We start from the raw sequence: 115,343 nt of genomic DNA on the forward strand, positions 1-115,343 counted from the left end.
GTCAGCCCGCCCCCTTGTGGATACCGCATACCCCGGTGATACCGCACCGGCGAGAAGTCGTCAGCCCCTACGACATCACCAGTTCAACCTCAGTAGGTCGGCGGAGCGGCTTTGGGGCGAGTGATCATGGCCCCGTAAGCTTCCGGCGCGTCGGGCAGTCTGTGGACCTGCCCGGTAATGCACGACGCTGGGGCCATGATCTTAGAGGCTCGCCCCAAAGTGGCTGCCCTAAGACCGTGTCCTATGTGGTGAGGCGGTCGTCGAGACCGTCATGGGGCGGGGTACGTGGAGTGGGATTGTTCCGGACGGGCTGTGGGAGATCGCGAAGCCGCTGATCCCGCCGTCCAGGGTGCGGCCGCAGGGCGGCGGGACGCAGGACACGCCTGATGAGACGCTGTTCGCCGCGATCATCTACGTGTTGGTGTCCGGCTGCTCCTGGCGGGCCCTGCCACCCTGCTTCGGCATATCGAAGTCGACCGCGCATCGCCGGTTCCTGATCTGGTCGCGGGCCGGGGTGTGGGGCCGGCTGCACGAGGAGATCCTGTACCGCCTCGACGACGCCGACCTGCTCGACCTCTCCCGTGTCGTGCTCGACTCCGCCCACGTCAGGGCGAAAAAGGGGGCGACCTCACTGGTCCTAGCCCCGTGGACCGGGGCAAGGCGGGTTCCAAGATGCACGTCCTGTCGGACGCGGCCGGACTGCCCCTCCTCGTCGGCGTCTCGGCCGCCAACACCCACGACAGCCAGGCCCTGAAGCCCATGGTGCTCGGTCACCAAACGAGACACGACCCTCATCGAGGCCGCCACTTCAAACCCCAGCGCCTGCACGCCGACAAGGCCTAGGACCTACCTGAACTGCGGAAATGGCTCCGTGGCAGACGCATCGGAGTCCATATCGCACGCAAGGGCATCGAGTCCAGCGAACGACTCGGGCGCCGCAGTTGGGTGATCGAACGGACCGTGTCCTGGCTGACCGGATACCGCCGGCTCAACCACGGCTACGAACGTCATCCCCGCAACTACCTGGCCTTCCTCGGCCTCGCCGCAGCCATCTGCTGCTACAAGCGACTCCTCCGCCTCACCACAGGGGACACGGTCTAAGAAGGGGCACGGCAAGCCCAGGCACATGGGTAGGTGCGGGCTGCCAGTAGCACGGAATCACGGCCTACCCAAATCGCCCTTTCCCTGGACTCTCAAGCTGTCACCGACGTCTCAGCGACGGGAGTCCGTCAATGCCCCATGCCAATCCGCAGCACGAGACCGCCTTCCTGAACCTCCCCAAAGCGGCCGAATACCTGGGGTTGTCCCCGAATACCCTTTACGTCTGGCGGCATCGCCGCCAAGGACCCCCGAGCTTCCGCATGGGGCGGCGCGTCATGTACCGCATCTCAGCCCTAGATCAGTGGGTGCGTGACCAGGAGATGTCCGACTCACGGTCCAACTCCGCCCTCAACCCCCTGGCTCAGAAGCCTCACCGCCGGGTGAGGAGCTCCCGGTAGGCATCCTTCCGAACCCGGGAAATCGAGCAAAAACACAGCCCGATCCGGGATAAGAACCCGCTCCGGACGACGTTCCCAAGACCAACTCAAGCACGATCCCGCAAAGCACACCTGGGAGTACCACCGCATGGCCGGCTACATAGAGGACCGATGGCTCAAGAAGCGACCGGACAAGGAGACCTGCAAGCGTGCACGCACCGCCCTCTACGGAAAGGGCCTGCGGTATCGCGTCAAGGGAATTCCAGGAGTCCAGGACCGGTCGTTCGCCACCAGCGAGGACGCCAAGCAGTGGCTTGCCTCGGCGAAGACCGACTCGGAGCGGGGTGAGTTCGTCGACCCCCGCGACGGCTCGATCTCCGTGGCGGACTACATCGTCGAGCACTGGTGGCCCGGCCGTACGGACGAGCCGTCCACGGCCGGCCCCATGCGCAGCCGCATATGGAACCACGTCATCCCTCTCATGGGCGACGTCCCCTTGAAGGACATCGACGCCTCAACGCTGCGGACGTTCAAGGCGGCCCTGCTGCGCCGCGTCGAGGGATCGACGGCCGAGGTGATCTGGGGGCATCTCACCTCCATCCTCAACAGCGCGGTGGACGACAAGCGGCTCCTCCGGAACCCGGTCAAGGTGCACCAGAGCGTCAAGCGACCGCGTCGGGCGGAGAAGAAGGCGAAGGCCTGGACGCGCGCCATCGCGGACGCCGTACGGTCCCAGCCCCAGGAACGGTACCGGTTCGCCGTGGACCTGGGGCTCGGCCTCGGCCTGCGTCAGGGCGAGGCCTTCGGCCTCGCGGAGGAGGACTTCGACTTCGAGGCCGGCGTGGTCCACGTCCGACGCCAGCTCAGGTGGGACACCAAGGGACGGCCCTACTTCTGTCTGCCCAAGGGCGGCAAGACCCGCGAGGTCCCTCTCTCGCCGAATCTCGCCGCCCGCGCTCGCGCGCACTTCCGGCGCTTCCCGCCCGTGGAGTGCACGCTCCCCTGGCGGAACCCCGAAGCACCGACGACCACGCTGGAGGAGAAGCAGCGCAAGCCGGTCACGGTGATGCTGGTCCTCACCACGTCGCAGGGCAACCGCATCCACTACAAGACGTGGAACGAGCGCAGCTGGAAGCCCGCCCTCGCCGCCGCCGGCGTCCTCAAGATCGTGGGCGAGAAGGTCCAGCGGTACGGCGGCCGGATCCGCAGGTACCCCGTCGTCGAGCTGTCCCGGTCGGACATGTTCCTCGTCCTCCGGCACACCTATGCCAGTGTCCAGCTGGAGGCCGGGGAGTCCGTCGTCAGCCTGTCGGCCTGGCTGGGGCACTCCTCCGCGAAGATCACGCTCGACCACTACGCTCACTTCATGCCGGGTGCGGGGCTCCGGGGCCTGGCTGCCATGGACGCGTGGCTGGAGCCGGACCACCAGCGGAAAATCCCTCAGAAGTCCCTGCTGACCGCCTGGAGTACCCAGCTGACCATGAACCCGCAGGTCAAGGACTTGATCAGCATGGCGGGCAACGTGAACGTCAAGTACAAGGAGACCGCGCGCGGCGGTCTCGCGGTGAACATCATCGAGTGCTGAGGATGTAGGCCCTGACCAGCGCGTTTGTATCTTTCAGCGCTGTCAGGGCCTTCCCTGCCTCCGCAGCGGAAAGCCCCTGGGATGTCCGGAAGCGCGGACGGCTCGTACCTGGCGGCCGATCAGCGCACCCGCGTCATTCGCGGCCGGCGATCCGCCCGCCGCCCGCGCCCACCCCGTAGGCTCCGCCGAGGCAGGACGGCTTACGCCTCCTCGCCCTCTTCCTCGTCGCCTTCGAAGAAGTCGCCGATCTCGTCGACGGCTTCGGCGGCGACCATCCCGCCGACCACGCCGACGGCCAGGCCCGCCGCACCGGCGGCGATGACGGTGCCCATGCCTGGACCGGACCGTTCGCCGCCGTGGTGCCCGTCGTGTCCGTGGTGGCTGTGCTCGTCCTTGTGAACGTGGTGGCCATACAGGTCGCCGTGCCCGTACGGATGGTGGGAGACGCGGGCGGAGTGGGCGTCGGCCAGCTGGCCGACCCAGGAGCCGACCGTCGCGTTCCAGTCGCAGTGATCCGCGTCATCGTGACTGACGCGGTGCCGGCCCAGGACGTCGTGGCCCTCGGAGAACAGGCCGCCTCGCTTGTCGGCCTCCAGGATGACCTCCATACCCGCGGGGTCGGCCAGGAAGGTCACCTCGATTTCCGTGATCCGGTCGGCGTACTGCGGGGGCGGGGTGAGTTCGATCTCCTGGTAGAACGGCAACTGCTGACCAGTGCCGTGGATCCGGCCGTACTCCAGGTCCGCGGACTTGAAGCCGAGGCCGAGCTGCCCGAAGGCCTCCAGGATCGCCTCCTGCACCGGCAGGGGGCGGACCGCGAGGGGGTCGAGGTCGCCCTGGTCCTTGGCACCGGCCACCGCGAGCTCGGTGCGCACGCCCAGGACGATGCCGAGCGGCTGGCCGTGAAGCTCGGTGACGGGGGTTTCCCAGGGCAGCGTGATCGCGAACGGCACCGTGCGGTGCTCACCCTCGGCCAGGCGGAAGCCGCCGCCGACGCTGAATCGCTCGAAGACCACCATGCCCTCGTCCTCGCCACCGTCGTGCTCGGCCTCCGCACGGGCGAGAAGCTCAAGCGTGATGTGCTCGATGTCGAAGTCGGCCCGGCCTCCGCTCAGGTGAACCTCCCCGGTCAAGCCCCCACCGGGCAGCGCGGCTCCGGGGGTGAGGACCGTGTCCACGGACGGGCCGCCGACTCCCAAGGAGCCGAGCAGTCGCTTGAACACCATCGTGGCGTTCTCCTTCGTCTTGCATATGTGGTTCGTACGGGGGTGGTGCCGCGGGGAAGGCCCAGTCCGCGGCACCACGTGTTCCTACAGCGGGGAGGGCTACTTGGCCTCGTCCAGGGCGGCCAAGGCCTGCGCCCAGCCGACGTACTTCAACTTGGCGAGGTCGGCCACGGTCTTGATGCCGAACGCTTCCTTGAGCAGGTCGCCCTGCCGGTCCGAGACCCCCTTGAGGGCGGACACCGGCGCCGACAGCACCTCGGGCAGGCTCTTGTCCGCCCACGCCTTGTCCAGCACCTTGTCCAGATCTATCGAAGCCATGCTCGTTCCCCTCCTCATGGCGCGCTCCACGGAGTTGCGGACTTCCGCCCCGCCGGCGCGCGATCTACAGACATGTAGAGCATAGAAGGGAGACGGCCGTGGAGTGCTTGAATCGGAACCTCCGTACGGCAGATGCGGTGACGACACGGGCACGTGGCCCTGGGAGCCGGAGCAGCCCTGGCTCCCATGCGCAGGGGTCGTCAGGAGGGTTCGTCGGTGCGGCAGTTGGGGCAGATCGAGCCGTGCTGTTCCCGTCTCGTCGCACTGCATCGTCGCGTCGGCCGGCGGACGCCGGGCCCGGTGGCCCGATGTCGCTGTGAGCATTGTGGGGCGGATCGCAGCCGTCAGAAGGCAAGCACGGCAATGGTGCTCACGTAGATGGCGATGAGCAGGATGCCGTCGAAGCCGATCTTGAGCCAGCCGCGCTTCTGGCGGACGAGCAGACCCCCGAGCAGGACCGCTGTCATGACCAGCGCACCACTCGTGAGGAACAGCTCGTCCGGCTTGGCGGCGTGGAACAGAGAGCCCCCTCGATAGGCGATGTCACCGACGACGAGGTTGAGGGCGTCCAGGCAGTTTCCGCCGACGATGGCGGCCACGGCCAGGGTGACGGCTCCGCGGCGGACGGCCGCGATGGACGTGACCGTTTCCGGGAGGGCGTTGACCAGGCCCATGAACACGGCCCCGACGAAACCGGCGCTCAGGCCGGTGTGTTCGACGATGCCCTCCGCGGCGCGGGCCACCGCCCACCCGCCGGCCACGACGAGGACCGCCACGGCCAGGAACTCGCTCCACAGCCGCGATGTCCGGTGACCGCCGAGTCCCTCGGTGTCTTCGCTCGCGACGTCGGAAACCGTGTCCTTCGTGGGCACCGCCCGCCACATGGGTTCGCTGTAGGAACGGATGAGCCGAAGACCTCCGACGTAGAAGGCCACCATCACCACGGATGCGGGGTGCAGGCCCAGAACGGTGACCGACGGGCTGAACGTGGCCATCAGGGCGATGCCCAACAAGCCGATCAGCAGGCAGCCGAACAGCATGTTGGGCAGCGACGCGGCGGCGTGTTCGAGGTTCACTCTGCGCAGGAAGGCATCGGCGACGACGAGCGCGAGGGTCTGTGCCGCGATACCGCCCACAGCGTTGCTGTACGCGAGATCCGGCTGATCGGCCGCGGCACTGACCGCGGTCATCACGATGCCCGAGAGGGACGTCACCAGGCCGAACAGCACCGCTCCGAACAGGGCTTCTCCCCAGCCGGTACGGTCGGCGAGGGTGTCGCCCACCCCTGCGAGCCGGATACTGCACACCACGGTGACGGCCATGGCCAGCAGGAAGACTCCGACGCTCCAGCTCAACGGCCATACGTCGGTCAGCATGTGAGCACAGAACCCTTCAGCGATACGAGGTAGCGGAGAGTAGCCGTCTCTCTCTTACCACGTACCCCGCGCTCCACACCTACCGCCCGCCGCACCGGGACAAGCGGCAGGCCGGGGTCGTCGAGGGACTCCCTGACTTCACAGCTCCGCAGACATGAGGACAGACATGCGGACTCAGCCCCTTCCGTGGCTCGAATCCAGCAGGTCACCCAGGACCGTGGCCGGCGGGGGAAGGCGGTGGTCCGGTGGCGGTCCGGGGCAGGGCGAGAACCATGGTGAGGCCTCCGCCCGGGGTGTCCTCGGCGGTGAGGGTGGCGCCGATGGCCTCGGTGAATCCCCGCGCGACCGCCAGGCCGAGCCCCACTCCAGCGCCTCGTGGGGCGTCTCCGAGTCGCTGGAACGGTTCGAAGATGTGCCCCTTGGCCGCGTCGGGGACGCCTGGTCCGCGGTCGACGACGCGGAGTTCGACCCGGTCGTGCAGGCTGCTGGCGGAGACGAGGACGGAACGGTGTTCGGGGCTGTACTTGACGGCGTTCTCGACGATGTTGGCGACGATGCGTTCCAGCAGGCCACGGTCGACGGCGACCATCGGCAGGGTCTCCGGGATGTCCAGCTCCACGCTGCCCTCGGGGACACCGCCCAGTGCCATGGGGACGACCTCGTCGAGATCCGTCTCCCGGATCAGCGGTACGACGGTGCCCGTGTTGAGGCGGGACATGTCCAGGAGGTTGCCGATCAGCGCGGCCAGCCGGTCCGCCCCCTCCTCGATGCCTTCGAGGAGGGCGTCGCGGTCGGTCTCGGACCAGGCGACGTCGTGGGAACGCAGCGAGGTCACCGACGCCTTGATCCCGGCCAGGGGGGTACGGAGGTCATGGCTGACGGCGGCGAGGAGAGCCGTGCGGAAACGGTCGCTCTCGGCGAGCTTCCGCGCCTCCTCCGCCTGCCCGACCAGCCGCTGCCGGTCCAGTGCCACGACCGCCTGGGCGGCGAAGGCGCCCAGGACCCGGCGGTCCTCGGCTCGCAGCGCCCGGCCGCTCAGGACCAGAGCCAGGTTGTCGCCTACAGGTATGTCGACGTCGGCGTCTTCGGGACGGCCGACCGGGTGGCTGCCGACCGCCGCCGCGCACGACCAGGGCTCGACCTCGCTGTCGCGCTCCAGCAGGGCGACGGAGTCCATGGCGAAGGTCTCCCGGAGCCGTTCCAGCAGGGCGTCGAGGGAGTTCTCGCCCCGCAGGATGCTGCCCGCGAGGAAGGAGAGGATCTCCGACTCCGCGCGCAGACGTGCCGCCTGGTGGGTACGGCGGGCTGCCAGGTCGACGACCAGGGAGACGGACACGGCCACACCGACGAAGATCGCGATGGCGACGATGTTCTTCGGGTCGGAGATCGTGAGCCGGTGCATGGGCGTGGTGAAGAAGTAGTTGAGCAGCAGGGAGCCGAAGGCCGCCGAGGCGAGGGCGGGCAGCATGCCGCCGAGCAGAGCCGCGGCGACGGTGAAGGTGAGGAACAGCAGCATGTCGTTGGCGAGCCCGAGGTCGGGAACGACGGTCTTGAACAGCAGGGTGAGGAGGGCGGGCCCGGCGACGCCGACGAGCCAGCCCCAGACGATCCGGGCCCGCCCGAGCCGGGCGCCGCGGGCGATCGGCAGCCCGCGGCCCTGGGCGGCGGCGGCGTGCGTGACGATGTGGACGTCGAGATCGGGGCCCGACTCGCGGGCGACCGTGGCGCTCACCCCGGGCCCGAGGACGTACTGCCATGCCCTGCGGCGGCTGACACCGAGAACGATCTGCGTGGCGTTGACCCCACGGGCGAAGTCGAGCAGCGCCGAGGGCACGTCGTCGCCGATGACGTGGTGGAAGGTGCCGCCGAGGTCCTCGACCAGGGTGCGCTGGACGGCCAGCTCCTTCGGCGACACGGCCTTCAGCCCGTCGCTCGCGGCGATGTACACGGCCAGCACCTCCCCGCCCGCGCCCTTCTCCGCGAGGCGTGCGGCGCGGCGGATGAGGGTGCGGCCCTCGGGTCCGCCGGTGAGGCCGACGACGATGCGTTCGCGGGCCTGCCAGGTGGTGCGGATGTCGTGCTCGCCCCGGTACTGCTGGAGGTACTCATCGACCCGGTCGGCGGTCCACAGGAGCGCCAGCTCGCGCAGGGCGGTGAGGTTGCCGGGGCGGAAGTAGTTGGAGAGGGCGGCGTCCATCCTGTCGGGCTGGTAGACGTTGCCGTGCGCCATCCGGCGGCGCAGCGCCTGGGGCGACATGTCGACCAGCTCGATCTGATCGGCCCGGCGCACCACCTCGTCCGGCACGGTCTCGCGCTGCCGGACCCCGGTGATCGACTCCACGACGTCGCCCAGCGACTCCAGATGCTGGATGTTGACCGTGGATATGACGTCGATCCCGGCCCTGAGCAGCTCCTCGACGTCCTGCCACCGCTTGGCGTTGCGCGAGCCGGGCACATTGGTGTGCGCCAGCTCGTCGACCAGGGCCACGGCCGGGGCACGCTCCAGGACCGCGTCGACGTCCATCTCGGTGAACGCGCTGCCCCGGTATTCCAGCTCGTGGCGTGGGACGGTCTCCAGTCCGTGCAGCATCACCTCGGTGCGCGGCCGGTTGTGGTGCTCCACGAACCCGACGACCACGTCGGTGCCCCGCTCCAGCCTCCGGTGGGCTTCGGAGAGCATCGCGTACGTCTTGCCGACGCCCGGTGCCGCACCGAGGTAGATCCGCAGCTTTCCACGTCCCATGATGTTTCTCGTTCTTCCGTGCTGGATGAGGCGTCAGGGCTCGAAGCGGTAACCCATGCCCGCTTCGGTGATCAGATACCGCGGGTGGGCGGGATCGGCTTCGAGTTTGCGGCGCAGCTGGGCCATGTAGACCCGCAGGTAGTTGGTGTTCTCCGCGTACGTGGGCCCCCACACCTCCCGCAGGAGCGCGCGCTGGGACACCAGGCGGCCGGGATGGCTGACCAGGATTTCGAGCAGGTGCCACTCGGTCGGGGTGAGCCGGACGGTGGCGGCGTCGCGCCGCACCTTCTTCGCCACGAGGTCGATGGTGAACACGTCCGTGGTCACGACGGTCGGTGCTTCGGCCTCAGCGGTCGTCCGCCGTCGCCGCGTGGCCGCTCGCAGCCGGGCCAGCAGCTCATCCATGCTGAAGGGCTTGGTCACGTAGTCATCGGCTCCGGCGTCCAGGGCCCGCACCTTCTCCGTGGACAGGTGGCGTGCGGACAGGACCAGGATCGGTGCCCGGCTCTTTCCTCGCATCATCTTGATCAGCTCGACGCCTTCCATGTCCGGTAGACCCAGATCCAGCAGGATGGCGTCCGGCCGGCGGATCGCGGCGAGCCGGAGAGCCGACCTTCCGTCGGACGCCTCTTCGACTTCGTAGGCACGTGCCTGGAGGTTGATCTTGAGGGCGCGCACCAGCTGTGCGTCGTCCTCCACCACGAGCACCCGGGGCATGGGCTGTGGCCTTTCCTTGGTTGTGGGCGGGCGACCGGGCCGGCGGGGCGCGGAGGGTCCGCGCGCCACCGGGGTCCGGTCCCCCGCCTCGGATCGGTCAGTTCTGGGTCAGGTCCCTGAGCGCGGTGTTCAGTTCGAGGACGTTCACCCGGGGCTCCCCCATGAAGCCGAGGACCCGGCCGGTGGTGTGGTCGGCGACCAGGTCCTCCACCTGCTGGACGTCGAGCCCGTTCCTGTCGGCGACCCGCTGGATCTGGAGCTCCGCGTACGCGGGTGAGATGTGCGGGTCCAGGCCGGATGCGGACGAGGTGACGGCGTCGGCCGGCACGTCCGCCGGCCTGACCTGGTACGTGGCGGTCGAGTTGTCCCTGACCACGGCGGCCTTGGCGTCCTTCACCCACTGGATCAGTTCCTCGTTGTCGCCGGAGCGGTTGGTGGCGCCGGAGAGGATCAACGAGTACTGGGTGTTGAGGCTGTTGGAGCCGAGGCCGTTGGAGGGCCGCGGCTGGAACCACCTCAGGTCGGGGGCCGGTGACTCCTCCCCCTCCTTGAGCGGGAGGTCGTACCGCTGGCCGATGAGGGAGGAGCCGACGACCTGCCCGCTGCTGTCCGTGGTCCGGGAGCCGTTGGCCTTGTCGCTGAACAGGGTCTGGGCGACGCCCGTCACGGCGAGTGGATAGATCACCCCACATACGAGAGTCAGGACGAGCAGGGCTCGAAGCCCGGCCCCGAGGGCGCGCGCGGTGTTGCTGACGGCGTTGTCGGTCATGGCGGATCAGCCGATTCCGGGGATGAGGGAGAGGAGCAGGTCGATGATCTTGATGCCGATGAACGGGGCGACGATGCCGCCGAGTCCGTAGACGCCCAGGTTGCGGCGGAGCATCCGGTCGGCACTGGCGGGCCGGTAGCGCACGCCCTTGAGGGCGAGGGGCACCAGCGCGACGATGACGAGTGCGTTGAAGATGACCGCGGACAGGATCGCGGACTCGGGCGAGGCGAGTCCCATGACGTTGAGCCTGTCCAGCGACGGGTACGCCACGGCGAACATGGCGGGGATGATCGCGAAGTACTTCGCGACGTCGTTGGCGATGGAGAAGGTGGTCAGGGCTCCGCGAGTGATGAGGAGCTGCTTGCCGATCTCGACGATCTCGATGAGTTTGGTGGGGTTGGAGTCGAGGTCCACCATGTTCCCGGCCTCCTTGGCGGCCGAGGTGCCGGTGTTCATCGCGACGCCGACGTCGGCCTGGGCCAGCGCGGGTGCGTCGTTGGTGCCGTCGCCGGTCATCGCGACGAGCTTGCCCCCGGCCTGTTCCCGCTTGATGAGGGCCATCTTGTCCTCGGGCGTCGCCTCGGCCAGGAAGTCGTCCACCCCGGCCTCCTCGGCGATCGCCTTCGCGGTCAGCGGGTTGTCACCCGTGATCATGACCGTACGGATGCCCATCCGGCGAAGCTCCTCGAACCGCTCGCGCATCCCCTCCTTCACCACATCCTTCAGATGGACGACCCCGAGGACCCGGGCGCCGTCAGCGTCTTCCACGGCCACCAGCAGCGGCGTGCCGCCGGCCTGGGAGATGCTGTTCGTGAGCGCCTGCGCGTCCTCGGAGACACGGCCGTTCCGCTCCTTCACCCAGGCGACGACGGAACCGGTCGCGCCCTTGCGGACCTTCCGGCCGTCCAGGTCGACGCCCGACATCCGGGTCCGGGCGGTGAACTCCACCCACTCGGCCCCCGCCAGCTCCCCCTGGCTCCGCTCCCGCAGCCCGTACTGCTCCTTGGCGAGCACGACGATCGACCGGCCTTCCGGCGTCTCGTCGGCGAGCGAGGAGAGCTGTGCGGCGTCCGCGAGCGCGTCCTCCGTCACATCCGTGACCGCGAGGAACTCGGCTGCCTGCCGGTTGCCGAGGGTGATCGTTCCGGTCTTGTCCAGGAGCAGGGTGGACACATCGCCCGCGGCCTCGACCGCGCGCCCCGACATGGCCAGCACATTTCGCTGGACGAGGCGGTCCATGCCCGCGATGCCGATCGCGGACAGCAGCGCCCCGATCGTGGTGGGGATCAGGCATACCAGCAGTGCGGCGAGCACGATCAGCGATGTCTGGTCGTCCGCGCCCGCGTAGATCGCGAAGGGCTTCAGGGTGAGCACGGCCAGCAGGAAGACGATCGTGAGGGACGCCAACAGGATGTTCAGGGCGACCTCGTTGGGCGTCTTCTGCCGGGAGGCGCCCTCCACCAGGTTGATCATGCGGTCGATGAAGGTCTCGCCCGGCTTCGTGGTGATCCTGATGACGACGCGGTCGGACAGCACCTTCGTACCGCCGGTGACGGCCGAACGGTCGCCGCCGGACTCCCGGATGACCGGGGCGGACTCGCCGGTGATCGCGGATTCGTCGACGGAGGCGACGCCTTCCACGACGTCGCCGTCGCCGGGGATGGTGTCGCCGGCCTCGCAGACGACCAGGTCGCCGACGTGCAGGTCCGTCCCCGCGACCCGCTCCTCGTTCGTGCCGATGACCCGGCGGGCGATGGTGCCGGTCCTGGCCTTGCGCAGGGTGTCGGCCTGGGCCTTGCCGCGGCCTTCGGCGACCGCCTCGGCCAGGTTGGCGAAGACGGTGGTCAGCCAGAGCCAGGCGGTGATCGCCCAGCCGAACCAGTCGGTCGGGTCGGTGAGCGCCAGCACGGTGGTGACCACCGAGCCGACCAGGACGACGAACATGACGGGCGACTTGACCATCACGCGCGGGTCGAGCTTGCTCAGCGCGTCCGGGAAGGACTTCAGCAGTTGCCGGGGGTCGAACAGCCCGCTGCCGACACGGTTGGCAGCCCCCTGGCCACCGGTCGGCGGTATGTCTCCGTGCGGAGCGCGGGTGGGGGCGGGGGTGGGGGTGACGGTGCTCATGAGGCGAGCCCTTCGGCAAGCGGACCCAGGGCCAGGGCCGGGAAGTAGGTGAGTCCGGTGATGATGAGGATCGTGCCGACGAGCAGTCCCGCGTAGAGGGGCTTGTCGGTGCGCAGCGTGCCCGCGGTCTCGGGCACCGGCCTCTGCTCGGCGAGCGAGCCGGCCAGGGCGAGGACGAACACCATCGGCAGGAACCGGCCGAGCAGTATCGCGATGCCGATGGTGGTGTTGAACCACTGGGTGTCGGCGTTGAGCCCGGCGAAGGCGGAGCCGTTGTTGTTGGCGCCGGAGGTGTAGGCGTACAGGATCTCGGAGAAGCCGTGCGGGCCCGTGTTGGTCATCGAGTCGGCGGGGGCGGGCAGGGCCATGGCGACGGCGGTGAAGCCGAGCACGAGGGCCGGGGTGATGAGGATGTAGCAGGCCGCGAGCTTGATCTGACGGGTGCCGATCTTCTTGCCCAGGTACTCGGGGGTGCGTCCGACCATCAGCCCGGCGATGAACACCGCGATGACCGCCATGACCAGCATGCCGTAGAGGCCGGAGCCGACACCGCCGGGGGCGATCTCGCCGAGCTGCATGCCGAGCATGGTGATGCCGCCGCCGAAGCCGGTGTAGGAGGAGTGGAAGGAGTTCACCGCGCCGGTCGAGGTCAGCGTCGTGGCGACCGCGAAGATCGACGAGCCGGCGATCCCGAAGCGGGTCTCCTTGCCCTCCATGGCCCCGCCCGCGATGTCGAAGGCCGGTCCGCGGTGGGCGAATTCGGTCCACATCATCAACGCCGTGAAGCCGATCCAGATGACGGCCATCGCGCCGAGGATCGCGTACCCCTGCTTGAGCGATCCGACCATCCTTCCGAAGGTCCGTGTCAGCGCGGACGGGATCAGCAGGATGAGGAAGATCTCGAACAGGTTGGACAGGGGGTCGGGATTCTCGAAGGGGTGGGCGGAGTTGGCGTTGAAGTAGCCGCCGCCGTTGGTGCCGAGCTCCTTGATGGCCTCCTGGGAGGCGACCGCGCCACCGTTCCACTCCTGCGAACCGCCCATGAACTGTCCGACCGAGTGGATTCCCGAGAAGTTCTGAATGGCTCCACAGGCGACCAGGACGATCGCACCGATCACCGAAATGGGGAGCAGGACGCGAACGGTCCCGCGCACCAGGTCGGCCCAGAAGTTGCCGAGTTCACCAGTACGCGAACGGGCGAAGCCCCGTACGAGTGCCACCGCCACGGCCATGCCGACCGCCGCGGACAGGAAGTTCTGCACCGCCAGGCCGCCGGTCTGCACGACATGGCCCATGGCCTGTTCGCCGGAGTACGACTGCCAGTTGGTGTTGGCGACGAAGGACGCGGCGGTGTTGAACGCCTGGTCCGGGTCGATCGAGGAGAATCCGAGGGAACCGGGCAGCGAGCCCTGCGCCCGCTGCATCAGGTACAGGAAGAGGACGCTCACCGCCGAAAAGGCGAGCACCCCGCGCAGATAGGCGGGCCAGCGCATCTCTGCGGCCGGATCGGCGCCGATGACCTTGTATATCCACTTCTCCGGCCGGTAGTGCTTCTCGGAGGAGTAGACCCTGGCCATGTAATCGCCCAGCGGGCGGTAAGCGAGGGCGAGAGCGGTGATCAGGGCGAGCAGCTGGAGCACACCAGCGACCTGGGAATTCATCTCAGTACTCAGAACCTCTCCGGGTAAAGGAGGGCCAGAACGAGATATCCCAGCAGAGAGGCGGCCACGACAAGGCCGACAACGTTATCGACGGTCACAGCCGGGTCACCCCCCGGGCGATGACGGCCACCAGCGCGAATACCGCGACCGTGGTGACGACGAAGGCCAGATCGGCCATCGCGAGCTCCTGTGGTGAAGTGAGGAATTGAATCGGCCGTTCGGCCGATACGAGCAAACCTCTACTTCAGCCCGGCGACGGACCACCTTGACGGGGTCCATACGAGTTCGGGAAATCCTTAACGTCGGCCTGACGCCGCCTCCTACCGAACGTTAGGGGTCGCCACTTTCCGTATCGCGCGAGAGGGTCTCGCTCGTCCTCCGTCCGCGCCGAGTGAAGTTCACCGGTTCCGTCGGCGCCACGGGAGGGAGGTCCGGCTCCGCGGTGAACGTCACGGTGACCGCGCTCGCTCACCGGCGCGGTGGCCGCCGGGTGCGGGCCTCGGATCGCTGGCGCGGCATACCGGACTAATAGCCGCATAAGGTTGCTAGGTTCTCCTCTGGCGGCGAACGGCGAGCGGGGCAGGCAGTCCGCCCGCGCCATGCCCGTACGGACGAGGGAGACCATGAGCCATGCCGAGCCCGGGACACGACCGGCAGCCAAGCTGACCCTGCTGACGCTGACGGCGATGGTCGTCGGTTCCATGGTCGGCGCCGGGGTGTTCTCGCTGCCGCGGCGCTTCGCGCAGGAGACCGGGGCCGCGGGGGCGCTGATCGCCTGGGCCGTCGCCGGGGCGGGCATGCTGATGCTCGCCCTCGTCTTCCAGGCGCTCGCCGTGCGACGGCCGGATCTGGACGCGGGCGTGTACGCGTACGCGAAAGCGGGGTTCGGCGAGTACCTCGGGTTCTTCTCGGCCTTCGGCTACTGGGCCAGCGCCTGCGTCGGCAACGTCACCTACTGGGTGCTCATCATGTCGACGGTCGGCGCGGTGGCTCCCGTGCTGGGGAACGGCGACACGGTGACGGCGGTGGTCGTCTCCTCGGTGGGGCTGTGGGGGTTCTTCCTGCTGATCCGCCGGGGTGTGAAGGAAGCGGCGGCGATCAACAGGATCGTCACCGCGGCGAAGATCGTGCCCATCGTCTTCTTCGTGATCCTGGCGCTGTTCTACTTCGACCCTGCCGTCTTCGCGGACAACTTCGGCGGGACCGACTACGCGGGCTCCCTCTTCAACCAGGTCCGGGGCACCATGCTCGCCACCGTCTTCGTCTTCCTCGGCGTGGAGGGCGCCAGCGTCTATTCGCGGCACGCCAAGCGCCGCGAGGATGTCGGCCGGGCCACGGTCCTGGGCTTCCTGAGCGTTTTCGCCGTCTTCGCGTCCGTCACGATCGTCAGCTACGGGCTGCTGCCGATGGCCGAGATCGCCGAGCTGCGGCAGCCGTCGATGGCCGAGGTGCTGGAGTCGGCGGTGGGCACCTGGGGAAAGGTATTCATCAGCGTCGGCCTGATCGTCTCCGTGCTCGGCGCCTACCTCGCCTGGACCCTGATGGCCGCCGAGGTCCTCTTCGTCGCCGCCAAGGACAAGGACATGCCGTGCTTCCTGGGGCGGTCGACGGCGGCGGACGTGCCCGAGGCCGCGCTGCTGATGTCCACGTGTCTGAGCCAGATCGTGCTCGTCGTGACGCTGTTCTCCGACGACGCGTTCAACTTCGCCCTCGATCTGACCAGCGCGCTGAGCCTGATCCCCTTCCTGCTGGCCGCCGCCTTCGCGGTGAAGGTCGCGGCGCGGCCGGGGAGCCACGGCGTGGTGGGGCGCCCCACCCGGCGCGAGCTGGTGACCGCCGTGGTGGCGACGCTCTACACCGCGTTCCTGCTGTACGCGGCGGGGCCGAAGTTCGTCCTCGTCTCCTTCATCCTCTACGCCCCGGCGACCTTCCTCTTCGTCAAGTCCCGGCGGGAGCAGGGGCGCAGGCTCTTCTCCCCGGGCGAGGCGGTCATCTGCGCGGTGTCGGTCGCCGGCGCCGCCGCCGGTGTCGCGGCGCTGGCCGTCGGCTGGATCGAGCTGTGAGACCCCACTCCGTACGAGCCCTGCTGCCGCCCTGACGCCCTGGGCTCCGCACCTCCCTGTCGCCCTACCGCCGTGTCTCCCTGTCGCCATCGAGCGAAAGGCTCATCATGACCAGCACCACCCCCGCCTCCGCCCTCGGCGTCCACTCCGAAGTGGGGCGGCTGCGCAAGGTCCTGGTGTGCGCCCCCGGCATGGCCCACCGGCGGCTGACCCCGACCAACTCCGACGACCTGCTCTTCGACGATGTGATGTGGGTGGAGAACGCCCAGCGGGACCATGCCGACTTCGTCGCCCAGCTCACCGACCGGGGCGTGGAGGTCGTCGAGCTCCACGAGCTGCTGGCCGCCACCATGGCGATCCCGGAGGCCCGGTCCTGGCTGCTGGACCGGAAGATCGACGCCAACGAGGTGGGCCTCGGGCTGGTCGACGACACCCGCGCGTTCCTGGACTCCCTCACGCCGCGTCGGCTCGCCGCTTACCTGATCGGCGGGCTGGCCACCGCCGACCTGCCGGACGCGTTCCGTTCGGCGTACCTGGGGCTGGCCCGCGAGGGCACGGGCGGCCGGGAGTACCTGATGCCGCCGCTGCCCAACACCCTGTACACCCGCGACACGACGTGCTGGCTCTACGGCGGGGTGACGCTGAACCCGCTGTACTGGCCCGCCCGGCACGACGAGACCCTGCTGATGAAGGCGGTCTACAGCTTCCACCCGGACTTCCGGGGGTCCACGGTCTGGTGGGGCGACCCGGAACAGGACTGGGGGCGGGCCACGTTCGAGGGCGGGGACATCATGCCCGTCGGCAACGGCGTCGTCCTCATGGGCATGAGCGAGCGGACCTCCCGGCAGGCGATCACCCAGGTCGCGGCCGCGCTGTTCGCACAGGGGGCGGCGGAGCACGTGATCGTCGCCGGGATGCCGAAGCTGCGCTCGGCGATGCACCTGGACACCGTGTTCACCTTCGCGGACCGGGACATCGTGACGCTGTACCCGCGCATCATGGACGCCGTCCACACGTTCTCACTGCGCCCTTCGGACCGGGCGCCGGGGATCAGGATCACCGACGAGGGCTCCACCCCGTTCACCGAGGTCGTGGCCCTTGCCCTGGGCCTGCCGCAGCTGCGGGTGATCGAGACGGGCGGGGACGTCTACGCCTCCGAGCGCCAGCAGTGGGACAGCGGCAACAACGCGGTGGCGCTGGAACCGGGCGTGGTCTTCACCTACGACCGCAACACCCAGACGAACGCGCTGCTGCGGCGGGCCGGGGTGGAGGTCATCACGATCGTGGGCGCGGAGCTGGGCCGGGGGCGAGGTGGGGGCCACTGCATGACCTGCCCGCTGATCCGCGACGCGGTGGAGTTCTGACCGCGGCCGGGCTTCCACAGGCCCTGCGTCAGGCGGTGCAGGCGCAGGGCCAGTTGGATGTCCAAGGTGCGCGGCGGCTCGTTCCAGTCCGGGCCGAGGAGGCGGCCGACGCGTTCCGGGCGCTGCACCACGGTGTTCACGTGGACGTGGAGCAGGGTCCTGGTCCGGGTGAGGCTCGCGCCCTGCGCGAAGTAGCCGACCAGGGTGGCGACCAGGTCGGTGCCGCGCGCCGTGTCGCAGTCGAGTACGGGGCCGAGCGTCCTGCGTACGTAGCCGCCCAGGTCGGCCTGGTCGCCCAGCAGTACGCCGACGAAGCCAGGGTCCGCGACGGCCCCGCCGCCCCCGGTGTGGCCGAGCGGACGGAGTGCGGAGAGACAGCGGTCCGCCTCGCTGTGGGCGCCGGGCAGTTCGGCCGGGCCGGTGGCGGGGCCCGCCGCGCCGACGGTGACGGGGCAGCCCGCCGCCTGGCCCAGCTCGGCGGCGAGCGCCTGGGCGTCGGGGCCCGGGGTGTCGGAGGGGGCCACGAGGACGACGTGGTCCTGGTGGAGACCGGCGAGGCCGTTGCGGGTCTGGGCGCTGCGGCGGCGACCGCCTTGGCGGCATCGGCGTCTCGGTCGGCCACGTGCACCAGGGCCCCGGCCGCCGCGAGCGCCTCGGCGGTGGCCCGCCCGATAGCGCTACCGCCCCCCGCGCCCCCGCTCCTTCTCCAGCCACGGCCCGAACTCGCTCTCCAGCACCAGCCGTCCCAGCTTCCGGTACTCCTGGAGCACCGCCGTCACCACCTGGTCCATGGTGAGCGGCTTCCCGCTCTCCGCCGCGAGGTAGGCGGCACTGACCGCGCAGGCCCGGATCGAGCCGCCCGCCAGCTCGAAGCGGTCGGCGCAGAACTCCAGGTCGAGGCCGTCGTCGCGGGGGATCGCCGGGCCCAGGCAGCGGTCCCACAGGGCGAGCCGTTCCCGGGCGTCGGGCATGGGGAACTCCGCGATCACGTCGATGCGGCGGGTGAACGCCTCGTCGAGGTTGGCCCGGAGGTTGGTGGTGAGCACGGCGATGCCGTCGAAGGACTCCATGCGCTGGAGGAGGTAGGCCGATTCGACGTTGGCGTGCTTGTCCTGGGCGTCCTTGACCTGGGACCGCTTGCCGAAGATCGCGTCGGCCTCGTCGAAGAGCAGGATGCCGTTGACGTCGGAGGCCTCGACGAAGATCCGCTCCAGGTTCTTCTCGGTCTCGCCGATGTACTTGTCCACCACGGTGGAGAGGTCCACGACGTAGAGCTCCATGCCCAGTTCGGCGGCGACCACCTCGGCGGACATGGTCTTACCGGTGCCGGACTCCCCGGCGAACAGGGCGATGACGCCCCGGCCCCGGCCGCCGCCCGGCCGCATCCGCCACTGGCCGAGCACCTGCTCGCGGTGGCGGGCGCGCAGGGCGAGCTCGGTGAGCTGGGTGCGGGTGGCCGGGGGCAGCACGAGGTCGTCCCAGCCGACGGCCGGTTCGATGCGGCGGGCGAGGCGTTCAAGGCCCGCGCCGTTCTGGGCGCGTACCGCCGCACGGAGGTCGTCCGGGGTCACCGGGCGCCGCCCCAGGAGCGCGAGGCGGGAGGCGACCGTGGCGGCCTTGCGCAGTTGGTCGGAGTCGAGCCGGTAGGAGGCGGTGGCCTCGATGAGCCGGTCGTCGGCCGGGGTGTCGCCGGGCAGGCCGACCGACCGGGCCGCATCGGCGAGGGCGCGCCGCCACTGGCGGGACGCGCCTTCGGGGCCCGGCGGCGGAACGGGGACGGGGACCGGGCTCTCGGTGGTCCACAGCGGGTCCCAGTTCTTCTTCCCGTACGCGATCAGGGGGGTACCGTCGAGCGCGGTGCACAGGGCGGCGAGCACCCGGGACCCCTCGGGGCGTTCGGGGGCGAGCGTTTCGAGCGGGCCGAGGATCACCCCGGCGCCCGCGAGGCGGGCCTCGGTCGCCAGGGTCCGTACGAGCGGGGCCGGTTCGGTGGTGGCGGCGAGCGCCGCGATGTCGACGGCCAGGGGGCGCAGCCCGGCGGTGAGCAGCGCCTCGACGGCGAGGCCGCGCGGGTCGCCGCCCCGGTCGAGCAGGTGCACCAGGCCACTGCCGGTGGACAGGGCCGCCGCGATCCGGGGGGCTTCCGGGTGCCGGTCCGAGACCTCCGGGCTTACATCCGGGTCCCCCCGGCGACCCTCCAGGACTTCCGGGTGCCCGTCCGAAACCTCCGGGCCTACGTCCGGGACTCCCCGGCGACCCTCCGGGTGCCCGGCCGGCTCCTGGTCCGCCCCGGCGTCCCGGACCAGGCCGCGCAGCCGTGCGTCGATCTCGTCGTCGCCGAGGAGATAGGAGGTGATCCGGTCGGGCACCCTCAACCCCCTGGAGAGCAGCGGGCGTTCGGGGTCGACGATCTCCAGGAGTCCGCCCGCGACGAGTGGCGCGGCGGGCGAGAGGCGGAAGCGGCCGGGCCCGGCGGCGGGCAGGGCGCAGAGCTCCAGCGCCAGGGCGATGGTGGGGCGGCGGCGGGTGAGGTCGTCGTTGAGGTACCCGTACAGGCGCTCGAACCGGTGGTCGAGGTCAGGGGCCAGGCCGACCAGCAGGAGTTCGACGTCGAGGGGGGCGAGGGCGAAGCGTGCGGCCAGCTGCCCGAGCCTGCCTCCGGTGGGTGCGGTCGGCGCGCCCGCGTCACCGTGCACCGGTGCGGGCGCGAACGCGTCGGGGGCTTCGAGGATGCGCTCGGCCGCCTGGGGGGTGAGGTACTGGCCCCGGTAGGGGTCGTCCGGGTCCGGGTCGACGGCCCGGCGGGCCGCGACGGCGAGCCTGACGCGCCGCTCGACGTGGCCGAGCCGCTCCCAGAGGTCGTCGGGGCCCGTCGCCCCGGCCGCTTCGGCGGATACGCTCTGTGTCACCGTCATCGGGCCGCGCTCCCCCGCTTGCGCCGGCCGGGCGGCAGCTGACGTTCCCGTTCGGCGGCGAAGCCCCGCGCGTCCAGGTCGCCCGCCCCGTCGTACCTCAGCCGGCGGCCCGGGTCCTCGGCCGCTGTGCCGTCCACGGCGGGCGCGGCTTTCATCACGAGGCCCTCGGTGACCGGCGGGCCCGCGGCGGTCCGCTCCCCGGCCAGCGGGGCGACGACGCGGAGATCGATCGCGGCCTTCAGCTCACCGCCGAGCGCGGACCACACGTCCGACGCGGAGGGCCCGTCGGCGCCGGGGCCCGCGGCCTCGATGTCCACGGTGAGACCGAGTTCGGCGAGGCTGCCGGTGAGCAGCCGGGCGGGCAGCGTGTCCGTGCGGACGAGGGCGCGCAACACCTCGGAGAGCAGCCGGTGTTCGTCCTGGGGGCGGTTGGTCCAGGCGGTGACCAGATAGGTCAGCTCGAACCAGCGCGGCGGGGTCCGCCAGCCGGTGACCACGCCCGCGTCGTCGTGGATCTCGGCCGTGCCGGTGCGCCGCCGGCCCGCGTCCTCACGGATGGCGTGCAGGAAGACACTGATGGTGGGGGCGTTTCGGCGGGCGGACCACTCCTTCGTCGGGGCGTCGAAGACCAGGTCGACGCCGCTGTCCTCAAGTCCGGCCTCGGCCAGCAACAGCCGCAGCCCCTCGTCGACTTCGTGGATCATCGGCGGATCACCTCGCCCGGCGGGGTGATGGTCCCGATCACCACGAGGAAGTCCGTCGTGACGGGGCTGAAGCCGGGGCCCTTCGCGGTGATGGTGCGCGGCCCGGTCCGGTCCTTGGCCACGATGAGCAGCTGGGCGATGAACGTGCCGTCACCGAGCGGCCGCGTCGGCGCCGCGCTCGCGGTGATGCCGGGCTTCCAGGTGAGGGTCACGGGCGTGCCGGGCGGGAAGTCCTTGCCCCGTACGGAGGTGACGAACCCGGGTTTGCCGATGGCGGGCACCGCGATGATGCGGGGCTGGAGGATGCGCAGCGGGATGCGGGAGACGTTGTCGCGGACGTCCGCGTCGGTGCCCGTGGTGGTGAGCCTCGCGGTGATGGTGGTGCGCAGGGCCTTGTCGGGCGAGAGGACGACGCTGACGACCGTGGACGCGCCGGGCGCGAGGTCGGGCAGCGTGCACGCGCCCGCGGCGCAGCCCGCGGGGAGGGGGCCCGCGGGGATGTCAGCGGGCAGCCCGAGGTCCAGCCGCAGTCCGGTGGCGGCCGCGTTCCTGCCGTTGCGCACGGTGTACGTCACCACGACCTTGCCGCCGACGTAGCCGGGGCTCGGCTGGGCCCGCACGGTGACGCCGGGTCCGGCCTCGGGTGCGGGCGGCAGGGGGGCCGGGGGGCGCGGTGCGGTCGGGCGGGGGGACGGCGGCGGGGGCGGGGCGGGGGCGGTGGTCGACGGTGACGGGGAGGGGGTCGTGGGGCTGGGCGTCGGAGTCGTCGGGGTCGGGGTGGGGCTGGGGCTCGGCGGCGGCACGTCCCGGACCGGGACGATGGTGCCGGTGGCGTTGTCGGTGGGGTTGGGGTCGAGGACGGTGCCGGTGACTGACCAGTTGACGCGCTGGTCGCCGGTGCTGACGCCGGTCAGCCGGGCCGTGACCGTCACGGAGGCTCCGGGCGGGACGATGCCGAGGTCGCACTGGGGGGTGGCGGCGGGGCAGTCGACTCCGTCGGCGGTGAGCTCCTCCAGCCGTACGCCGGGCGGGGCGTCGACGGTCAGGGTGGTGCCGGGCGAGGGCGAGGGGCCCCGGTTGGTGACGGTGACCCGCACCTCGGTGGAGGAGCCGACCTCCACATCGGGCCCGGTGGGCGGTGCGGTCAGCGACAGGTCGACCGACTGCTGGTAGGCGGGCTCCTTCTGCCGTCCGTCGTGCGTGTTGTCGACGGGGGCCACGTCGCCGGAGGCGATGTCGAGTACGGAGAGCTGCTCCATGGAGTTCGGTGGCAGCTCCCGGCGCGAGGTGAAGAGGAGTTTGCTGCCGTCGGGCGACCAGGCCACGTCACGGGGCTGGTGGGGGCCGGTCGCGCTGGTGTCGGGGATCGGCAGGTCGCAGCCGTCGGGGTTGTCCTTCTGGACGGAGGGCAGCACGACCCGGCAGCCGCCGCCGCGCAGGGGCTTGACGAGGACGCCGGCCTGCTGGTTGACGCGGCCGCCGCCGTCCTTGCGGTTGAACGCCACCTTCAGGCCGTCCGGGGAGAACGCCGGGCTGTCGTCGATGACTTCGCAGTCGCCGGGGCAGATGGTGGCGCTCAGGTCCCGCTGCCGGTCGAGGTCCGCCACCGGCACGACCCAGATGTGCTTGTTGCCGCCGTTGCCGTTGATGACCTCTTTGCGGGTGAAGGCGAGGTTGACGCCGTCGGATGACCAGGTCGGCTGGGCGTCGTCGCCCGCCTGCCGGCCCTCGGGCGGCCGGATCTCGTCGAGGATCGCGCCCGTGGCGACGTCGGCGATGAGGATGCGGCCCGGACCCGACGCGTCCCCGACGCCGCCGGGCGAGGTGCGGGTGAACGCCAGCTTGGTGCCGTCGGGCGAGAAGGTGGGGTCGGTGTCCCAGTCGTTCGGGCCGCGCCCGTCGAGCGGCAGCGGCGCTTCGTTGGTGCCGTCGGCGTCGGCCATCCAGATCCGCTCGATCCGCCCGTTGTCGCCGTCCTCGAAGCGGGTGACGACGATGCGCCGGCCGTCGGGCGTGTAGTTCTGCCGTTCGTGCCACGGGTCGTACCCGGCGGCCGGCCTGAACAGGGGGTTCACGGCGGGGTCCTCGTTCGTGCGGGCCGCCGGGTCCTCCTTCAGGATGGTGAGGTGCAGGTCGCGCGGGTCGGAACCGTCCTGACGGACGTCCTGGAGCGTCACGACGTGCGCCGCCGCCAGCGTGCCGTCCGGCTTCGCCGTGATCCGGGGGATGACGACGGTCCCGGCCGGAGCGAACCAGGTGGGCGGTCCGACCGCACGGTTCTCGTTGACCAGCTGGTCCGGCGGTTCGGGATCGAACGCGGTCACCCGGTAGACGTGGTCGAAGTCGTCGCAGCCGCAGGTGTGGTACGGGCTGAGGAAGACGATGTCGTTGCCGTCGGGCAGCCAGGAGGCCGAGCGGGTGCCCCATGCGGCGTGGTCACCGGCCAGCAGCGGCCGGTCGGTCCCGATGCCCTGGGTGGCACGCAGTTCGGTGCCGTCGTCGACGTCCGGGTCGGGGTTCGTGGTGAGGGTGTACGCGACGAGGCCCCGGCGGGCGTCGTCGTCCACCGGGTTCCAGGACGGCTCGGTGGCGTCGCCCGCCGGCCCGTCGCTGATCCGGGTCCGCGGGCCGCCGGCGACGGCCCGCTCGTATATCTGCCACCCCCGTGCGGCGTCGCCGTCACCGGCGTACGCGATCCTCGTGCCGTCCGGGGACCAGGTCGGGGACTCCTCGTTCTCGGGGGTGTCGGTGAGCCGGCGCGGATCCGAGCCGTCGATACCGACCGACCACAGGTCGCGCTGGACCGTGCCGCCGGGTCCTGGCTCCGCCGAGTCGAAGACCACGGTCCGGCCGTCCGGGGAGATTTCGGGGTGGGCCGCGTCCCGGTCGGTGGTGATCCGGCGCACCGAGCCGTCCGCGCCGCGCACGTACACCTGGGGCCGGGCGCTGTCGCGCAGGCTGGTGAAGACCAGGACGTCCCCGCGGGCGGAAGGGTCCTGGTCGTAGTGGGCGGGGCCGTCGCCGAACAGCGGGTCGGTGGTGTCCTTGTCGTTGGCCCGCCCCAGGCTGCGGTGTTCGGTGCCCGCGAAGGCGATACGCCCGGCCTGCGCCGGGTCCGCGTCCGCCGCCGCGGCGGCGAGCCTGGGCGCCCCCTGGGGGGCCGCCGCCGAGCCGACCACCAGCAGCGGCGCCAACAGCACCACCGCGCCGGTCAGTCGGCCCAGCCGGGAACGCTTTGCCGGGCCAGCAGTGCCGGTCACGGCCCACCTCACAGTCTGTCGATGACTCTCCACCGGCCAGCCTCACGCCCGCGCGGGGCACAAAGACAGGCCGCAAGTACCCGGAGTGGGGGAAGCGACCGCTGCCCTTTGCGGCGGTCGCTCCCCCGGGCGGCCCCGTCCGGAATCCGTCCGTTCGGCCCGCCCGGAATCCGCCCGTCTGGAGTCGCTCCGGAGTCCCTGGCGGGGCGGTGGACCGGGTCAGGGCCAGGGTCAGGGTCAGATCAGCCCATGCCGCATCGCGTAACCCACCGCGTGGGCCCGGTTGCGCAAATCGAGGCGGGTCGCGACCTCGTGCAGCACGTTCTTGACGGTGCGTTCGGAGTACGAGGTCTTCTGCGCGATCTCCGTGGTGTCGTAGCCCTCCGACACCAGCCGGATCATCTCCGCCTCCCGTGCCGTGAGGGTGGAGAGGGTGAGGCCCCGGGGGTCGAGGACCGTCCGCTGGAGCGAGCTGACGTGGTCGAGGAGCTTGCCGAGCAGATCGCCCGGCAGGACGCCTTCGCCGTTCGCCATGGCCTTCACGAGGTGGACGAGCCGTTCCTGGTCGGCCTCCCCGCGCCGGAGGACGGCGGCGACCCCGCATTCGATCATCGTCTGGAGCGCGCCCGACTCGAAGAAGCCGACGACGAGTCCGGTGCGGGTCGAGGTGTTGCGCTGGAGGCGGTGCAGGAGCTGGACGGTGGACTCGCCCACCGTGTCCACCACGACCAGGGAGACCTGCGCCCGGTCCGCCTCGGCCTCCGGCAGCAGCTCTATCTCGGGGCGCACCCGCAGTTGGTGGATCATGCCGGTCTGAAGGATCAGGTCCTCCGCGTACACCGCCACGGAGACCCTGCCCCCGGGTATGTCCCCCGGCGCGGCCGCACGCCGCCCCGATGCGTCGGGCCTGCGGTAATGGCCGCGTTCGGCCGCGCCGCCCATCGCACCCGTTGTCGTCGTGCTCTTCGTGCCCGTTGCCGTCGTCGTGGTCATCATCGTTCCGTGCCCGTTGTCGTCGTCATCGTTCCGTGCCCGTCTTCCTCAGGTACTTCCGACTGATATGCCAGGTGCCCCTGGTGTCCCCCGTGGGCCGGGGGGCACGGGGCACGGGCGCGCGGAGGGGGCGCGGGGACACCGTGCCGGTGGGCCCTCGGGGCACCACCCCTGCCCGCTTGTTGCCCTCGCGTCTCTGCTGTGGAGCGGTGCCCGCGGCCTAACGTCGCAGCGTGACCACAACTGCCGAACTCGAAAGCCCCACGGTGACGGTGTCGCCGGGCGCTACCGCGATGACGACCCTGACCGTGCGCAACGACGGCGACATCGTCGAGGCCTACACCCTTGAGGTGGTCGGCGACTGCGCCGTCTGGAGCACCGTCGAGCCGGCGCGCGTGTCGCTGTACCCGGGCACCTCCGAGACGGTGACCCTCACCCTCGCCCCGCCCCGCTCCCACGAGGTCCGGGCGGGCGAAACCCCGCTGGCCGTACGTGTACTGCCCGCGGAGCGCCCCGAGTCGGTGGTGGTCCCCGAGGGCACGGTGACCGTCGAGCCGTTCCACGAGCTGCGCGCCGAGCTGGCACCGCGCCGCCGCCGGGGCTGGCTCGGCGCCCGCTTCCGTACCGCTGTGCAGAACAAGGGGAACACCCCGGTCGACGTGGCCCTCGCGGGCAAGCAGGCCGGGGAGGATCTGCGCCTCGCCCTCGCCCCGGACAAGAAGCGCCTGGAGCCCGGCGAGTCGGCGGAGATGGCCCTCAAGGTGCGGGCCCGGAAGGTGATCTGGTTCGGCGAGCCCGTCACCTGGCCGTTCGAGGTGGAGGCCGCCGAGACCGGCGAGCCCGGGGCACGGGAGACGGAGGGCGAGCAGCCGGTCCGGTCCGAGCCGGTGGCCGCGGAGACCGTCCGGCCCGAGCCGCTGCCCGGGGAGTTCGCCCAGCTGCCGGTGCTGCCCAAGTGGCTGCTGATCGTGCTGGCCGCGCTGCTGGCGCTGCTGCTCGCCTGGTTCGCCCTGGTCCGGCCCGCGGTGCAGAGCACGGCGAAGCAGGCGGTGACCGATGCGGCGAAGGAGGAGGCCGCCCGCGCACAGGAGCAGGGGGCGAACACACCCGGGGGCGCGGAGAACCCGGCGGGCGGTCAAGGGCAGGGGCAGGGATCGGGTCCTGACGGGCCGGGTGGCAACGGCGGGGGCGGCAACGGCGGCTCCGGGTCCGGCGGTTCCGGTCCGGGCGGGGGCGGTCAGCAGGCCTCCGAGACCATCGACGTGCAGACCGGGGCGGGGACCGAGGCGGTGGGGACCTACAAGGTTCCGGCCGGGAAGGTGTTCGGCGTCACCGACATCGTCGTGGCCAACTTCCAGGGCGACGAAGGGATCATCACCATCTCCTTCGGAGAACTCAAGGTCACGACCATCCCGCTGGAATCCTTCCGCAATCAGGACTACCACTGGGCCACCCCCATTCAGGTTCCGGAGAACGCCACCATCACCGCTTCCGTCACCTGCGCCAAGCCCGGCACCCCAGCATCCGGAACCCAGTCTTCCGGATGCCATCAAGTCCTCAATTTCAGCGGTGTACTGAGCGATCTCGCACGGTAGAAACGGCAGCACGAAGCGCCCTGCCGCACCTATGGGTCGAGACAACAGCAGAAACCCCCCGGGAAGAAACCCGGCGTGCCGGGCGATGGCGGATTCGCCCTCCTGGATACGTCAGAGGTTTACACCAGTTCGGTCACTCTGGATGGCAACAGCACCGGAAGAATATCCGGTTCCGGCGGCTCCGATCGCTAACGGGCCTGTTCAGAGCCGCTCCTGACGACCCGAGGGCATCCGCCGGGCAGCCGCCGGATGCCCGTTCGGAGCGGTCCGGCGCCCGCTTTCACCGACGCGTCACAGCCGGGCCTCCCCGCCTTCCCGGCACATTCTGGCCGAATCGCATCAGCACGCGGCGACTCCCCGGTGAACCCCGGACGGCATCGAGCCTTCCGGGGTTCACCGCGAGGAATGAGATACCGAACACACCGGCGCCACCGAGCCGCATCCACAATTCCGACGAATCCCCCGACGGCTCTCGGGCAGGGGCTGTTTCTCAACCCGTTGTTCTTCTTCTCCCGCTCGGACCGCTTGGAATACGGGCCGCCGAGGGCAGCATTCACGGCGCTCCGGGTGCCCGGAAAGGCAGCCTCATTGCCCCGCGTCCAGGACTCCGGGACCTACTCCCGTGCGCCCGGCCGGTCAAGACTGAGCGGTGGAGATCCAGTGACCGTCGAGAAGGAGCGAGCATGCCGTCGTACCTCACCCCCGGTGTTTACGTGGAGGAGGTGCAGTCCGGAGCACGTCCCATCGAGGGAGTCGGCACCGCGGTCGCAGCCTTCGTCGGCTTCGCCGAGACGGGCCCCTTCCACCAGCCGACGCTGGTGACCAACTGGGACCAGTACGTCCAGGCGTTCGGCACCTTCACCGCCGACACCTACCTGACGCACGCCGTCTACGGCTTCTTCGCCAACGGCGGCGGCGCGGCCTACATCGTGCGCATCGGCGGCCCCGCACAGGGCGCCTCGGAGAGCGGCGGCACGGGCCGGGACACGGTCGCGCAGGCCCCCGCACCCCTCGCACTCGGCGGGTTCCTGGTCTCCGCCAAGCCCGGCACGGGCGCCGACCTCTCCGTCGAGGTCGCCGACCCCGAGGGCGAGAACCCCCCGGAGGACCGCTTCCGGCTGCTGGTGCGGCAGGGCGGCAAGGTCGCCGAGACGTACGACGTCTCCACCCGCAAGAACGTCAAGGGCTACCTGGTCACCCAGACCCGCGACTCCAAACTCATCCAGGTGACCGAGCAGGCCGGCACGGCCCAGAGCCGCCCCGAGAAGCAGACCGTCGCCCTCGCCCCGGCCACGGCCGCCGCCCCCGGTTCCGGCGTGGCGCGGCTGGACCCCTCCGAGTACGTGGGCGACGCCTCCGCGCGCACCGGGTTCGCGGGCCTTGAGGCGATCGACGAGATCACCATGGTCGCCGTCCCGGACCTGATGAGCGCCTACCAGCGGGGCGACATCGACGCGGAGGGCGTCAAGACCGTGCAGCTGGCGGTCATTTCACACTGCGAGCAGATGGGCGACCGGGTCGCGGTCCTCGACACCCCGCCCGGGATGAACGCCCAGCGGGTCCGCACCTGGCGCAACGACGACGCCGGTTACGACTCCCGCTACGCCGCCCTCTACTACCCCTGGGTCAAGGTCTTCGACCCGGCGAGCGGCCGTAACTCCCTGGTCCCGCCGAGCGGTCACGTGGCCGGTGTCTGGGCGCGCAGCGACGGCGAGCGCGGAGTGCACAAGGCCCCCGCCAACGAGGTCATCCGCGGCGCGGTGGACCTGGAGATCCGCCTCAGCAAGGGCGAGCAGGACCTCCTCAACCCGATCGGCGTCAACTGCGTGCGCGCCTTCCCCGGCCGCGGCATCCGCATCTGGGGCGCCCGCACCCTCTCCTCCGACCCGGCCTGGCGCTACCTGAACGTGCGCCGCCTCTTCAACTACCTGGAGGAGTCCATCCTCCTGGGCACCCAGTGGGTGGTGTTCGAGCCGAACGACGACCGCCTCTGGTCGAGCATCCGGCGCAACGTCACCGCCTTCCTCACCGAGGAGTGGCGACGCGGCGCGCTGTTCGGCCGTACGGCCGAGGAGGCGTTCTACGTCCGGTGCGACCGGAGCAACAACCCGCAGGAGTCGATCGACCTCGGTCAGGTCGTCTGCGAGATCGGGGTGGCCCCGGTGAAGCCCGCGGAGTTCGTGATCTTCCGGCTCTCGCAGTTCTCGGACAGCACCAGCCTCGTCGACGAGTGACCTCGCGGTCCTCCCCCACCACTTCACTTTCGAATCGGAACAGGTGACACAGAGTCATGGCAGAGGGCGACGCTCTTTCCACCCACGTCTTCGGCGTTCAGCTCGGCGGCTATCTCGTGGAGTCCATCCAGGAGATCAGCGGCATGACCGTCGAGGAAGAAGTCGTCGAGGTCCGTCAGGTGACCGCCGAGGGCAAGCAGATCATCCGCAAGCAGCCCGGCGCGCGCCAGGCGGGCGAGGTGACGATCACCCGCGGGCTCGACAAGAGCAGCGAGTTCACCACCTGGATCAAGGAGACGCTCAACAACGGCGCCGTCGACACCGCGCGCCAGAACCTCACGATCGAGATCAAGGACTCGACCGGTGAGACGGTGCGCCGCATCCAGCTGATGCAGGGCTGGGCCTCCAAGTGGGAGGGCCCGTCCCTCAAGGCGGGCGAGTCCAGCGCCGCGACCGAGACGGTGACCATCACCTTCGAGGAGATCGTGGTCGAATGAGGCGCAGGACCGTTTCGCCGGGCAGCGGCCTCGAAGAGGTCCTCGACAACCTCGCCGCCACCTCCTCCGCCGGGCGCGAGGAGACCGGGGCACCCGCCCCGGCCCACGCCCCGGCGCCGGCCGCGCCGCGCTCCCGCGAACGGGAGACGCTCCAGACGGAGTTCACCTTCGAGCTGCCGCGCGGGTACGTGGACGACGAGGGCCAGCTGCACCGGAGCGGCACCATGCGGCTGGCGACCGCCCGGGACGAGCTGCGCCCGCAGATCGACCTGCGGGTGAAGGAGAACCCGGCGTATCTGTCCGTGGTGCTGCTGAGCCAGGTGATCACCCGGCTCGGCACCGTCACCGACGTGCACGCCGGGGTCGTCGAGCGGATGTACGCGACCGACGTGGCGTTCCTCCAGGACTTCTACCGGCGGATCAACAGCGAGGGCCACACGCACGCCGCGGTGACCTGCCCGCTGTGCCACGGGTCGTTCGAGGTGGATCTCTCGGGTGGGCGCCTGGGGGAATCGTGACGTACGCGCTTCCCCGGTTGCGGGAGGAGATCGCGTACGTCGCCTACCACTTCCATTGGCAGCGTGAGGACATTCTCGACCTCACCCACGCTGAGCGTCAGCAGTGGGTGAGGGAGATAGCGCGGATCAACACCCGCGTCAACGAAGGCGGGTGATCAAGTGGGGTTCGGTGACTGGTTCCGCCGTGCGGACCGGCAGCGGACCGGCGCACCCGCGCGGGACGGCGGCGGTCGCGGCGCGAACGCGAGCGGCGGGGGCGTGGACGCCGACGGGTCGGCGGCACCGCCCGTCGCCACGCCCTCCCCGTCCGCCGGGGTGTCCGGTGGGGGCGACTGGGACGGCGGCTGGCGCCGGGTCGCCCCGCCGTCGGTGACGGTCGCCCGGTCCTCGATCGGCGTGAGCGACGGGCTGCGGTTCCGTTCGCAGCTCGCCTCGTGGCAGGACCCCTCCCTCGGCGGCGAACTCGGCCACGCCGTCCTGCCGTCGGCCCCGGTGGGCCTCATCCACGGGGTCGCCCGCCCGGGCAGCGCTCGCACGACGTCCCCCGGCGGGCCCCTGCTGCTGCGCGCGGTCCCGCCTGCGGACGAGGAGTTGGGGCCGGTGGCGGACCTGCCGACCGCCTCGGCGGGGCGGAACAGCACCGGGACGGGGACGGCCGGCGGCAGCCGGCAGCCGAAGCCGGGGTCGCCGTCGGTCCAGCGATCGAGCCAGCGGTCGAGCCGGTCGGACCGGTCGACGATCGGTGGGTCGCGTTCTTCGGATACGTCGGGATCTTCGGGGCCGTCGGCGTCCTCCGGTCGGCGGGGGGCTTCGGCCTCGCCGGGCTCCTCAGGTACGTCGGCGTCTTCGGGTACGTCCAGGTCCTCCGACCGGTCGGCCGCTCCCGGGCACTCCGGCAGGACGGGCTCCCCGGGCGCGTCGGAACCTTCCGGCCGGTCCACGTCCACGTCCGCGTCGGCCGCTTCGGGCAGGTCGGGTTCGTCGGGGCCCTCGGGGCGGTCAGGGGGCTCGCCCGCGCGGGGAACCTCCGGTCGGCCGGCGTCATCGGGTACACCGGGGTCGTCGGGTACGCCGGCGTCCTCGGGCCGGTCAGGCGCACCGGAAAGCTCCGGACGGTCGGCGTCTTCCGGTACGCCGGGAGCCTCCGGGGCTTCGGCGTCCTCGGGCCGGTCAGGGGCTTCGGCTCCATCGGGACCCTCGGGCCGGTCAGTGGCCCCGGGCACACCGGGAAGCTCCGGACGGTCGGCGCCAGGTGCCCCCGGCCCCTCGGCATCCTCCGGCCAGTCCGGGACCTCGGGCACACCAGGAACCTCCGGACGGTCAGCGTCTTCGGGTACGCCAGGTGCCTCCGGCCCCTCGGCATCCTCCGGCCGATCGGGGTCCTCCTCCGGGCCGTCGGGGTCACCGGGGTCGTCGGGGTCCTCGTCCGGACCGTCGGGGCTCTCCGGCGCTCCCCGCTCCTCCGGCTCCCCGAACTCCCCGGGTTCCGCCGGACCCTCCGGCACCAACGGGCCCGCTCCGGCGGCGCAGCGGGCTGTCCTCGGTTCACCGATGGGCCTGATGGCGGACGCCGACACGTCCGGCGCGCAGGCCATGGCACGGCCCGCTCCCGTACGCCCCCGGCCGACCGGCCCTCCGCTGACCGTCGCCCGGCGCCCCCAGATGACGCTGCGGCAGATCACCGGACTCGCGCCCGCCACGCCCGAAGCCTCCCCCACACCGGCCGCACCGGCCGCTCCCGTCACCACAGCCACCACCACCCCTGCCGTGCAGCGGGCAGCAGCCGATCAGCGGACCGCCCCGTCGTCGGCCGACCCGACGGCCGCCGAGACAGTACGGCCCGCCCTGGGCAAGCCGCTGCGCGAACTGCCCGCCGGGGCCGTGCCGTCCCGCGCCGACGGGCCGGCCTCCGTCATGCCGTCCGGCCCGGCATCGGCACCGCCCACGGCGGCGATGCCGGTGCTCCAGCGCCAGGTCACGGACCCGGCACAGCCACCGTCGGACGCGGCGCCCCGAACGCAACGGCCGACTCAGCCGTCCCCGGCCCCGGGCTCTTCCTCCCAACCATCCCAACGGTCCCAACCATCCCAGCAATCTCGATCACCCCATTCCTCCCAACCACCCCAGTCGTCTCAGCGGCCCCAGCCACCCCAGCCGTCCCCTTCCGTGCAGGCGGCACCGGCCACCGCTCCGGTGCGGGCCCAGAGCCCCGGTGGCGCTGAGCCCTCCGACGCCTCGGGCTCGCGGGGACGTACGCGCGCTGGAATCGGCGCGCCGCTCCCCTCGCTGCCGCCGACCGCCCGGGTCGGCAACGGCGTACCGCTGCTCGGCGACCGCCGGTCCCCCGGCACACCGCAGGTGGCCGGTCCGGGGCCCGGTCCGGCAGCGGCTGCCACACCCGCTCCGACGCCCCCTCCGGCCTCCTCGGGCGCGCCCGCGATGCCCGTGCGCTCGGCGTCCGCCGGGTCCCCGCCAGCGTCCGAACCCGCCGCCGTGCAGCGCGCGGTGGACGGTGACCGGGCACCCGCCCGCAACCACTCCGGAACCGAGGCCGAGCCCCGTACGCGTACGCGTACGCGTACGGCATCATCCCCCGCCACTCCCCCGGCCCCGGTACGCATCCGGCCGATCGGCCCGGAACGGGAGGCGGCGCGGTCCTCCGGCGGCGGGGCGGCTACGCCTGTCGTCCAGCGGGCGAGGACTCTGCTCCCGGACCGGGCCCTGACCGTGAACACCGGTGCCGCAGAAGGCTTTTCGGGACCGCGTACGGCAGCGGCGGGCGTCACGGCCCGGCCGGTCGTCTCGGCCACCTGGCGGCGTGACGTACCGCGGGCCGAACCGGGCCCCGACGCGCCGTCACCCGGCTCCGGGAACCGTCCGACCGCGCAGCGCCGCACCGCCCCGCAGCCTTCGGCGCCCTCGGGTACGGCCCCCGGGCGGACCGCTCCCCTCCTCCGCACCAACGCCGCCGCGGCCTCCGGCGGCACCGTCCAACGTGCCGTGGCGGCCGAGAGCGCGACAGGCGCGGGCGGCGACCCGGCGGGCGGCCGCACGCCCCAGCACCGACCCACGCCCGCGTCGACGGCAGGGCGGGAGCCAGGGCGGCCGGCTCCACCGTCCCGTTCCGCGCGGCCCGCTCCCGTCGTACGGCCGCATCCGCCCGCATCGGCCGGGGCGGGCGAGGCCGCCGTGCCCGTCCAGCGGATGGTGCTGCCCGTGGTGCCCGAAAGTGCCGGGCTCCAGGCCGCCGGGCCGGTGCCCGGGGGCGGTGCGGCCCCGGCGTCTCCGCCCGGGCTCTCCGCACGGGTTCCGCCCAGGCCCCCCGCACCGGCCGCCGCGCGGGCGGTCCAGCGGGCCGCGGAGGCCGGGATCACCGGCGTTCCGGTCCGGGCGGTCCAGACGAAGCCCCACACGTCGTCGAACAACGCGTCGCCCAACGCGTCCGCGGAGCCCGCCGAGGGGCCTCCCGCCGCGAACCGGCTCAGCGGTGCGGACATGGAAGAGCTGGCCCGTCGGCTGCTCGACCCGGTGAGCCGGCTCATCCGCGCCGACCTGCGCCGGGGCCGGGAACGCGCCGGGCGGCTGCACGACGGCCGCCGCTGAGCCCGGGGGCGCGCCTCCCCGACCCCGTACGAGAGACAGACAGAGACAGCCGAGAAGACGGACGAGAGACTGACCCATGACGGACAACATCTTCGCCACGAGCGTGTTCTTCAAGCTCGCGATCGGCGGCAGCGACCTGGGCGCGTTCCACACCTGCTCGGGCCTCGGCGCAGAGGTGGAGATGGAGACGTACGCCGAGGGCGGCAACAACGGTTTCACCTGGCAGCTGCCGGGGCGGATCACCTGGACCAACATCACGCTGACCCGCCCCGTCACCGCCGACACGCTCAAGATCGCGCGCTGGCTCAACGAGACGATCCAGCGGGTCGAGCCCAAGGACGGCGAGATCGTGGCGCTGCGCCCGGACCTCAGCCGGATCATCAGCTGGCAGGTGCAGGGGATCGTGCCGGTGCGCTGGCAGGGGCCCTCCTTCGACCCGGCCAACTCCCAGGCGGCGATCGAGACGCTGGAGATCGCCCACGAGGGCTTGGAGCCCTCCTGACGAGCTCGACCACCACGACCGCATCGGCCCAGAGAAAGGAGGAACGCAATGTCACCCGCTGCCCGTGCGAGCCGCGCTCGCGCCCAGCTGACCATCATGGAACCGCCGTCGTCCGTCGGCGCCAAGCCCGGCGGCACGCTCGCCCGGCTCACGTTGCAGTTCAACCCCGCGAAGCTGTCGCTGAGCAAGAGCACCGAGTGGCGGCGCACTCCGTCCCGGACGGCCGGGCAGTCCGCGCTGCCCGAGTTCGTCGGCAGCGGGCCCCGGTCCCTGTCGCTGGAGGTCTTCCTCGACGCCACGGCCACCCACGACAACTCGGTGGAGAAGGCGGTCGAACAGCTGATGACCGCCTGTGTCCCCACCCCGAGCAGCCTGGCCCGCAAGACGCCCTCAAGCCCGTGGGTGCGGTTCGACTGGGGCACGGCGAAGACGACCTCGTTCGACGGGGTGCTCTCCAGCCTCTCCGTGTCGTACACGCTCTTCGACGTCGACGGGAAGCCGCTCCGCGCCACCTGTTCCCTCTCCATCGAGGAGGCGAGCGTGGACCCGGCAGGCCAGAACCCCACGTCGGGTTCGAAGGAGGCCCGGCGTACGCACCGGGTCGTGGCCGGGGACAGTCTGCCGCTGCTCGCCTGGCGGGAGTACGGCGATGCCACCGCCTGGCGCACCATCGCGGCCGCCAACGACATCGACGACCCCATGCAGTTGACCCCGGGCAGGGAGCTTCTGGTGCCGGGGCTGGAAGACCACCGGGCGGAGGACGGCCGGTGACCTCGACATCCCCCGGCCGGTCCTTCGCCGCCGACCCGATCGTCGAGGCGCCCGGCGAGCTGCCGGACGCCTGGGCCGCGCAGTTGGTGAGCTGTGTCGTCGACGAGAACGTCGGGCTGCCGGACGCCGCCGTGCTGATGTACCGGGACCCGGACCACACGTTCCTCACGGCGACGGGCCTCACCATCGGCACCCCGCTGAAGATCTCCGTGGTCACCGTGCAGGAGCGGGTGCGCGAGCGGCTGTTCACCGGGGAGGTCACCGCGGTCGAGCTGGACAGCGACACCACCGGTTCGTTCACGGTCGTGCGGGCGTTCTCCAAGGCGCACCGGCTCCAGCGCGGCCGGAAGGTCATGGCGTTCCGGAACATGAAGACGGCGGACATCGTGCGCAAGGTCGCCGCCGGTGCGGGGCTGGCCTGCGGGAAGGTGGAGGCCGCGCCGATCACGTACAAGCAGCTGACCCAGCCGAACGTGTCGGACTGGGAGTTCCTCCAGCACCTCGCGGCCGAGAGCGGGGCGGTGGTGCGGGTGGACGACAAGGGTCTGCTCCAGTTCACCAAGCCGAAGCCCGCCGCTTCGGCCCCCGCGCCGTCGACCTCCGCGACGCGCGACCCGATGGTCCTGGAGTACGGGAACAACCTGGTGGCCCTGCGGGCGGTGCTGACCGGTGCGGACGGGGCGGACAGCGTCGAGGTGCGCGGCTGGAACGTCGACACCAAGACGCGGCTGGTGGCCCGGCAGCAGTCCATCCGCAGCGACACCGTCACCCCGGGGATGAGCCCGTCGCTGGCGGCCGGGGCGTTCGGCTCCAACGCCCGGACGACGATCGCGGACACCCCCTACCGGACGCAGGCGGAGACGACCGCGGTGGCCGGTGCGCTCGCCGCCTCGGTCAGCTCCGGGTTCGGGGAGATCGAAGCCGTCGCCTACGGGAACCCGCAGCTGCGGGCGGGCCAGCCGGTGGCGCTCGGCAACGTGGGGCCCGCGTTCTCCGGCCGCTACACCGCGACCGCCGCGCACCACGTCCTCGAACCGGACACCGGCTACCGCACGACGGTGATCGTCAGCGCCTCGCCGGACCGTTCGCTGGCCGGGCTGGCCACCGGCGGCAGCGCCCCGTCGCGCGGTCCGCGCATGCCGGGGCTGGCGATCGGGGTGGTCACCGACATCCGCGAGGAGGGCCGGGGCCAACGCGGCTGGGTGCGGCTGAAGTTCCCCTGGCTGGACGACACGTACGTCACCGACTGGGTCCGTACGGTGCAGTGGGGCGGCCAGGGCGGCGGCGGGGTGTTCAGCCCCGAGGTCAACGACGAGGTGCTGGTCGGGTTCGAGCAGGGGCTGCTGGACAGCCCGTACGTGCTCGGCGGCCTCTACAACGGGGTCGACAAGCCGTCCGCGCACGACGTCCCGCTGGTCGACCCGACGAGCGGGAAGGTCAACCGCCGTTCCCTGGTGTCCCGTTCGGGCAACCGGCTGGAGCTGCTGGACGCCCCGCGCGGCCCGGCGGGCGTGCGGCTGGCAACCGGTGACAAGCGGCTCGACGTCGTCCTCGACGAGAAGAAGGGCGAGATCAGGCTGTCGGTGAAGGCCCGCGGCGGCCGGGAGCTGAGCTCGGTGACGCTCTCCGCCGCCGGCATCACCCTCGACGCCGGTACGGGCGACGTGAACATCAAGGGCCGCTCGGTGACCGTCAACGGCAAGACGGGGGTCACCGTCGACGGCGGGCTGCTCGCCGTCCTCAAGGCCAAGCTCATCAGGATCAACTGACTCCCCGCGCCCGTACGCCCCTGGCCCCTCACCTCTGGCCCCTCACCCCTGAAGTCCCTTTCACAGCAAGGAGAACCCCGGCCATGCCCCCCGCAGCCCGCACGGGCGACAGCACCGCACACGGCGGTCTCATCGGCACCCCGCCCCCGGGTGCGGTCGCCGTCGCCACCGTGCTCATCGGCGGCCGGCCCGCGGCCGTCACCGGGAGCCTGCACGTGTGCGTGGTCCCCCCGCACGCGGCGCTCGGACCCGGCAACGTGATCATGCCCAACCCGGCCGCCGCGCTCGCCGGTCAGGTGCTGATCGGCGGACTGCCCGCCGCCCGGATGCGGGACACCACCAGCTGCGGCGCGCCCATCGTCAGCGGCGCGTTCAACGTCCTGATCGGGGGTCCGATGTGAGCGGCGGCGGATTCATCGGACGCGGCTGGGGCTTCCCGCTGCGGGTCGGGCCGACGGGCGGGATCGCCCTGGTCGAGCGGGACCGCGAGATCGAGGAGGCGATCGGCCTGATCCTCGGGACCGCGCCGGGCGAGCGGCCGATGCGCCCGGAGTTCGGCTGCGGCATCCACGACTACGTCTTCGCGCCCGGCGACGGGGCGACGGCCGGGCGGATCGCGCAGGAGGTCCGCGCCTCCCTGGAGCGGTGGGAGCCGCGCATCGAGGTGACGGACGTGGTGATCGCGTTCGACGCGATCGAGGAGGGCACGCTCTACATCGACGTGCACTACACCGTGCGGGCCACCAACGACCTGCGCAACCTGGTCTTCCCCTTCTACACGATCCCGTCCGAAGCGGGTTCCGCCGAAGGTTCCACAGAGGTTTCCGCCGAAGCGAGGACGCGCTGATGGCACTCCCCTCCCCCAACCTGGACGACCGGCGCTTCCAGCAGCTCGTCGACGAGGCCAAGCGGTACGTCCAGCAGCGCTCCCCCGAGTGGACCGACCACAACGTGTCGGACCCCGGGGTCACGCTGATCGAGACGTTCGCGTACATGGTCGACCAGTTGCTGTACCGGCTGAACCGGGTGCCCGACAAGAACTACGCGGCCTTCCTGGACCTGCTGGGCGTGACGCTCTTCCCGCCGACGGTGGCGCGGGCCGAGGTGGACTTCTGGCTGTCCGCCCCGCAGCCGGAGACCGTGCGCCTCCCCGCCGGTACGGAGGTGGCGACCGCGCGCGGCGAGGCCGAGGAGCCGGTGGTGTTCTCCACCTCCCGGGACCTGCCGATCCTGCCGAGTTCGCTGGTCCGGCTGGTCACCGCGCCGGTGTCGGGCGAGCAGACGGACCGGACCGCGCCGCTCGGTGCGGGCAAGGACATCCCGTGCTTCCAGTCCCGGCCCGAGCCCGGGGACGCCCTGCTGTTCGGGCTGCCGACGGCCGTGCCCCGGTGCATCGTCGCCGTGCGCCTGGACAGCCGGGTGGAGGGCGTGGGCGTCGATCCGCGGCAGCCGCCGCTGGTGTGGGAGGCGTGGGACGGGGCCCGCTGGGTGGCCTGCGCGACCGGCACCGACAGCACCGGCGGGCTCAACCGGCCCGGCGAGGTCGTGGTGTTCGTCCCGGCCGGGCACACCGCGTCCGTCGTGGCGGGAACCCGGGCGGGGTGGCTGCGCTGCCGGGTCACAGCGCCGGAGCCGGGCCAGCCGTTCTACTCCGAGTCGCCGACGATCCGCGAGGCCGAGGTGTTCACCGTCGGCGGCACGGCGGCCGTGGAGCACGCGGAGACCGTCCTCGACGTGCCCCTCGGGGTGTCGGAGGGCGTCGCCGGGCAGCGCTTCTCGGTGAGCCGGGTGCCGCTCCTGCTGGACGGGGACCCGCCGGTCGTCCAGGTGTCGGCCGACGACGGCTGGCAGGTCTGGACGCCCGTCGAGCACTTCGGGGCGTCGCTCCCCGGCGACCGGCACGTCCGGATCGACGCCGTGTCGGGCGAGTTCGCGTTCCCGCCGGAGGTGCGGGAGGCGGACGGCACGATGCGCGCGTACGGCGCGGTCCCGGAGAAGGGCGCCCAGCTCCGTGTCCCGCGCTACCGGACCGGCGGCGGCGCGGCCGGGAACGTCGCCCGGGGCGCGATCTCCGTGCTGCGCAGCTCGGTGCCGTACGTCGCGGGCGTCAACAACCGGGAGGCGGCGACCGGGGGCGTCGACGGGGAGACCGTGGAGAACGCGAAGGTGCGGGCGCCCAACATCCTGCGGGTGCAGGAACGGGCCGTCACGGCCGAGGACTACGAGGTCATCGCCCGGGAGGCCGCGCCCTCGCTGCGCCGGGTGCGGTGTCTGCCCGCCGTCGCGGGCGAGGCGGGTGCGGTTCGGGTGCTGCTGGTGCCCGACGCGGTCGCCGACGAGGACGGCCGGCTCCGGTTCGAGCAGCTGATCCCCACGGACCCGGTCCTCGCGGCGGTGACGGCACGGCTCGACGAACGGCGGCTGGTCGGGACCCGGTTGGTGGTGGAGCCGCCCGCGTACCAGGGTGTCACGGTGGTGGCCCGGCTGGTGGCGGCCCCCGGCGACGAGGACCGGGTCCGGGCGGCCGCCCTGGAGGCGCTGTTCCACCACATCGACCCGTTGCGGGGCGGGGCGGACGGCCGGGGCTGGCCGTTCGGCAGGCCGGTGCAGTACGGGGAGGTCTTCGCCGTGCTCCAGAACGTGGAGGGGGCCGGTCTCGTGGAGGAGCTCCGGCTGTTCCCGGCCGACCCGATCACCGGGCGGCGCGGGGCCGCGGTCGAGCGGATCGACGTCGCGCCGGGGGCCCTGGTCTTCTCGCACCAGCACCAAGTGGTCGTCACCGCGAGCGGGCCCGGTGAGGGCGCGTGAGCCGGGCCTCCGTACCCGGGCTGCCCAGCCGCTATCCGATCGGCGACCTGCTGCCCGCCCTGTACGCGGACGACGACCTGGCCCAGCGGTTCACGGCGGGCCTGGACACGGTCCTGGCCCCGGTCCTGTCGACGCTGGACAACCTGCCCGCCTACGTCGACCCGGCACTCGCCCCGGCCGACTTCCTGCCGTGGCTGGCGTCCTGGGTGGGAGTGGACGTCGATCCCGCGTGGCCGGTGGAGCTGCGCCGGGCCGTGGTCGCCCGCGCCGTCGAGCTGCACCGGTGGCGCGGCACCCGGCGCGGTCTGGTGGAGCGCCTGCGGCTCTGCTGCGGGGTGCACGCGGAGGTCCTGGACGGCGGCGGCGCCACGTGGTCGGCCACCCCGGGTGCGGCCCTTCCGCCGCCGCCGTCCGGGGAACTGCTCGTCCGGGTCTGGCCGGTGCGCGACGACGACGCGGTGGACGCCCGCCGCGTCCTGGACGTCGTCACGGCCTCGTGCCCCGTCCACCTCACCTGCCGGGTGGAGGTCCTGCCGGGCCCGCCCGAAGAGCCCGAACAGACAGGAGGCTGACGCGATGCGTTCGTGCCCGGCGTGCGGTACGGCCAACGGCGAGGACGACGACTTCTGCGGCAGCTGCGGAGGCTACCTGGGGTGGTCGTCGCAGCCGAGCAGGCCATCCCGGCCGGGTGCGGGACCGGGTGCGGACCCGGGTGCGAGTCCGGCTTCGAGTCCGGCCCCGGAGCCGACTCCGGCGCCAGGCCCGACTCCAGTGCCGACTCCGGTTCCGACTCAGGTTCCGACTCAGGTTCCGGGGCCGACTCAGGTTCCGGACGCGACTTCGGTTCCGGAGCCATTTCCTGTGCCAGGCCCGACTCCGGAGCCTCAACCGGCTCCGGAACCGGCCCCGGACGCCCGGATGGAGCCCGGGCCCTCGGCCGCCGAGCCCACCCCGCCCGCACTCCGCCGCGCACCCGAGCAGACGGCTTCCGGTGGCCGCGACGCGTCCGAAAGCCCGGACCGGACACCGGCGTCGGCGGCCTCGGGCGCTTCGGCACTCCGCGTGCCGGAGCCGGAGCCGGAGCCGGAGCCTGAATCTGAACCTGCCGAGCGTTCGTCGGCGACGCCCGCACCGCCAGTCCCTGTTGCGCCCCCGTCCCCGGCCGGTTCCGCCCCCACGGGCGCGGAGCGACGCGAGCCGTCGGCGCAGCCCACCACGTCCGCGCGCCCCGCCACCACGGCGCAACCCGCCGCCTCCTCGCGACCCGCCGCCTCGGCGTGCCCCGAGCCGACGGCTCCCCCCGAGCCAACAGCGCAGCCCGTTCCCGCGCGCCCCGAACACACCCCGACACCACCCCGCCCCGCCATCGCACCTCCGGCGGGGCCGACTCCCGTACGCCCCGGGCCTCCCGCGCCCCCCACACCTTCCGGGCAGCCCGCGCCCGTACGCCCCGGGGTGCCGCTGTCCGCAGCCGCGCCCCGGCCGTCGGCGTCGGAGGCGCGGGCGGCGGCGGACGAACCCATCGGGGCGGTGCAGCCCGCGAAGCCCGTCGCGCGGCGGCCCGTCGTACGGCCGGTGGCGGCGGACGAGGCGCCCGACGGGCCGCCGTGTCCGGCCTGCGGCACCCCCAACCTGCCGGGGCGGCAGTTCTGCCGGCGTTGCGCCGCCCCGTTGCGGGTCCGTGAGCAGCCCGACGCCCTGCCGTGGTGGCGCACGGTGTGGCCGTTCCGCCGCCGGGTGCGGGGCGGGTCCGGTGGCCGGGGTCTGCGGCGGCTCCTGCTGGTGACGGTGCTGGTCGGGCTGTTGTTCGCGGGCTTCATGCTGGTGCCGTACGGGCGCTATCTCTTCGAGGACGTACGGGACAAGCTCGGCGGCACCGCGGAGATCAGCCCCTCCGCGGTGAGCGCGAGCGCGGCGGCGCCCGGTCATCCGGCGAGCGCGGCCATCGACGGGCTGACCAACAAGTACTGGGGTGCGCCCGCGCTGGGCGACTCGCTGACGTGCTCCTTCGACAAGCCGTTCCGGCTGGTCGGCGTCGTCGTGCACACCGGGGTCTCCAAGGAGCCGCAGGAGTTCCGCCGGGGTGCGCGGCCCATCGGGGCGGACCTGCTCGTCACCACGGCGGACGGCACGGTCCACGAGAAGGCCGTGACGCTCAACGACAAGCCCGGGCAGCAGACGATACGGATGGGCATCAGCGATGTCGTCTCCGTCCGGCTGGTCCTGCGGGACGCGGCGGGGCAGGGCGCGGGCCGGCCGATCGCGGTCGGCGAGGTCGAGTTCTTCCAGCGCACCTGACACCGGCATCGTGCAGCCACCCGCCACCGCCACCCGCTGCCTACTGCCTACTGCCTACTGCCTACTGCCTACTGCCCACCAACCACCCCGGGAATCACGAACAGTCCCAGAGGTTCATCAACTGCTCAGAGATGCCCACAGATGTTCAGAGACTTCAAGATGATCATGCACTTTCGGTCACAAACGGCTTCCCTCCAGCCCTCAACAGGGGGTTGACTATGTCTCACGCATGGTGACGCGATCGCCCCCACCGGCCGCCGACCCTGCTCCGGGGCCCCGGCCCCGCCAAATGCGCCGTTCGCTTCGTCCGTCCGCATCCATTCGACGAGGGGCAGCAAATGAGCCAGATCACGTTACCGGCGTTTCACATGCCGTTCCAGAGTGCAGGGTGCAATCCGGGCTTGGCCGAAACCCGGCAGGCCGCCTGGGAATGGGCCGAATCCGAAGGGCTGAATCTGTCCGTGCCCGCCCGTCGGAAGATGATCCGCACCCGGCCCGAACTGTGGATATCCCTCATCTTCCCGAAGGCCTCGCAGGAGCATCTCGATCTTTTCTGCCAGTGGCTGTTCTGGGCCTTCCTGGTGGACGACGAGTTCGACGACGGCCCCGCCGGGCGCGACCCGTTGATGTGCGAGGCGGCAATCACCCGGCTGGTGGACGTCTTCGACGGAGCCGCGCCGCGCGGGCCGATGGAGCGGGCCCTCGCCGGGCTGCGGGACCGGACCTGCCGGGACCGTTCGCCGCAGTGGAACCGGCAGTTCCGGCGGGACACCGCCGCCTGGCTGTGGACGTACTACGCCGAGGCGGTGGAACGCGCCGCCGGCCAGGTGCCGAGCCGGGCGGAATTCACCAAACACCGGCGGGATTCCGTGGCCATGCAGCCGTTCCTGGATCTGCATGAGATCACCGCCGGAATCGATCTCCCGGATTCTGCCCGCAGCCTCCCCGCGTATATCGCCCTGCGGAACGCGGTGACCGATCACTCGGGGCTCTGCAACGACATCTGCTCGTTCGAGAAGGAGGCGGCACTCGGATACGAGCACAATGCCGTACGGCTCATTCAGCGCGACCGGGGATCGACCCTCCAGGAAGCCATCGACGAGGCCGGGGTTCAACTGGCCCGGATAGCCGAGCGGGTACACCGCGCGGAAAAGGAACTGCTGGAGGAAATCGACGCGGCGGGCATCACAGGACCCACCCGGGCGGCCCTGGAACGCTGCGTCCAGGACTACCGGGGACTCGTGCGGGGTGACTTCGACTACCACGCGCGCGCCGAGCGCTACACCCGCCCGGACCTGGTGGAACGCGACGAACGGGAGTCCCTGTCCCAGTACTTCGCCGCCTGACCGGCCCGCCCTGGGCCGGGGAGCGGGCGCTCCCCGGCCCAGGGCGCGAGACACCGAGATCCGGTCCGATCGCATGGAAGGCTCGCTCGCAAGCGTGTCCCAGGGGCGCCCCGCCGGCCTCACCGTCGCCCCGGTGTCCGGCACCCGGTGATCCTCCACCAGCAGCGCCAAGAACGCCCGCCTGACCTGGACCTTCCTCGGCCGGTCAGCCGCCTGGGTGGTGTCGCGGGCCGCCACTTCGGGGCAGGCATACGTCTACGCCGACGGCGAGAAGGGCCGCCCGACCCTCACCACGGACGGGCTGGTCTATCTGAAGTAGGCGTACACGAGGAGGCCCAAGCGCCACCGCACCGCGAGAGGGGTCGGCACGTGACGGACGTACGGGTGACGAACGTGCGAGTGAAGAACGTGCGGGTGAGGACCGTGCACGGCACCGTGCGCGGTGCGGTGGAGAAGGGGGTCGCGGTCTTCCGGGGCATCCCGTACGCGGCTGCGCCGGTGGGTGCCCGGAGGTTCCGCGCGCCCGAGCCGCCGGAGCCGTGGACGGGAGTGCGGGAGGCCCTCGCGTACGGGCCGACGGCCCCCAAACGGCCCTACGCCCCGCCGCTGGACCGGCTGCTTCCGGACCCGGCGGTGCCGGGCGAGGAGTGGCTCAACCTCAACGTGTGGACGCCCTCGCCGAAGCCGGGCGCCACAGGGCTTCCCGTCCTCGTGTGGATCCACGGCGGTTCGCTGCTGCACGGCTCGTCCGCGGTGCCGGTGTACGACGGGTCCGCGTTCGCCCGGGACGGGGTGGTGCTGGTCTCCGTCAACTACCGCCTGGGTGTGGAGGGCTTCGGGGTGTTCCCGGACGCGCCCGCCAACCGGGGGCTGCTGGACCAGCTGGCCGCCCTGGAGTGGGTGCGGGACAACATCGCGGCGTTCGGCGGCGACCCGGACCGGGTGACGGTGGCCGGGGAGTCGGCGGGGGCGGTGAGCATCGCGGCCCTGCTGGCCACGGACCGGGCGGCAGGGCTGTTCCGGCGGGCGGTGCTCCAGAGCGGGGCACCCGCAGCCCTGCCCCCCGAGGCCGCAGGCGGGACGACCGAGCTGATCGCCAAGCGGCTCGGGGTGCCCGCGACGGCCGCCGCCTTCGCCGCCGTGGCCCCGGACGCCCTGCTGACCGCGCAGACCGAGGTGACCAGCGGCGGCAACCCGCTGACCGGCCGCACCTCCTTCCAGCTCGTGGTGGACGGCGAGCTGCTGACCCGGAACCCGGCCGACGCGCTGCGTACCGGCACGGCGGCCGGGATCGACCTGCTGATGGGGGCGAACACCGAGGAGTACCGCCTCTGGTTCGTCCCCGGCGGCCTGACCGAACGGATCAGCCGCCTGAAGCTCCGTCTCGCCCTGTTGAAGTTCAGGGTCCCGAGCGCCACCGCCCGCACCTACCGGGGCAACCGCCCCGACGCCACGCCGGGCGAGATCCTCGGTGCCCTCGCCACGGACCTGCTGCTGCGGGTGCCCCTGAACCGGCTGGCCGACGCCCGGACGGACGCGCCGGGGTCCACGTACGTCTACGAGTTCGGCTGGCCCTCCCCCGTACAGCGGCTCGGCGCCTGTCACGCGCTGGAGCTCGGCTTCGTCTTCGACACGCTCGCCCACCCCGACACGGCCGCCCTGACCGGCCCGGACGCCCCGCAGGAGCTGGCGGACGCGATGCACCGGGCATGGGTGGCCTTCGCGGCGACGGGTGACCCGGGCTGGCCGTCCTGGGACGCGTCCCGGCCGGTGCGGTTCTTCGGTCCGGGAGCCCCGGCTCTCGTCCTGGCCCCGCGCGACGACGAGTTGCGGGGCTGGGAGCCGTACCGGAAACGGTCCTAGGTCCTGTCGTCAAACTGCCGTCGTCGCCCGTAGCGCGGCAGACGGTAGTTTGACGACAGGGCCTAGGGCCTCGTCGAGATCCAGTGCGGGTCGGGGGCGACGGTGAGGACCGCCGAGATGACCACGACCGCGCCCAGCACGGCCTGTTCGCGGCGGGCGAGGCGGTGCGCGACCGAGGGGTCGGTGTCGCGGAGCATGCGCCGCCGGGCCGCCACCGCCAGCGCGCTGACCACGGCCATCAGCATCAGCTTGAGCAGCAGGGTGCGCCCGTAGGCGGAGGTGAACACCACGTCCAGCGGGAGTCGGCGCAGGGCGGAGGCGGTGCCGGTGGCGGCGAGGGCGACGTACAGCCAGATCGCCAGGCGCGCGTACCGGCCGAGCAGCGCGCGGGCGGCGACGGGCGTGCCCCGCCAGAGCCACATGGTGCGCAGGACGTACAGCAGTCCGCCGGTCCACAGCGAGGCGGCGGTCAGGTGGACGACGGTGAGGGCGGCGCCGATCTCGGGGCTGTACGCCTCCGGGTGCGCGCGCAGGGCCTCCGCGCCGATCACGACGGCGAGCGGGGCCAGGGCGAGGGCCGGGCGGCGGGTCCGGGCGCAGAGCGCGGCGAGGGCCAGGCCGTTGGCGATCAGGAGGAGCAGTCCGCCCTCGCGGGTGCCGTAGGTCTCGGTGATCCCGAGGTCGCTGACGGCGGCGAGCTGGGCGATCTGCCCGGCCGCGGCGGCGGCCCCGGCGAACGAGGCGTACACCGCCCAGCTCCGCACGGCGGTACGGGGGCGGCCGCGGACCGGCCGGATGAGCTGCGGGGCGAGGAGTTCGCCCAGGTGGAGGGCGAGGGCTGTGAAGAGGACGGTGCGGAGCACAGTGGTGAGCCCCGCGCCGGGTATGCGCAGCTCGCCCGTTCCCCGCGCCATGAGCCCTGGGCCGAACAGGGCTATGAGCAGCGCCAGGACACCGGCGGCGCACAGCAGGACCGGGGTCGTCGACCGGCGTCCGGGCGCACCGTCGGCGGACGCGTCGGGCCGCGCGGACGGCACGCCGGTGGCCGCCGCGACAGGGGGTATGCCGGGGCCGGTCGGCGCGGCCGGGTCGGCAGGGGGGCCGGAGAACATCACGGCCCGATCCTCGCCGGTGGACAAAGACACAGCAAGCCGCGCATGCCACGCAGGTCGCCCGACCGGGCCATCGTGCTCCTGTGCGCGACGGTCGACGGGTCGGCCGCGCGGCAGGCAGCGGGTCAGCCACACGGGTGTCGACGGGTCAGCCGCACGAGGTGTCGGCGGGTCAGCTCATCAGTTCCGTGGCGGTCACCGCGTGCAGTCCGCGGCGGCCGATCTCCGCGAGGAGCAGGGGCAGCGCGGCGACGGTGACCGGGCGGCCGAGGCTCATCCCGACCACCGATCCGTTCCGCAGCTCGCCCGCGACCTTTCGGGTGACGGCGGCGACCCCGGTGGCCGCGTGGTCGAGCGACTCCACGTCGCAGGCCAGGACATGGGGATAGCCCGCCCGCCGGGCGAGGCGCTGGACGCGCGGGGAGGCGTACGGGGTGGGCGAGGGGCGGAACCAGGTGCCGATGGAGCCGGTGAGGCGGCGCAGCCGCCGGGCGCACGCGGTGATCTCCTCGTACGCCGCGCGCTCGTCCAGGGCCGCGAGGTCGAGGTGGTGCTCGGTGTGGTTGCCGATCTCGTGGCCGCCGTCGAGGATGCGGCGGGCCATGCCGGGATGCTCGGCGAGCCAGCTGCCGACGGCGAGGACCGTGACGCGGGCGCCGGCCCGTTCGATCCGGGCGAGTGCGGTGCGGGCCAGCTCCGGGTCGCCCCGCCCGTCGAAGGTGAGGGCGACGCGGGGCCGGTTGCGGGGGCCGTGGACGATCTGAACGGGCAGCCCGGGGAAGCGGCGCGGGGCGGCGGGGGCGGGAGGCGGCTCGTACCGGGGTGAGGAGGCGGGCTTGCCGGCGGCACCGGACGCCCCGCCGCCGCCACCCGCGCAGCCCGCCGTGAGGGCGGCGGCCGCGAACAGCCCGGCCCCGGCGCCCAGCGCGTCGCGGCGGCGCACCGGCGCCCTGTGTCCGTCCATGCCCGACCACCTCGCGTTCCACGGAGTTTCCCGGGACACAGTAGAGGCGGAAGGGCGAAATATAACGATTGACCGATTACCTGAATGATCTATGAATCATTCATGAGTCACCATAGGAATGCATGGAATGCCAGGCGAGTGACCGAGCACACCTGCGATTCATGTTCTAAATGACCGATTAGGACGAGAATCGCCCGAGAAGCCACTTTGGCACCGGGGTCACCCGTCTGCCATAGTCGGTGCCACGACCCCCATTGACCCGGGCCCAGGTCGTCATAAGCGGCCGTGAACACACCCCCCCATTTCACGGCCCCCCCCACAGAAGCCCCCGCAGCGCCGCACCACGGCCGACCGGGGGCTTCTGCGTGCCGGGAGCCACTGCACGCCGGGCGCTTCTGCGCACGGGGGGGCTTCCGCACACCGGGGCTTCCACGCACGAGGTCCGCCCGGCGAGGCTGCCGCGACGGTCAGCGGTCGGAGATCCGCATCTCGAACCAGGTGGTCTTGCCGCGCGGCAGCAGGTCCACTCCCCACCGGTCGGAGAGCTTGTCGACGAGGAAGAGGCCCCGGCCGCTGATGTCCATCTCGCGCACCGGCATCAGACACGGCAGCCCGCGCGAGGGGTCACGCACCTCGACACGGATCCAGCCACGGCGGCGCACCATGCGTAACCCGAAGACGCGGGCCCCGGTGTGCCGCACCGCGTTGCCGACGAGTTCGGAGACGAGCAGCACCGCGTACTCGGCGGTCTGCGGCGAGAGCGCCCACTGCCGGAGCACCACGCAGGAGGTGAGCCGCCGCGCCGTCGCCGCCGACTCCGGGCGCGACGGCAGCCGCACTTCTCCCTCGGTCGGATTTCCGAACAACTCCAGCGCTTTGAACGCCTGTTCGTCATCCGTGCTCGACGTCCAGCGTGCCGCTGTCGCGCTGCTGCGCGGTCGCGGCTGATCCACACCCTCCAGGCCCGCCATGTCCACCATCATGGCCGCACACATCGGCGTCCGGGGCCGTTCCGGAGGAATCCGCCCCCCGGAACGAATCATTCCGCAGGAGGCTTTTGACATATGCCTCTGGCAGGACAGCACTTCGAAGAGCCCCGGTGAGCTGGGGCGATGCCCCGCACTACGAGGGTTGCCACGCCGAGGGGGGCGCCGGGCCTTAAGGTTGCCTTAAGGCCCGGATAATCCGCTCGCACGGATGAACCCCCGCAACGACCCCCCGTTCCGACCAACGGTCAGCGGAAGGTGGCCTTGCCCGGCCCCTCCTCGACGAAGCTGCGCATGCCCCGCTCGCGGTCCTCGGTCGCGAAGAGTCCGGCGAACCAGTTCCGTTCGATGGTGAGCCCGGTGTCGAGGTCCGTCTCCAGTCCGGCGTCCACCGACTCCTTGGCCGCGCGCAGCGCCAGCGCGGGCCCCTTCGCCAGCTGGGCGGCCCAGGCGTGCGCCTGCTCGTACACCTCGGCGGCGGGCACCACCCGGTCCACCAGACCGAGCGTCAGGGCCTCCTCCGCCCTGACCATGCGGCCGGTGAAGATGAGGTCCTTGGCCCGGGAAGGACCGATCAGCCGGGCGAGGCGCTGGGTGCCGCCCGCACCCGGGATCAGTCCGAGGAGGATCTCCGGCTGGCCCAGCTTGGCGTTGTCCGCGGCGATCCGGAAGTCGGCGCAGAGCGCCAGTTCGCAGCCGCCGCCGAGCGCGTATCCGGTGACGGCGGCGACGACCGGCTTGGGGATGCGGGCGACGGCGGTGAACGCGTCCTGGAGGCCCTTGGACCGCAGCACCATCGCCGTGTGGTCCATCGCCTGCATCTCCTTGATGTCCGCGCCCGCCGCGAACACCTTCTCGCCGCCGTAGAGGATCACGGTGCGCACGTCATCGCGCCGGGTGGCCTCCTCGGCCAGCTCCCGCAGCCGGTCCTGGACCGCCACGTCCAGAGCGTTCATCGGCGGCCGGTCCAGCCGGATCGTGCCGACGTTGTCACGTACTTCGAGGCTCACAGTCATGGAGGCAGGTTAACCAGTGCTAACGCGGGCGGGCCCGGTGCCGTTGGTCACAGCACCGGGCCCGCTCACGCGCACGAGGCGTGGGGTGGAGGAAGGACTACTTCTTCCACTCCTCCCAGTCCATGTTCCAGCCGTTGAGGCCGTTGTCCGGCTGGATCTGCTTGTCCTGGGAGTTCTTCACGACGACCACGTCACCGATCATCGACCTGTTGTAGAACCAGGCCGCCGGGGTCTGGTTGTCGTAGCCGCCGCGCACATCACGCAGACCCACACAGCCGTGGCTGGTGTTGGTGTTGCCGAAGATGGACGAGGCGCCCCAGTAGTTGCCGTGCAGGAAGGTGCCCGAGGTGGACAGGCGCATCGCGTGCGGCACGTCCTTGATGTCGTACTCGCCGCCGAAGCCGACGGTGTCGCCGTTCATCCGGGTCACCTTCAGCTTCTCGCTGATGACCATCTGCCCGTTGTACGTGGTCGTCGCCGGGGCGCCCGCGGAGATCGGGATGTCCTTGATCTCCTTGCCGTCGCGGACGACCTTCATCCGCTTCGTGCTCGCGTCGACGGTGGAGACCTGGCTGCGGCCGATGGTGAACTTCACGGTCTTGGCCTGCTTGCCGTAGACGCCCGGCCGGCCCTCGACGCCGTCGAGGTTGAGCTCGACGGTCACCTTGGTGCCCGCCGCCCAGTACTTCTCCGGCCGGAAGTCGAGGCGGTCGTTGCCGAACCAGTGGCCCTCGATCTCGACGGCCGGCTCGGCCGTCACCTTGATGCCCTTCTCCACCGCGTCCGGGTCGGTGATGCCCCGGGTGAAGTTGATGGAGACCGGCATGCCGACGCCGACGGTGGAACCGTCCTCCGGCGTGTAGTGCCCGATGAAGGTGTTCGCCGGAACCAGCGTGGTGAAGGTGGTGTCCTTCGCCGACTCACGGCCCTTGGCGTCCTTGGCGACCGCGTGCACCGTGTACTTGGTGGAGGCGGCGAGGTGCCGCTCGGGCGTCCAGCTCGCGCCGTCGGCCGCGATCGTGCCTTCGACCTCGTTGCCCTCGGGGTCGGCGACCTTCACCGTGGTCAGCTTGCCCTGCGCGGCGCTGATCTTCAGCGCGCCGCTGGTCGCCACGGAATCCGCGCCGTCCTTCGGCGCGATGGTCACCACCGCCTGCGAGGCGCTCGTGTCCTCGGTCTTCGTCCCGCCGGCCGGCGTCTTCCTCTCGTCCGCGCCGGCACCTCCGCCGCACGCCGTCACCAGCAACAGCAGTGCTCCCAGAACCAGGGCCCACAGCCCCGGTCCGCCGCGCCGCTTCCCGCTCGCCCCGGCCGATGCCCCCGATATCGGCTGCCCGTTCACTGTGGTCGTCTCCCCTCGCACGGCCTGGCCCCGCCATGGCCCGCACCCCCGCGCGCTGCATATGCGCACCGCCGCAAGATAATCACATCGCGAGCGGGGTGGACTCCCCCGGAATGTCACCGTTCGGTCCCAAGTCGTCCGGGGAGCTGTGCGAGTGGCGCGGGGTGCCGGGGCGGGCCCGGGGCAGCCGGGGCCGAGAGGCCGGGGAGTCTCACCGCAGCGCGGAACCGGCCTTCCACTTCTTCCAGCCCATGTTCCAGCCACCGAGCCCGTTGTCCGGTGCGACCTTCTTGTCCTTCGAGTTGACCACCTCGACGACATCGCCGATGAGGGTCCGGTCGAAGAACCAGCCGCCCGGGGTGGCACCGCTGCCGCCCTTCGCGTCCCGCAGCCCGATGCAGCCGTGGCTGACGTTCTCCTCACCGAAGACGTCCTCGTCGGCCCAGTAGTTCCCGTGCAGGAAGGTGCCGGACGTGGTGAGCCGGATCGCGTGCGGAACGTCCTTGATGTCGTACTCGCCCTTGCCCTCCTTGTCCGTGAAGCCGACGGTCGCCCCGTTCATCCGGGTCACCTCGTGCATCTCGGTGACCACCATCTTCCCGTTGTACGTGGTCGTCTCCGGGGCCCCCGCGGTGATCGGGACCGTGCTGAGCAGCTCCCCGTCCCGGCGGACCTCCATGGTCTTGGCCTCGGCGTCGACCCGGGAGACCTGGGAGCGGCCGACCGTGAAGACGACCGTCTTGTCCTGGCTGCCGTAGACCCCCGGGGCGCCCTCGACATCCCGCAGCCCGATGTCGACGGTGACCTCGGTGCCGGGTTTCCAGTACGCCTTCGGCCGGAAGTCCAGCCGGTCCTTTCCGAACCAGTGGCCCGCGACCTCCACCGCCGGATCGGACGTCACCCGGATGGCCTTCTCCACCGCCGCCCGGTCGGCGATCGGCCGGTTGAAGGAGAAGGAGACGATCATGCCGGTGCCGACGGTGGACCGGTTCTCCGGTTTGAAGTAGCCGATGAAGCGGTGTCCGGGGACCAGCGTGGTGAACGTGGCGTGCCGGGCCGAGCGGCGGCCCGCACCGTCCACGGCGACCGCGTCGATGCTGTACTTCGCGGCGAGGGCGAGCCGGGCCACCCGGGGTTCCGGCGCCCAGGAGCGCCCGTCCTCGGCGATGCGCCCGGCCACCGTCTGCTGCTGCGCGTCCTCGATCCGCATCACCTTCACGCTCTCCAGCCGCCCGTCGGGGACCTTCACCGCGATCCGGGTCTCCTCGTCGACATCCTTCGCGCCGTCCTCGGGGAAGATGCTGATCGCGTCGCCGGGTGACCGCGCCTTGCCGTTGAGCAGGGCCTCCCGGGTGTCGGTGCAGCCGGTCAGGAGGGCCAGCACGGTCAGCAGTCCTGCCCACGTCAGCACGGCGGCCGAGCCGGGCCGTGCGCTCTTCGCTGTGTGGTTCACGCTCCCCCAACGACCAGGGCCGGTCGGGGGAAACGTGAGTGCGGGGCCGCTGGTGGGCAGAACAGAGGGGAGGACTACCCCGAAGGGCCCGCGCGGCCGGGACGCCGCGCGCCTCTTCTCCGGTGCCCGTCCTACGAGCCGCGGGAGGCTACACGGTGTCGAGCGCAGCCGAGCAGGAGGCAGTACAGGATCCGGATCCGGTGGCCGCCGTCCGCGCGGAGGTCGTGGAGGCCCACCGCACCGAGCGCGCCGATGCCCTGCGGGCCGGGGCTCCGGCGCCCGCCGTGTGGCCCGGGGCTCCGATGCCGCTGGGGGCCCGCTTCCGGGTCGGCCCCGACGGGGTGGCGGGGACGAACTTCGCGCTGTGGGCGGGCGGGGCCGAGGCGGTCGAGGTGTGTCTGTTCGACGGGCGGGGCGTCGAGACCCGCTGTCCGCTGACCGAGCTGACCCACGAGATCTGGCACGGCTTCGTGCCGGGGGTGCGGCCCGGTCAGCGTTACGGCTACCGGGTGCACGGCCGCTGGGACCCGTGGACGGGCGCCCGCTGGAACGCGGCCAAGCTGCTGCTGGACCCGTACGCCCGTGCCGTCGACGGGACCTTCAGCCTGCCGCCCGAGGTCTACGGGCATGTCCGGGACTGGCCCCAGCAGCATGTCGCGGACACCGTGCGCGACGACCGGGACTCGGCTCCGTACGTCCCCAAGGGTGTGGTCGTCCACGATGACGACGACTGGGTGGAGGACCGCCGCCCGAAGACCCCGTGGGCCGACTCGGTCATCTACGAGCTGCACGTACGCGGCTTCACCAAGCGCCACCCGGACATCCCGCCCGAGCTGCGCGGCACCTACGCCGGGCTCGCGCACCCGGCCGCGATCGAGCATCTGACCCGGCTCGGCGTGACGGCGGTGGAGCTGCTTCCGGTCCACCAGTTCGCCCACGAGGACCATCTGCTGCGGCGCGGGCTGCGCAACTACTGGGGCTACAACTCCATCGGCTACTTCGCCCCGCACGCCGACTACTCCGCCTCCGGCACGGCCGGTCAGCAGGTCGGCGAGTTCAAGCGGATGGTGCACGCCCTGCACAGTGCCGGGATCGAGGTGATCCTCGACGTCGTCTACAACCACACCGCGGAGGCCGGCGAGCTCGGCCCGATGCTGTCGCTGCGCGGCATCGACAACCGCGGCTACTACCGCCTCCAGAACGATCCGCGCCGCTACGCCGACTACACCGGTTGCGGCAACACGCTCCACGTCGTGCAGCCGCAGGTGCTGCGGCTCATCACCGACTCGCTGCGCTACTGGGTCACCGAGATGGGCGTGGACGGCTTCCGCTTCGACCTGGCGGCGGCGCTGGCCCGCTCGATGCACGACGTCGACATGCTCTCCCCCTTCCTCGCGGTGATCGCCCAGGACCCGGTACTGCGCCGGGTCAAGCTGATCGCCGAGCCGTGGGACGTCGGCAACGGCGGCTACCAGGTGGGCGCCTTCCCGCCCCTGTGGACCGAGTGGAACGACCGCTACCGCGACGCCGTACGGGACTTCTGGCGCGGTGCGCTCCCCGACGTACGGGACATCGGCTACCGGCTGACCGGCTCCAGCGACCTGTACGCCTGGGGCGGCCGCCGCCCGTACGCCTCGGTCAACTTCATCACCGCGCACGACGGCTTCACCCTGCGCGACCTGGTCAGCTACGAGCACAAGCACAACGAGGCCAACGGCGAGGGCAACCGGGACGGGACGAACGACAACCGGGCGTGGAACTGCGGGGCCGAGGGCGAGAGCGACGATCCGGAGATCAACGCGCTGCGCCGCCGCCAGCTCCGCAACCTGCTGACCACTCTGCTGCTGTCCACCGGGGTGCCGATGCTCACGGCGGGCGACGAGATGGGCCGGACGCAGGGCGGCAACAACAACGCCTACTGCCAGGACAACGAGACCGGCTGGCTGGACTGGTCGCTGCTCGACCATCCGGAGTGGCGGGAGCTGACCGCGCTGACGGCCCGGGTGCTGAAGCTGCGCCAGACCCATCCGGTGCTGCGGCGGCGGGCGTTCTTCTCCGGGCGGGCGCAGGCCCCGGACGGGCTGCGGGACCTGGCGTGGTTCGCGCGGGACGGCCGGGAGATGACGGAGGGCGACTGGTATGCCCCCGCCGCCACGCTCGGGCTCTACCTCTCGGGCCGGGACATCCCCGGGCGGGACGCGCGCGGGGAGCCGGTCACCGACGACAGCTTCCTGGCGGTGCTGCACGCGGGCGCGGAGCCGACGCCCTTCGCACTGCCGGGAGCCCCGTGGGCCGACCGCTACGAACTGGTGCTGGACACCTCGCGGGAGGAGCAGGCGGAGTCCCCGGGCACGGTCCTGAACGGCGGTACGGAGCTGAGCGTCCCGGCCCGTTCGGTGCTGCTGCTGCGCGTGACGGGGTGATCGGGAAAAGGCTTCGTCGAGGCTGGTCCCGGTGATGCGCAGTCGGCGGGCGGGGGCGGGCAGTATCCGCCGTCACGCTCGATGTGACATCAGCCGATCGGTCGACCAGGGGGCACGGCCTCCGGGCTCGCCCCCTGTGAGCGCCGGGACCGGAAAAGCACAGGACCGATGTCACTGGTGAAACGTAGTGTCGGCCCTGATGCCCGAAAAGCCTGCAGAGCACACGGAACGGTCCGCCGTGCGCTCCCTCCTGCGCCTGTGGCCCTATGTCCGACCCGTGCGGGTACGCCTGTTCACCGCCGCTTTCGTGGCGATCCTGGCGTCCTGCCTGGGGCTGGTGATCCCGCTGGTCCTGAAGTGGATGGTGGACGGTCCTGTGGCCGACCGCGATCCGGGCGGGGTGTGGCTGGGGGCGCTGTATCTGCTGCTGCTCGGCATCGCGGAGGCGCTGCTGTTCGGGTTCCGGCGGTGGCTCGTGGCACGTCCGCTGGCCGCGGTCGAGGCGTCGATGCGGGCGGATCTCTTCCGGCATCTGCAACGGCTGCCGGTCGCCTTCCACGACCGCTGGGCCTCGGGGCAGTTGCTGTCGCGCGGGACCACGGACCTGATGCTGCTGCGGATGTTCCTGGCGTTCCCGCTGACCTTCCTGCTCGTCAACGCGACGACGATCCTGGTCGGCTTCGTCCTGCTGTTCGCCCAGGACTGGACGCTGGGCCTGGTGCTGCTGGCGCCCGCCGTGCCGCTGATGATCCTGTGCTCGCTGTTCGAGACGAAGTACTCGGTGGTCGCGCGCCGCGCCCAGGACCAGGTCGGCGACCTCACCACGGTCGTCGAGGAGAGCGTGCTCGGCATCCGCATCGTCAAGGGCTTCGGCCGCCATCGCAGCCAGGCGCGCGCGTTCCGGGCGCTGTCGCATCGGCTGCGCACCACGGAGCTGGGCAAGGCGCGACTGCTCGCCGGGATCTGGGCGCTGATCACCGCCATCCCGGAGCTGGCGATCGGGGCGGCGCTGGTGCTCGGCACGATCCAGGTGGCGGACGGCTCGCTGTCGGCGGGCACGCTGGTGGCGTTCCTCTCGACGGCGCTCGCGCTGCGCTGGCCGGTGGAGTCGATCGGCTTCCTGCTGGCGATGAGCCAGGAGTCGGCGACCGCGACGGACCGGTACTTCGAGGTGATGGACGTGGCGGAGGAGCCCGGGGCCGTCGCCGCCCGGGACGACGCACGGCCGGCCGCCCCCGGGCTGGTCTTCGAGGGCGTCGAGTTCCGCTACCCGGACGCGGACCCGGAGTCCCCGCCCGTGCTCGCCCGGATCGATCTCCAGGTGCGGCCCGGCGAGACGATGGCCCTGGTGGGCGGTACGGGCTCCGGCAAGACGACGCTCACCGCGCTGGTGCCCCGGCTGTACGAGGTGACCGGCGGGCGGATCACCCTGGACGGCGAGGACATCGCCACGATGGAGCGCTCGCGGCTGCGGGAGCTGGTGTCGGTGGCCTTCGAGGAGCCGACGCTGTTCTCCGCGACGGTCGGCGAGAACGTCCGGATGGGCGCGGCCGACGCGGACGAGGAGCAGGTGCGCCGGGCGCTCTCGGTGGCGCAGGCGGACTTCGTGCACAGCCTGCCGCTGGGCCTGGACACGGAGGTCGGCGAGCAGGGCCTGAGCCTCTCCGGCGGCCAGCGCCAGCGCCTCGCCCTGGCTCGCGCGGTGGTCGGCGAGCCACGCTTCCTGGTCCTGGACGACCCGCTCTCCGCGCTGGACGTGCACACGGAGACGCTGGTGGAGGCGGCGCTGCGGCGCGTCCTGGAGCGGACGACCGCGGTGGTCGTGGCGCACCGCCCGTCCACGGTGATGCTGGCGGACCGGGTGGCGTTGCTGTCCGGGGGCCGGATAGCAGCGGTCGGCACCCATCAGGAGCTGCTGCGCGGCAACACGGAGTACGCCTGGCTGATGTCGGGCGCGGAACCGGGCGGCGCGGGGGGCATCGCGGGCCGGGGCGAGGACACCCGGCCCGCCGGTGCGGCCCGGGCCCGGCGTCCGCGCGGGCCCGCACCTGGTCAGCGTGCCCCCGCAGAACCGGGGAGCGCCCCCGCCCAGCAGGTTCCCGCCGAGGAGGGCAGTGCCCGATGACGACGACCACCGACGACGCTTCCCTCCCCGCGGCCGGGGACGACGGCCCGCCGAAGAGCCCGGCCGCGCCCGTACGGCAGCGCGCCGACGACCCGTTCGACCAGGACGACCTGCCCTCGCCACCCGGTGCGACCCGGTCGCTGCTGTTCTCGCTGCTGGCCCCGATGCGCGGCCGGGTCGCGGTGGCGGCTCTGCTGCTGGTGGTCCAGCAGGCGGCGATGCAGGCGGGCCCGCTGCTGGTGGCGTACGCGATCGACAGCGGGGTTCCGGCGTTCCGGGACCACGACTACGGTCCGCTGGTCGCGGTCGCGGTCGGCTACGCGCTCTGCTCGGTCGCCGCGGGCGTGCTCCAGTACGGCTTCATCCGGGCCGCCGCCCGGATCAACCAGGACGTACTGCTCGATCTGCGCGGCCAGATCTTCCGGCACGCGCAGGCGCTGAGCGTCGACTTCCACGAGCGCTACACCTCGGGCCGGATCATCTCGCGCTCCACCACGGACGTGGAGTCGCTGCGGGAGCTGCTGAGCGAGGGCCTCCAGGAACTGATCGGCGTGGTCCTCTCGTTCGTGTCGATCACGCTGGTGCTGCTCTGGCTGGACCTGGGGACCGGCGCGATCGCCGCGCTCTCCTTCGTACCGCTGTATCTGATGGTCCGGCTGTACCGGCGGCGGGCGTCCGTCGCGTTCGCGGCGCGGTCGACGGCGATCGCGGCGGTGATCGTGAAGTTCGCGGAGACGATGAACGGCATCCGCCCGGTCCAGGCGTTCCGCCGTGAGCGGAGCAACGACACCGCGTTCACGGCGCTGAACTCCCGCCACGAGCGGGCGAACGGCGACGCGATCCTGGAGCTGGCCCGCTATGTCGTGGGCTCCCGGCTGATCGCGAACACCGCGGTGGCGGGCATGGTGCTGTGGGGCGCCTACCGGGTGGCCGAGGGGACGCTGGCGCTCGGGGTGCTGGCGGCGGCCGTGCTGTATCTGCGCCGGCTGTACGACCCGATCGACCGGCTCGGGATGTTCCTCAACTCCTACGAGTCGGCGGCCGCTTCGCTGACGAAGATCGCCGGCCTGCTGGCCCAGGCGCCAACGGTCCCCGAGGCGGGCGACCCGAAGGAGCTGCCGCCCCGCTCCGGCGAACACCCGGGCCGTGACGTGACGTTCGACCGGGTGCGGTTCGCCTACCGTACGGGCGGCGAGGTGCTGCCCGCCTTCGACCTGCACATCCCGGCGGGCCGTACGGTGGCGGTCGTCGGCTCCACCGGCGCGGGCAAGTCGACGCTCGCCAAGCTGCTGGCCCGCTTCTACGACCCGACCGAGGGCCGGGTCCTGCTGGACGGTGTGGACCTGCGCGACCTGGACACGGCGGGGCTGCGCCGGGGTGTGGTCATGGTGACGCAGGAGGCGTTCCTGTTCTCCGGGACGGTCGCGGAGAACATCGCGATCGGCCGCCCGGACGCCACCCGCGAGGAGATCGAGCAGGCCGCGAAGGCGATCGGCGCGCACGACTTCATCACCGCCCTGCCCGACGGCTACGACACCGACGTACGCAAGCGGGGCGGGCGGATCTCGGCGGGCCAGCGGCAGCTGGTGGCCTTCGCCCGCGCCCTGCTGGCGAACCCGGCGGTACTGATCCTGGACGAGGCGACCAGCTCCCTGGACATCCCCGGCGAGCGGGCGGTGCAGCGGGCCATGGACACGGTGCTGCACGGCCGCACGGCGGTGGTGATCGCCCACCGGCTCTCCACGGTGGAGATCGCGGACCGGGTGCTGGTGATGGAGCGCGGCCGGATCGTGGAGGACGGCACTCCCGCCGAACTGATCGGCGGGACGGGGCGGTTCGCGGGTCTGCACCGGACGTGGAAGGACAGCCTGGTCTGACCTGACTGACCTGACCTGACCTGAACCGACCTGACCCGACCGGATACCGGCTCGGCGCCGCCGACTGCGGTACCACGCCGGGGCAGCGGCGTGCGGGGGCTTCGCGGTGCCGCCGCCGGCCCGGCGCGCCGCCGGACCGCCCGTCACTCCGCAGCGGGCCACCCCCGCCGCGCACCCGCCGGACGCGACCGCCCGGGACGACGGCGTACGGGAAGCGGGCCCGTACCGCCCCGTGCCGCCCCTGATGGACCCTCGGATTCCGGCGGCGGGATCTGGCCAGAACACGCCTTCGTCTCACCAGGTGGTCCACACCGCCCCACCCGCCCTCCGCCCGGCAGTGCTCTGCACGCACGAAACCTGTGACCACCCTGTGAGTACTGGCTTGTTGGACGTCCGGTAACACTGCGGCAATGGTCAGCGAAACGTCCGCTTAACGAACATGACCTTCTCGGCAACGAACGAGAATCGGCCAAGTTTTTGACGCGCCCCTGACACGCATGGCTATCTGCTGACACTCTTCACCCCGTCTTCACCCCGTTCTGCGCACCGCCTGCACCGCCCGGACGGCCCGTCCAGCGCCGCCGGTACCCCCCTCGCAGAAGGAGTCCGCGTGAGATCCACGCCCAGCCGTCGCGCCACCGCGACCGGCGCTCTGATAGCCGCAGCAGCCCTGATAGCCGTCGCCGTCCCGTCCGGAGTCGCCTCCGCGGGCCCCGCCTCGGCCCCCGCCGGCGGGATCACCGCGGGTACGAAGGCCGATCCGGCCGCCCTGCCCGCCAAGCTGTCCCCCGCCCAGCGCGCCGCGCTCCTCAGCGAGGCGAACGGCACCAAGGCGGCCACCGCCAAGGAACTCGGCCTCGGGCCCACCGAGAAGCTCGTGGTCCGCGATGTCGTCCAGGACCGGGACGGCACCACGCACACCCGCTACGAGCGCACCCTCGGCGGGCTCCCCGTCCTCGGCGGCGACCTCGTGGTGAAGGAGTCCGCGGCCGGGGCGACCGAGGGCGTCAGCAAGGCGTCGAACGCGTCCTCCGCGCAGCTGAAGGCCGTCGGCCTCGCCGCCGACGTGGCCCCGGCCACCGCGGAGAAGCAGGCGCTCGGCGCGGCGAAGGCCGAGGGCTCCAAGGCGACGGAGGCGGAGCAGGCGCCGCGCAAGGTGGTCTGGCTGGGCGGCGGCTCCCCGAAGCTCGCCTACGAGACCGTGGTCGGCGGACTCCAGCACGACGGCACCCCGAACGAGCTCCACGTGATCACCGACGCCGCCTCCGGCGAGAAGCTCTACGAGTGGCAGGCCGTCCACAACGGCACCGGCAACACCCAGTACAGCGGCCAGGTGACGCTGGGCACGGCGCCCTCGTACACGCTGACCGACACCACGCGCGGCAACCACAAGACGTACAACCTCAACCGGGGCAGCTCCGGCACCGGGACCCTGTTCTCCGGGCCGGACGACGTCTGGGGCGACGGCACCCCGCAGAACGCCGAGACCGCGGGTGCCGACGCCCACTACGGGGCCGCGCTCACCTGGGACTACTTCAAGAACGTGCACGGCCGCAGCGGCATCCGGGGCGACGGTGTCGGCGCGTACTCCCGCGTCCACTACGGCAACAACTACGTCAACGCCTTCTGGCAGGACAGCTGCTTCTGCATGACGTACGGCGACGGCGACGGCAACGCCAAACCGCTGACCTCCATCGACGTGGCCGCCCACGAGATGACCCACGGCCTCACCTCGAACACGGCGGGCCTCCGCTACAGCGGTGAGTCCGGCGGCCTCAACGAGGCGACGTCCGACATCTTCGCCGCCGCCGTCGAGTTCCACGCGAACAACTCCGAGGACCAGGGCGACTACCTGGTCGGCGAGAAGATCGACATCCGCGGCAACGGCACTCCGCTGCGCTACATGGACAAGCCGAGCCGGGACGGCAACTCCAAGGACTACTGGTACTCCGGCATCGGCAACGTCGACGTGCACTACTCGTCGGGCCCGGCCAACCACTGGTACTACCTGCTCTCCGAGGGCAGCGGCGCCAAGACGATCAACGGTGTCAGCTACGACTCCCCGACCTCCGACGGGCTGCCGGTCACCGGCATCGGCCGGGACAAGGCGTCGCTGATCTGGTTCAAGGCGCTCACCACCAAGTTCACCTCGACCACGAACTACGCCGCCGCCCGCACCGGCACGCTCGCGGTCGCCAGTGAGCTGTACGGGGCCACCAGCCCCGAGTACGCGGCCGTGGCGCACGCCTGGGCCGGCATCAACGTGGGCGACCGCCCCGGCGGCGGCGACCCCGACCCGGGCGACAAGGTCTTCGAGAACGACACCGTCGTGAACATCCCGGACGCGGGCGCGGCCGTCACCAGCTCGGTCAACGTCACCGGCATCGCGGGCAACGCGCCGAGCGACCTCAAGGTCGGCGTGAACATCAGCCACACCTGGCGCGGTGACCTGGTCATCGACCTGGTGGCGCCGGACGGCGGCACCTTCCGCCTGAAGAACACCTCCCCCGGCGACTCCGCGGACAACGTGGTGGAGACCTACACGGTCAACGCCTCGTCCAAGGTGGCCAACGGGGAGTGGAAGCTGAGGGTCCAGGACCGCGCCCGGTACGACATCGGTCGGATCAACAGCTTCAAGCTCACCTTCTGACCGGTACTCCGATCCGGCGGACGACCGAACGACCGAACGGCCCGGGAGGGGTTCCCCTCTCCCGGGCCGTTCGCCGCACCGCGTCGCTCAGCGCATCAGCACGCCCGCGCCCTCGCCCGTCGCCTCGGTCGGCAGCGCGACCAGGCCCAGTTCGGCGCCCGAGGCCAGCAGTCCGTGGGCGGGCAGAACGCGCACGGTGTAACCGTACGGTCCCGTCCGGTCCAGGGTGAGCGGGCCCTCGTACAGCCAGCGGTCCTCCAGGTCGTGGCCGCCCGCCGGCTTCAGCGGGAAGGTCTGGGCGTCCGCGATGGCATCACCGGAGTCGACCCGGCCCGCGACCACCTGCACCTCCACGTCGTCCGGGTCCAGACCGCCGAGCGCGATCCGCACCCGCAGCGACAGGGTGGCGCCGAGCTCCGCCGAGCCGCCCGCCGCGGTGCCCGTGACCGACTCCACATGGTCGACGGAGACTTCCGGCCAGGCCGCCCGGACCCGGGACTTCCACTGGGCGAGCCCCCGTGCGGCCTCGGGCGTCAGGGCCCGCCGGGACCGCGCGGCCGGGGTGTAGAGCCGCTCCACGTACTCCCGCACCATGCGCCCCGCGAGCACCTTCGGGCCCAGGCTGACCAGAGTGGAGCGGACCATCTCGATCCACCGGTCGGGCAGCCCCGCCGCCCCCCGGTCGTAGAAGCGCGGGGCGACCCGGTCCTCGATCAGGGAGTAGAGCGCGTTCGACTCCAGCTCGTCGCGGCGGTCCTCGTCGACCGCCGAGCCGTCGGCGGTGGGGATCTCCCAGCCGAAGTCCGGGTCGAACCACTCGTCCCACCAGCCGTCCCGCACCGACAGGTTGAGGCAGCCGTTGAGCGCCGCCTTCATGCCGCTCGTGCCGCACGCCTCCAGGGGGCGCAGCGGGTTGTTGAGCCAGACGTCGCAGCCCGGATAGAGCTTCTGCGCCATGCCCATGCCGTAGTCCGGCAGGAAGACGATGCGGTGGCGCACCCGCGGGTCGTCCGCGAACCGCACCAGCTCCTGCACCAGCCGCTTGCCGCCGTCGTCGGCCGGGTGGGCCTTGCCCGCGACGACGATCTGGATCGGGTGCGTGGGGTGCAGCAGCAGCTCGCGCAGCCGGTCGCGGTCGCGGAGCATCAGGGTGAGCCGCTTGTACGAAGGGACGCGGCGGGCGAAGCCGATGGTCAGGACGTCCGGGTCGAGGACACCGTCGATCCAGCCCAGTTCGGCGGTGCCCGCGCCGCGCCTGCGCCAGGAGGCGTAGAGGCGGCGGCGGACCTCGGTGACCAGCTGGCCGCGCAGGTCCCGGCGCAGGTCCCAGATCTCCTGGTCGCCGATGCCCGTCACCGCCTCCCAGCGGCGCGGGGTGCCGCTCCCCGAGGAAGCCTCGTCGGCCACCGGTCCGCCCGCCAGCACCTGGTGGGCGCGGTCCTCGCCGACCTGGCCCGCGCCGAGCCGGAACACCTCGGGGGCCACCCAGGTCGGGGCGTGCACCCCGTTGGTGACGGAGGTGATGGGGACCTCGGCGGAGTCGAAGCCCGGCCACAGCCCGGAGAACATCTCCCGGCTGACGGCCCCGTGGAGGGTGGAGACCCCGTTGGCGCGCTGGGCGAGCCTGAGGCCCATCACCGCCATGTTGAACAGCTCGGGCTCGCCGCCGGGGTAGGTCTCGGTGCCGAGCCGGAGGATCTTCTCGGCGGGTACGCCGGGCAGTTCGCCGTCGTCGCCGAAGTGGCGGGCGACGAGCTGCCGGTCGAAACGGTCTATCCCGGCGGGCACCGGGGTGTGGGTGGTGAAGACGGTCCCGGCCCGGACCACTTCGAGGGCGGCCTCGAAGTCGTGCCCGGTGGCGGACAGTTCACGGATGCGCTCCAGGCCCAGGAAGCCCGCGTGGCCCTCGTTGGTGTGGAAGACCTCCGGCTCCGGGGTGCCGGTGAGGCGGCACCAGGTGCGCACGGCACGCACCCCGCCGATGCCGAGCAGCATCTCCTGGAGGAGGCGGTGGTCGCTGCCGCCTCCGTAGAGCCGGTCGGTGACGTCGCGTTCGCCGGGGGCGTTCTCCTCGACGTCGGAGTCGAGCAGGAGCAGCGGAACGCGGCCGACGCGGGCGAGCCAGATACACGCGTGCAGCGAGCGTCCGCCGGGCAGGGCGAGCACCACCCTGGCGGGGGCGCCGTCGGCCTCGCGGACCAGGTCGAGGGGGAGTTCGTTGGGGTCGAGGACGGGATAGTGCTCCTGCTGCCAGCCCTCGCGCGAGAGGGTCTGGCGGAAGTAGCCGTGGCGGTAGAGCAGCCCGACGCCGATGAGCGGGACGCCGAGGTCGCTGGCGGCCTTGAGGTGGTCGCCGGCCAGGATGCCGAGGCCGCCGCTGTACTGGGGCAGCGCCGCGGTGACGCCGAATTCGGGTGAGAAGTAGGCGATGGCGGAGGGGAGTTCGGCTCCGGCGGCCTGCTGTTCCTGATACCAGCGAGGGCCTTCCAGATACTCCGCCAGGTCGGCGGAGACCGCGGCGAGGCGGCCGAGGTACTCCTCGTCCCGGGCCAGTTCGGTGAGCCGCCCGGCGGACAGCGAACCGAGCAGGCGTACGGGGTCGGCGTCCGCGGGCCGCCAGCCCTCGGGGTCGGCGGACCGGAAGAGCTCACGGGTCTCGGTGTGCCAGGACCAGCGCAGGTTGCGCGCGAGGTCGTGGAGGGGTCGGAGGGGTTCGGGGAGGACAGGACGCACGGTGAATCGACGAATGGCCTTCACGTACTCCACCTTTACAGGGGACTTGCGCATCCGAGGGGACGCACGACGGTGTGCGCCCTTCCGTCACCCTCGACGGTAGCGGCCGTCCGCGGCCCGCGACCACGGCGCGCGGACGGCTCACAGGGTCCGGGGCCGACCGCTGCGCACCTCCCCACAGGCGCCCCACGCACCTCGCCCACCGCCCCCCGCCACACCCGTTCACCTGGGGGTTTGGCCGATTTCACCCCCGTACGCAGCCTTGTGGACCTCTGAGCCACAGGGAAAGCTGCCGTGTGGCGCCGCAGATCGGGTATCCGGAACCTGTGGGGGCGCTTCGGATCTCCGTATGCCGCCGGAGCGCGCGCCGGGGCGTGAGCGTCCCCGACCGACCGGCTACGACCGAGTAGTTAACACAGCGCCGGATTTCCCACCCGCGGCCGCGGGGAAGGCTTCCCCGGTACACCGCACGTCCCGGCCCGCACACGTTCTCCGTGCATCCCTGAATTTGCACGAAACCCCCGCGACCCACCCATTCGAGTGCCATTCGAGTGAACGCGGACAGGAGCGGCCATGCCCACAGCCCGTCAGCAGACAGCTGAGCAGCTACAAAGGACAGATCCCCATCTTCGCGGCACGCGCGGTCGGTCCTCCGCGCCCGTGCCGTTTCCCGTCCGCACCGAGCTCCTCCAGCCCCCAGGTGATTCCATGATCGGTCGTATTCCCGTCCTGGACGTCCGTCCTCTCGTCGACTGCGGCAGACGGGCGGCGAAGGCCGTCGCCGGTGAGACCTTCCAGGTCACCGCCACCGTCTTCCGCGAAGGCCATGACGCGGTGGCCGCCAACGTCGTGCTGCGCGACCCGAGCGGACGGGTGGGACCGTGGACCCCGATGCGCGAGCTGGCCCCGGGAACGGACCGCTGGGGCGCGGAGGTCACCCCGGCCTCCGAGGGCCGCTGGACGTACACGGTGGAGGCCTGGAGCGATCCGGTCACCACCTGGCGGCACCACGCCGCGATCAAGATCCCGGCGGGCATCGACACGGACCTGGTGCTGGCGGAGGGGGCGGCGCTGCTGGAGCGGGCCGCCGCGGGCGTACCGAAGAAGCACGGGCGTGAGGCGGTGCTCGCGGCGGTGGACGCGCTGCGCGACGCCGCGCACCCGCCGGCCGCCCGGCTGGCCGCCGCCCTGACCCCGGCCGCCGACGCCGTCCTCGCCCGGTATCCGCTGCGTGAGCTGGTCACCCGGTCCAAGCCGCTGGCGGTGCGCGTGGAGCGCGAGCGGGCGCTGTACGGGTCGTGGTACGAGCTGTTCCCGCGCTCGGAGGGGGCGCGGCGGGTGCCGGTGGACCCCGCCGACAGCTCGCCGGACGCGCCTACCCGGCTGGTCGGCGGGACCTTCCGGACGGCCGCCGAGCGGCTGCCCGCGGTCGCCGCCATGGGCTTCGATGTCGTGTACCTGCCGCCGATCCATCCGATCGGGACGACCCACCGCAAGGGCCCGGACAACACGCTGACGGCCGGGGAGCACGACCCGGGCGTGCCCTGGGCGATCGGTTCGCCGGACGGCGGGCACGACGCGGTCCACCCGGAGCTCGGGACGCTGGAGGACTTCGACCACTTCGTGTCGGTGGCCCGCAATCTGCGGATGGAGATCGCGCTGGACTTCGCGCTCCAGTGCTCGCCGGACCACCCGTGGGTCAAGGACCACCCGGACTGGTTCCACCACCGCCCCGACGGCTCGATCGCGTACGCCGAGAACCCGCCGAAGAAGTACCAGGACATCTATCCGATCGCCTTCGACAAGGACATGCGCGGTCTGGTGGCGGAGACGACACGGATCCTGCGCTTCTGGATGGGCCACGGGGTGCGGATCTTCCGGGTCGACAACCCGCACACCAAGCCGGTGGTGTTCTGGGAGAAGGTCATCGCCGAGATCAACGGCACCGATCCCGATGTCATCTTCCTGGCAGAGGCGTTCACCCGCCCGGCGATGATGCACACCCTGGGCGCCGTCGGCTTCCAGCAGTCGTACACGTACTTCACCTGGCGCAACACCAAGCACGAGCTGACCGAGTACGTCACGGAGCTGTCCGGTGAGGCCGCCTCGTACATGCGGCCCAACTTCTTCGTGAACACCCCCGACATCCTTCCCGGCTACCTCCAGGAGGGCGGCCGCCCGGCCTTCGAAGCACGGGCGGTGCTGGCCGCGACACTCGCCCCGTCCTGGGGCGTGTACGCGGGATTCGAACTGTGCGAGAACACTCCGGCGAAGCCGGGGAGCGAGGAGTACCTGCACTCGGAGAAGTACGAACTGCGCCCGAGGGACTGGGAGTCGGCGGAACGCGAGGGCCGCACGCTGACGCCCCTGATCACCTCGCTGAACCGCATCCGGCGCCGCAACCCCGCACTCCAGCAGTTGCGCGACGTCCACTTCCATCACGCCGACAACGACGCGCTGATCGTCTACAGCAAGCGTTCCGGCTCGAACACCGTTCTGGTGGTCGTGAACCTCGACCCGCACCACACCCAGGAGGCCACGGTCTCGTTGGACATGGAGCGGCTCGGCCTCGACCGGCACGAGCGCGTACCGGTGCGCGACGAGCTCACCGGCGATACCTACCACTGGGGCAGGGCCTTCTATGTGCGCCTGGAGCCGGGCATCACGCCCGCGCACATCGCCGTCCTGCGACCGTCCCCGCCGACCGGAGGGTCACCCACACCATGATCGTCAATGAGCCTGTCCACGACACGTTCGAGGACACTCCCGCCAAGGACCGCGATCCCGACTGGTTCAAGCGCGCCGTCTTCTACGAGGTGCTCGTCCGGTCCTTCCAGGACTCCAACGGGGATGGAATCGGCGACCTCAAGGGCATCACCGCCAAGCTGGACTACCTCCAGTGGCTCGGCGTGGACTGCCTCTGGCTGCCGCCGTTCTTCAAGTCGCCGCTGCGCGACGGCGGCTACGACGTCTCCGACTACACCGCGGTCCTGCCGGAGTTCGGCGATCTCGCCGACTTCGTGGAGTTCGTGGACGCCTCGCACCAGCGGGGCATGCGCGTGATCATCGACTTCGTCATGAATCACACGAGCGATCAGCACGAGTGGTTCCAGCAGTCCCGCACGGACCCCGACGGGCCCTACGGCGACTACTACGTCTGGGCCGACGACGACAAGCAGTTCCAGGACGCCCGGATCATCTTCGTCGACACCGAGACGTCCAACTGGACCTTCGACCCGGTGCGCAAGCAGTACTACTGGCACCGCTTCTTCTCCCACCAGCCGGACCTCAACTACGAGAACCCGGCGGTCCAGGAGGAGATCCTCGCGGCCCTGCGGTTCTGGCTGGACCTGGGCATCGACGGCTTCCGGGTCGACGCGGTGCCCTACCTCTACCAGCGCGAGGGCACCAACTGCGAGAACCTCCCCGAGACCCACAACTTCCTCAAGCGGGTCCGCAAGGAGATCGACGCCAACTACCCGGACACCGTGCTCCTCGCCGAGGCCAACCAGTGGCCGGAGGACGTCGTCGACTACTTCGGCGACTACGAAGCGGGCGGCGACGAGTGCCACATGGCGTTCCACTTTCCCGTGATGCCGCGGATCTTCATGGCGGTGCGCCGCGAGAGCCGCTACCCGGTCTCCGAGATCCTGGCGAAGACCCCGGCGATCCCGAAGAACTGCCAGTGGGGCATCTTCCTGCGCAACCATGACGAGCTGACCCTCGAAATGGTCACGGACGAAGAACGCGACTACATGTACGCGGAGTACGCCAAGGACCCGCGGATGCGCGCCAACATCGGCATCCGCCGGCGCCTGGCCCCCCTGCTGGACAACGACCGCAACCAGATCGAGCTGTTCACCGCACTGCTGCTGTCGCTGCCCGGCTCCCCGATCCTCTACTACGGGGACGAGATCGGGATGGGCGACAACATCTGGCTGGGCGACCGGGACGCGGTGCGCACCCCGATGCAGTGGACGCCCGACCGCAACGCCGGCTTCTCCTCCAGCGATCCGGGGCGGCTCTACCTCCCCACGATCATGGACCCGGTCTACGGCTACCAGGTCACCAACGTCGAGGCGTCGATGGCCTCGCCGTCCTCGCTGCTGCACTGGACCCGCCGGATGATCGAGATCCGTAAGCAGAATCCGGCCTTCGGCCTCGGCGAGTACACCGAACTGCCCTCCTCCAACCCCGCCGTGCTGGCGTTCACCCGCGAGTACAAGGACGACCTCGTCCTGTGCGTGCACAACTTCTCGCGGTTCGCGCAGCCGACGGAGCTGGACCTGCGGTCCTTCAACGGGCGGCATCCGGTGGAGCTGATCGGCGGGGTGCGGTTCCCGGCCATCGGGCAGTGGCCCTACCTGCTGACCCTGGCGGGGCACGGCTTCTACTGGTTCCGGCTGCGCAAGGACGCACCGCCGGCCTGATGCGGCGTCAGCCCGTGCGGGACGGTTTCCACCGTCCCGCACGGGGCACTCTGACCCACATCGCACCTTCACGGTTCCGCCGTTCGAGTCCGTAAGGACCATCCTCACCCGACACGTCCCGCACAGCCGGACAGCCATTGCCGCAATCCGGGACACTCTTCGCATCCTGTGGTGTGCCCGGGGAAAGGACGCGATGCCATGTCGGAGGCTGCATCCACTCACGTCGCCCTGGCGAAGAGCACGAGGAACAGCGCAACGCACGGCAGTACCAGGGACGGGGCCCTCCTCCCGTCCCTCGCCCCACTGCTCCACGAATGGCTGCCCCGGCAGCGGTGGTTCGCGGGCAAGGGCCGGCCGGTCACCGGCTTCTCCCTCGTCTCGGCCACCGAGATGCTGCCACTGGACGGCACGGCCGGTCCGGGTCTGCTGCATCTGCTGCTGCGGGTCCAGCAGCCGTCCGCGTCGGTCCGCCCGGCCGATGACTGCTACCAACTCCTGCTCGGTGTAAGGACATCGCTGCCCACGACCCTCGCCGCCGCCCTGGTCGGCCGGGCGGACCGGGGCCCGCTGGCGGGGCGGACCGTCTACGACGCACTGCACGATCCACGGCTGGCCGGACTTCTGCTGGAACGGTTCCGCCGGCCCGGCACGCTCGGCACCCTCCGGTTCGAGCGGAACGCCGCGATCCCGGCGGGCCTGCCGCCCCGGGTCCTGGACGCCGAGCAGTCCAACTCCTCGATCGTCTACGGCGATGCGTACATCCTCAAGATCTTCCGCCGGGTCTTCCCGGGCATCAACCCGGACCTGGAGCTGCCCCTCGCGCTGACCGGCGAGGGGTGCGAACGGGTTCCCGCCCCGGTCGCCTGGTTCGAGGCGCCCGGCCCCGAACCGCTCACCCTCGGCGTGCTCCAGCCCTTCCTGCACGGCGCACGCGACGGCTGGCAGCTCGCGCTCGCCGCACTCGCCGCGGGCCGGGACTTCCTGCCCGAGGCGCGGGCCCTGGGCCGGGCCACCGCCGAGGTGCACACCGCGCTCGCCGCCGCCCTGCCCACCCCGGCGCTGCGCGGCACCCAGACCCGGCAGCTGGTGGCCCAGATGACCCAGCGGCTGGAGGCCGCCGCCCAGGCGGTCCCGGCGCTCGTGCCGTACGTCCCCGGGCTGCGCGCCACGTTCGATGCCGTGACCGACCTCGGCCACCGGGGCAGCGGCTGGGCGCAGCAGCGCGTGCACGGCGACCTCCATCTCGGCCAGACCCTGCGCTCCGCCGACGGCTTCTGGTCGCTGATCGACTTCGAGGGCGAACCGGCGCGGCCGCTGCCCGAACGGCGGCGCCCCGCACCGCCGGTGCGCGATGTCGCGGGCATGCTGCGCTCCTTCGACTACGCGGCCCGCTCGCACCGCCCGTGGCACCCGGAGTGGGCGGCCCGCTGCCGCGCCGCCTACTGCGAGGGCTACGCGCTGGCCTCGGGCACCGACCCGCGCGGCGAGCCGGAGCTGCTGCGCGCCCACGAGACCGACAAGGCGGTGTACGAGGTGCTGTACGAGGCCCGGCACCGCCCCGACTGGCTGCCGGTGCCGATGGCGGCCATCCAGCGGCTGGCCCAGTCGGCCGCCGCCTGAGCCGGGCCGGCCCCTCCCGCACCTCTCCCTCCCCCTCACCCCCTCTCCCTCTCCCCTCCCCCCTCCACCCCGTGCTCCTCCCCCTTCACCCCGAGGAGGCAGTCCCTGTGACCGCCCGCAAGCCGTCCCGCAAGGCATCCCGCAAGGCCGCCGAGGCCCCCGCAGAGGCGACCGTCGAGGTCTCCGTCGATTCGACGCCGACCGCGCAGCCTCCCGCTGCCGCTCCCGCCCAGGCCGCCGACGCACCGGGAGCCTCCGCCGCCACCACCACGAAGACCGCACCCGCCAAGCGCACCCGCGCCAAGCGGGCGGACGCGGCCCCGCCACGCCCCCGGCAGGGCGGCGACGGCCAGGGCGCCCGCCCGGCGCCCGCGCTGGACGGCGCGGACCGGGGCCGGCTGCTGGCCGGTGACCACCACGCGCCGCACGACGTGCTCGGCGCGCATCCGGTCCCGGGCGGGGTGCTGGTGCGGGCGCTGCGCCCGTTCGCCCGGTCCGTCACGGTGCTGGGCGCCGGGCTGCGGGCAGAGCTGCACGACGACGGCGACGGCTTCTTCTCCGGTGTGCTGCCGGTGCGGGAGGTGCCCGCGTACCGGCTCCGGGTGGCGTACGACGACACCGTCATCGAGGTGGAGGACCCGTACCGCTTCTGGCCCTCGATCGGTGAGCTCGATCTGCATCTGATCGGCGAGGGCCGGCACGAGGAGCTGTGGCGGGCGCTGGGCGCGGAGCCGATGGAGCACCAGGGGGTGACCGGGACCCGGTTCACCGTGTGGGCGCCGAACGCGCGCGGGGTCCGGGTGACCGGTGACTTCACGTACTGGGACGGTACGGGCACACCGATGCGGTCGCTCGGTTCGACCGGGGTGTGGGAGCTGTTCCTGCCGGGCGTGGGCGAGGGCGCGCTGTACAAGTTCGACATCTGCCGCCCGGACGGTTCGCACACGGTGCGGGCCGACCCGATGGCCCGGCGCACCGAGGTCCCGCCCGCCACCGCCTCGGTCGTCACGGCCAAGCACCACGAGTGGCAGGACGCGGACTGGATGGCACACCGGGGCGACCGCCCGGTCCACGAGGCCCCGTTCTCGGTGTACGAGGTGCATCTCACCTCCTGGCGACCGGGGTTGACGTATCGTCAGCTCGCGGAACAGCTGCCCGCGTACGTCAAGGACCTGGGATTCACGCACGTCGAGCTGATGCCGGTGTCCGAGCACCCTTTCGGCGGCTCCTGGGGCTATCAGGTCACCGGGTTCTACGCGCCGACCTCCCGCATGGGCACCCCGGACGACTTCCGGTTCCTGGTGGACGCCCTGCACCGGGCGGGCATCGGCGTGATCATGGACTGGGTGCCCGCGCACTTCCCGCGCGACGACTGGGCGCTCGCCGAGTTCGACGGACGGCCGCTGTACGAGCACTCCGACCCGCAGCGGGCGGCCCACCCGGACTGGGGAACGCTGGAGTTCGACTACGGCCGCACGGAGGTACGCAACTTCCTGGTCGCCAACGCCACCTACTGGTGCGAGGAGTTCCACATCGACGGGCTGCGCGTCGACGCCGTGGCCTCGATGCTCTACCTCGACTACTCCCGCGAGGACGGCCAGTGGTCGCCCAACGAGTTCGGCGGGCGGGAGAACCTGGACGCGGTCGCCTTCCTCCAGGAGATGAACGCGACGGTCTACCGCCGCAATCCCGGGGTCGTGACCATCGCCGAGGAGTCCACCGCCTGGGACGGCGTCACCCGCCCCACCGACAGCGGCGGCCTGGGCTTCGGGCTGAAGTGGAACATGGGGTGGATGCACGACTCGCTGGTGTACGTGGCGAAGGAGCCGGTGCACCGCAAGTACCACCACAACGAGATGACGTTCTCGATGGTGTACGCGTACAGCGAGAACTACGTGCTGCCGATCTCACACGACGAGGTGGTGCACGGCAAGCAGGCGCTGGTGGCGAAGATGCCCGGCGACTGGTGGCAGCAGCGCGCCAACCACCGCGCCTACCTGGGCTTCATGTGGGCCCACCCTGGCAAGCAACTCCTCTTCATGGGCCAGGAGTTCGCCCAGGGCGCGGAGTGGTCCGAGGGGCACGGCCCGGACTGGTGGCTGCTGGACCCGTCCTACGGGGCGTCCGGCGACCACCGCGGGGTCCGGGACCTGGTGCGCGATCTGAACGCGGTGTACGGGGCGGTCCCCGCGCTGTGGCAGCGCGATGCCGTGCCGGAGGGGTTCAGCTGGGTGGACGGCGGGGCGGCCGAGGACAACGTGTTCGCGTTCCTGCGGTACGACGCGGACGGCTCCCCGCTGCTCGCGGTCTCCCACTTCTCGCCGGTGGTCCGGCACGGCTACCGCCTGGGAGTGCCGGAGACCGGGGCCGAGGGCTGGGTGGAGGTCCTGAACACGGACGCTGACCGGTACGGCGGCAGCGATGTGCGCAACGAGGAGCCGCTGAAGGCGGAGGCGGTACCCGCGCACGGCCGGCAGTCCAGCATCTCGCTGACGCTGCCGCCGCTGGCGACGGTGTGGTTCCGCCCGGCGTAGCCCACTCGGGGTGGAGAGGGCCGGGGGCCCGTGCCGCGTCATGACGACGCGGCACGGGCCCTCCCCCGTTGCGGCCGCTCACCGCTGGTCGAGCACCTCGACAATGCTCGACCAGGACCGGGAACCGTGGCCCTTGGCGATGGCCCGGTCGGCGACGCCCTTGATCGCCGCCAACTGCGAGGTGTCCAGACCGCGGTCCTTCGCGGTGTGCAGGATGTGCTCGACACCGGTCGCCATCATGGCGAGGTTGGCGCCGTCGCCCGCGTACGTACGGGAGTCGACGTCGCGCCCGGTGGTCTCCGCGATCGGCGGCAGGATGCCCGCGATCGTGCTGAGGTAGGGAGCGAGCGACACGCCGTCGATGCCCTCCGCACGGGCCAGCGCGAAGGCGTGGACGAGGCCGCCCATGGCTCCGTAGAAGAAGTCCAGCATCGCCATGTCGTAGGCGGCGGCGAGCCCGTGGTCCTCACCGAGGAAGGTGGCGGGCTCGCCGAGCGCCTTGAGAACCGGCTCGTACCTCGCGTAGGCGGCCCGGTCGCCGGAGTGGAAGACCAGCGCCTCGTCCGAGCCGACCACGTCGACCGGAACCATGACCGCCCCGTCGAGGTAGGCCAGGGAGTGCTTCCGGGCCCAGGCCGCGGTCTGCCGCGAGCGCGCCGGGGTGTCGGTGGTGAGGTTGACCAGGACCCGCCCCTCCAGCGCTTCGGCCAGCGGCTCCAGGAGGGCGTCGGCGGCGTCGTAGTCGACGACGCAGACCACGACGAGCCCGCTCGCCCGCACGGCCCCCTCGGCGGACGCGGCGAGCGTCGCGCCGCGGGCCACGAGGTCATCTCCCTTGCCGGGGGAACGGTTCCAGACGGTGGTGGGGTGGCCGGCTGCCAGGAAGGCCCCGGCGAGGGCTCGGCCCATGTCACCGAGACCGAGAACGGTCACGGGGGTGGGGGCGGGTGCGGTGGTCGTGGTGTTCGCTTGCGTCATGGGGACCATCCTGCGCGGGCGAAGAAGGCCTGACCAGAACCCACTTCACTGTCAGATACGTACTTTCGGGAAAGGGTCGAGGTCAGCGCGTTCCACCGGGTGAAACCCGTGCGGACGTCCGTTCCGGGGGGATACGCAAGGACACCCGTACCGGGGGGTACGGGTGTCCTTGGGTGGGGGGACGCAGTGGTCGGGAAGGGCGGGAAAAGCGGTGGCGGTCAGACCTTGGCGGGCTGCTCGGCGGCGGTCTCCCGCGGCTCCGGGACGTCACCGGAGCCCGCCGGGCCGCCGGACGGGGCGTGGTCGTCGACGAGGGTCCGCTCGTCGAAGGGGACCCGGCCCGCGAGCACCTCGGCCACCCGCTCCTTGTCGATCTCCTTGGTCCAGTGGCCGACCAGGACCGTGGCGACCGCGTTCCCCGCGAAGTTGGTCAGGGCGCGGGCCTCGCTCATGAAGCGGTCGATGCCGACGATCAGGCCGACACCGTCGACCAGTTCGGGGCGGTGCGACTGGAGTCCGCCCGCGAGGGTCGCCAGGCCCGCGCCGGTGACGCCCGCCGCGCCCTTCGAGGCGATGATCATGAAGATCAGCAGCGAGATCTGCTCGCTCGCGCTCAGCGGGTCGCCCATCGCGTTGGCGATGAACAGCGAGGACATCGTGAGGTAGATCGCGGTGCCGTCGAGGTTGAAGGAGTAGCCGGTCGGCACGGTGATACCGACGACGGGCTTGCTGACGCCCAGGTGCTCCATCTTCGCGATGAGCCGCGGCAGGGCGGACTCGGAGGAGGAAGTGGAGAGGATGAGCAGGAACTCACGGCCCAGATACTTCAGCAGGGAGAGCAGGTTCACCCCGGCGACCAGCCGCAGGATCGCACCGAGCACCACGAAGACGAAGAGCCCGCAGGTGACGTAGAAGCCGATCATGATGATCGCCAGCGACTTCAGGGCGTCGAGCCCGGTCTCGCCGACCACCGCGGCGATCGCGCCGAACGCGCCGACCGGGGCGGCCCACATGATCATGGCGAGGATGCGGAAGACGAGCCGCTGGATGTGGGTGATGCCACGGATGATCGGCTCGCCCGCCGAGCCCATCGCCTGGAGCGCGAAGCCCGCGAGCAGGGCGACCAGCAGGGTCTGGAGCACCTCGCCCGCCGTGAAGGCGGAGACGATGGTGGTCGGGATGATGCCGAGCAGGAAGTCCACGGTGGACTCGCTGGCCCCGGACGCCTGGTCCTCACCGGCGGCGCGGGCCGCCTCCGTGATGTGGAGGCTGGAGCCGGGCTCCAGGAAGTTGCCGACCAGCAGGCCGATGGCGAGGGCGACGGTCGACATGGCCAGGAAGTAGCCCAGCGCCAGCCCGCCGACCGCGCCGACCTTGGCCGCCTTGCGGACCGAGCCGACGCCCAGCACGATCGTGCAGAAGATGATCGGCGAGATCATCATCTTGATCAGGTTCACGAAACCGGCGCCGATGGGCTTCAGCTCGACGGCCACCCCGGGGGCCACGAAGCCCACCAGGATGCCGAGCGCCACGGCGGCGATCACGGCGATGTACAGATAGTGGGTGCGGTCCCGCTGTTCGGCTGCCACAGCCATGGTGGGGCTCCTCGGCTCGGTCAGGGCTTTGCGCCCCCGTCCCTGGGGGCTCCGGTGACTATCCACCGCCCTGTGACCCCGGTCACCCTTGCGTTCATATCGTTCACGGGCGCTTTCGAGCCACGGGGGACCGGGTGTTCCGGCGAGGCAGACTGTGGGGCATGCGCCTTCCCCGTACCCGTCCCCGCAGCCTGGCCGGCCAGCTCTTCGCCATGCAGGTCGTGCTGATCGCCGCCGTGGTGGCCGGGTGCGCCGTCTTCGCGTACGTCTCGGGCAGCGCGCAGGCCGAGGAGACGGCCACCCGGCAGGTGCGGGCGGCGGCCGTCGCCGTGGCCGATTCCCCCTCCGTACGGGAGGCCGTCCGCACCCCGGACCCCTCCGCCGTGCTCCAGCCGTACGCGGAGCAGGTCCGCGCGGACACCGGGATCGCGTTCGTCACGATCATGGACACCGGGCGGAAGCGCTGGACCCACCCGGACGCCTCGCTGATCGGCGACACCTTCCTCGGCCACACCGAGGAGGCGCTGCGCGGGGAGACCTTCACCGAGACGTACACCGGCACCCTCGGCCCCTCGATACGGGTGGTGACCCCGATCCGCGACGACGGCCGGATCGTCGGCCTGGTCAGTGCGGGCATCACGGTGGAGCGGGTCTCCTCGCAGGTACGGGAACAGCTGGGCGCCCTCGCCCTGGCGGCGGGCGGCGCACTGGCGGCGGGCGGGATCGGCACGTACGTGATCAACGCCCGGCTGCGGCGGCACACCCACGGGATGAACGCGGCCGAGCTGAGCCGGCTGCACGACTACCACCAGGCCACCCTGCACGCGGTGCGCGAGGGGCTGCTGATGCTGGACGGGCGGCGGCGGATCGCGCTGGTCAACGACGCGGGCCGGGAGCTGCTGGGGCTCGCCCCGGAGGCGGAGGCGGTCGGCCGGACCGTCGACGAGCTGGACCTGCCCGCGCCGCTGACCGGGGCGCTGCTGGCGTCGGACGTGCGGGTGGACGAGCTGCACCTCACAGCGGAGCGGGTGATCGTCGTCAACACCCGTCCGGTGGTGGGCGGTGAGCGGCGCGGCACGGTGGTGACCCTGCGCGACCACACCGAGCTCCAGGCGCTGACCGGTGAGCTGGACTCCGAGCGCGGTTTCACGCAGGCGCTGCGCTCGCAGGCCCACGAGGCGGCGAACCGGCTGCACACCGTGGTGTCGCTGATCGAGCTGGGCCGGGTGGAGGAGGCGGTGGACTTCGCGACGGCGGAACTGGAGCTGGCCCAGGTGCTGACCGACCGGGTGGTGGGCGCGGTGGAGGAGCCGGTGCTGGCCGCGCTGCTGCTGGGCAAGGCCGCCCAGGCCAACGAGCGGGGCGTGGAGCTGGAGCTCGCCGAGGACAGCCTGATCGACGACGGGGCGCTCCCGGGCTCCCTTCCCCAGCGCGATCTGGTGACGATCCTGGGCAATCTGATCGACAACGCGGTGGAGGCGGCTTTCGAGGGCGCGGAGGGCGTGCAGGGTTCGGGGCCGGTGCCCGTGCCGCGTTCGGGCGGGGGCGCCGCGGGCCGGGCCCGGGTCACGGTGACGGCCCTCGCGGACGGGCGGGAACTGCTGCTGCGCGTCGCGGACACCGGGGCGGGCATCGGCCCCGAGGCGGCGGACGAGGTGTTCCGGCGCGGCTGGTCGACGCACGGGGCGGGGCGCGGCCTCGGCCTCGCCCTGGTGCGGCAGGCCGCCCGTCGCAACGGGGGCACGGTGGAGCTGGACGAGGGCCCGGAGGGCGGGGCGCGGTTCACGGTGCGGCTTCCGCTGGGGAACCGTACGGCTCCCGGGGACCGCGCGGCGCGAGCGACGGCGAAGGAGGTCACGGCGTGATCCGGGTGCTGGTGGTGGAGGACGATCCGGTGGCCGCCGACGCGCACCGGATGTACGTGGAGCGGGTGGAGGGCTTCACGGTCACGGCGGTGGCGCACACCCGGGCGGCGGCGGTGCGGGCGCTGGAGCGGACCCCGGTGGACCTGCTGCTGCTCGACCTCTACCTCCCCGACGGGCACGGTCTCGGGCTGCTGCGCTCGCTGCGGGCGGCCGGGCACGGGGCGGACGTGATCGCGGTGACCTCGGCGCGGGATCTCGCGGTGGTCCGGGAGGGGGTGTCCCTCGGCGTCGTGCAGTACGTCCTGAAGCCGTTCACCTACCCCACGCTGCGGGACCGGCTGGTGCGGTACGCGGAGTTCCGGGCGGCCGCCGGGGAGGCGAGCGGCCAGGAGGAGGTGGACCGGGCCCTGGGCGCACTGCGGGTCGCCCACCCGGCGGCGCTGCCCAAGGGCCTGAGCGGTCCGACGCTGGAAGCGGTGACCCGGGTCCTGAAAGAGTCGCCGGGCGGGGTGACCGCGGCCGCCGCCGGGGAGGGGCTGGGGATCTCGCGGATCACGGCGCGACGCTACCTGGAACATCTGGTGAGCGTGGGCAGCGCGGCGAGGCGTCCGCATTATGGGCAGGTCGGCCGACCGGAACTGCACTATCGCTGGCTGGCATCGGGCCTCTGACCGCGCGCCGGAGGCCGCGGGGGCAAGCGCTTACTGGTGCAGTTTGCGGTGCTCAGGGGGGCTGTGCGCGAGTGGAGGGGAAAGCGCTGGTGGGGCGTCGTTTGCGTACCGCCCACCCGGTTCGCCCTAGGAGGTTCCTACGAAGCGTGTTCTGAGGGGAACGTACCGTAGCCAGAGCGGTTCCGGACTCCTACGGTTGGCCCGTGCACCCCACCCCGCCGTTCAATGCCCCCGCCGCGCGCCGTCTCCGCGAGGCTCTGGGGATGGCTCCCGGCCATGTCGCCTACGGGCTCGCCGCCCAGTACGGACTCCGGATCAGCGCAGAGACAGTCATCGCCTGGGAGCGCGGCATCGTGACGCCCGGGGAACGCGAACTGACCGCCCTCGCGGGCGTCCTCTGGTGCGCCCCCGGTGAGCTGCTCGCCGCCGCCACGACCCTGCGCGAGCACCGGATGACCCGGGACCTGGGCGTGGACGACCTGGCCCGGCAGCTGGGGATGACCGGCGCCTCGTATCTCCGGATGGAGGAGTCGGGGCGCTGGCGCGGCAACGAGAAGCAGTCCCAGGCCCTGTGCCGGGCGCTGGACCTGTCGGCGGCGCAGTTCCTCACCGCCACGGGCCGCGACGAGGAGCTGGCGGAGCTGCTGAGCAGCGCGGTCACCACCCGCTGGCAGGCCTACGTCCGGCCGGTGGCGAAGATCGTGCCGCTGGACCGGGCGCTGGTCCAGGACGTGCTGGAGCGACTGCACTCCGACTACCAGGCGCTGATGGTCTCCACCCTGAGCTGGAGCAGCACGGGCCGGGAACGCTCCGGCTCCACGGGCGACGCGGGGCGGGCGTTCCTGGCCCGGGTGGTGGAACAGTTCTGGCGGACCGCCGGGGTGTGACCCCGGCAGGCCTCGGGGTGCGCGGTTCTAGAACACCGACTCCGCCTCGTACATCCGGTCCGCCGGGACCGTCTTCAGCCGCGTGATCGCGTCCGCGAGCGGCACCATGGCGATCTCGTTGCCGCGCAGCGCGGTCATCCGGCCGAAATCGCCGCGGTGCACGGCCTCCACGGCGTTCCAGCCGAAGCGGGTGGCGAGCACCCGGTCGTACGCGGTGGGCGTGCCGCCGCGCTGGACATGGCCGAGAATGACCGGCCGGGCCTCCTTGCCGAGGCGGGTCTCCAGCTCGACGGCGAGGCGGTTGCCGATGCCCTGGAAGCGCTCGTGGCCGTACTGGTCGATGGCGCCCTTGGCGTACGGCATGGAGCCCTCGGCCGGGTGCGCGCCCTCGGCGACGCAGATGACGGCGAACTTCTTGCCGCGCGCGAAGCGTTCCTCGACCATCTTGACCAGGTCGTCGACCTGGAAGGGCCGCTCGGGCAGGCAGATGCCGTGGGCGCCGCCCGCCATCCCGGACTCCAGCGCGATCCAGCCCGCGTGACGGCCCATCACCTCGACGACCATCACCCGTTGGTGGGACTCGGCGGTCGTCTTCAGACGGTCTATGGCTTCGGTCGCGACGCCCACCGCCGTGTCGAACCCGAAGGTCCGGTCGGTGGCGGAGATGTCGTTGTCGATGGTCTTCGGGACGCCGACGACCGGCATGCCCGCGTCGGAGAGCATCCGGGCCGCGGTGAGCGTGCCCTCGCCGCCGATCGGGATGAGCGCGTCGATGTCGTAACGGCGGGCCAGCTCCTCGCAGTTCTCGGCGGCCTCTCGCAGCCGGTCGCGCTCCAGGCGGGCCGAGCCGAGGATCGTGCCGCCACGGGCGAGGATGCCGCTGACGGCGTTGAGGTCGAGGGGGCGGAAGTGGCCGTCCAGGAGGCCCTTGAAGCCGTCCTCGAAGCCGATGACCTCGTCGCCGTGGCCCACGACGGCCCGGTGCACGACCGACCGGATCACTGCGTTCAGGCCGGGGCAGTCGCCGCCCGCGGTGAGAATTCCGATGCGCATCGAGGTGTGTCTCCTGCTCGCTAGTACCGCGCTTTCCGGGGGACCGACCCAGGCGGTCCCCGTGCCCTGAACCGTGACGATTGTCCCACGCCCGGCACGGCCCCCGCGCTTTCGGCAAGGCCTGGCGGGGAAGCGGGCGGCAGGAATCCGGGGCCGGGACCTCCAGGAATCCGTGCGAGGACGGGCGAGGAGCTCCGCCCGGGAGGACCGGGACCTCCGGCGGGCGACATAGCTGCCCCCGCAGGTATCGTCAAGAGGCAATGCTGGCCAATGCCGCACCCGGCGGACCGCCGGGAACAGCACGGGGACGGCCCGGAACACCACCGCTCGTCCGGACGCCCCGCGCGGTACGCGGAACCGAACAACGACGGGAGAGCTCGCGTGGCGCGCAGCGTGTACGTGACCGGGATCGACCGGGGGGACGGCCGTCAGGTCGTCGAACTGGGAGTCATGGAGCTTCTGACGCGCCAGGTGGACCGGGTCGGGGTGTTCCGCCCGCTGGTCCACGACGGACCCGACCGGCTCTACGAGCTGCTGCGGGCCCGCTACCGGCTCTCCCAGAGCCCGGCCTCCGTCTACGGCCTCGACTATCACGAGGCTTCCGCCGTGCAGGCGGAGAAGGGTACCGACGAACTGGTCTCCCGGCTCGTCGACCGCTTCCACCAGGTGGCCCGGGACTACGAGGCGGTCCTCGTCCTCGGCAGCGACTTCGCCGCCACCCAGCTCCCCGACGAGCTGGCGCTGAACGCCCGGCTGGCCAACGAGTTCGGCGCCTCGGTGATCGCGGTGGTCGGCGGCAAGGGCCAGAACGCGGAGTCCGTCCGCGCCGAGACCCGCAACGCCTACCGCGCCTACGCGGGCCTCGGCTGCGACGTGCTGGCCATGGTGGTGAACCGGGTCGCCGCCGAGGACCGCGCGGCGATCGAGGAGCGGCTCACGGCGCGGCTGCCCGTACCCGTCTCCGTACTGCCCGACGACCCGGCGCTCTCGGCGCCCACGGTCGCCCAGATCACCTCCGCGCTGAACGGCACGGTGCTGCTCGGCGACGACTCGGGGCTCGCCCGCGACGCGCTGGACTTCGTGTTCGGCGGGGCGATGCTGCCGAACCTGCTGAACGCGCTGACCCCCGGCTGCATGGTCATCACCCCCGGGGACCGGGCCGACCTGGTGGTGGGCTCGCTCGCCGCGCACAGCGCGGGCACCCCGCCCATAGCCGGTGTGCTGCTGACCCTGGACGAGCGGCCCGGCGAGGAGATACTCACGCTGGCCGCGCGGCTCGCACCGGGGACCCCGGTGGTGTCGGTGGCCGGCGGCTCTTTCCCCACCGCGACCGAACTTCTCTCCCTCGAAGGCAAGTTGAACGCCGCCACCCCCCGCAAGGCGGAGACCGCGCTCGGTCTCTTCGAGCGCCATGTGGACACCGGGGCGCTGCTGGAGCGGATCTCGGTGGCCCGCAGCGGGCGGGTCACGCCGATGATGTTCGAACACGAGCTGCTGGAGCAGGCTCGCTCCGACCGCCGCCGGGTGGTGCTGCCCGAGGGCACCGAGGAACGGGTGCTGCGCGCCGCCGACGTGCTGCTGCGCCGGTCCGTCTGCGACCTCACCCTGCTCGGTGACGTGGACGTGATCCGCAAGAAGTCCGCCGACCTCGGCATCGACCTCGCGGACACCCAGCTGATCGACCCGCACACCTCCGAGCTGCGCCAGAGGTTCGCCGAGCGGTACGCACAACTGCGCGCGCACCGCGGGGTGACGGTGGAGCTGGCGTACGACGTGGTGGCGGACGTGAACTACTTCGGCACGCTGATGGTCCAGGAGGGCCTGGCCGACGGGATGGTGTCCGGGTCGGTGCACTCCACCGCCGCGACCATCCGCCCGGCCTTCGAGATCATCAAGACGAAGCCGGACGCGTCGATCGTCTCGTCCGTCTTCTTCATGTGCCTGGCCGACAAGGTGCTCGTGTACGGCGACTGCGCTGTCAACCCGGTCCCGGACGCCGAGCAGCTCGCGGACATCGCGGTGCAGTCGGCGGTGACCGCGGCCCGGTTCGGCGTGGAGCCCCGGATCGCGATGCTGTCGTACTCCACCGGGACCTCGGGCTCCGGCGCGGACGTCGACAAGGTGCGCGAGGCGACCGAGCGGGTCCGGGCGGCACGGCCCGAGCTGCGGGTGGAGGGGCCGATCCAGTACGACGCGGCGGTCGAGCCGTCCGTCGCGGCGACGAAACTGCCCGGCTCGGAGGTGGCGGGCCAGGCGACCGTGCTGATCTTCCCGGACCTCAACACCGGCAACAACACCTACAAGGCCGTACAGCGCTCGGCGGGCGCGGTGGCGGTCGGCCCGGTCCTCCAGGGTCTGCGCAAGCCCGTCAACGACCTCTCGCGCGGTGCGCTCGTCCAGGACATCGTCAACACCGTGGCGATCACCGCGATCCAGGCCCAGGGCGAGGAGCGCCCCGTATGACGTACTCCACCACCGACCACGAAAGCACGGCAGCCCCTGTGGAACCGCACCGCGTACTCGTCCTCAACTCCGGCTCCTCGTCGGTGAAGTACCAGCTGCTCGACATGCGCGACCGCTCCCGGCTCGCCTCGGGCCTGGTCGAGCGGATCGGCGAGGAGACCTCGCGCCTCGCGCACACACCGCTGACCGGCGGCGGCGCGGAGCCCCGTGAGCGCACGGGCCGGATCGCGGACCACGACGCGGCGCTCAAGGCGGCCGCCGAGGAGCTGGCGGCGGACGGCCTCGGCCTCGACTCCCCCGAACTCGCCGCGATCGGGCACCGGGTGGTGCACGGCGGGCTGCGGTTCAGTGCGCCGACGGTGATCACCGACGAGGTGCTCAAGGAGATCGAGCGCCTGGTCCCGGTGGCCCCGCTGCACAACCCGGCCAACATCACGGGCATCCGTACGGCGCAGGCGCTGCGGCCGGACCTGCCGCAGGTCGCGGTGTTCGACACGGCGTTCCACACGACGATGCCGGAGTCGGCCGCGCGGTACGCGATCGACGTGGAGACCGCCGACGCGCACCGCATCCGCCGCTACGGCTTCCACGGCACCTCGCACGCGTACGTCTCCCGGAAGACGGCCGAGCTGCTGGGCCGGGCCCCGGAGGAGGTGAACGTGATCGTGCTGCACCTGGGCAACGGGGCGTCGGCCTCGGCGGTCGCGGGCGGGCGGTGCGTGGAGACCTCCATGGGGCTGACCCCCTTGGAAGGGCTCGTGATGGGTACGCGCTCCGGTGACATCGATCCGGCGGTCACCTTCCACCTGAAGCGGGTGGCGGGCATGTCGACGGACGAGATCGACGTCCTGCTGAACAAGAAGAGCGGGCTGGTCGGCCTGTGCGGCGACAACGACATGCGGGAGATCCGCCGCCGGATCGACGAGGGCGACGAGCGGGCGGCGCTGGCCTTCGACATCTACATCCACCGGCTGAAGAAGTACATCGGCGCCTACACGGCGGTGCTCGGCCGGGTGGACGCGGTGGCGTTCACGGCGGGGGTCGGTGAGAACGCGGCCCCGGTACGGGAAGCTGCCATCGCGGGCCTGGAGGAGCTGGGCATGGCGGTGGACGCCTCGCTCAACGCCGTACGGTCCGGGGTGCCGCGGCTGATCTCGCCGGAATACGCCCGGGTGGCGGTCGCCGTGGTACCGACGGACGAGGAGCTGGAGATCGCCGAGCAGACGTTCGCGCTGGTCGGGCGGGGCGACGCCCCCGGCCCGGTGCGCATCGACAACTGAGCACCCCCGCGCCCCTTTGTATCTTCCACCAGACGGAATATTCCGCAGCGAAACAAACCGATAGGATCCGCCTCATGCGCCGTTCCAAAATCGTCTGTACCCTCGGTCCCGCCGTCGACTCCCATGAGCAGCTCGTCGCTCTGATCGAGGCCGGCATGAGCGTGGCCCGTTTCAACTTCAGTCACGGCACCCACGAGGAACACCAGGGCCGTTACGACCGTGTCCGCGAGGCGGCCGCCGAGACCGGCCGCGCCGTGGGCGTGCTGGCCGACCTCCAGGGCCCGAAGATCCGGCTGGCGAAGTTCGCCGAGGGCCCGGTCGAGCTGGTCCGCGGGGACGAGTTCACCATCACCTCCGAGGACGTCCCCGGCGACAAGTCGATCTGCGGCACGACCTACAAGGGTCTGCCCGGTGACGTCGTCAAGGGCGACCCGATCCTGATCAACGACGGCAACGTCGAGCTGAAGGTCGTCGCGGTCGAGGGCCCCCGGGTGAAGACCATCGTCATCGAGGGCGGTGTCATCTCCGACCACAAGGGCATCAACCTGCCCGGCGCGGCGGTGAACGTTCCGGCCCTGTCCGAGAAGGACGTCGAGGACCTGCGCTTCGCCCTGCGGATGGGCTGCGACCTGGTCGCGCTCTCCTTCGTCCGGGACGCCGACGACGTCAAGGACGTCCACAAGGTGATGGACGAGGAGGGCCGCCGGGTCCCCGTCATCGCCAAGGTGGAGAAGCCGCAGGCGGTCGAGCACATGGAGGGCGTCGTCATGGCGTTCGACGGTGTGATGGTGGCCCGTGGCGACCTGGCCGTCGAGTACCCGCTGGAGAAGGTCCCGATGGTGCAGAAGCGCCTGGTGGAGCTGTGCCGGCGCAACGCCAAGCCGGTGATCGTGGCGACCCAGATGATGGAGTCGATGATCACCAACTCGCGGCCGACCCGCGCCGAGGCGTCCGACGTCGCCAACGCGATCCTGGACGGCGCGGACGCGGTCATGCTGTCCGCCGAGTCCTCGGTGGGCGCCTACCCGATCGAGACGGTCAAGACGATGTCGAAGATCGTCGTCGCCGCCGAGGAGGAGCTGCTCTCCAAGGGCCTCCAGCCCCTGGTCCCCGGCAAGAAGCCCCGTACGCAGGGCGGTTCGGTGGCCCGCGCGGCCTGCGAGATCGCGGACTTCCTCGACGGCAAGGCCCTGGTCGCCTTCACCAAGTCCGGCGACACCGCCCGCCGCCTCTCCCGCTACCGCGTGGCCCAGCCGATCCTGGCCTTCACCACGGACGAGGCCACCCGCAACCAGCTCGCCCTGAGCTGGGGCGTCGAGGCGTTCGTCGTCCCGCACGTGGACAACACCGACGCGATGGTCGACCTGGTCGACGCGGAGCTCCTGAAGCTCAACCGCTACAACACCGGTGACACGATGGTCATCACCGCCGGCTCGCCTCCCGGCATCCCCGGCACCACCAACATGGTCCGGGTCCACCACCTGGGCGGCGAGCGGGGCTGACCCGCCGCTGTACGACGACGGCCCCCGGGTGCGCCCGGGGGCCGTCGTCGTGCCACCGGCCGGTGGTACGAGCCGGTCACGGCATCAGCTGAAGACCACCGAACGGACCTTCAGCCGCTCGGATGCGCGCCCTCCCGGGCGCAGGGCGAAGTGGTCGCCCTCGCAGTCGGCATCGGTGAAGAGAACGGCGGTCGCGTCGGTGAAATTGCGCGGCGAGTGCGCGGGCTCCGAGGCGGCGGGGTCGGACACCTCGGGCAGGTTGACGCACTCCCGGCTCGGCGGGTCGATCAACTGGCCGATCTGCCGGTGCCCGTCGGTACCGGTGTAGGAGTAGCCGAAATAGCCGTTGGCCGCCCAGGCCGAGTTGGGCACGGTCACGATGAGGGCGAGGGCGCCGAGAGAGGCGGCCAGCGTACTGCGAAGACGCACGGGTGTTCCTTGGGTAGGCGAGCGGTTGCGGCTCCACCCTGCCCCGGCCGTCTGCGGGTTCATGCGGGTCACCGCGGGCAGTCACCCGAACGAACACCGGCGAATCGATTCCCTCTGGGCCGAACGGGGCAGCCCGCCGTACCGGATCATGGTGGGATTCCGAGCGTGAACGCCCTCATGTGTCCTGGCGGTTGCGAGAGCGCATGACGGATGCACTGCGGCCCTCCCACCCTCGTACCAACGCTCCTACCGCATCGAGGGACGGCTCCGGCGCGGGCGGGATGGGGCAGGTCTACCGTGGCCTGTCCTATCCCGCCCTGAGCCCACCGACGACCGTGGCCCGCACCCCCGCGATGCGGGGGTGCGGGCCACGGTCGTTGTGCGGCTCCCGGACGGGATCGGGGGGGGAGGCTGCTAGCGGTTGCCGCCTTCGAGGTAGTTCTTGAGTCCGGGGACGGTGAGCGTGCCGCCGAACTGGCCTGCCTGGGTCACCTTCACCTTGGTGAAGAAGGCGTAGGGGACGTTCAGCGGCGGCGGGGTCTCCGGGCTGAAGGTGATCGGGATGAGGCCGAAGAGGTTGCCCTTCAGCTCCTCCGTGTACATCGTCACCGTGCCGTTGCGGATCGTCGATGTGGAGCCGGGCCGCGACTTCACATGCCCCGTGGTGCCCGCGGGGCCGACGGTCAGCTGGTGGAGGTCCTTGATGTCGATGGAGCTGGCGGTGAACTTCAGCACCTTCTTGATGCTGCCGTCCGCCTTCTTCACCTCGACGATGCCGTGGTAGTCCAGGCCTCTGAGGGTGAGCAGCGTCGATTCCAGGGTCCACGGGTCGCTCGGGAGCAGCGGCATGCCGGGCTCCAGCTCGGCCGCGGCCAGTGCGTCGGGGTCGGACTCCGGGCAGGGGAAGCGCGGCTTGGCGCCGTCCGGAATGTCCTCGTCCTTCCTGGGGTCGAGTCCCTTGACGTCCTCGTCGAGCTCCTCGACGTCCTCGCCCGCCTTCTCTGCCGCCTCGCGGATGGCGTCGGCCGTCCTGTCGGCCTCGGTCTTCGCCTTGTCGGGCGCGTCCTTGACCGGGTCGTCGGCCTCGGCCTTCGCCGGGGGCTCCGGCTTGTCGGCCGTGGGGCTCGGGGACGGGCTCGCCGACGCCGCGGGCTTCTCCTCGGCCTTGTCCGTGTCCTTGTCCGGGCCGTCGAAGAGGTCCCTGAGGGCGTCGCCGACGCCGAGCGGGTCGAGCGGGTTCCTCGACCTGGTGGGCGTCGGTGTCGCGGTGGGCTCCTCGGCGGCCTGCGCCGCCTTGTCCGCTGCCGCGTCGTCGCCCTTCGCGTCGGCCCCGGGCTCCTCAGGGGCCTCGGAGGCCGAACCGCCGGCCGAGGGCTTCGGGGCCGCGGACTCGTCCGTGCCGGGCTTCTCGTCCTTGTCCGGCTTCTCGTCCCCGTCCGCCCGGTCCTTGGCCGTGGCCGACGGGGACGGGGTGGCATCGGGCGACTCGGACGCGTTCGGATCCTCGTCGGACCGGGTGACGCAGGGGCCCGGCGCGAACGGGATGTCGCTGCCGTCGTCGGCCAGGGCGAGCTTGGGGGTCAGCCCCATGCCCACGAAGACGGCGGTCGGCATCGCGGCGAGCGCGAGCGCCTTCTTGCCGCTGGGCAGGTTGAGCTTGGTGAGGAGCGACTTCCGGGGTGCCGCGTGACGAGGGCCCTTGCGCTCGCGGAGGTCGTCGCCGGGGTGCGCGTTCATGTGCTGTCCGTCGTCACCCCGCACGATGGTTCCCTCCGTCGGCTTCGGCCGCCGTGTCGGACCCGGCGCCCGGCTGCTGGGGAACGGCCGCCGCACCCTGGAGCGCGTCCTCGGAACGTTCCTGGGGACGCTCCTCGTACGGCTGCTCGTCGAGCGGGGCCTCGTCCGCGCTCTTCGGCTCGCCGGGGGCCCAGGAAATGGACAGGGCTCCGCCGATGAGGGCGAAGAGGAAGCCGATGACGAAGCCGCCGATGTTGGCGACGGGTATGGACACCAGCGCGAGCAGGATGGCCGCGACGCCCGCGAACACCCGGACGATGTGGTGGAACCACATCGTCAGCCCCAGGGTGACCAGCAGGACCCCGATGATCAGGGACCCGGCCCCGGCCGTGGTGGACATGGCCAGCGTCATATTGCCGAGCTTCATGCTGGCGTAGGGAAAGTAGGCGATGGGTAGACCGCCCAGGATGGTGAACAGACCCGCCCAGAACGGCCGGTTACCCCGCCAGGTGCGGAAGCGTCGCTGAATGACGCGGATGTAGTGCTCGTTCTGCCCTGTGGACTCGGGGCTCATGGAAAACAGCTCCCTGGAACCGGTACTGCCGTGAGAGGAGAAGGGGTGGGTGACCGGAGAGCCCTCAAGGGGCGTTCCGGTCACCCGGGCGAGTGCTTAGAAGCACTCCTCGACGCCCTTGTGCAGCCTCAGGCTCAGGTTGCTGAGCTTGAAGGTGCCGGCCGTGGTCGCCCAGGCCGTCTGCTTCACTCCGGTGAGAACGGCCTCGTCGGCGCGCTGCGCGAAGCCCTCCTCCTTGGCCTGGGTGCCGGGCTGGATGCCTATGCTCCCCGGCTTGTTGGGCTTCTTGAGGGAGCCCGCCGCGACACCGATGTCGATGTTCCTGAACTCGGCGTCCGCGTCGAGCTGCGACACATCCAGGTAGAGGTTGGTCGCCTCGACCGGCTTGTCCGGGTCCGTACCGGCCTTCAGCTTCAGGCTGACGCTGCCGAGCCCGAACGGAAGGTTCGGCGTCACCACCGACTGGCACATGTTGGTGATGGTGGCCTTGCTGAAGCCCGACACCGCGACCGGGTGCGCGGCGTCCTTGCCGTTCAGGTCCTTGCCGACAGCGACGCTGCCGTACTGGACGAAGTCCTCACCGACGAGCTTGTCGGTGCGGACCTTGAAGCTCTGGCCGGAAACGCTGAACGAAGCGGCCAGAGCGCCCTGCGCGAGGCCCACGCCCACCGCCGCCGTGGCGACGACGCTCGGCACCATGACCAGAGCGAAACGCTTCCATCTCGTCCCACCGCGAACCTGGGAACTCATACTTGCTCCTTCTTCTCGGACGTACATCTCCGGCCGGGCGTCATGCCCGTCCTGGGATGGGAGAAGTGCTACGTCCTCGGGAAGGAGAGCGCCCGTATCGGAGACGTGTCCCGCATCCGATCCACCGGCGTTCACCCCCGAGCGACTAACCACTGGCCGCGCGTTCCGCGCGGCCGGTCGGACAGGCCCCGCCTGTCGGCGGGAACCCCCCTGTCCGCGGTCGGCGCCACTGCCGCCGACCCACTCGGCGGGGACCCAACAGGCCCTCAGGTCCCGGCTGGAGACCGGGCTGGGGGTATTGGACCGAGCGTGGCCGATCGTGGTGCATTCACGGCCCCGGCACAAGAGGGTTCGTTACTGGCTAGTAACGGCCCGATAACCTCGACACGACAGGGCGGCATCACACGGCGACGCAGGGTGGCACGAAAGGGACATCCGAATAGCGGGAAACTTCCTGGAAACGGGACAGAACCGCCGACCCGCTTTACTGCGAGTAACAGCGCGCCCCTTTGTCAAGATTTGGTAAAGCGAAGATGCCCCGCGGCGGCGATCGGCGCCGATACGGCAAAACGGCCGCGCTGCCTGTGGCATAGCGCGGCCGTCTTGTCACATCGGGACGACAGGCGGATCTCGTCGGATCGACGAGGCTCAGAACAGGACGCGGGCCAGTGCCGTCCGCGCCGCGGTGACCCGCGGGTCCTCCGGGCCGATCACCTCGAACAGCTCCAGCAGCCGCAGCCGCGCGGTGTTCCGGTCGTCGCCCGCGGTGCGGCGGACGGCCTCGACCAGCCGACCGAAGGCGTCCTCGACATGACCGCCGACCAGGTCGAGATCGGCGGCGGCGATCTGGGCGTTCACATCGTCCGGCCTGTCCGCGGCGTCCTTGCGGACCGCCTGCGGGTCCATGCTCTGGACCCGGCCGAGCAGTTCGGCCTGAGCCAGGCCGAGCTTGGCCTCCGGGTTGCCCGGGTCGTCGGCGAGCACGTTCTGGTACGCCCGAACGGCGCCGCCGAAGTCGTTGGCGTCGAGCGCGGAGGCGGCCGCCTCCAGCAGGGCGTCGTACGGGCCGGCCGGCGCCTCGGCCGGGGCGGCTTCCGCCGTGGCGTCCGGGTCGACGGCGATCCCGGTGAGGCCGAAGCGCTCCTCGCCGACCTGGATCAACTGGTCCAGCGTCTCGCGGATCTGGGCCTCGGGGGCCGCGCCCTGGAAGAGGGGGAGGGCCTGCCCGGCGACGACGGCGAAGACGGCCGGGATGCCCTGGATTCCGAACTGCTGCATCAGCATCTGGTTGGCGTCGACATCGACCTTGGCCAGCAGGAAGCGGCCGTTGTACTCGGCGGCCAGGCGCTCCAGCAGGGGGCCCAGCTGCTTGCACGGCTCGCACCACTCGGCCCAGAAGTCGATGACGACCGGGACCTCGGCGGAGCGCTGGAGGACCTCGCGTTCGAAGCCCGCTTCATCGACGTCGATCACCAGGGCGGCGGGCGCGACGGCGCCGGTGCCCCCCGTGCGGGCGGCCTCCGCGCGGGCCTGCTCCGCCTTGGCCTTGGCCTCGCCGGCCGCCTTGACAGCGGCGAGGTCGACGACGCCGCTCATGGACATGTTCCTAGGCTGCATACGTACATCCTCCCCCCTGAGCACACCGATCCGGAAAGCGATACGAGAACCGGGCCGGTCCGCAGCCCCTGCCGGTGTGCGGGGCGGGCGGATCGAGACGGTCCCGGGCCCCTGAAAGACCCTGGTGGAACTGGCCGGGCCCCGAAAGACCCGGTGGACCCGCCGGATCCCCATCCGGCCGGTCCGTGTGGCTCCGGGTCCCCACCCGGCGCCCGGGCCCTCCGTGAGGGCCCTGGTGGCTGTCGCTCGTACGTGGCGTCCGGGGCGGGTCCGACCGCCTTCCTTACGCTACGACCCGTAGCGTAACTGCCGATCGGCCCGGCGGCACAGGTGATCCTGGTGATCTGTCTCACGGAGGCCGAGCCGGAACGGTTCTCTCTACCGGCCGGTATGGTCGCCGCATCATGAACGACAGCGACCCCAAAGCCACCCGAACCGGACGTCCGCGGAGCACCGCGGCCGATGCCGCGATCCTTGAGGCGACGCGGGCGTCCCTGGTCGATCTCGGCTGGTCGAAGCTGACCATGGGCGATGTGGCGACCCGGGCGGGCGTCGCCAAGACGACGCTCTACCGGCGCTGGGCGGGCAAGAACGAGCTGGTCGTGGACGCGGTCGCGGTGCTCTTCGACGAGCTGGAGCTGCCCGACCGGGGCAGCCTGGCGGCCGATGTGCAGGGCGTGGTGCTCCAGTTCGCCGCGCTGCTGGAACGGCCGGAGACCCGGACCGCGCTGATGGCGGTGGTCGCCGAGTCCACCCGCGACGACTCGCTGCGCCGCCGGATCCGCTCGGCGATCGTGGACCGGCAGAAGCGGCTGGTGCTCCTGGGCCGGGAACGCGCCCAGGCCCGCGGCGAGCTGCGCTACGAGGACGACGCCTCGACGGCAGCCCGCAACGCGGACCTGATCTTCGATGTGATCGCCGGTGCGGTGGTGCACCGCACGCTGGTGAGCGCGGAGCCGGTGGACGCCGAGTGGGCGAGCGGCTTCACCTCGCTGCTGCTGCTGGGGCTGTCCGGCGCCCAGACGGGGTAGCTCCGCCGTCAGACCTGATAGCGGTCGGGTGCGAAGAGGTGGAGGTGCTCCGCGACCCAGGCCGACGTCCGCGCCAGCCCTTCCTCCAGGGTGACCTCGGGCTCCCAGCCCGCCCACGTCCGGGCCCGAGTGTTGTCGGAGAGCAGCCGGTGCACCTCGCTGCCGGAGGGCCGCAGCCGCGCCGGGTCCACGACGATCTCGGCGTCCCGGCCGGAGGCGGTGATGAGAGCCTTCGCCAGGTCCCCGACCGAGATCTCCCGGCCGGTGCCGAGGTTAACGCTCTCCCCCAGTGCCCGGTCGCAGTCGGCCAGTGCCAGGAAGCCGGCCGCGGTGTCGGTGACGTAGGTGAAGTCACGGGTGGGGGTCAGCGAGCCGAGCCGGATCTCCCGGGCACCGGAGTACAGTTGGGCCAGGATCGTGGGGATGACCGCGCGGGCGGACTGGCGGGGCCCGTAGGTGTTGAACGGCCGCACGACCGTCACCGGCAGTTCGAAGGCGTGCCAGTGGGAGAGCGCCATCATGTCCGCGCCGATCTTGGAGGCGGAGTACGGCGACTGCGGCTGGAGCGGGTGGTCCTCGCCGATCGGGGCGGTGAGCGCGGTCCCGTAGACCTCGCTGGTGGAGGTGTGCAGGAGACGGCGCACGGAGTGGCGGCGGCAGGCCTCGGCGATGTTCTCGGTGCCGACGACGTTGGTGCGGACGTACGCGCCCGGGGAGTCGTAGCTGTAGGGGATGCCGATGAGCGCGGCGAGGTGGAACACCGTGTCGCAGCCCTCGACCGCGTCCATCACGCGGCCCGCGTCGCCGACGTCCCCGGCGATCATCTCGACCGGACCGTTCGGGTCGTCGAGGTAGCGGGCGAGGTGGCCCTTCTCGGCGTACGGCTTGTAGTGGACGAACGCCTTGACGCGCGCCCCGCGTTCGACGAGCAGGTCCACGAGGGTGGAGCCGATGAAGCCCTCGGCCCCGGTGACGAGGGCCGTGCGGCCGTTCCAGTCGGTGATGTCCTTCATGAGGTGAGCTCCCTTGCGTCGGAGGGTCGTACGGAGGTGGCGGCGAGGCGGCGGACCGTCTCGGCGAGCAGGTCGGCGGCGCGGGCGTGGTTGCCCGGGTCGGCCGCCCGCCCCATCACGGCGAGCCGGGCCGGGTCGGCGAGCAGCGGGTCGATCAGTCCGGCCAGCCGGTCGGGGGTGGTCTCGGCGTCGGGGACGAGGTGGGCGGCGCCCGCGTCGGAGAGGACCCGGGCATTGTGGGTCTGGTGGTCGCCGGGGGCGTGCGGGTACGGCACGAGGACGGCGGGCACCCCGGTCGTGGCCAGCTCCGCGATCGTGGCCGAGCCCGCCCGGCAGACCACCAGGTCGGCGACCGCGTAGGCGAGGTCCATCCGGTCGAGGTAGGGCACCGCCTGGGCCACGGTCCCCGCGCCCGCGTCGGCGGGTTCCGGAGCGGGCACCGCCGGACCGGCCTCCCCCGGCGCGACCGCCCCCTGCGCGACGGGCCCCACGCCGGCCCCCGCCCCCGACTCGGCCAGCTGCCGCCGGGTCTCCCCGAGCGCGGCCGGGCCCGTCTTGATCAGGAGGTGGACGTCCCCGCGGCCACGCCAGCGGGCGGCGAGGCCCACGGCGGCGGCGGTGAGGCGGGCCGCGCCGAGGCTGCCGCCGTTGAAGAGGACGACCCGCGCCCCCTCGGGTATCCCGAAGGCGCGCCGGGCCTCCTCCCGCAGGGCCGGCCGGTCCAGCGCGGCCAGCGACGCGGCGATCGGCATGCCGACGGTCTGCGCCCGCTCGCCGCCCGACAGATGGGCCCGGCTGCCGTCGAAGGCGACAGCGAGGTGTTCGGTGAGCCGGGCGGCGAACTGGTTGGCCCGGCCCGGAACGGCGTTGGACTCGTGGATCACGCTGGGCAGTCCGGCCATCCTCGCCCCGACGATCGCCGGGGCGCTCGGATAGCCGCCCATGCCGACGACGACCTGGGCCTTCTGCCTGCGCAGGATCGAGCGGGCCTGGGCGCCGGAGCGCAGCAGCGCGGCCGGGAGGAGGAAGCGCCTGGCGCCGAGGGCGGGGTCGAAGGGGATCATGTCGACGGTGTGCAGCCGGTATCCGGCGGCCGGGATCAGGGTCGTCTCCAGCCCGCGTTCGGTGCCGATGAAGGAGACGACCGCGTCCGGGTCGGCGCGGCGCAGGGCCTCGGCGAGGGCGAGACCGGGGTAGATGTGACCGCCGGTGCCGCCCGCACCGATCACGACGGAGAGTGGTGTGCGCATGGCCGCCACTCTCGGGATGCGGCCTAAGAAGGTTCTAAGAGTCCGGTTTGGCAGTCTTCAGGGTATGAACGGCATGAGCGGCACGCGGAGTACGAGCAGGATTCTGGTGGCCGAGGACGAGCCGGAAGTGCGGGCCGCCGTCGAGGACGGGCTGCGGATCGAGGGGTACGAGGTCCGGGGCGTCGGCGACGGTCTGGCGGCGCTGTCGGCGGTGGCGGCCTGGCAGCCGGACGCGCTGGTCCTGGACGTGATGATGCCGGTGCTCGACGGGCTCGCGGTCTGCCGGAGGCTGCGGGCGATGGAGGACCGGACGCCGGTGCTGGTCCTGACGGCGCTGTCGTCGGTGGCCGAGCGGGTGGACGGGCTGGAGGCGGGGGCCGACGACTATCTGGTGAAGCCGTTCGCGCTGGACGAACTGGTGGCGCGGGTGCGGGCGTTGCTGCGGCGGGCCGCACCGCCCGCCCCGGACGGGGATCTGTCCTTCGCGGATCTGACGCTGGACCCGGTGACCCGGACCGGGCGCCGCGGCGGCCGCCCGGTGGAGTTCTCCCGTACCGAAGCCGCCCTGCTGGAACTGCTGCTCCGGCACCCGGGCCAGGTGCTGCCGCGCGAGACGATCCTGGAGCGGGTCTGGGGTCAGGACTTCGGCCCTGACTCCAACTCGCTCGCGGTGTACGTGGGTTATCTGCGCCGCAAGCTGGAGGCGGGCGGCGAGGCGCGCCTCGTCCACACCGTGCACGGGCTCGGTTACCGGCTGGACGTGGCGTGAGCGGGGTGCGGCGGCTGGGCGCCCGCTGGCGGCGCAGGCGGCCGCTGCGCACGCGCCTGGCGCTCGCGGCCTCGGCGGCGGTGGCGCTGGTCGCCGTCGGGGTGTGCACGGCGGCGTTCTTCGTGATCCGCTACGAGCTCCTGCACCAGCTGGACCTGTCGCTCACCCAGTCCGCGACCCGGGTGGTCCAGGAGAACCGGGGCGAGGGTCCGCAGATCGTGGCGGGCGAGTGCCGCTTCCTCTCCGCCCCGGCCTGCGCCCAGGTGGTCCCGGCCGACCCGGCATCGGACCCGGAGGCCGCCTATCTGCTGCCCGTCTCCGCCCCCGTACGGGAGGTGGCGGCGGGGACGCGGGCCCCGTACTTCAGCAACGTCACCCGCTTCGGGCAGCCGCTGCGGATGCTGACGACCCCGTTCGGGGACGGCCGGGCGCTCCAGGTGGCGCTGCGCGCGGACCCGGTGGAGCGGGGGGTGCGGCAGGCGGCCGTGCTGCTCGCGGCGGTCGGCGGGGCGGGCGTCCTGCTGGCGGGGCTGCTCGGGTACGCGGTCTCGCGCACCGGTCTGGCCCCGGTGGCCCGGCTGACCTCGACCGCCGAGCGGATCGCGGCGACCCGGGACCCGCGCCACCGCATCGAGCTGCCGCCGGGCCCGCCCGGGCGGCAGGACGAGGTGACGCGCCTGGCCGCCAGCTTCAACACCATGCTCGGGGAGCTGGAGCAGTCGGTGAGCTCCCAGCGCCGGCTGGTCGCGGACGCCTCGCACGAGCTGCGCACCCCGCTGACCGCGCTGCGCACCAACGCGGAGCTGCTGGCCCGCGCGGACCGGCTGACGCCCGCGCAACGGGAGCGGGCGTCGGGGGCGCTGGGGCGGCAGATCCGGGAGGTGACCGGGCTGGTGAACGACCTGATCGAGCTGGCCCGGGACGAGGAGCCGCTGCCGCTGCTGGAGGAGGTACGGATCGCGGAGCTGGCGGAGCACGCGGTGGCCACGGCCCGTACGCACTGGCCGCGCGTCCGGTTCTCGCTGGACATCGGGCCGGGAGCGGCGGCGGCGACGCGGCCCGGGGTCCCGGCGCGGCTGGCCCGGCTGCTGACGAACCTGCTGGACAACGCGGCCAAGTTCAGCCCGCCGGACGCGCCGGTGGAGGTGGGGCTCACCACGTACGGGGGCGGCCTTGAGCTGACCGTCCGGGACCACGGCCCGGGGATCGCGGCCGAGGACCTCCCGTACGTCTTCGACCGCTTCTACCGGGCCGAGGCGGCGCGCGCCCTGCCCGGCTCCGGGCTGGGGCTGGCGATGGCCCGGCAGATCGCCCGCGCGCACGGGGCGGAGCTGACGGCACGGGCGGCGCCGGGCGGGGGTGCGCTGTTCGTGCTGACGTTCCGGGGGGAGGGCCCGTGACCGGCAGGGGCCGAGGCCCTCCCCACGGCTCTCAGAAGCCCGGCGGCTCCGTGTACGTGCCCCACTCCTCGCGCAGCACCCCGCAGATCTCGCCGAGCGTGGCCTCGGCCCGTACCGCGTCCAGCATCGGCGCGATCATGTTCGAGCCGTCGCGGGCGGCGGCCAGCATCGCGTCCAGGGCGGCGGTGACCTTGGCGTCGTCGCGGGCGGCCTTGCGGTCGGCGAGCTGGCTGACCTGGTCGCGCTCGACCTCGTGGCTGACCCGGAGGATCTCCAGGTCGCCGGTGACCGAGCCGTGGTGGACGTTGACGCCGACGACCCGCTTGTCGCCCTTCTCCAGGGCCTGCTGGTAGCGGAAGGCGGACTCCGCGATCTCGCCGGTGAACCAGCCGTCCTCGATGCCGCGCAGGATGCCGGAGGTCATCGGCCCGATGGGGTGCTGCCCGTCGCGGTGGGCGCGGGTGCCGCGTTCCTTGATCTGGTCGAAGATCTTCTCGGCCTCGGCCTCGATCCGGTCGGTGAGCTGCTCCACGTACCAGGAGCCGCCCAGCGGGTCGGCCACATTGGCGACGCCGGTCTCCTCCATCAGCACCTGCTGGGTGCGCAGGGCGATCTCGGCGGCCTGCTCGGAGGGCAGGGCGAGCGTCTCGTCGAGGGCGTTGGTGTGGAGCGAGTTCGTGCCGCCGAGGACGGCGGAGAGAGCCTCCACGGCGGTGCGGACGACGTTGTTGTACGGCTGCTGCGCGGTGAGGGAGACCCCGGCGGTCTGGGTGTGGAAGCGCAGCCACTGCGCCTTGTCGGTCTTCGCGCCGTACGTCTCCTTCATCCAGCGGGCCCAGATGCGGCGGGCGGCGCGGAACTTGGCGATCTCCTCGAAGAAGTCGAGGTGCGCGTCGAAGAAGAAGGAGAGCCCGGGGGCGAAGGTGTCGACGTCCAGGCCCCGGGAGAGGCCCAGCTCCACGTAGCCGAAGCCGTCGGCCAGGGTGTACGCCAGCTCCTGCGCGGCCGTCGCCCCGGCCTCGCGGATGTGGTAGCCGGAGACGGAGAGCGGCTTGTAGGCGGGGATGTCGCGGGCGCAGTGCTCCATCAGGTCGCCGATGAGGCGCAGGTGGGGCTCGGGCTGGAAGAGCCACTCCTTCTGCGCGATGTACTCCTTGAAGATGTCCGTCTGGAGCGTGCCGTTGAGCACCCCGGGGTCGATGCCCTGGCGCTCGGCGGCGACCAGGTACATGCAGAAGACGGGGACGGCGGGGCCGCTGATCGTCATGGAGGTGGTGACGTCACCGAGGGGGATGTCACCGAACAGGATCTCCATATCGGCGGCGGAGTCGATGGCGACCCCGCAGTGGCCGACCTCGCCGAGCGAGCGCGGGTCGTCGGAGTCGCGGCCCATGAGCGTCGGCATGTCGAAGGCGACGCTGAGCCCACCGCCGCCCGCGGCCAGGATCATCTTGTAGCGCTCGTTGGTCTGCTCGGCGTTGCCGAACCCGGCGAACTGGCGGATGGTCCAGGTGCGGCCCCGGTAGCCGGTGGCGTGCAGGCCCCGGGTGAAGGGGTACTCCCCCGGCCAGCCGATCCGCTCGAATCCCTCGTACGTGTCGCCGGGGCGGGGCCCGTACGCGGGCTCCACCGGGTCCCCGGAGAGCGTGGTGAAGTCCGCGTCACGCTTGCGGGCCTTGTCGTAGCGGGCCTGCCAGCGGAGGCGGCCTTCCTCGATCGCGTCAGCGTCCATGCTTCGAATTTACTAGGACGTCCTAGTAAATGTCGATGGCAAACCGCCCGGCGCTTTCGCGCGGGGCGGTTCGGGCCGGACCGGTCAGGCCTTCGCGGCCGCCGCGGCGGGCTTGGCGACCAGCGCCTGGGCCTCGCGGCTGACCTTCGGCTCGACGAAGAAGGAGGCGAAGGGGATGCAGCCCGCCGCCAGCACCCACAGGAGCTTGCCGAACGGCCACTTCGCCTTGGAGCCGAGGTCGAAGGCGAAGACGACGTAGACGATGAACAGCACGCCGTGGACCTGGGAGATCAGCACGGTGTCGCCGATCCCGAACCCGCGCTTCGCGATGATCGCCGCAGTGAACACGAGCAGCCAGATGGCGGTGGCGTAGGCCATCACCCGGTAGCGGGTGAGCACGTTCTGTTTCATGCCGACGAGCGTAGCCGGGCGGCCGGGGCGATCTTCGCGCGGCCCCCGCCTCGCCGGGGCCCGCGCCTACTTCTCCTCGAAGTCCTGGGCCGCCACCCGCAGCGGCCGCAGCATGGCGAAGATCTCGGCGCACTCCTCGGAGTCGTACACCCCGAGTCCGAAGTCGATCGCGACCAGGTCCCGGGTGGCCGCCTCGACGACTTCGCGGCCCTTGTCGGTGATGGCGGCGAGCGTGCCGCGGCCGTCGTTGGGGTTCGGGCGCTTGCCGACCAGACCGGACTTCACCAGCCGGTCCACGGTGTTGGTCACCGACGTGGGGTGCACCATCAGCCGCTCCCCGATCTTGGACATCGGCAGCTCGCCCGCTTTGGAGAAGGTGAGCAGCACCAGCGCCTCGTACCGGGCGAAGGTCAGCCCGTACGGCTTGACGACGGCGTCGACCTCGGCGAGCAGGATCTGCTGGGCCCGCATGATCGAGGTGATCGCCCCCATCGAGGGCACGGGTCCCCAGCGCTGCCGCCAGAGTTCCTCGGCGCGGGCGATGGGATCGAAGGGAAGGCTGAGCGGCTTCGGCACGGCACCGACCTTACCGACTGGTCATATGGCGGTCAGCCCCGTCTCGCCCATCGGTATCGGACACACGTGCGGGGGCGGTCCTGCGGACCTCGGCCACGAGGAGGAGCGTGCAGACGGTACCGACGGCTCCGGATGCCGCGACCACCTGGTGCACGGGGAAGAACTCGGCCGCGAGCCCCGCCAGGGCCATCCCGAGGCCCTGGACGGTCATCAGCCCGGCGGTGAGCAGCGTCATGGCCCGGCCGCGCAGCTCCTGCGGGACGGCGTCCACGAACCACTGGTCGAGCCCGATGACATAGGCCGCGCCCATTCCGGCCAGCGCCAGGGCGGCGAGCGCGAGCGGCAGCCCGGGGCGGACCGCGTACACGAGGAGCGGCAGCAGGCCGAGGGCGGCGACCGGCAGGACGATCCGGGAGCGGGTACGGGGGCCGAGCGCGGACCCGACGAACAGTTCGGCACCGATGTGCCCGAGGGCCATCGCGCAGAGCAGCAGCCCCATGGCGGCGGGCGAGGCCCCGATCGCGTCGGCGTACGGGGCGGCGAGCGCCTCCGGGGCCACCACGAACATCGCGGGCACCCAGAACAGCAGCAGCAGCGCCCGCACGCGGCGGTCGCCCAGCACCAGGCGGGCCCCGGCCAGCGACTCCCTGAGCAGGGTGCCGCCGCCGTCGCCGGTGCGGGCGGGGCGGTCGCGGGTGCCGAAGCGGAGCAGGGCGGCCGAGCAGAGGAAGGTGACCACGGTGACGGTGATCGCCCCGCGCGGGGAGAGCACGGTGAGCAGCACGCCGCCCGCACCGAAGCCGATGAGCATCGCGCTCTGCGAGACGATCCGCAGGAGGGAGCGGCCGAGTACGTAGAGGTCGCCCTCGCCCAGGATGTCGGTGAGGGCGGCCATCCGGGTCCCGGTGAAGACGGGCGCAACGGCGGCGACGAGGCAGCGCAGGGCGAGGAGTCCGGCGACCGGGGTGGCGGGCACCAGCATCACGGCGACGCAGGCCGCGCAGACCAGATCGCAGACGACCAGGACCCGGCGGGCCGGGTAGCGGTCGGCGACCCCGGCGAACAGGGTCCCGCCGATGACGTACGGGAGCAGGCCCAGCGCGAACGTCAGGGCGCTCAGCAGCGGGGAGCCGGTGAGCTCGTAGACGAGCACCGTGAGGGCGAGTTCGCTGACGACGACACCGAGGAGGGAGAGCAGGTGGGCGGCGAAGACGGCCCGGAACTCCGGGACGGCGAACACGGCCCGGTAGCCGACAGGCGGGGCGGAGTCTGCGGGCGGGGCGGAGGAGGACACCTGGGACATGGGGAGAGCCTGGGGCCGGGCGGCCCGCCGCCGTAGACTTTCGGCTGGGGACGAATCTTCGCGGTCGGTCACGGGAGGGGGAAGCGTGCCGTTCCAGCTGCACTTCGGCGAGCGCGATCTGCTGCGCTGCCGGTTCGCGCTCTCCCCGCTCTGGGAGGCGCAGGAGGCCGTGCGCACCCTGGCCCGCCCGCAACGGCACGGCTACCACCTGCCCTGGCTCCGGGAGATCCGCGCGGCCGCCTCGGACCTGGACCTCGGACCGCTGTGGCTGGTCATGCCGGAGGGCGGCCACAACCCGGACTTCCTCTGCCCGCCCCCGCTGGGCCCGCTGGCCACCTTCGAGGAGGAGATCGCGAGCGTGAGGGCGGTCGGTCCGGAGGTGGCGCGGGCCGATCTGGCGCTGGCTCTCGCGGAGCGGCCCGGCCTTCAGGAATCGGCGGCCGGGCGGCGGATGCTGGGCGACCCCGCCGGGGCCGTACAACAGCTGGCCGATCTGCTGGAGCGGGCCTGGCAGGTGCTGATCGCCCCGCACTGGCCCCGGCTGCGGGCGCTGCTGGAGGCCGACATCGCCTACCACTCCCGGCGGCTGGCGGAGAGCGGCCTCGAACGGCTGCTGGGCGAGGTGAGCCCGCAGCTGGGGTGGAGCGGCTCCACGCTGACGGTGACCGGGACGCGGGGCGACCACGAACGGGTGCTCGGCGGGCAGGGGCTGGTGCTGATGCCGAGCGTGTTCGTCTGGCCGGACGTGGTGGGCGGTTTCGAGGAGCCGTGGCAGCCCGCGGTGGTCTACCCGGCCCGCGGCATCGGCGGGCTGTGGAGCGAGGCCGGCGAGCGGACCCCGCAGACCCTGGCCCGGCTGCTGGGCCGGGTCCGGGCGGACGTGCTGTGCGCGCTCGACGAACCGGCGGGCACGAGCGCTCTGGCCCACCGGCTCGGCCTCGCCCCCTCCTCCGTATCGGCGCATCTGTCGGTGCTGCGGGGAGCGGGGCTGCTGACCTCGCGGCGCTACGGGCACCAGGTGCTGTACGAGCGCACGCCGCTGGGGATCACGCTGGCGGCCTCCACCTGAGCGCCGCCCTGGTGCCGATGGTGTCGCATCGCCACTCTCGGTGACCACTATGTCACGATTACTCACGTTTCCCTGCCGTGAGCCACCGCCGTCCGAGGGGTCTGGATGTCCGGCCGCAGAGTCGTCCCCCGTGCCTTCCCCCGCGCCCTCCCGCGCACGCTTCTCCGTACTTTCCCCGTCGTGACCGCCCTCGCCCTGGCGACCGCCCTCACCGCGGGCTGTGCCGCGCCGGAGCCGCGCGTCACCCGCACCGCCGAGGAGGCGGACGAGCTCGTCCGGGGCGAGCCCGCCCCGAGCGCCGCGTCCCCGTACTGGGTCGACCCGGACAGCGACGCCGCCCGCCAGGTCCGCACCTGGGAGAAAGAGGGGCGCAAGGCGGACGCGAAGGTCCTGCGGCGGATCTCCGGGCGGCCGGTGGCCGACTGGCCCGCGTGGGACGACCCGGCCCCGCAGATCCAGGCCGCCGCGAAGGCGGCCTCCCGCACCCGGAAGACGATCCTGCTCGTCGCGTACAACATCCCGCACCGGGACTGCGGGCTGTACTCCGCGGGCGGCGCGCAGGACGCGGACGCCTACCGGGCCTGGATCGGGGAGTTCGCCGCCGCCGTCGGGGACGCCCCGGCGACCGTGATCCTGGAGCCGGACGCCCTCCCCCACATCGCGGACGGCTGCACCCCGCCCGAGCACCACGCCGAGCGCTACCAGCTGCTCTCCGAGGCGGTGGACACGCTCAAGGCGCAGCCGAACACCAAGGTCTACCTGGACGCGGGCAACCCCGACTGGATCGAGGAGCCGTCCAAGATCGCCGTGCCGCTCCAGCAGGCGGGGATCGATCGCGCCGACGGCTTCTCGCTGAACGTCTCCAACTTCCAGTCCAACGGGCGCGTCAAGGAGTACGCCCGGCTGCTCTCCGACTCCGTCGGCGGCGCGCACTACGTGATCGACACCAGCCGCAACGGCAACGGCCCCCTGCCCGGGGGCCGTGCCGAGGACTGGTGCAACCCGCCGGGCCGGGGGCTCGGCACCCCGCCGACCACCGACACCGGCGACGACCGGCTCGACGCCTACCTGTGGATCAAGCGGCCGGGCGAGTCCGACGGCACCTGCCGGGGCGGCCCGCCGGCCGGCGACTGGTGGCCGGAGTACGCGCTCGGTCTGGCCCGGCGCGCCGCCCCCTGAGACACGGGGCGGACGCCTCCGCGCTCAGACCGACCGGCAGTGGGCGGCGGGGGCGGTCGGCGACCGCATGCGTCACTCCCCCGCGTAGGTCGTGGCGTGTTCCGGGCCGTCGGCGAGGAAGGCGGCGACCGCGCGGGCGTGGTCCGAGGAACGCGCGACCCGTCCCGCCACCGCGGGCAGGAGACCGTCCGCGGCCTCGACACCGCCGTCGAGGTAGGCGCGGACGACCTGCTTCGTCGCGCCGTGGGCCACGGTGGGGCCGTTGGCCAGCCGCAGGGCGTACGCGTGCGCGTCAGCGTGGAAGGTGGCCGGCTCGAACAGCGCGTTCACCACGCCCCAGTCCGCCAGGGTGGCGCCGCGGTACAGGTCGCCGGTCATGACGAGCTCCCGGGCCCGACCGGGACCGGCGCGTTCGGCCAGGCGCTGGGTGCCGCCCATGGACGGGGTGAAGCCGACCTTGCGCTCGACGAGGCCGAACCGCGCGGAGGCGGTGGCCACGATCAGGTCGCACGCGAGGGCGAGTTCGAAGGCGGCTGTCAGGGTCAGGGAGTGCGCTGCGAACACCGTGGGACACGGCAGCTTCTCCAGGGCCTGGGTGATGCGCAGTTGACCGTGCCAGAACTCCTCGGCGGTGTCCGGGTCCAGGTCCGCGAAGACCTGGACGTCGACGCCCGCGCTGACGATGCGTCCGCCGGCCCGCACGAGCAGGGCGCGCGGCGGATGCTCGGTCAGCCATCGCATCGCCTGCGCCCAGCCCCGCCACATCGCCGCGTCGAAGGTGTTCGCCGGCGGGCTGTCCATGGTGAGCACGGCGAGCGGGCCGTCGTACGTCAGGCGCAGCGGGAGGAACGCGTCCTGCGGGACGGCGGGCAGCCCCGGAGAGGTGTCCGCCGTCCCGGGGGTGGGAGCGGCGTTCACTCGGCGCTCCGGAAGATGGCGATGGCGTTGTTGCCGCCGAAACCGAAGGCGTTGCTCTGGACGTGCCGGAGCTCGGGCAGGGCGCGCGGTGTTCCGGTGACGAGGTTGATGTCGAGTTCCACCTCGGAGGCCTCGACCGGGGTGGGCGGGACCAGACGGTGCCGCAGGGTGAGGCACGCGGCGACCGAGCCGGCGGCGCCCGCCCCGCCCATCAGGTGTCCGATCGTGCCCTTGATGGCGGTGACGGCGGCCTTCGGGTAGTGCTCGGCGAAGATCCCGCCCTCGATGGCGTCGTTGGCGCGGCTGCCGGTCCCGTGCGCGAAGATCACGTCGATGTCCTCGGGCCCGAGCCCTGCCTCGTCCAGTGCCCGGCGGTGGCAGGCGGCCACGCCGTCGCGGTCGGGCGCGGTGGGGTGACCGGCGTCGTTGCTGACCGCCGTGGCGAGTACCTCGGCGTACGGCCTGGTGCCGGGGCGCAGCGCCCGTTCGGTCTGCAGGACGAGTACGCCGGCACCCTCGGAGGGCGTGACGAAGCGACGGTTCCCGGCGAAGGGCCGGCAGGGCGCCGGTCCGATGGCCTGGAGGGTGGTGAACCCGATGATGTTCTTCTCGGAGTACGGGTCGCAGCCGCCGACGATCGCGGTGTCGGCCGCGCCGGAGCGCAGGAGTTCCAGGGCGCACGACAGGGCCACGTTGGCGGAGGCGCAGGTGCTCTGGGCGGTGAACACCTGGCCGCGGGAGCCCACGGCGCGGGCGACTCCCTCCGAGATGGAGTAGCTGGAGAAGCCGCCGGTCTCCTTCACGTCGCGGCGGCCCGCGACGAGGTCTTCCAGCGCGTCGGCCTGGCCGTCGCTGCTGCCGACGCAGACCACGGCGTCGCGCAGTGCGGCCTCCCCGGGGTTCAGGCCGGCGTCCTGGAGGGCTTCCAACGCGGCGTACTCGGCGAAGACCGAGGCGGCGCGCGGGGCGGCCCGCGTCTCGGCCCTCGCCCGGGCGAGGGCCTCCTCGTACGCGGACCGGGGGACCCGGCCGCCCAGAATGCCGGACTTCATGCCCGGGTACAGGGGCGGCAGTTCCTCGAAGCGCTGCCGTCCCGCGCAGAGATCGTCCCAGAACGGGGCCACACCCGCACCGGCGGGCGAGATCATGCCGAGTCCGGTCACGAAGACTCGGGTCGGCTCCGGCGTCGAACTGCTAGCCATGCCCACGGGTGGTGCCCTTCTGCCGGGTGACGGTGACGGTGGCCCGGCGCCCGAGGGGGCTCAGGCACGTGAGTACGGCGCTCTCGGCGGGCCGCAGCGCGTAGGCCGCTCGAAGGAAGTCGGCCGTGACGAAAGCTCCGTTGCGCCCGTACGACGTCGCCGCCGCAGTCGCCTCCGTCGCCGCGCCGCCCACCCCGGTCACTCGGATGTGCACACCGACCGGTGTCCCGACCTCATCGGACGCGGGCGCGGAGAAGTCGAACTCGGCCTTGAAGTCCCGGCCCTTGGCCAGGGTCGCGTGGGCCACTCCCGAGTCGCAGGCGAGGCCGGGGGTGTCGTGCTCGGCGTCCTGGAGTCCCTCGGGCGAGTAGACGTCACCGACGAGGAGTCTGCTGATGCCGGAGCGGTCGCGGTCCAGCGCCGAAAGCGCCTGCCACATGGCGGTGACGGGGGTGAGCAGTCCCCCGTTGAGCGTCATGTTGCGGCCGGTCGCCCCGATGGTGAGGTTGACGAAGGCCGCGGCTGAGCTGGACGTCGCGTTGGGGAAGTACTGCGCGGAGAGCAGTCGTCCCTTGGCGGCGGCGTCGCGCTGGAGCCGGGCGAGGGCCGCGGTGTTCCCGTACTCCGTGCCGATCACGACCGTCTCGTCGGTGCGGCCTTCGGGGAGTTCCCCGCAGGTGCGCACCAAGTAGAGGCACAGCCGGGTGAACCAGTCGCGGAACTGGTCGCCGGTGGAGCCGATGACGTCGTACAGGTCCTCCGGCAGTCCGTCGGGCTCACCCGTCTCCGTCACGCCGTCCGGCGCGCACAGCGCCACCTGGTTCAGGTTGAACTCGAACACACGATCCTCCGAGGGACTGGGTGAGAGCCGAGGTTCTGGGGCGTCAGCCGGCGACCAGGCTGTCGACCTGCCGCTGGAGGTCGGCGACGGTGACGATCTGGCCGGCGAAATCGTCGCCGATCTCGATGTCGAGTTCGGCCTCGACGAGGACGACGACGTCGATGAGCTTCAAGGAGTCGATCTCCAGGTCGGCCTTCAGGTCCTGCTCGGCCTTGACCTCGAAGGAGTCCGGCAGTTCGGCCACCTGCTTGAGGATCGCCGCGATCTTGTTATCGATTGCTTCCGACATTCCACTTCCCCCGGATCAGTGAGTACGTTTTATCGGTGCAAAAAGTCGCGCACCGGACAGTCGAGCAGAATTCGTAATTTCATCCGGCCGCCCCGCACGAGGTCGGACGCTAATTCCCACAGCAAGCACATGTCAATACGGAAGTGGAAAGTGGTCCCGGTGAATACGCGGGAGGCTGCGGATTAGCGCGGCGGAGCCCCCCAAGCCCTCGCGCCGCGCCGTCACAGTGGGCGACCAAGCTTGTCGACTCAGGTGCACGACTTGCGGTATCCGAAGTCCGCTGTACGGCACTTGCCCTGGCCAGCGGGCTGTTCGAGTCTACCCGATCACAACCGCCGACGATCCCGCAGTGTGATCATCCACACATTGGCGGACGCCCGGACGTGACCTAGGGTCACCCGAGGAATACGACGGCTCACTGGGGGAAACGGGTATGTCAATTACGCCTTCCGAACTCTCGAAAAACGGGTATGACCGTTGGGATCTCGCAGATCACTTCGGCATCACCGCGGAGGATGAGAATTACAAGGCACTACGTTCCGCTTACGGCGATCTTCCGCTCGACCCCTACGCTCCGGGGTCCGGACGGCACCGCCGCTACGCCCGCGGAGTTTTCCTTCCCTGGTCGAAGGAATTCTTCTGGATGCCCGCGACGGAAAGCCAGGCCCGCGAGGGCATGAACGGCTACTACCAGGGTGACAACAACCCCGAGTACGTGGGCGTGGTGCGGAACCTGCCGGCCATCGGCGACGAGGTCCTCGACAACCCGCTCGTCCTGGACATGATCCAGTTCGACTTCGAGCAGACCCGCTGGAGCGAGGACGACTCCGTCTGGCCGCTCTACGTGGGCGTGCACCTCATCAAGCTGCACATCGACGACGACGAGAAGGAGGCCGTCTCCTCGCCCAACGAGCTGCACCAGGACGGCGAGCCCTACGTCTTCTGCCACATGATCTACCGCGACAACGCCGAGGGCGGACACAACGTCATCGCCACGCCGCCCCACCGCGGCAAGCAGCCGCAGGACGTCCCGTCGCACGACATCCTCTCCGAGTTCCAGCTGCAGAAGCCGCTGGACTCGTACGCCATCACGGACGACCTGGTCAGCCACTACGTGGCGCCCATCCGCAAGGGCAGCGAACCGCGTCCGGGCGAGCGGGCCATCCTCCTCGCCGACTGGGTGCCCATGCGGCACCGCATCTGAGGGGCAGCACTGTGAACAGCGTGGGCTATCACCACGCCCGTACGGTCGGCGCGGAAGCCGCCAACGAGCTCCGCAAGGCCCTCACGTTCTACTACGGCAGCGCCGAGGTGACGTTCCCGGGCTCCGGCATCGACGTCACGGTCCCCGCCGGAACGGGTTTGAGCGAGCAGGAACTGGGCGAAACGGTCCGGCACTTCCTGCGCGGCCACCGCGAGGTCGCTGTCAACGTCTACGCGGAGCACACCCCGAAGACGGAGCGTTCCTGTGGACTGCCGGCCGACGACCGGATACCGGTGGCCGCCGGCACCTACCTGCACGGGCCCGAGTGGCGCGCGGCCATGGAGCACACCCGGACCCTCGTCCGGGAGGGCGTCGCCGCCAGGTTCGACGCCCCGCAGCTGACGGGATCGGCGCAGATCCCCCGTGATGTCCTGGTGCGCGCGGGCTACTACCAGAAGTTCCCGAACCTGGTGAACTCCGTGGGCCGGATCCGCCCGGACTACTGGGACGGGGTGTCCGTCTCGCAGCTCCGACCGGGGCAGACCGAGGCCCTGGCCTCGTACTACGTCCCGTCGGAGATGGTGCTCAACCCGGTCACGTGCTACCACGTGTACGCCAACGCCCGCACGTTGATCGACCGTCACGGTGGTGAGGACGGCGGCCTGTTCGGCATCGAGGGGCCAGTCTTCCGCAACGAGTCGCACAACCACGGGGCCACCCGCCTCGCCGAGTTCACGATGTTCGAGCTGGTGCGGCTGGGTGGCACGGAGCAGGTCCGGGAGACGTACGAGCGGCTCCTTGAGTCGTTCACCGACTTCTTCGCCTCGCTCGACGTCCCGCACCGGATAGTCAGCGCCTCGGACGCCTTCTTCGGCAACGACCCCTCGATCACCCGGGACGCCCAGCTGCTCAACGGCAGCAAGTGCGAGGTCCGCATCCCGCTGGCCGACGGCGAGCTGTCGGTGGCCAGCGTGAACCTGCACGGCGAGGTCTTCGCCGACTCGTTCGGTCTGCGTGACCTCGGCGTGGACGCCACCTGCTGCGCGGGCATCGGTCTGGACCGGCTCGCCTACGCCCTGAAGTCCTATGGTCTGCTCCCGGCGGCCACGAGCTGAGCCCCGCGGGGTCTGCCCCTCCCCGGGGGACGGACCCCCGGTCCGCCACACCACTGAGGAATGAGTTCCATGGAAGATATCGCAGGCGTGGTTTCCGAGCTCCTGGAGCAGCTCGCGACGGCGCGGGACGTCCCGGCCGACTCGGCGCCGTCCGAGATCATCGTCAGTTCGCTCGACCAGATGCGCTTCCTGGTCGGGCTGGAGGAGCGCCTGGACGCCATGCTCGACGTCGGCGACGTGCTGCCCTTCGACCTGACGGACCGGGAAGCGCTGGTGAAGAGCGTCCGCGAACTGCTCGTGGATTCCGGCGTCGAGCTGTGAGAGCACCGCGACGGCTCGGCCGCCCGGTGCCCCGCGACCGCCTCTTCGACGGGTCGGTCATGCGCGAGGTCGTGCGCGTCTCGGCGCCGTTGATGTTCGGCATGGTGGGCAATCTCGTCCTGATGCTGGTCGACCGCATCTGCCTGGCCCGCTACTCCGAGGAAACGCTCCAGGCCTCGGGGCCGGCGGTCTTCACCGCCACCACGCTGATCATGCTCGCGACGGGCACGGTGGGGATCACCCGCTCCTACGTGGCCCAGGCCAACGGGCGCAAGGACGACCGCGGCACCATGGACGAGGGCGCCCGGGGCATCGCCCTGGCGCTCGTGCTGTGCGTGCTGCTGCTGGCGTCGACCCCGCTGATCACGAGCATCCCGGCGCTCAGCGGCCAGCCGGGGGCCGTCCAGGAGCTGGAGGCCCAGTACTTGGGCCTGTCCACGCTCTTCGGCTCGGTCATGACGCTCAACATGGCCCTGTCCTCCTACTTCAACGGCATCGGCCGCACCCGCGTGCCGATGACGGTGGGCCTCATCGGCCAGGCCGTCGGCCTGGTGATGACCTACGGTCTCGTCTTCGGCCGCCTGGGACTGCCCGAGATGGGCATGCGGGGATCGGCGCTCGGCACGCTCAGCGCCGTCGTCGTGATGTTCGTGGGCTACTGCGTCGGCCTCCCCAAGGGCTACGCCGCCCGGCTCACCGCGCTGCTCGGCCAGGGCGCGCGCTCCCTGATCCACGAGCTGTGGCTGCGGCTGCGCCGTGGAGCGCCGGCGGGCGGCTCGATGGGTCTGGAGGAGCTGGGGCAGACGGCGTTCGTCTGGCTCGCCGGCGTCCTCGGTCTCCTGGCCCTCTCGGCCAACAACGTGGCCCTGTCCCTGAACTACGCGGCGGTCATCCCGCTGATCGGCCTCGGGCTGGGTTGCAACATCCTGTGCGGCAACGCGATCGGCGCCGGGCTGTACACGAGCGTCCCGCGGATCATGCGGAGCACCCTGCTCGTCTGTGGTGTGTACGTGGCCGTGGTCGCGTTCTTCCAGATCGTCACGCCGACCCTGCTCCTGTCGCCGTTCGGCCTGAACGAGGCCGGACCGGAGACGGTCGAGAGCGCGGTGAACACCTCACGGGTGCTGTGGACGTACTCCGCCGCCTTCATGTTCTCCATGGTCGGCTCCGCCGTGCTGGAGTGCTTCGGCCTCTCCCGCTTCGGCTTCCTGACGCGGATCGTCCTCATGTGGTGCCTCTGCGTCCCCACCATCGCGACGGTCGTCCTGACGCATCGGGGCGAAGCGGACCTCCTGCCCGTGATCTGGCTGATCTTCTCGTTCTTCGAGGCCGTGATGGCGGTCGTCTGCCTCTGGCGCATCCGCAAGGCAGTGGCCAATCGGGAGAACCTCCTCGTCGAGGCCGGTCCGCCGGCGGAAGGCGCCGAGACCCCTCAGCCGGCGTGCACCGACGGCTACAACATCCCACGAACAGAAAGTCAGACTGGTCCGTGAACGTACTGATCCTCGGGCAGCGCGAGAACTGCCGTGACTACCTCCACTACGCCGACGAGCACGGCCACACCGTGCAGTTCTTCGCCCCGCCCGCCCTCGACGCGGACGACCGGGAGAACTGGCAGCGCACCGTAGCGGACAGCGCCCGCAGCTCGGTGGACCTCGACACCGTCGACGAGGTCATCTCCTTCCACGACAGCTACCAGATCCAGCTGGACCTGCTGCGCGCCGAGCTCGGTCTGACCGCGCGCAGCATCGACGCCCTGCTGTGCCTGTCCGACAAGACCCGGTTCAAGGCGCACCCGGCGGTCCGCGACCACATCACCCGGCACGTCGAACTCGACCCGTCGCTGAAGGCGCCCGCGGCCCTGGAGGTCGTCGGGGCGGCCGGGCTCTCCTTCCCGATCGTGCTCAAGCCCTCGAACGGCTTCTACAGCGCCGGCGTGGTCAAGGTGGACACCCCCGCCGAGTTCGCCAAGGCCTTCGTGCAGACCAAGCGGGTCTGCACGCTGCTGCGCCAGAGCGCGGGCCAGTCCACGATGCTCGCCGAGGAGTACCTCGACGGCAACGAGTACGCCGTGGACGGCATGGTGAGCGAGGGCCGAGTGCTCGCGCTCCAGGTGCACCGCAAGCTGCCGCCCCTGGTCGGCCCGCTCTTCCACGAGGTCGCCTACCTCACCGAGCCCTTCGACCCCGAACTCGGCGTGGACTTCCAGGCGATGCTGGAGAGCATCGTGCCCGCCGTGGGTCTGGACAACTCGCCCTTCCACGCCGAGTTCCGCTTCGACGGCCAGGGCAACCTGCGCATCCTCGAACTGGCCCCCCGGCTCTGCGGCGGTGGCACCACCACCTTCCAGCAGCTGCGCATCTGCACCGGTCTGGACGCCTACGCGCTCCTGCACCAGCTGGGCCGCGGGCGGATCGCGCCCGAGCCCACGCACCACCGGGTCGCGTTGGAGTTCGACGCCCCCATCGAGGACAGCGGTTTCCTGCGTGACACCGCGCGGGCCGTCGAGGTGTGCGAGAAGAACGACGTCACCACCGTCCACCTCCACAAGCAGGACGGCGATTTCGTCCTCGCCCCTCCGCTCAACTTCGAGACCGTCCTGACCGCCTACTTCGCCCGCGACACCCGCGAAGAGGCCGAGGCCCTCCTGGCCGTCCTGATCAGCGAGTGCACCATCGAAACCGAAAAGGAAAAGCAGTCATGAGGCCCGAGATCAAGCGCGCCCAGACGGTCATCCCCATGGGGACCAGCTCCCCGCTGCGGGCCTGCCGCAACGTCAAGGCCGAGCCGCTGGTCGTGGCCGAGGCCCGCGGCCCGTACCTGTACGACGTCGACGGCAACCGCTACGTGGACTTCATGTGCGGCTTCGGCCCGCTGATCCTCGGCCACGCGCCGGAGACCGTCAGCAAGGCCATCGCCGACCAGGCCGCGAACGGCACGCTCTTCGGAACGTACTGCCCGCAGGAGATCGAGCTCGCCGAGCGCATCACCGCGACCGCCGACCACCTCGACCAGCTCCGCTTCGTGTGCAGCGGCACCGAGGCGGTCATGTCCACGCTGCGCCTGGCCCGCGCGTACACCGGCCGTACCCGCATCATGCGGTTCAACGGCGGGTATCACGGCCACTTCGACCTGGTCCAGAACAAGGGCGAGGCGAAGATGCGCGACGCCGGTCTCGACCCGGTCGCCATGCGTTCCAACCTCTTCGCGGACTACAACGACACGGAGGGCGTGCGCCGGCTCTTCGCCGAGAACCCGGGCGAGATCGCGGCCGTCGTCATCGAACCCATCGCCTGCAACATGTCGCTCGTGCTGCCGGAGCCGGGCTTCCTCCAGGAACTGCGCGACATCTGCACCCGTGAGGGCGCGGTGCTCATCTTCGACGAGGTGATCACCGGTTTCCGACTGACCTACGGCCCCGCGAGCAACCTGCTGGGCGTCTCCCCCGACCTCACCGCCTTCGGCAAGATCATCGGCGGTGGCACCCCCGTGGGCGCCTTCGGCGGTCGCGCCGACATCATGCGGCTGCTGGACGAGGAGCGCGTACTCCAGGGCGGCACCCTCGCGGGCAACCCGCTGACCATGGCCGCCGGCCTGGCGACCCTGGCGGAGCTCGCCCGGCCGGGCTTCTACGAGGAACTGGAACGCAAGGGCGCGCTGCTCGAAGCGGCCGTCGAGCGCCACCGCGTGGCAAACGGCCTGGACTTCAGCTTCATCCGGACCGGTTCGATCTTCGCATTGATCTTCGTTCCCCACGGCACGCCGATCCGCGGCAAGCAGGACGTCGCCCGCCAGGAGCAGGAGCCGTTCATCACCCTGTACGCCGGAATGCGCGAGGCCGGATACCACCTGGCTCCGGACATCGAGGAGCCGATGTACGTCAGCGCGGTCACGACCGACGAGGACCTGGAGGACTTCGCCGCCCGGATCGGCACGATCCTCGCGGCGGGACCGCAGGCGTAAGCGGTCGTCTTCCGGATGGAGCCCGGGGCGGCCCCATCCGGAAGACCCACCTCACCGTCCCCATCCGACCAGGCCACCGCGCCCGCCCCCGCGACAGGACAGCCATGCCCATGCAGGACAGGAACCTCCCGCTACTCCCCGCCCAAGAGGGTGTTCTGTTCACCGAACAGACCCATGACAGCCCGGGCACGCACAACGTGGCGCTGGCCCTGGAACTGAGCGGACCGCTCGACCGGACCGCTCTGCACTCCGCCCTGAGCGCGCTCGTGGAACGTCACGAGGCCCTGCGGGTGAGCCTGCGGGAGGAGAACGGCGGGCACGTCCAGTGCGTGGCGGCCGAGGTCTCGCTCGACCTGCGGACGGTGGAACTCGACGTGACGGACGAGGAGTCCGCGCGGCGGCTGCTCGACGCCCACTTCACCGCCGCGCAGGACGAGCCGTTCGTCCTCGACCGGGCGCCCCTCCTGCGGGCCACGCTGCTGCGCCTGGCCGAGGAGCGGCACGTGCTGCTGCTCGTCGTGCACCACAGCGTGGCCGACGGGGCGTCCATGGAGGTCCTCGCAGGCGAGTTCGAGGCACTGTACGAGGCGCTCGTCGAGGAGCGGCCCGACCCGCTGACGACGCTGCCCCTCGGCTACACCGAGTTCATCGACGCGTGGACGGGCGGGGGCGCCTCGGCCAAGCGGCTGGAGCGTGCGATCGAGCACTGGAAGACGGAACTGGCCGGGGCCCCGGCCACCCTCGACCTGCCCCGGGCGCTCCTGGCCGGCACGACGCGCCGCCAGGCGGCGACCGTCCGCCAGGACGTCCCCCGTCCCGTGGTCGCGCGACTGCGGGCCCTGGCCGCGGAGCAGGGCAGCTCGCTCTTCCCGGTGCTCGCCTCGGGGGCGTTCGCGCTGTTCATGCGCTACACCGGTGAACGGGACCTGGTGCTCGGCGTGCCCATGTCCAGCCGGCTCCAGCCCGGCTCCGAGCGTCTCGTCGGGCTCACCGTCAACACCATGCCCCTGCGCGTGCGGTGTGCCGAGGGCGACCCGACGTTCCTCGACCTGCTGGGGCAGGTGCGGGCCAAGACGCTCCAGGGCCTGCGCCACCAGCACCTGTCGTTCAGCCATCTGGTGCGCACGCTGAACCCGCCCCGCAGCTTCGGCCGACAGCCGGTCTTCCAGATCGGCCTCAACCACGGTGTCGCCTCGCCCGCCCCGGTGCCGCGCGCCGGACTGCGCGTCGAACGGCTGCCCGTCGCCAACGCCACGTCCGCGTTCGAGCTGATGGTCACCTTCATGGAGGACGGCGAGGACGCCTGGGTCTACCTTGAGTACGACGTCGAGCGCTTCGACGCGGAGGCCGTCGCGGATCTCGGCGACCACCTGGTGCGGCTGCTCGACGGAGCCTCGGTGGACCCCCTGCGTCCCGTCACCGAGCTGGACATCATGGGCGAGCGGGAGCTCGCCCGCACCCTGGAGGACTGGAACGACACGGCGGCCCCGCTCCCCTCGACCGGTATCATCGGCCTCTTCGCCGAGCAGGTACGGCTCCGGGGGGACGCACCGGCCGTGGTGCACCGTGAAACGACTCTCTCCTACCGCGAACTCGACGAGCGCGCGGGTCGGCTGGCCCGGGCACTGGCCGATCGGGGCGTGGGCGACGGCGATTTCGTCGGCGTCTCGCTTCCCCGCTCGGAGAAGATGATCGTCGCGGTGCTGGCCGTGCTCAAGGCGGGTGCCGCCTACGTGCCGCTGGACCCGGCATATCCGAGCGAGCGGCTGGCCTTCATGCTGGAGGACTCCGCGCCCGCGCTGGTGATCAGCGACTCCGCCACCGCGGTGGGACTGCCCGCCCACCCGCAGGCACCGGTGCTGCGGCTGGACGACCCGCAGCTGGAGGCGGAGCTCGGACGGGCGGCGGACGGCACGTTCCACGTCCCGGAGTCGCCTTCCCGTACCGCTTACGTCATCTACACCTCGGGGTCGACGGGGCGCCCCAAGGGCGTCGTCGTCAGCCACGCCAACGTGGGCAACCTCGCCGCCTGGGCCCACGAGACCTTCGGCGCGGGCATGGGCCGGGTCCTGGCCTCGACCTCCCTCAACTTCGACGTCTCCGTGTTCGAGATCTTCGGCGCGCTGCTGTCCGGAGGCAGCATCGAGATCGTCCGTGACCTGCTGGAGCTGAGCGAGCGGGGCAGCTGGGAGGGGACCCTCGTCAGCGGTGTCCCCTCAGTGCTGGCCCGTCTCGTGACGGACGGCGGACTGCGGGTGCGGGCGGACTACCTGGTGCTGGCCGGCGAGGCCCTGCCGCCGCACGTGGCCGGCCTGCTCAGGACGGCCGTCCCCGACGCCACGCTGGTCAACGCGTACGGTCCGACCGAGGCGACCGTCTATGCCGCCGCTTCCGACGCCGCCCCGACGACGCGCGAGGCCCCGCCGATCGGCCGCCCGCTGCGCAACACCCGGCTGTACGTCCTGGATGGCCGACTGCGGCCGGTGCCCGTCGGGGTCACGGGCGAGCTCTACATCGCGGGCGAGGGACTGGCCCGCGGCTACCTGGACCGCCCCGCCCTCACGGCGTCCCGTTTCGTCGCCGACCCCTTCGGCCCCGACGGCGCCCGCATGTACCGCTCCGGTGACCTCGTCCGGTGGCGGGCCGACGGGCAACTGGACTTCGTCGGCCGCGTCGACGACCAGGTCAAGCTGCGCGGTTTCCGGCTGGAACTCGGCGAGGTCGAGTCCGCGCTCGCCCGCCGGCCGGAGGTGGCGCAGACCGCCGCCGCGGTCCACGAGGACGAGACCGGAGAGCGCCGGCTGGTCGGTTACGTCACGCCTGCTCCCGGCGCCGACGAGCCGGACGGCGGCCGGATCCGGGCCTCCGTCGCGAAATTCCTGCCGGAGTACATGGTTCCGGACCTGGTGACAGTGCTGGACACACTGCCGCTCTCGCCCAGCGGCAAGCTCGACCGCGGCCGGCTCCCCCGTCCGCGGTTCACGGCCGCCGCCGGGTCACGCGTCCCCGAATCGCGTCAGGAGGCGGAGATCGCCGGCCTGTTCGCCGAAGCCCTGGGGCTGCCCCGGGTGGGCGCGTCCGACAGCTTCTTCGACCTCGGCGGGCACTCCCTCCTGGCCATCAGGCTGGTCGCCCGGATCAGCGAGGTCCTCGGAGCGTCCGTGACCGTCCGCGACCTGTTCGAGACGCCGACCGTCGCCGGCCTGGCCGACCGCCTCGGCCGGGCCGAACAGGGCAACGACTTCGACGTACTCCTGCCGCTGCGCCCCGAGGGCTCCCGGCCGCCGCTGTTCTGCGTCCACCCCGGCTTCGGGCTCGGCTGGGCCTACGCCGCCCTGCTCCGCCACCTCGGCCCCGACCAGCCGGTGTACGCGCTCCAGGCCCGCGGCATCGTCCCCGGCGAGGAACACCCCGAGACCCTCGACGAACTCGTCGACGACTACCTGGTCCAGATCCGGACGGTGCGCCCGCACGGCCCCTACCGGTTCCTCGGCTGGTCGTTCGGCGGGCTGGTGGCGCACGCGCTGGCCACCCGGCTCCAGCGGGACGGCGAGAGCGTCGAGATGCTGGCCATGCTCGACACCGTCATGGTCGACGAGGAAGAGAGTTCCGGCCCCTGGGAGTACGACCTCGAACATGAGCAGCTCGTCATCCACGAGATCGCCGCGGTCCGCCAGGTCGTCCCGGACGACGAATGCCTCATCCACGTCGTGCGCAACCTCATCCGGCTGCGCCGGGAATTCGACCCGCAGCCGTACGAGGGAGACCTCCTGTTCTTCACCGCGGCCGAGGAACCCGATCGTGACGCGGCCATCGCCCAATCGTGGATGCCCCACGTAGCCGGCCGCACGGTGGAACAGCTCGTCGACTGCGCGCACCTGGACATGCTGACCGTCCGCCCCGCCGAGGTGATCGGCAGGCGGCTGGCCAAGGAACTGGCCCTGCTCGGCCGCCCCGAGGAGGCCCTGTGAACAGCCCGTTCGACGAC

The 115,343-nt window shown here is 71.7% G+C and carries 88 protein-coding genes and 3 pseudogenes (1 of these 91 running past the window's edge); 49 read left to right on the top strand and 42 right to left on the bottom strand.

The genetic code is table 11. The features are described 5' to 3' along the window. Positions 1-271: 271 nt before the first annotated feature. The 3 genes and pseudogenes from ACZ5WC_RS19865 to ACZ5WC_RS19875 all read left to right on the top strand — a co-directional run bounded on the left by ACZ5WC_RS19865 (position 272) and on the right by ACZ5WC_RS19875 (position 3,063). A pseudogene (locus ACZ5WC_RS19865) lies at positions 272-1,101 on the top strand (IS5 family transposase). A gap of 131 nt (positions 1,102-1,232) precedes the next feature. Beyond that, positions 1,233-1,499 (top strand): helix-turn-helix transcriptional regulator, encoded by a 267-nt coding sequence (locus ACZ5WC_RS19870; protein WP_468542034.1) that lies wholly within the window; start codon positions 1,233-1,235, stop codon positions 1,497-1,499. Positions 1,500-1,626: 127 nt separating this feature from the next. Beyond that, complete coding sequence (locus tag ACZ5WC_RS19875) at positions 1,627-3,063, top strand: tyrosine-type recombinase/integrase (RefSeq protein WP_468542035.1); 1,437 nt, start codon at positions 1,627-1,629, stop codon at positions 3,061-3,063. A 200-nt stretch (positions 3,064-3,263) separates the two neighbouring features. Here the strand turns inward: ACZ5WC_RS19875 and ACZ5WC_RS19880 are convergent, their stop codons facing one another. The 10 genes from ACZ5WC_RS19880 to ACZ5WC_RS19925 form a co-directional block, all read right to left on the bottom strand. After that, positions 3,264-4,289 carry a sporulation protein gene (locus ACZ5WC_RS19880; protein ID WP_468542036.1) on the bottom strand — a complete coding sequence of 342 codons (1,026 nt, stop codon included), beginning with the start codon at positions 4,287-4,289 and terminating at the stop codon, positions 3,264-3,266. 99 nt (positions 4,290-4,388) lie between these two features. Then, positions 4,389-4,607 (bottom strand): hypothetical protein, encoded by a 219-nt coding sequence (locus ACZ5WC_RS19885; RefSeq protein WP_468542037.1) that lies wholly within the window; start codon positions 4,605-4,607, stop codon positions 4,389-4,391. Between the two features lie 344 nt (positions 4,608-4,951). Further along, the gene (locus ACZ5WC_RS19890) at positions 4,952-5,983 is read right to left on the bottom strand and encodes a sodium:calcium antiporter (RefSeq protein ID WP_468542038.1); all 1,032 of its coding nucleotides are present in this window, start codon (positions 5,981-5,983) and stop codon (positions 4,952-4,954) included. 205 nt (positions 5,984-6,188) lie between these two features. Then, on the bottom strand, positions 6,189-8,726 hold the full coding sequence (locus tag ACZ5WC_RS19895) for a DUF4118 domain-containing protein (protein ID WP_468542039.1): 2,538 nt from the start codon (positions 8,724-8,726) through the stop codon (positions 6,189-6,191). A 33-nt stretch (positions 8,727-8,759) separates the two neighbouring features. Further along, positions 8,760-9,443: a response regulator gene (locus ACZ5WC_RS19900; protein WP_468542040.1), complete on the bottom strand. Its 684-nt coding sequence runs from the start codon at positions 9,441-9,443 to the stop codon at positions 8,760-8,762. A gap of 97 nt (positions 9,444-9,540) precedes the next feature. Beyond that, a complete protein-coding gene (locus ACZ5WC_RS19905; RefSeq protein ID WP_468542041.1) occupies positions 9,541-10,212 on the bottom strand; it encodes a potassium-transporting ATPase subunit C in 672 nt (223 codons plus the stop codon). 6 nt (positions 10,213-10,218) lie between these two features. Next, entirely contained in the window at positions 10,219-12,339 is a 2,121-nt protein-coding gene (gene kdpB, locus ACZ5WC_RS19910; RefSeq protein WP_468542042.1) for a potassium-transporting ATPase subunit KdpB, read from the bottom strand. Continuing rightward, positions 12,336-14,000 carry a potassium-transporting ATPase subunit KdpA gene (gene kdpA, locus ACZ5WC_RS19915; protein ID WP_468542043.1) on the bottom strand — a complete coding sequence of 555 codons (1,665 nt, stop codon included), beginning with the start codon at positions 13,998-14,000 and terminating at the stop codon, positions 12,336-12,338. Before kdpA ends, kdpB begins: the two co-directional genes overlap by 4 nt. An 8-nt stretch (positions 14,001-14,008) precedes the next feature. Then, a complete protein-coding gene (gene kdpF / locus ACZ5WC_RS19920; RefSeq protein WP_468542044.1) occupies positions 14,009-14,098 on the bottom strand; it encodes a K(+)-transporting ATPase subunit F in 90 nt (29 codons plus the stop codon). After that, on the bottom strand, positions 14,095-14,235 hold the full coding sequence (locus tag ACZ5WC_RS19925; RefSeq protein WP_468542045.1) for a hypothetical protein: 141 nt from the start codon (positions 14,233-14,235) through the stop codon (positions 14,095-14,097). The genes kdpF and ACZ5WC_RS19925 overlap by 4 nt, the downstream gene beginning before the upstream one ends. Before the next feature lie 388 nt (positions 14,236-14,623). On the opposite strand from ACZ5WC_RS19925, the gene ACZ5WC_RS19930 reads away from it, so the two are divergent. Both ACZ5WC_RS19930 and ACZ5WC_RS19935 read left to right on the top strand, forming a co-directional pair. Continuing rightward, complete coding sequence (locus ACZ5WC_RS19930) at positions 14,624-16,063, top strand: basic amino acid/polyamine antiporter (RefSeq protein ID WP_468542046.1); 1,440 nt, start codon at positions 14,624-14,626, stop codon at positions 16,061-16,063. Between the two features lie 107 nt (positions 16,064-16,170). Then, complete coding sequence (locus ACZ5WC_RS19935) at positions 16,171-17,427, top strand: arginine deiminase (RefSeq protein WP_468542047.1); 1,257 nt, start codon at positions 16,171-16,173, stop codon at positions 17,425-17,427. Between the two features lie 17 nt (positions 17,428-17,444). On the opposite strand, the pseudogene ACZ5WC_RS19940 reads toward ACZ5WC_RS19935, so the two are convergent. The 5 genes and pseudogenes from ACZ5WC_RS19940 to ACZ5WC_RS19960 all read right to left on the bottom strand — a co-directional run. Continuing rightward, positions 17,445-18,008, bottom strand: a pseudogene (locus ACZ5WC_RS19940) (PucR family transcriptional regulator); the annotation flags it as partial. 96 nt (positions 18,009-18,104) lie between these two features. After that, positions 18,105-20,342 carry an ATP-binding protein gene (locus ACZ5WC_RS19945; RefSeq protein ID WP_468542048.1) on the bottom strand — a complete coding sequence of 746 codons (2,238 nt, stop codon included), beginning with the start codon at positions 20,340-20,342 and terminating at the stop codon, positions 18,105-18,107. Beyond that, the gene (locus tag ACZ5WC_RS19950) at positions 20,339-21,046 is read right to left on the bottom strand and encodes a Pvc16 family protein (protein ID WP_468542049.1); all 708 of its coding nucleotides are present in this window, start codon (positions 21,044-21,046) and stop codon (positions 20,339-20,341) included. The genes ACZ5WC_RS19945 and ACZ5WC_RS19950 overlap by 4 nt, the downstream gene beginning before the upstream one ends. Beyond that, entirely contained in the window at positions 21,043-24,306 is a 3,264-nt protein-coding gene (locus tag ACZ5WC_RS19955; RefSeq protein ID WP_468542050.1) for a hypothetical protein, read from the bottom strand. The genes ACZ5WC_RS19950 and ACZ5WC_RS19955 overlap by 4 nt, the downstream gene beginning before the upstream one ends. 237 nt (positions 24,307-24,543) lie before the next feature. Next, a complete protein-coding gene (locus tag ACZ5WC_RS19960) occupies positions 24,544-25,248 on the bottom strand; it encodes a helix-turn-helix transcriptional regulator (protein WP_468542294.1) in 705 nt (234 codons plus the stop codon). A 317-nt stretch (positions 25,249-25,565) separates the two neighbouring features. Between ACZ5WC_RS19960 and ACZ5WC_RS19965 the strand changes: the two genes are divergently transcribed. The 5 genes from ACZ5WC_RS19965 to ACZ5WC_RS19985 all read left to right on the top strand — a co-directional run bounded on the left by ACZ5WC_RS19965 (position 25,566) and on the right by ACZ5WC_RS19985 (position 30,298). Continuing rightward, the gene (locus ACZ5WC_RS19965) at positions 25,566-26,894 is read left to right on the top strand and encodes a COG1470 family protein (RefSeq protein ID WP_468542295.1); all 1,329 of its coding nucleotides are present in this window, start codon (positions 25,566-25,568) and stop codon (positions 26,892-26,894) included. Between the two features lie 683 nt (positions 26,895-27,577). Next, a complete protein-coding gene (locus ACZ5WC_RS19970; protein ID WP_468542051.1) occupies positions 27,578-29,128 on the top strand; it encodes a phage tail sheath family protein in 1,551 nt (516 codons plus the stop codon). A 56-nt stretch (positions 29,129-29,184) separates the two neighbouring features. Continuing rightward, positions 29,185-29,625: a phage tail protein gene (locus ACZ5WC_RS19975; RefSeq protein ID WP_007457189.1), complete on the top strand. Its 441-nt coding sequence runs from the start codon at positions 29,185-29,187 to the stop codon at positions 29,623-29,625. Beyond that, positions 29,622-30,143 (top strand): hypothetical protein, encoded by a 522-nt coding sequence (locus tag ACZ5WC_RS19980; protein WP_468542052.1) that lies wholly within the window; start codon positions 29,622-29,624, stop codon positions 30,141-30,143. Before ACZ5WC_RS19975 ends, ACZ5WC_RS19980 begins: the two co-directional genes overlap by 4 nt. Beyond that, entirely contained in the window at positions 30,140-30,298 is a 159-nt protein-coding gene (locus ACZ5WC_RS19985) for a DUF6760 family protein (protein WP_018492281.1), read from the top strand. Before ACZ5WC_RS19980 ends, ACZ5WC_RS19985 begins: the two co-directional genes overlap by 4 nt. Here the strand turns inward: ACZ5WC_RS19985 and ACZ5WC_RS19990 are convergent, their stop codons facing one another. Further along, positions 30,299-31,897 (bottom strand): hypothetical protein, encoded by a 1,599-nt coding sequence (locus tag ACZ5WC_RS19990; RefSeq protein WP_468542053.1) that lies wholly within the window; start codon positions 31,895-31,897, stop codon positions 30,299-30,301. 33 nt (positions 31,898-31,930) lie between these two features. After that, a complete protein-coding gene (locus ACZ5WC_RS19995; protein ID WP_468542054.1) occupies positions 31,931-32,122 on the bottom strand; it encodes a hypothetical protein in 192 nt (63 codons plus the stop codon). Positions 32,123-32,636: 514 nt separating this feature from the next. On the opposite strand from ACZ5WC_RS19995, the gene ACZ5WC_RS20000 reads away from it, so the two are divergent. The 12 genes and pseudogenes from ACZ5WC_RS20000 to ACZ5WC_RS20055 all read left to right on the top strand — a co-directional run bounded on the left by ACZ5WC_RS20000 (position 32,637) and on the right by ACZ5WC_RS20055 (position 45,103). Then, complete coding sequence (locus ACZ5WC_RS20000; RefSeq protein ID WP_468542055.1) at positions 32,637-33,746, top strand: hypothetical protein; 1,110 nt, start codon at positions 32,637-32,639, stop codon at positions 33,744-33,746. 76 nt (positions 33,747-33,822) lie between these two features. Continuing rightward, positions 33,823-34,248, top strand: coding sequence for a phage tail protein (locus ACZ5WC_RS20005; protein WP_096632792.1), 426 nt, complete (start codon positions 33,823-33,825; stop codon positions 34,246-34,248). Positions 34,249-34,296: 48 nt separating this feature from the next. Next, on the top strand, positions 34,297-35,019 hold the full coding sequence (locus tag ACZ5WC_RS20010) for a CIS tube protein (protein ID WP_468542056.1): 723 nt from the start codon (positions 34,297-34,299) through the stop codon (positions 35,017-35,019). Then, a complete protein-coding gene (locus ACZ5WC_RS20015; RefSeq protein ID WP_468542057.1) occupies positions 35,016-36,788 on the top strand; it encodes a VgrG-related protein in 1,773 nt (590 codons plus the stop codon). Before ACZ5WC_RS20010 ends, ACZ5WC_RS20015 begins: the two co-directional genes overlap by 4 nt. An 83-nt stretch (positions 36,789-36,871) precedes the next feature. Continuing rightward, complete coding sequence (locus ACZ5WC_RS20020) at positions 36,872-37,189, top strand: PAAR domain-containing protein (protein WP_096632797.1); 318 nt, start codon at positions 36,872-36,874, stop codon at positions 37,187-37,189. Beyond that, positions 37,186-37,635: a GPW/gp25 family protein gene (locus tag ACZ5WC_RS20025; RefSeq protein ID WP_468542058.1), complete on the top strand. Its 450-nt coding sequence runs from the start codon at positions 37,186-37,188 to the stop codon at positions 37,633-37,635. Before ACZ5WC_RS20020 ends, ACZ5WC_RS20025 begins: the two co-directional genes overlap by 4 nt. After that, positions 37,635-39,596: a putative baseplate assembly protein gene (locus ACZ5WC_RS20030; protein WP_468542059.1), complete on the top strand. Its 1,962-nt coding sequence runs from the start codon at positions 37,635-37,637 to the stop codon at positions 39,594-39,596. The genes ACZ5WC_RS20025 and ACZ5WC_RS20030 overlap by 1 nt, the downstream gene beginning before the upstream one ends. Then, entirely contained in the window at positions 39,593-40,168 is a 576-nt protein-coding gene (locus tag ACZ5WC_RS20035) for a phage tail protein I (RefSeq protein WP_468542060.1), read from the top strand. The genes ACZ5WC_RS20030 and ACZ5WC_RS20035 overlap by 4 nt, the downstream gene beginning before the upstream one ends. A gap of 883 nt (positions 40,169-41,051) precedes the next feature. After that, the gene (locus ACZ5WC_RS20040; RefSeq protein WP_468542061.1) at positions 41,052-41,894 is read left to right on the top strand and encodes an NADase-type glycan-binding domain-containing protein; all 843 of its coding nucleotides are present in this window, start codon (positions 41,052-41,054) and stop codon (positions 41,892-41,894) included. 401 nt (positions 41,895-42,295) lie between these two features. Then, positions 42,296-43,240 (top strand): terpene synthase family protein, encoded by a 945-nt coding sequence (locus tag ACZ5WC_RS20045; protein ID WP_468542062.1) that lies wholly within the window; start codon positions 42,296-42,298, stop codon positions 43,238-43,240. A 151-nt stretch (positions 43,241-43,391) separates the two neighbouring features. After that, positions 43,392-43,559 (top strand): annotated as a pseudogene (locus tag ACZ5WC_RS20050) (N-acetylmuramoyl-L-alanine amidase); the annotation flags it as partial. A gap of 65 nt (positions 43,560-43,624) precedes the next feature. Beyond that, on the top strand, positions 43,625-45,103 hold the full coding sequence (locus tag ACZ5WC_RS20055) for a carboxylesterase/lipase family protein (protein WP_468542063.1): 1,479 nt from the start codon (positions 43,625-43,627) through the stop codon (positions 45,101-45,103). 62 nt (positions 45,104-45,165) lie between these two features. Here the strand turns inward: ACZ5WC_RS20055 and ACZ5WC_RS20060 are convergent, their stop codons facing one another. The 6 genes from ACZ5WC_RS20060 to ACZ5WC_RS20085 form a co-directional block, all read right to left on the bottom strand. Next, entirely contained in the window at positions 45,166-46,215 is a 1,050-nt protein-coding gene (locus tag ACZ5WC_RS20060; protein WP_468542064.1) for a CopD family protein, read from the bottom strand. A 172-nt stretch (positions 46,216-46,387) separates the two neighbouring features. Further along, positions 46,388-47,179, bottom strand: a complete 792-nt coding sequence (locus tag ACZ5WC_RS20065; protein WP_468542065.1) for a polysaccharide deacetylase family protein — start codon at positions 47,177-47,179, stop codon at positions 46,388-46,390. Positions 47,180-47,646: 467 nt separating this feature from the next. Continuing rightward, entirely contained in the window at positions 47,647-48,162 is a 516-nt protein-coding gene (locus ACZ5WC_RS20070) for an ATP-binding protein (protein ID WP_468542066.1), read from the bottom strand. Positions 48,163-48,413: 251 nt separating this feature from the next. Continuing rightward, on the bottom strand, positions 48,414-49,181 hold the full coding sequence (locus ACZ5WC_RS20075) for an enoyl-CoA hydratase/isomerase family protein (protein ID WP_468542067.1): 768 nt from the start codon (positions 49,179-49,181) through the stop codon (positions 48,414-48,416). Between the two features lie 97 nt (positions 49,182-49,278). Beyond that, positions 49,279-50,523 (bottom strand): L,D-transpeptidase, encoded by a 1,245-nt coding sequence (locus ACZ5WC_RS20080; protein ID WP_468542068.1) that lies wholly within the window; start codon positions 50,521-50,523, stop codon positions 49,279-49,281. A gap of 211 nt (positions 50,524-50,734) precedes the next feature. Further along, a complete protein-coding gene (locus tag ACZ5WC_RS20085; RefSeq protein ID WP_468542069.1) occupies positions 50,735-51,976 on the bottom strand; it encodes a L,D-transpeptidase in 1,242 nt (413 codons plus the stop codon). 155 nt (positions 51,977-52,131) lie between these two features. Here ACZ5WC_RS20085 and glgX point away from each other — a divergent pair, with 155 nt between their 5' ends. The 4 genes from glgX to ACZ5WC_RS20105 all read left to right on the top strand — a co-directional run bounded on the left by glgX (position 52,132) and on the right by ACZ5WC_RS20105 (position 61,051). Then, complete coding sequence (gene glgX / locus ACZ5WC_RS20090; RefSeq protein WP_468542070.1) at positions 52,132-54,399, top strand: glycogen debranching protein GlgX; 2,268 nt, start codon at positions 52,132-52,134, stop codon at positions 54,397-54,399. A 199-nt stretch (positions 54,400-54,598) separates the two neighbouring features. Beyond that, positions 54,599-56,524, top strand: a complete 1,926-nt coding sequence (locus tag ACZ5WC_RS20095) for an ABC transporter ATP-binding protein (protein ID WP_468542071.1) — start codon at positions 54,599-54,601, stop codon at positions 56,522-56,524. Continuing rightward, on the top strand, positions 56,521-58,401 hold the full coding sequence (locus ACZ5WC_RS20100) for an ABC transporter ATP-binding protein (protein WP_468542072.1): 1,881 nt from the start codon (positions 56,521-56,523) through the stop codon (positions 58,399-58,401). Before ACZ5WC_RS20095 ends, ACZ5WC_RS20100 begins: the two co-directional genes overlap by 4 nt. A gap of 610 nt (positions 58,402-59,011) precedes the next feature. Beyond that, on the top strand, positions 59,012-61,051 hold the full coding sequence (locus ACZ5WC_RS20105; protein ID WP_468542073.1) for a M4 family metallopeptidase: 2,040 nt from the start codon (positions 59,012-59,014) through the stop codon (positions 61,049-61,051). Between the two features lie 87 nt (positions 61,052-61,138). Here ACZ5WC_RS20105 and glgP read toward each other — a convergent pair whose 3' ends face one another. Beyond that, positions 61,139-63,808, bottom strand: a complete 2,670-nt coding sequence (glgP, locus tag ACZ5WC_RS20110; RefSeq protein ID WP_468542074.1) for an alpha-glucan family phosphorylase — start codon at positions 63,806-63,808, stop codon at positions 61,139-61,141. A gap of 684 nt (positions 63,809-64,492) precedes the next feature. On the opposite strand from glgP, the gene ACZ5WC_RS20115 reads away from it, so the two are divergent. The 4 genes from ACZ5WC_RS20115 (at position 64,493) to glgB (ending at position 72,368) form a co-directional block, all read left to right on the top strand. Then, the gene (locus ACZ5WC_RS20115) at positions 64,493-66,511 is read left to right on the top strand and encodes an alpha-1,4-glucan--maltose-1-phosphate maltosyltransferase (protein WP_468542075.1); all 2,019 of its coding nucleotides are present in this window, start codon (positions 64,493-64,495) and stop codon (positions 66,509-66,511) included. After that, a complete protein-coding gene (gene treS, locus ACZ5WC_RS20120; RefSeq protein WP_096632339.1) occupies positions 66,508-68,214 on the top strand; it encodes a maltose alpha-D-glucosyltransferase in 1,707 nt (568 codons plus the stop codon). Before ACZ5WC_RS20115 ends, treS begins: the two co-directional genes overlap by 4 nt. Before the next feature lie 198 nt (positions 68,215-68,412). Beyond that, a complete protein-coding gene (locus tag ACZ5WC_RS20125; protein ID WP_468542076.1) occupies positions 68,413-69,834 on the top strand; it encodes a maltokinase N-terminal cap-like domain-containing protein in 1,422 nt (473 codons plus the stop codon). Between the two features lie 107 nt (positions 69,835-69,941). Next, positions 69,942-72,368, top strand: a complete 2,427-nt coding sequence (glgB, locus tag ACZ5WC_RS20130; protein WP_468542077.1) for a 1,4-alpha-glucan branching enzyme — start codon at positions 69,942-69,944, stop codon at positions 72,366-72,368. 78 nt (positions 72,369-72,446) lie between these two features. Here the strand turns inward: glgB and ACZ5WC_RS20135 are convergent, their stop codons facing one another. Both ACZ5WC_RS20135 and ACZ5WC_RS20140 read right to left on the bottom strand, forming a co-directional pair. Continuing rightward, positions 72,447-73,346 (bottom strand): NAD(P)-dependent oxidoreductase, encoded by a 900-nt coding sequence (locus ACZ5WC_RS20135; RefSeq protein ID WP_468542078.1) that lies wholly within the window; start codon positions 73,344-73,346, stop codon positions 72,447-72,449. A gap of 218 nt (positions 73,347-73,564) precedes the next feature. Beyond that, positions 73,565-74,941 carry a cation:dicarboxylate symporter family transporter gene (locus tag ACZ5WC_RS20140; RefSeq protein WP_468542079.1) on the bottom strand — a complete coding sequence of 459 codons (1,377 nt, stop codon included), beginning with the start codon at positions 74,939-74,941 and terminating at the stop codon, positions 73,565-73,567. 161 nt (positions 74,942-75,102) lie between these two features. On the opposite strand from ACZ5WC_RS20140, the gene ACZ5WC_RS20145 reads away from it, so the two are divergent. The 3 genes from ACZ5WC_RS20145 (at position 75,103) to ACZ5WC_RS20155 (ending at position 78,364) form a co-directional block, all read left to right on the top strand. Further along, entirely contained in the window at positions 75,103-76,806 is a 1,704-nt protein-coding gene (locus ACZ5WC_RS20145; protein WP_468542080.1) for a sensor histidine kinase, read from the top strand. After that, on the top strand, positions 76,803-77,477 hold the full coding sequence (locus ACZ5WC_RS20150) for a response regulator (RefSeq protein ID WP_468542081.1): 675 nt from the start codon (positions 76,803-76,805) through the stop codon (positions 77,475-77,477). The genes ACZ5WC_RS20145 and ACZ5WC_RS20150 overlap by 4 nt, the downstream gene beginning before the upstream one ends. Before the next feature lie 263 nt (positions 77,478-77,740). After that, positions 77,741-78,364, top strand: coding sequence for a helix-turn-helix domain-containing protein (locus ACZ5WC_RS20155; RefSeq protein WP_468542296.1), 624 nt, complete (start codon positions 77,741-77,743; stop codon positions 78,362-78,364). Between the two features lie 27 nt (positions 78,365-78,391). Here ACZ5WC_RS20155 and ACZ5WC_RS20160 read toward each other — a convergent pair whose 3' ends face one another. Next, positions 78,392-79,417 (bottom strand): ATP-dependent 6-phosphofructokinase, encoded by a 1,026-nt coding sequence (locus ACZ5WC_RS20160; protein ID WP_096628446.1) that lies wholly within the window; start codon positions 79,415-79,417, stop codon positions 78,392-78,394. Positions 79,418-79,798: 381 nt separating this feature from the next. Between ACZ5WC_RS20160 and pta the strand changes: the two genes are divergently transcribed. From pta to pyk, 3 genes are all read left to right on the top strand, one after another. After that, complete coding sequence (gene pta / locus ACZ5WC_RS20165; RefSeq protein WP_468542082.1) at positions 79,799-81,880, top strand: phosphate acetyltransferase; 2,082 nt, start codon at positions 79,799-79,801, stop codon at positions 81,878-81,880. Positions 81,881-81,918: 38 nt separating this feature from the next. Then, on the top strand, positions 81,919-83,160 hold the full coding sequence (locus ACZ5WC_RS20170) for an acetate kinase (RefSeq protein WP_468542297.1): 1,242 nt from the start codon (positions 81,919-81,921) through the stop codon (positions 83,158-83,160). A gap of 74 nt (positions 83,161-83,234) precedes the next feature. After that, entirely contained in the window at positions 83,235-84,662 is a 1,428-nt protein-coding gene (gene pyk / locus ACZ5WC_RS20175) for a pyruvate kinase (RefSeq protein WP_468542083.1), read from the top strand. A gap of 84 nt (positions 84,663-84,746) precedes the next feature. On the opposite strand, the gene ACZ5WC_RS20180 is transcribed toward pyk, so the two are convergent. From ACZ5WC_RS20180 to ACZ5WC_RS20200, 5 genes are all read right to left on the bottom strand, one after another. Then, entirely contained in the window at positions 84,747-85,091 is a 345-nt protein-coding gene (locus ACZ5WC_RS20180; protein ID WP_468542084.1) for a hypothetical protein, read from the bottom strand. A 414-nt stretch (positions 85,092-85,505) separates the two neighbouring features. Beyond that, positions 85,506-86,852: a hypothetical protein gene (locus tag ACZ5WC_RS20185; protein ID WP_468542085.1), complete on the bottom strand. Its 1,347-nt coding sequence runs from the start codon at positions 86,850-86,852 to the stop codon at positions 85,506-85,508. Then, positions 86,842-87,402 (bottom strand): DUF6114 domain-containing protein, encoded by a 561-nt coding sequence (locus ACZ5WC_RS20190; RefSeq protein WP_468542086.1) that lies wholly within the window; start codon positions 87,400-87,402, stop codon positions 86,842-86,844. The genes ACZ5WC_RS20185 and ACZ5WC_RS20190 overlap by 11 nt, the downstream gene beginning before the upstream one ends. 96 nt (positions 87,403-87,498) lie before the next feature. Further along, entirely contained in the window at positions 87,499-88,152 is a 654-nt protein-coding gene (locus ACZ5WC_RS20195) for a DUF6230 family protein (RefSeq protein WP_468542087.1), read from the bottom strand. 648 nt (positions 88,153-88,800) lie between these two features. Further along, positions 88,801-89,769: a tetratricopeptide repeat protein gene (locus tag ACZ5WC_RS20200; RefSeq protein WP_468542088.1), complete on the bottom strand. Its 969-nt coding sequence runs from the start codon at positions 89,767-89,769 to the stop codon at positions 88,801-88,803. Positions 89,770-90,173: 404 nt separating this feature from the next. Here ACZ5WC_RS20200 and ACZ5WC_RS20205 point away from each other — a divergent pair, with 404 nt between their 5' ends. After that, the gene (locus ACZ5WC_RS20205; protein ID WP_468542089.1) at positions 90,174-90,800 is read left to right on the top strand and encodes a TetR/AcrR family transcriptional regulator; all 627 of its coding nucleotides are present in this window, start codon (positions 90,174-90,176) and stop codon (positions 90,798-90,800) included. Between the two features lie 8 nt (positions 90,801-90,808). Here ACZ5WC_RS20205 and ACZ5WC_RS20210 read toward each other — a convergent pair whose 3' ends face one another. Beyond that, entirely contained in the window at positions 90,809-91,813 is a 1,005-nt protein-coding gene (locus tag ACZ5WC_RS20210) for a GDP-mannose 4,6-dehydratase (protein ID WP_468542090.1), read from the bottom strand. Beyond that, entirely contained in the window at positions 91,810-93,063 is a 1,254-nt protein-coding gene (locus tag ACZ5WC_RS20215) for a UDP-N-acetylglucosamine--N-acetylmuramyl-(pentapeptide) pyrophosphoryl-undecaprenol N-acetylglucosamine transferase (protein ID WP_468542091.1), read from the bottom strand. The genes ACZ5WC_RS20210 and ACZ5WC_RS20215 overlap by 4 nt, the downstream gene beginning before the upstream one ends. Before the next feature lie 64 nt (positions 93,064-93,127). Between ACZ5WC_RS20215 and ACZ5WC_RS20220 the strand changes: the two genes are divergently transcribed. Together ACZ5WC_RS20220 and ACZ5WC_RS20225 are read left to right on the top strand one after the other, a co-directional pair. Further along, positions 93,128-93,832 carry a response regulator transcription factor gene (locus ACZ5WC_RS20220; protein WP_468542092.1) on the top strand — a complete coding sequence of 235 codons (705 nt, stop codon included), beginning with the start codon at positions 93,128-93,130 and terminating at the stop codon, positions 93,830-93,832. Next, on the top strand, positions 93,829-95,232 hold the full coding sequence (locus ACZ5WC_RS20225) for a sensor histidine kinase (protein ID WP_468542093.1): 1,404 nt from the start codon (positions 93,829-93,831) through the stop codon (positions 95,230-95,232). Before ACZ5WC_RS20220 ends, ACZ5WC_RS20225 begins: the two co-directional genes overlap by 4 nt. A 31-nt stretch (positions 95,233-95,263) precedes the next feature. Here ACZ5WC_RS20225 and ACZ5WC_RS20230 read toward each other — a convergent pair whose 3' ends face one another. The 4 genes from ACZ5WC_RS20230 to ACZ5WC_RS20245 all read right to left on the bottom strand — a co-directional run bounded on the left by ACZ5WC_RS20230 (position 95,264) and on the right by ACZ5WC_RS20245 (position 99,254). Next, on the bottom strand, positions 95,264-96,964 hold the full coding sequence (locus ACZ5WC_RS20230; RefSeq protein ID WP_468542094.1) for an acyl-CoA mutase large subunit family protein: 1,701 nt from the start codon (positions 96,962-96,964) through the stop codon (positions 95,264-95,266). An 84-nt stretch (positions 96,965-97,048) separates the two neighbouring features. Further along, positions 97,049-97,375, bottom strand: a complete 327-nt coding sequence (locus ACZ5WC_RS20235; RefSeq protein ID WP_468542095.1) for a DUF3817 domain-containing protein — start codon at positions 97,373-97,375, stop codon at positions 97,049-97,051. 66 nt (positions 97,376-97,441) lie between these two features. Beyond that, positions 97,442-97,951 carry a MarR family winged helix-turn-helix transcriptional regulator gene (locus ACZ5WC_RS20240; protein ID WP_468542096.1) on the bottom strand — a complete coding sequence of 170 codons (510 nt, stop codon included), beginning with the start codon at positions 97,949-97,951 and terminating at the stop codon, positions 97,442-97,444. Between the two features lie 10 nt (positions 97,952-97,961). After that, positions 97,962-99,254, bottom strand: coding sequence for an MFS transporter (locus ACZ5WC_RS20245; protein WP_468542097.1), 1,293 nt, complete (start codon positions 99,252-99,254; stop codon positions 97,962-97,964). A gap of 85 nt (positions 99,255-99,339) precedes the next feature. On the opposite strand from ACZ5WC_RS20245, the gene ACZ5WC_RS20250 reads away from it, so the two are divergent. Both ACZ5WC_RS20250 and ACZ5WC_RS20255 read left to right on the top strand, forming a co-directional pair. Next, entirely contained in the window at positions 99,340-100,323 is a 984-nt protein-coding gene (locus tag ACZ5WC_RS20250; RefSeq protein WP_468542098.1) for an ArsR/SmtB family transcription factor, read from the top strand. Positions 100,324-100,428: 105 nt separating this feature from the next. Next, positions 100,429-101,502 carry a glycoside hydrolase family 6 protein gene (locus ACZ5WC_RS20255; protein ID WP_468542099.1) on the top strand — a complete coding sequence of 358 codons (1,074 nt, stop codon included), beginning with the start codon at positions 100,429-100,431 and terminating at the stop codon, positions 101,500-101,502. A gap of 72 nt (positions 101,503-101,574) precedes the next feature. On the opposite strand, the gene ACZ5WC_RS20260 is transcribed toward ACZ5WC_RS20255, so the two are convergent. Genes ACZ5WC_RS20260 through ACZ5WC_RS20275 form a run of 4 tightly spaced genes read right to left on the bottom strand, consistent with a single transcriptional unit; the run spans position 101,575 to position 104,752 of the window. Next, complete coding sequence (locus tag ACZ5WC_RS20260) at positions 101,575-102,420, bottom strand: enoyl-CoA hydratase/isomerase family protein (RefSeq protein ID WP_468542100.1); 846 nt, start codon at positions 102,418-102,420, stop codon at positions 101,575-101,577. Continuing rightward, positions 102,417-103,622 (bottom strand): beta-ketoacyl synthase N-terminal-like domain-containing protein, encoded by a 1,206-nt coding sequence (locus ACZ5WC_RS20265; protein ID WP_468542101.1) that lies wholly within the window; start codon positions 103,620-103,622, stop codon positions 102,417-102,419. The genes ACZ5WC_RS20260 and ACZ5WC_RS20265 overlap by 4 nt, the downstream gene beginning before the upstream one ends. Then, positions 103,615-104,463, bottom strand: coding sequence for a hypothetical protein (locus tag ACZ5WC_RS20270; RefSeq protein ID WP_468542102.1), 849 nt, complete (start codon positions 104,461-104,463; stop codon positions 103,615-103,617). Before ACZ5WC_RS20270 ends, ACZ5WC_RS20265 begins: the two co-directional genes overlap by 8 nt. A gap of 43 nt (positions 104,464-104,506) precedes the next feature. Then, positions 104,507-104,752 carry an acyl carrier protein gene (locus tag ACZ5WC_RS20275; RefSeq protein ID WP_468542103.1) on the bottom strand — a complete coding sequence of 82 codons (246 nt, stop codon included), beginning with the start codon at positions 104,750-104,752 and terminating at the stop codon, positions 104,507-104,509. A gap of 433 nt (positions 104,753-105,185) precedes the next feature. Between ACZ5WC_RS20275 and ACZ5WC_RS20280 the strand changes: the two genes are divergently transcribed. The 8 genes from ACZ5WC_RS20280 to ACZ5WC_RS20315 all read left to right on the top strand — a co-directional run. Continuing rightward, the gene (locus tag ACZ5WC_RS20280; RefSeq protein ID WP_096628410.1) at positions 105,186-105,956 is read left to right on the top strand and encodes a 2OG-Fe dioxygenase family protein; all 771 of its coding nucleotides are present in this window, start codon (positions 105,186-105,188) and stop codon (positions 105,954-105,956) included. Positions 105,957-105,976: 20 nt separating this feature from the next. Then, positions 105,977-107,071 carry a class-II aminoacyl-tRNA synthetase family protein gene (locus tag ACZ5WC_RS20285; protein WP_468542104.1) on the top strand — a complete coding sequence of 365 codons (1,095 nt, stop codon included), beginning with the start codon at positions 105,977-105,979 and terminating at the stop codon, positions 107,069-107,071. Positions 107,072-107,140: 69 nt separating this feature from the next. Further along, positions 107,141-107,392: a hypothetical protein gene (locus tag ACZ5WC_RS20290; protein WP_468542105.1), complete on the top strand. Its 252-nt coding sequence runs from the start codon at positions 107,141-107,143 to the stop codon at positions 107,390-107,392. Beyond that, a complete protein-coding gene (locus ACZ5WC_RS20295; RefSeq protein WP_468542106.1) occupies positions 107,389-108,885 on the top strand; it encodes an MATE family efflux transporter in 1,497 nt (498 codons plus the stop codon). Before ACZ5WC_RS20290 ends, ACZ5WC_RS20295 begins: the two co-directional genes overlap by 4 nt. Next, positions 108,882-110,096: an ATP-grasp domain-containing protein gene (locus ACZ5WC_RS20300; protein ID WP_468542107.1), complete on the top strand. Its 1,215-nt coding sequence runs from the start codon at positions 108,882-108,884 to the stop codon at positions 110,094-110,096. The genes ACZ5WC_RS20295 and ACZ5WC_RS20300 overlap by 4 nt, the downstream gene beginning before the upstream one ends. Continuing rightward, entirely contained in the window at positions 110,093-111,355 is a 1,263-nt protein-coding gene (locus ACZ5WC_RS20305) for an aspartate aminotransferase family protein (protein WP_468542108.1), read from the top strand. Before ACZ5WC_RS20300 ends, ACZ5WC_RS20305 begins: the two co-directional genes overlap by 4 nt. Positions 111,356-111,465: 110 nt before the next feature. Beyond that, positions 111,466-115,326: a non-ribosomal peptide synthetase gene (locus tag ACZ5WC_RS20310; protein ID WP_468542109.1), complete on the top strand. Its 3,861-nt coding sequence runs from the start codon at positions 111,466-111,468 to the stop codon at positions 115,324-115,326. Further along, on the top strand, positions 115,323-115,343 hold the 5' portion of the coding sequence (locus ACZ5WC_RS20315; protein WP_468542110.1) for an MbtH family NRPS accessory protein. It continues 204 nt past the right edge of the window; 21 of the gene's 225 nt are visible here — the first part of the coding sequence; it begins with the start codon at positions 115,323-115,325; its stop codon lies off the right edge, out of view. The genes ACZ5WC_RS20310 and ACZ5WC_RS20315 overlap by 4 nt, the downstream gene beginning before the upstream one ends.

This window comes from Streptomyces sp. NPDC033165 (assembly GCF_055577965.1).

Bases quoted from the DNA above. Each gene is read 5' to 3' on its own strand.
- ACZ5WC_RS19870 (WP_468542034.1), top strand. From the start codon at position 1,233: ATGCCCCATGCCAATCCGCAGCACGAGACCGCCTTCCTGAACCTCCCC.
- ACZ5WC_RS19875 (WP_468542035.1), top strand. From the start codon at position 1,627: ATGGCCGGCTACATAGAGGACCGATGGCTCAAGAAGCGACCGGACAAG.
- ACZ5WC_RS19880 (WP_468542036.1), bottom strand. From the start codon at position 4,289: ATGGTGTTCAAGCGACTGCTCGGCTCCTTGGGAGTCGGCGGCCCGTCC.
- ACZ5WC_RS19885 (WP_468542037.1), bottom strand. From the start codon at position 4,607: ATGGCTTCGATAGATCTGGACAAGGTGCTGGACAAGGCGTGGGCGGAC.
- ACZ5WC_RS19890 (WP_468542038.1), bottom strand. From the start codon at position 5,983: ATGCTGACCGACGTATGGCCGTTGAGCTGGAGCGTCGGAGTCTTCCTG.
- ACZ5WC_RS19895 (WP_468542039.1), bottom strand. From the start codon at position 8,726: ATGGGACGTGGAAAGCTGCGGATCTACCTCGGTGCGGCACCGGGCGTC.
- ACZ5WC_RS19900 (WP_468542040.1), bottom strand. From the start codon at position 9,443: ATGCCCCGGGTGCTCGTGGTGGAGGACGACGCACAGCTGGTGCGCGCC.
- ACZ5WC_RS19905 (WP_468542041.1), bottom strand. From the start codon at position 10,212: ATGACCGACAACGCCGTCAGCAACACCGCGCGCGCCCTCGGGGCCGGG.
- kdpB (WP_468542042.1), bottom strand. From the start codon at position 12,339: ATGAGCACCGTCACCCCCACCCCCGCCCCCACCCGCGCTCCGCACGGA.
- kdpA (WP_468542043.1), bottom strand. From the start codon at position 14,000: ATGAATTCCCAGGTCGCTGGTGTGCTCCAGCTGCTCGCCCTGATCACC.
- ACZ5WC_RS19930 (WP_468542046.1), top strand. From the start codon at position 14,624: ATGAGCCATGCCGAGCCCGGGACACGACCGGCAGCCAAGCTGACCCTG.
- ACZ5WC_RS19935 (WP_468542047.1), top strand. From the start codon at position 16,171: ATGACCAGCACCACCCCCGCCTCCGCCCTCGGCGTCCACTCCGAAGTG.
- ACZ5WC_RS19945 (WP_468542048.1), bottom strand. From the start codon at position 20,342: ATGACGGTGACACAGAGCGTATCCGCCGAAGCGGCCGGGGCGACGGGC.
- ACZ5WC_RS19950 (WP_468542049.1), bottom strand. From the start codon at position 21,046: ATGATCCACGAAGTCGACGAGGGGCTGCGGCTGTTGCTGGCCGAGGCC.
- ACZ5WC_RS19960 (WP_468542294.1), bottom strand. From the start codon at position 25,248: ATGGGCGGCGCGGCCGAACGCGGCCATTACCGCAGGCCCGACGCATCG.
- ACZ5WC_RS19970 (WP_468542051.1), top strand. From the start codon at position 27,578: ATGCCGTCGTACCTCACCCCCGGTGTTTACGTGGAGGAGGTGCAGTCC.
- ACZ5WC_RS19975 (WP_007457189.1), top strand. From the start codon at position 29,185: ATGGCAGAGGGCGACGCTCTTTCCACCCACGTCTTCGGCGTTCAGCTC.
- ACZ5WC_RS19980 (WP_468542052.1), top strand. From the start codon at position 29,622: ATGAGGCGCAGGACCGTTTCGCCGGGCAGCGGCCTCGAAGAGGTCCTC.
- ACZ5WC_RS20005 (WP_096632792.1), top strand. From the start codon at position 33,823: ATGACGGACAACATCTTCGCCACGAGCGTGTTCTTCAAGCTCGCGATC.
- ACZ5WC_RS20010 (WP_468542056.1), top strand. From the start codon at position 34,297: ATGTCACCCGCTGCCCGTGCGAGCCGCGCTCGCGCCCAGCTGACCATC.
- ACZ5WC_RS20020 (WP_096632797.1), top strand. From the start codon at position 36,872: ATGCCCCCCGCAGCCCGCACGGGCGACAGCACCGCACACGGCGGTCTC.
- ACZ5WC_RS20030 (WP_468542059.1), top strand. From the start codon at position 37,635: ATGGCACTCCCCTCCCCCAACCTGGACGACCGGCGCTTCCAGCAGCTC.
- ACZ5WC_RS20060 (WP_468542064.1), bottom strand. From the start codon at position 46,215: ATGTTCTCCGGCCCCCCTGCCGACCCGGCCGCGCCGACCGGCCCCGGC.
- ACZ5WC_RS20065 (WP_468542065.1), bottom strand. From the start codon at position 47,179: ATGGACGGACACAGGGCGCCGGTGCGCCGCCGCGACGCGCTGGGCGCC.
- ACZ5WC_RS20070 (WP_468542066.1), bottom strand. From the start codon at position 48,162: ATGATGGTGGACATGGCGGGCCTGGAGGGTGTGGATCAGCCGCGACCG.
- ACZ5WC_RS20075 (WP_468542067.1), bottom strand. From the start codon at position 49,181: ATGACTGTGAGCCTCGAAGTACGTGACAACGTCGGCACGATCCGGCTG.
- ACZ5WC_RS20095 (WP_468542071.1), top strand. From the start codon at position 54,599: ATGCCCGAAAAGCCTGCAGAGCACACGGAACGGTCCGCCGTGCGCTCC.
- ACZ5WC_RS20100 (WP_468542072.1), top strand. From the start codon at position 56,521: ATGACGACGACCACCGACGACGCTTCCCTCCCCGCGGCCGGGGACGAC.
- ACZ5WC_RS20115 (WP_468542075.1), top strand. From the start codon at position 64,493: ATGATCGGTCGTATTCCCGTCCTGGACGTCCGTCCTCTCGTCGACTGC.
- treS (WP_096632339.1), top strand. From the start codon at position 66,508: ATGATCGTCAATGAGCCTGTCCACGACACGTTCGAGGACACTCCCGCC.
- ACZ5WC_RS20125 (WP_468542076.1), top strand. From the start codon at position 68,413: ATGTCGGAGGCTGCATCCACTCACGTCGCCCTGGCGAAGAGCACGAGG.
- ACZ5WC_RS20135 (WP_468542078.1), bottom strand. From the start codon at position 73,346: ATGACGCAAGCGAACACCACGACCACCGCACCCGCCCCCACCCCCGTG.
- ACZ5WC_RS20140 (WP_468542079.1), bottom strand. From the start codon at position 74,941: ATGGCTGTGGCAGCCGAACAGCGGGACCGCACCCACTATCTGTACATC.
- ACZ5WC_RS20145 (WP_468542080.1), top strand. From the start codon at position 75,103: ATGCGCCTTCCCCGTACCCGTCCCCGCAGCCTGGCCGGCCAGCTCTTC.
- ACZ5WC_RS20155 (WP_468542296.1), top strand. From the start codon at position 77,741: ATGGCTCCCGGCCATGTCGCCTACGGGCTCGCCGCCCAGTACGGACTC.
- ACZ5WC_RS20160 (WP_096628446.1), bottom strand. From the start codon at position 79,417: ATGCGCATCGGAATTCTCACCGCGGGCGGCGACTGCCCCGGCCTGAAC.
- pyk (WP_468542083.1), top strand. From the start codon at position 83,235: ATGCGCCGTTCCAAAATCGTCTGTACCCTCGGTCCCGCCGTCGACTCC.
- ACZ5WC_RS20190 (WP_468542086.1), bottom strand. From the start codon at position 87,402: ATGAGCCCCGAGTCCACAGGGCAGAACGAGCACTACATCCGCGTCATT.
- ACZ5WC_RS20195 (WP_468542087.1), bottom strand. From the start codon at position 88,152: ATGAGTTCCCAGGTTCGCGGTGGGACGAGATGGAAGCGTTTCGCTCTG.
- ACZ5WC_RS20200 (WP_468542088.1), bottom strand. From the start codon at position 89,769: ATGCAGCCTAGGAACATGTCCATGAGCGGCGTCGTCGACCTCGCCGCT.
- ACZ5WC_RS20205 (WP_468542089.1), top strand. From the start codon at position 90,174: ATGAACGACAGCGACCCCAAAGCCACCCGAACCGGACGTCCGCGGAGC.
- ACZ5WC_RS20210 (WP_468542090.1), bottom strand. From the start codon at position 91,813: ATGAAGGACATCACCGACTGGAACGGCCGCACGGCCCTCGTCACCGGG.
- ACZ5WC_RS20215 (WP_468542091.1), bottom strand. From the start codon at position 93,063: ATGCGCACACCACTCTCCGTCGTGATCGGTGCGGGCGGCACCGGCGGT.
- ACZ5WC_RS20220 (WP_468542092.1), top strand. From the start codon at position 93,128: ATGAACGGCATGAGCGGCACGCGGAGTACGAGCAGGATTCTGGTGGCC.
- ACZ5WC_RS20230 (WP_468542094.1), bottom strand. From the start codon at position 96,964: ATGGACGCTGACGCGATCGAGGAAGGCCGCCTCCGCTGGCAGGCCCGC.
- ACZ5WC_RS20235 (WP_468542095.1), bottom strand. From the start codon at position 97,375: ATGAAACAGAACGTGCTCACCCGCTACCGGGTGATGGCCTACGCCACC.
- ACZ5WC_RS20245 (WP_468542097.1), bottom strand. From the start codon at position 99,254: ATGTCCCAGGTGTCCTCCTCCGCCCCGCCCGCAGACTCCGCCCCGCCT.
- ACZ5WC_RS20255 (WP_468542099.1), top strand. From the start codon at position 100,429: ATGTCCGGCCGCAGAGTCGTCCCCCGTGCCTTCCCCCGCGCCCTCCCG.
- ACZ5WC_RS20265 (WP_468542101.1), bottom strand. From the start codon at position 103,622: ATGGCTAGCAGTTCGACGCCGGAGCCGACCCGAGTCTTCGTGACCGGA.
- ACZ5WC_RS20275 (WP_468542103.1), bottom strand. From the start codon at position 104,752: ATGTCGGAAGCAATCGATAACAAGATCGCGGCGATCCTCAAGCAGGTG.
- ACZ5WC_RS20280 (WP_096628410.1), top strand. From the start codon at position 105,186: ATGTCAATTACGCCTTCCGAACTCTCGAAAAACGGGTATGACCGTTGG.
- ACZ5WC_RS20290 (WP_468542105.1), top strand. From the start codon at position 107,141: ATGGAAGATATCGCAGGCGTGGTTTCCGAGCTCCTGGAGCAGCTCGCG.
- ACZ5WC_RS20305 (WP_468542108.1), top strand. From the start codon at position 110,093: ATGAGGCCCGAGATCAAGCGCGCCCAGACGGTCATCCCCATGGGGACC.
- ACZ5WC_RS20310 (WP_468542109.1), top strand. From the start codon at position 111,466: ATGCAGGACAGGAACCTCCCGCTACTCCCCGCCCAAGAGGGTGTTCTG.